This is a genomic window from Methylobacterium sp. UNCCL125 (genome assembly GCF_900116795.1).
Classification (GTDB): domain Bacteria; phylum Pseudomonadota; class Alphaproteobacteria; order Rhizobiales; family Beijerinckiaceae; genus Methylobacterium; species Methylobacterium fujisawaense.
On the sequence record NZ_FPBW01000008.1, the window covers coordinates 1 to 110,893 of the forward strand.

The window sequence follows — 110,893 nt, forward strand, 5'->3', positions numbered from 1 at the left end:
GCCCCCGAAGGACGCCCCGGGATCGCTCCCGGGACGCCGCGGACAGGTGCGGTCAGGAAGCACAAAATAGGAACATTGTCAAGGCGCGGGCGGCGCGTCCGGGCGGTGATGCCCTGCGAACATCGATCCGCGCGGTCATTCCGGGGCGCCGCAGACGAACCCGGACCCGGAGGGGCACGCCGGAGCCGGGCGACCCGGGAACACCGTCCGTGCGAGGCCGTGCCGCCTCGGCGTGTCTGGATCCCAGGCCCCGTCGGGCGGCCCCGGGACGACGGGATGCGGCGGCCTCACGCAGCGGCCTCTCACGGCGCCCATCGCCCGCGGCACCGCCGCGTCCGGCCCTACGCCACCTCGGCGAGCTCCCCGAACAGGGACAGCATCACCGGGCGCCGGTCGAGGTTGTAGATCGCCGCCTCCCGGGCGGCGCGGCCGAACCGGTCGGCGACCTCCACCAGGGCGGCGAGGCGGGCGGGGGGCTCGTCCCGGCGCCGGTCGATCTCGGCCGAGACGAAGCGCAGCACCGCGTCCTGGGCGGCCTCGAACCGCGCCTCCGCGTCGCGGCCCGCCAGGGTCTCGGCCAGCTTGAGCACCCGGCCCCAATCGGGCGTGCGCGCCCGCGCCAGCAGGGTCTCGATCTCGGCCACGAGGCCGGCGGTGACCGGATCGAGCATCGCCAGCGCCCGGGCGACCGAGCCCTCGCACTGGGCCAGCGCCCGGGCCAGGGCGGCCTCGTCGGGTTGCGGGAAGGGCTCGGGCAGGCCGCGCACCACCTGGGCGACCGCCGCGGGGGACAGCGGGCGCAGCATCAGGACCCGGCAACGGGAGCGGATGGTCGGGAGCAGCCGGCCGGGCTGGTGGGACAGGATCAGGAACAGCGCCCGGGGCGGGGGCTCCTCCAGGACCTTGAGCAGGGCGTTGGCGGCGTTGGCGTTGAGATCCTCGGCGCTGTCGAGGATGCAGACCCGCCAGCCGGAATCCGTGGCCGTCGAGGCGAAGAGGTCGAGGGCCCGGCGCACCATGTCGACCGAGATCTTGGTCGGCAGCGTCTTGGTGCCGGCGGTCCGGTGGCGGCGCAGGACCACCAGATTCGGGTGCGACAGGCCCGCCACCTTGCCGATGACGGCATCGTCCGCCGGCACGTCGAGGCCCGCCGGCCCGCCGCCCGCGGGATGGGCGAGCAGGCGGCGCGCGACCCGGTAGGCCAGCGTCGCCTTGCCGATGCCGGGGGCGCCGCCGATCAGCCAGGCATGGTGCAGGCGGCCCGCCGCGATCGCGGCCGCGAAGGCGTCGGCCGCCGCCCCGTGGCCGACGAGCCCGAGGGTCTCGCGCGGTCGCGGGATGCCCGACAGGTCTCCGGGCTCGACGTCGTCGGCGGCGCGGTCCACGGGTTTCATGCGAGCCTTCGCTCCTCTGGCGGTTCCGGCACCGCTGCGCTTCCGGAAGCCCACGGGCGGTGCCCAGCGCCCCCGAGAGCGCCCCTGGGCCGGTCGCACCGGCCTCGCCCGGGCCTCACCGACCCACCCCGCGCCGGTCGCGCGCGGCCCGGCGTGCCGAGCCTGCGTGCCGAGAATGGGCCTCTCCGGCATTCTCGCGCGCGGAACAGGGCGAGCGGAGGTTCCACCGCCGACGCGCCCTGCGCCCCGTGATCGTGCGCCGGCTCGACCTTGACGGGGCAGCGCCAGGGAGCGGCGGTTTCCATCCGGACGATAGCCCGGACGGGGCACGCCGCAAACCGGCCGCGGAGCGCCGCCGCTCACACCGCATCGCCGCTTCTGCCCGTCCCCTTCGGCCGGTCGGGCAGAAGCTCGGGCAGCCGGGACGCGACGACGGCCCGGATCGCCGCCTCGACCGCGTCGGGATCGCGGGACGCGTCGATCACCGCGCAGCGCTCCGGCTCGGCCCGGGCGATCGCCAGGAAGGCCTCCCGCAGCCGGATGTGGAAGTCGAGGGCCTCGGCCTCGAACCGGTCGGCCCCCTGCCCCGTCCCGGCGCCGCGCCCGGCCGCGCGGGCGAGGCCCGCCTCGGGGGCGAGGTCGAGGATCAGGGTGAGGTCGGGCCGGGTCGGGCCGACGACGACCCGCTCCAGGGCGTCCACGATCCCGGGATCGAGGCCGCCTGCGGCGCCCTGATAGGCCCGGGTCGAGTCGATGAAGCGGTCGCACAGCACGATCTCGCCCCGGCGCAGGGCCGGACGGATCAAGCGGTCGAGGTGGTCGATCCGGGCGGCGCTGAACAGCAGGGCTTCCGCGAAGGGGCCGTAGGGCTTGGCGACGCCGTCGAGCAGGGCCGTGCGGATCTCCTCCGCCCGCGGCGAGCCGCCGGGCTCGCGCGTCACGCAGACGGCCCGGCCCGATTGCGCGCGCAGGGTCGCGGCGAGGCGGGCGATCTGGGTCGACTTGCCGGCCCCCTCCCCCCCCTCGAAGGTGAGGAAGGCGCCGCCCGCCTCCGCGGGATCCCGGAGCCGCAGCACGGTCACGCGCGCGCCGTCACGAGGGGTTGGCCGCCCCGGCAGCACCCTTGTCCGTCCCCTTGTCGCCACCCTTGTCGCCGCCCTTGCCGGCCCGGTCGAGGGCCTTGCGGACGAGGCCGGTGCCGAATTCCAGCGCCGCATCCATCGCCCGCTGCGACAGCGTGCCGGGCTCCACCGAGGCGCCGGCGTAGAGGGGCTGGTCGAGGGCGACCGTATCGCCGCGCTGGATGCGCAGGACGCCGACCCGCCGGCCCTCCTCCACGGGGGCGACGAGGGGCCCGGTATAGATCACCTTGGCGCTGACCCGGTCGCTGGAGCCGCGCGGCAGCAGGACCCGCACGGGCTTCTTCGCCACCAGCGGCACCGAGCCCGACTGGCCGCCATACACGGAGGCCTCGGCCACGGTCTCGCCCGGCGTGAAGACCTGCCGGGGCTCGAAGGCGCGGAAGCCCCATTCCATCAGCTTGCGCGACTCGGAGGCGCGGTCCCGGGCGCTCTTCAGCCCCGAGACCACCAGAACGAGCCGCTGGCCGTTCTGCACCGCCGAGCCCGTGAGCGCGTAGCCCGATTCCTCCAGGTAGCCGGTCTTGAGCCCGTCCGCGCCGATGTCGAGGGCGAGCAGCGGGTTGCGGTTCTGCTGGCGGATCTTGTTCCAGGTGAACTCCTTCTCGGAGAAGATCTTGTAGTAATCCGGGTAGGTGTCGATGATGTGCAGCGCGAGCTTGGCCATGTCCCGGGCCGTGACCTTCTGGTCGGGCGCCGCGTAGCCGGTGGCGTTGCGGAAGGTCGAGTTCGTCAACCCGATCTCCTTGGCGCGCTGGTTCATCAGCCCCGCGAAGGCCTCCTCGGACCCGGCCATGTTCTCCGCGATGGTGATCGCCGCGTCGTTGCCCGACTGCACGATCAGGCCGCGCAGCAGGTCCGCCATCTTGATGCGGCTGTTGACCTGCGCGAACATCGACGAGCCGCCCCCGCCGGCGCCGCCGCGCTTCCACGCGTCCTCGGTGACGGTGAACTCCGTGTCCATGGAGAGGCGGCCGGATTTCAGCGCCTCGAACACGATGTCGGTGGTCATCAGCTTGGCCATGCTGGCCGGCGAGAACCGCTCGTCGGCGGCCTTCTCGAACAGGACCGAGCCGGAATCGGCGTCGATCAGGATCGCGTGCGGCGCCGCGGTCTGGAAGCTCTGTGCGGCGGCGGCGGCGAGGCCGGCGCCCAGGGCGCAGGCGGCCGCGAGGAGGGTGAGAAGGGGTCTGCGCATCACCGTTCCGTCCCACGCCTGCCGCCGGCCCGGAAGCATCCCGGCCGTATCCCAATAACAAGCGTGACCATATTACGGTTTCGGCGCCGGATCGAACGCGAAATGCCGCATCGGCGGCCGAGACCCGGCCGGGATCCGGCCGAGGCCCCGATGGCCGACGCCGCGGGCGGCGTCAGTAGATCCCGGCCAGGCGGGCGTGATGGGCGCCGGCAGGGGCGGCGATCCTGCTCGGTGACGCCTTGCCGGGCGCCGCGGACTTGGCAGGCGCTGCGGACTTGGCAGGCGCCGCGGACTTGCCGGGCGCCGCCTTGGACGGCGCGGCCGCCGCGGGCTTGGCCGGCACGGCGGCGAGGCGTGCCATGGCGAGCTTGGCCGAGGCCGGCAGCGGCGCGGAGGGCGGCGCGGAGGGGCCCTTGGCGAGCTTCGTCGGGCCGGGCGCCGGAGCCCCCCGGCCGTGGACCTCGGCGAGCGCCGGACGGGCGGCCGCGCCGGGTTTCGAGGCGATTTTCCCGGCGGCGGCATGCCCGTGCGCCTGGGGCGCTCCCTGGGCGAGGGCCGGGTTGAGACCCGCGACCTTCAGGCTGCCAGCCTCGATACCGCCACCCTTGGCGGCGGCGGTCTGGACGGGGGCGGGCCGGAACTCCCGCACCCGCGGGGCTGTGGGCTGCACGGCCGCCGGGACCGTCACGGCGGCGGAGGCCAGCATGATCGGCGCGCGCACCGGCGCCGTCCTCTCGGGCCGCGCGGCCGGGGTCTCGGCGGGCTCCGACGCGGAATCCTGGGCGGGACGGAAGGCCAGCGGCGCCGGGGCGGAGCGCGTGTAGCGCTCCGTGTCCTCGGTCGGGCCGAGATCGGCCATCATCACGGTCGAGCGGCCGGCCGGCCGGCCGTCGGTGCGCAGGCTGGCGAGCAGCTTGCGGTCGTCGCTGCCGGCCACCGAGGCCTTGCCGACATATTCGACGCGCACATGCGCGGTGCCCTTGCGGTGGAAGCCCAGGGCGTCGGCCGCCTCCTCCGACACGTCCATGACGCGCCCGGCATGGTAGGGGCCGCGGTCGTTGACGCGCACCACCATCGAGTAGCCGTTGTCGAGGTTCGTCACCCGGGCGTAGCTCGGCAGCGGCAGGGTGGGGTGGGCGGCGGCGATCGAGTGGCGGTCGAACACCTCGCCGTTGGCGGTCATGCGGCCGTGGAAGGCCGAGCCGTACCAGGAGGCGAGCCCCTCGCGCACGTAGCCGTTCGGATTCTCCTTCGGCACGTAGGTCTGGCCGGCGACCACGTAGGGCTTGCCGGTGTAGCGGCGGCCGCCGCCCTTCGGGATCACGTCGCCCTCGTTGTAGAGGCGCGGGCTCGCCTTGACTCCGTATTTCGGGTCGATACCGTTCCCGGCGGCGAGCTTCTGCTGGGGCGAGGTGGCGCAGTTGGCGGTGGCCAGGGCCACGCCCGAGACGGCCATGAGCCGCAGGGCGAGGCGCGCCGGCCGGGGAAGCGTCGTGCGCACCATCGTGGGGATCACCAAACTCTACGCGTGGCCGGGGCCCGAACCGGACCGGATCCGGACGCGCCAAGAGGCCCGCGGCCGGGTCCACCCAGAATTGTAGGGATCGCGTAAAGGAAGCCTGAACGTTGCCGGAGGTCGGGGTTCAGGCGCTGCGCCCGACGGTGCCGGGCGGTTCGTGCGTGATCTCAGGATCGACGCATAAAAGGCTGTTCGAGAAGGGAAAAGGCTCTCCCAGAGGGCATCTCCCTCCCCGCCGCGGGGGAGGGAGGCGGAGCCGCCTGCCCTCAGCGGGACTGCGCGTCGGTCAGCTGCGCGATCGACTGGGCGCCGCGCTGCTTGAACAGCAGGTCGAGGCCCTCCAGAATCAGGGCGTGCATCTTGGTCCTCTCGGCGTAGGCGAGGTCGCGCAGCTGGTCGTAGACCGGCGGCTCCAGATAGACCGACATCTGGCGGGCCCGCTGCTTGAGCGTGGCCGCGGGCTTCGGCACCGGAGGCGCGAGGGTCAACGACACGATCTCGGCGCCCTGCGGCCGGACCGCCGGCGCGGATCGGGCGAGGGGCTTCACCTGCGGGCTCGCCGAGGCCACGATCGCCGCGAGGCTGAGCTTAGGCGGCTTGGACATGCTGACCCGTCCTCAGGGGCTGCGTGCGGCGCTCGATCCAGGACCAGAGGCGGCGGACCTCCCCGGCGGCCTGGCCCTTCGGGTTGAATTCGGTGACGCCCTGCCCGAGGCCGATCGCGTCCTGGTGGTCGGTGCGGGCGACGATGTTCACGTCGGGCAGGATGCCGAGCACCGCCAGCCCGTCCGCGGCGTCGCGGACCCGGTAGGAGCGCGGCGGGGTCTGGTTCAGCACGAAGGCGAACTTCTTCTCCAGCCGGTAGACGGCGGCCAGCGTCGGCTTGAACGCCCGCAGGTCCGCGGGGGTCGGCCGGCACGGGATGATGCACAGGTCCGCCGCGCGGATCGCCGACAGCGTGCCGGTGGAATCGACCCCCGGCGTGTCGATGAACACGTAATCGTAGGCGGATTCGCGCAGGCGCTCCATCACGGCGTCGATCTGGGTGGCGTCGATCTGCGCCACCTCGGGGCCGTCGGCGGTGCGGTGGTCGAGCCAGTCGGAGATCGTGGCCTGCCGGTCCATCTCCAGGATGCAGACCGTGTGGCCGGCTTCCCGGGCGGCCACCGCCAGGGAGATGCACAGCGTGCTCTTGCCGCTGCCGCCCTTCTGCGTGACGAAGGTGATCGCTTTCATCCTGGGCGTCCTCCAGAAGGCCCCGTGCATCCGTTCGGGCGCCCGCGACCGCCGGTCGCTGCGCCGTCTGGATCAACCTCAGGTATGGAATTTGCGGCGTGCCGCGATCCTGTGACCCAAGGATGTCCCGAGGCAGGTTGCGGCCGACATGGTTAACGACCCGTTAAGACGGCACGTCGTTCCGAAGATCCAGGCCCAATGCGGCCACAGGCTATCCATCTAAACTTCAGGTTAAGATTCTTAGCATATAGAGAGTTAACAGCCTTTCCAGCGGCGCTCGGATACCGTAGCGTGAGCGCGGGTGAGACGAGGAGTCCGATGGGGGTGAAAACCTCAAGTTTAAAAGCGGGTGTCGCCCCGGCGCGGACTGGCGCGGCCGAAGCCCCGATCCCGCAAGCCGTTCTGGAAGCCTCCGGCGTCGTGGGCACCTGGGCCCACGATTACTGGGCGGGGCAGCTGGCGCTCTCGGCCACCTTCGCGGATCTGCTCGGCCTCGACCCCGAGGCCGCCGCCGGCGGGGTGTCCCTCGAGGTGTTCCTCGATCACACCCATCCCGAGGACCGCATCCGGATCGAGAGCTACCTGCACGCGATGGCCGAGACCGGCGGTCCGGTCGAGGCGGAGTTCCGCACCCGCGACACGCGCACCGGGATCCGCACGCTCCTGATGCGCGGCCGGATCGAGCGGGACCCCGCCGGCGGGGCGACCCGGGGGCGCGGCATCGCCATCGACCGCACCGAGGAGCAGGCCGCCAACCTCGTGCAGAGCGAGCGGGTGGTGAACCGGATGGCCGAGCACATCATCGCCCTGCGCGACCTCGCCCGCGCCCTGCACCGGCCGACCCTCACCGACCGGATCGAGCACCTGATGATCGAGATCGGCTTCGAACTCGCCCGCTTCCTGCCCGAGCCCGAGGACGAGCCCCGCCACTGAGGACGCCCGCGCCCGCCCGATTGATCGCGCCCGTCCCGGCAAGCTACGGTCCCGGCAACATTTTGCCGGGAGGACGGGGATGGCCCGCGACACGATTTACGACCGCGACCTCGACCGCGTCCCGGCCAACCACCAGCCGCTGACCCCCCTGCTCTACCTGGACCGGGCCGCGCGGGTGTTTCCCGAGCACGTGGCGGTGGTCCACGGCCCCCTGCGGCGCTCCTACCGGGACCTCTACGCCCGGGCGCGCCGCCTCGCCTCGGCGCTGGCGGCGCGCGGGATCGGCCGGGGCGACACCGTGGCGGCGCTGCTGGCCAACACTCCCGAGATGATCGAGTGCCACTACGGCGTGCCGATGACCGGGGCGGTGCTCAACACCCTCAACACCCGCCTCGACGCCGGCGCGATCCGCTTCTGCCTGGAACACGGCGAGGCCGCGGTGCTGATCACCGACCGCGAATTTTCCCGCACGGCCGCCGCGGCGCTGGAGGGGCTGGAGACCAAGCCGTTCGTGATCGACGTGGACGATCCCGAATACGACGGCCCCGGCGCCCGCCTCGGCGAGACCGACTACGAATCGTTTCTGGCCGGCGGCAACCCGGAGCACGACTGGCGTCTCCCGGACGACGAGTGGGACGCGATCGCCCTGAACTACACGTCGGGCACCACGGGCGACCCGAAGGGCGTGGTCTACCACCACCGGGGGGCGGCGCTGCTGGCGCTCGGCAACGTCATCACGGGCGGGCTCGGCCAGCACCCGGTCTATCTCTGGACCCTGCCGATGTTCCACTGCAACGGCTGGTGCTTCCCCTGGACCCTGTCGGTGGTGGCCGGCACCCATGTCTGCCTGCGCCAGGTCCGGGCGGAGGCCATCTACCGGCTGATGGACGAGCACGGGGTCACGCATCTCTGCGGGGCGCCGATCGTGATGCAGATGCTGATCAACGCCTCCGATGCCGAGCGCCGCGACCTGCACAGGCGCGTCGCGTTCTTCACCGCCGCCGCGCCGCCGCCGGAGGCGGTGCTCGCCGGCATGTCGGAGGCCGGGTTCGACGTGACCCACCTGTACGGCCTGACCGAGAGCTACGGGCCGGCGGTTGTGAATGCCTGGCACGGCGACTGGGACGCCCTCGCGGCCGACCAGCGGGCGGCCAAGAAGGCGCGCCAGGGCGTCCGCTATCCGGTGCTCGAGGCCCTCGACGTCCGCGACCCTGAGACGATGGAGCCGGTGCCCGCCGACGGGGCCACGATCGGCGAGGTGATGATGCGCGGCAACGTGGTGATGCGCGGCTACCTCAAGAATCCCGCCGCCACGCAGGCCGCCTTCAAGGGCGGCTGGTTCCGCACCGGCGACCTCGGAGTGAAGCACCCGGACGGCTACGTGCAGCTCAAGGACCGCTCGAAGGACATCATCATCTCGGGGGGCGAGAACATCTCGTCGATCGAGGTGGAGGACGCCCTGTTCAAGCACCCGGCGGTGGCCGCCGCGGCGGTGGTGGCCAAGCCCGATGCGAAATGGGGCGAGACCCCCTGCGCCTTCGTGGAGCTGAAGCCCGGCGCATCCCCCAGTGCCGACGAGCTGATCCAGTGGTGCCGGGGGCGGCTGGCCTCCTACAAGCTCCCCCGCCACGTGGTGTTCGGCGAATTGCCCAAGACCTCCACCGGCAAGGTGCAGAAGTTCATCCTGCGCGAGCGGGCCCGGCAGGAGGGGACCTGACCGGCATCCGTCGGAAGATCCCGGCGGACGGGGCTGACGCCGCCCGCTCGGACCGATCAGGCCTGCGGCGGAATCCGGCGGTCGACGCGGACCGGGACCGGCACCGCCCTGGGGGCGGACCCGGCGTCGCGGAGGTCCGCGAGGATCTGAGCGACGAAGGCCTGGAGCGACACCAAGCTGAACAGGCTGATGGCGGCGACCAGGGCGGCGGAAACCAGGGTCTTGGCGGTTGCGGGATCCACGGCTGGAGTCCTTGGCTTTGCCCCGCCGCGGGTGATCCGGGCGAGGGGCGCGCGTAGCGGCGCCGATGCGATCCCAAGGTGGGCGTGCCGCCCGCGCCGCGCCAGCACCGCCGCGGGCGCGCCTGGCATGCGCCGGGGGCCGGGCTCGGCCGCGATCCGGTTGCCGTGACGCTTCGCCCGACCCCGCCGCGGACATCGCGGGCGGGATGGTGCAGCTTTCCCGGCTGGCCGAACGTTGCGTTTCCCGCAATAAGCGCCCGCGCGGAGTGGCGCGCATCCGGGAGAGACGGCATGGCCGGCAACGGCATCGCGAACGGCGCCCGCGCGGCGCTGCTCGCCGTTCAGGGGCTGAGCCTGTCTGCCGGGCTGGCCGCCGGGTTGGCGGCGGGACTGGCGGCGGGGCCGGCCCGGGCCCAGGGCCCTGTCCCGGCCCAGCCGCCGGCGCAGGCCGCTGCCCCCCAGAGCGTGGCGCCCGCCTCCGCCCCGGTGGGACCGTCCGAGCCGGTGACGCGCGCCGGCTATTTCTACATCGGCGGCCGCTACCAGAAGCTCGGCGACAAGACCGTGATGGTCGGCCAGATGTTCGTGCAGTCGCGCAGCCCGGCCCGGATCACGCAAGCCTACCCGGTGGTGATGGTCCACGGCCTCGCCCAGACCGGCGTGAACTACCTCGCCACCGCGGATGGCCGCCCGGGCTGGGTGCAGCGCTTCGTCGAGAAGGGCTACCCGGTCTACGTGGTCGACCAGGTCGGGCGCGGGCGCTCGGGCACCAACCCGGAGGTCTACGGCCCCTACGACCGGCTCGGCACCCGGAGCCTGGAGCGCACCCACACGGCCCCGGAGGTCTACGACCTGTACCCGCAGGCCAAGCTCCACACCCGCTGGCCGGGCGGGGCGGGCGTGCCGGGCAACGCCGCCTTCGATCAGTTCTTCGCCAGCCAAGTCCCCTTCCTCGCCAACAGCCAGCAGACCGAGGAGCTGGTCGATCCCGCCCTGCTGGCCCTGCTGGAGAAGATCGGTCCGGCGATCCTGATCACCCACGGCCAGGCGGCCCTGTTCGGCTGGGCCGCCTCGGATGCGCGGCCGGACCTCGTCAAGGCGCATGTCGCCGTCGAGCCGAACGGCCCGCCCTTCTTCGACGTGCAGTTCCGCGGCGGCAAGGAGTTCTGGGAGAAGACCGGGGACGGGCGCGCCCGGGCCTACGGCCTGACCCGCATGCCGCTGACCTTCGATCCCCCGGTCAAGGCCCCCGAGGACCTGATCGTGGCGCAGCAGGCCAAAGGGTCTGACGCCAAGGGGGGCGACCCGAAGGGGGGCGACGGGCGGATCCGCTGCTGGCTGCAGGGCGAGCCCGTCCGGGCCCTGCCGAACCTCGCGAAGGTGCCGACCGTGGTGGTGACCGCGGAGGCCTCGTTCCACGCCACCTACGACGAGTGCACCATCGCCTTCCTGACCCAGGCCGGCGCCAAGCCCGACGTGGTCCGGCTGGCCGATCAGGGCCTCCACGGCAACGGCCACATGATGATGCTGGAGACGAACAGCGACGCCGTGGCGGACGTCCTGGCCGGCTGGATCGCGGGCCGCGTGAAGTAGCCCCGGGCCGCCGGGCCGCGGGCCCGGTCGCTGCACCACCGATACGTGTTGAAATGGCAACAGCCCTCGTCTTCCGCGCGAAGGCTGCTTGCGGCCGCGCCCGGCTGCCCGTAGTCCGGGGCTGGAAAGATCAAGTATTACAGTAGTTTATCACGATTCTAAACAGCGCGGCCGACACGTCGGGGGCGAATCCGGCGAACGCGGCCGGCTGCCCGCAGCGTCGCATCCGGCAAGAGATCATGAGAGCCGCCCACCCCCTCCCCGGCGCCACGGGCATCGTCCGGCGCGTCACCCTGCGCACCCTCCTCGCCGGCGCCTCCCTGGCCGTCCTGGCGCAGGCCGCGCCGGGCCCGGCCCGCGCGCAGGACGCCGCGCCGCGCCGCGGTGCCGCCGCGGCGCCGGCCGGCAGCAGCGTGCAGCTCGAGGAGCTCAGCGTGGAGAGCCAGGGCGGCGGCGGGCCGGCCTCCGCGGTCCGCGCCGGGGCGCCCGCGCGCGCCGTGGAGAGCCCGACCGGCCCGATCGACGGCTACGTGGCCCGGCGCTCGGCCACCGCCACCAAGACCAACACCCCGCTGATCGAGACCCCGCAATCGATCACCGTCGTGGGCCGTCAGCAGATCGACACGCAGAACGCCCAGACCCTGCAGCAGGCGACCCAGTACGTGGCCGGCACCTATGCGGGCACCTTCGGCGCGGATTCGCGCCTCGACTATTTCCAGCTGCGCGGCTTCGTGGCGAGCGATTACGGCCTCTACCGCGACGGCCTGCAGCTCCTGAACTACGGATTCGCGTATTACCGGGTCAACACCTACGGGCTGGAGCGCGTCGAGGTGCTGCGCGGCCCCGCCGCGGTGCTGTTCGGCGCCGGCAATCCCGGCGGCCTGATCAACCAGGTCACCAAGCGCCCGACCGAGACGCCGTTCGGCTCCATCGAGGTCGGCGGCGGCTCCTTCGACCAGCGCTACGCCGCCTTCGACGTCGGCGGCCCGGCGGATCGGGAGGGCCACTGGTTCACCCGCCTGACCGGCTACGCCCGCAACGGCGGCACCCAGGTCCAGGGGGCGCCGGACGACAGCTACTACATCGCCCCGGCCTTCACCTATAAGCCGGACGGCGCGACCCGGCTCACGATCCTGTCGAGCTTCCAGCGCGACAACTCCGCCGTGACCTCGAACTTCCTGCCCTATTACGGCACGGTGAAGCCGACCGCGCTGGGCCTGCGCATCCCGCGCGCGCTCAACGTCGGCGATGCCGGCTTCAACACCTTCCGGCGCGACCAGGCCTTCATCGGCTACGAGTTCGAGCACGCCTTCGACGAGACCTGGACGGTCCGCCAGAACGCCCGCTACGCCTTCGCGGAGAGCTACCAGAACTCCTATATCGGCCAGCTCGGCTACGCCGATCCGCAGCAGACGCAGCTCGCCCGCTACCTGTTCCGGGACCACGCCAAGGTCGCCCAGCTCGACGTCGACACCCAGGCCGAGGCGCAGTTCTCCGACGGCTTCTTCCGGCACGACTTCCTGATGGGCGTGGAGTACCGGAACTTCCAGATCCACGACAACCAGGCCTCGGGCTTCCCGGCCCCGAACCTGAACATCCTCGCGCCGGTCTACGGTCCGCAGACGGTCTCCGCCTCGCCGTACCTGATCAACGCCGACTCGTTCCAGCAGGTCGGGCTCTACTTCCAGGACCAGATCAAGCTCACGCCGGAGCTGAGCCTGATCCTCGGCGGCCGGCAGGACTTCGTCGACAACCGGGTCTACGACCGCCTGACCCCCGCCAACAGCAACGGCCGCAACGACAGCGCCTTCACCTACCGGGCGGCGGCGATCTACAACTTCGACTTCGGCCTCGCGCCGTACGTGATGTACTCGACCTCGTTCCAGCCGCTGATCGGCACGGACATCAACAGCCAGACCTTCAAGCCGGAGACGGGCGACCAGATCGAGGGCGGCGTCAAGTTCGAGCCGCCGGGCCAGGGCTACTTCCTGACCTTCGCGGGCTTCGACATCCACCGCAACAACGTGCTGACGCCGAATCCGGCGAACACGCTGTTCCAGAGCCAGCTCGGCGCGGTGCGCTCCACCGGCTTCGAGGCGCAGCTGGTGGCCAACCTGTTCGACGGCCTCAACGTCGTCGGCTCCTTCACGGTCTTCGGGATCAACACCGTGCGGGGCACCGTCGACCAGCTCGGGCGCGTGCCGGTCAACACCCCCGAAAACCTCGCCAACCTGTTCTTCGACTACACGATTCCGACCGGCGACTGGCGCGGCTTCGGCTTCGGCGGCGGCGTGCGCTACATCGGCCGCTCCTTCGCCGACGTCGGCAACACCCTGCGCCTGCCGGACTACGTGCTGTTCGACGCGCAGGTGCACTACGATTACGAGAACTGGCGCTTCCAGGTGAACGCCACGAACCTCGCCGACCGGCGCTTCGTCTCCTCCTGCCAGGCGCAGAATTCCTGCTTCTACGGCGATGCCCGGCGGGTGCTGGCGAAGATCAGCTACAAGTGGTGAGGCGGGGCGCCCGGGTTTCACGGTCCCGGTCCGGTGCAGGCTTCGGGCGACCCGGGTTCGGTTCGCGCCGCGGATCGCCGGCCGGCGCCCCGTCCGGGCCGGCGTCACCGATCCCGCTCAGGTCGGCTCCGCCCCGGTGATCGGCTGCGGCCCGGAGAGCCGGGTCGGCAGGGCGTCGATCCGCAGGGACCGGCGCAGGGCCCGGGAGAGGGCGTCGACCGCCACCGTCACCAGGGCGGTGGCGGCGATCAGCACCACGGCCACGTCGAGGCGCAGCTCCGAGATCGCCGCGTCGACGTAGAAGCCCAGCGTCGTGACCCCCAGGATGCCGAAGATCGCGCTCTCCCGCAGGATCAGCTCCCAGCGGTAGAGCAGGTAGGCCAGGAACTGGCCGTAGAGGCGCGGCACGGTCTCGTAGGCGTAGAGATCGAGGCCCCGGGGCGCGTCGGCCCGGTAGGGGATCGCGTCGGCGTGGCGGCCCATCAGGTAGGCGACGATCCCGGCATTGTGCAGCGAAAGCGCCAGGATCGCCGGCAGCATCGAGGGGCCCAGGAGCTGCAGGCCGAGATAGGCGAGCACGTATTCCGGCGTGGAGCGCACCACCACCAGAAGCACCCGCCCGAGGGGCCGCCCGACCGGGCCGGCGAAGCGCCGCGCGGTCAGCGGGAACAGGACCAGCGCCCCGAGGGCGGTGGCCACCAGCGCGATCTGCGCCAAGATCAGGGTCTGCGCGGTGCCGGGCAGGATCTGCCCGGCGAGGATCGGGCGCAGCCAGGACCAGAGCCGGACCCAGGTCTCGGGCTCGGCGAGGGCGGCGTCCCGGAGCGGCGCCGGCACGATGTCGTGGCCGAGGAAGCGCGCGAGGCTCGGGCCGATCGCCGCGCTGCCGACGGTGGGCGGCAGCGCCAGCACGGACCCGACGAGGAGGAGAGGCAGCGTCCGGGCCCGCACCCAGAGCCGCCGCGTGCCGATCAGCGCGTAGAAGATCAGGAGCAGCGCCCCGGCTTCCGCATAGCGGCCCTGGCGGAAGGCGGATTCGAAGGCAAAGCCCATGGTCGGCAGGCCGATGAAGCCGAGCACGAGGCTGGAGCGCAGGCCGCATTCCAGGCGATAGAGGGTGTAGTCGCGCATCCGCCCGGCCACCTCGGGCAGGCGGGCGTACAGGAAGGCCGAGACCGCGCCGGTGCCCGCGGGCAGGACCCGGACGGCCGCGAGGTCGGCCTCCTCGATCAGCTCGGCATAGACCTTGGCGCAGATCCCCGCATAGGGCAGCGCGATGGCGAGCACGCCGGTGGTCGCCGAGAGCCCGAAGACCTGCATCAGCAGCAGGGCCCAGAATAGCTCGTGGACGGCGCGGACGCCCGCGCAGGCGAGCCGGACCGTGCGCGAGCGGGCGAAGGGGATCGCCAGCAGCAGCCCCGTCCCGGCGCCGAGCCCGACCCCGAGCATCGCGAAGGCGACGGTGTAGACGACGCTCCAGCCCTCCACCGCGGGGAAATCGGGCCGGATCAGGCCGCCGAGGAGGCGGGCGAGGTCGGCCAAGGGGTGGAGCGTCGTGACCTGCAGGTCCGCCACCAGCAGGCCGGCGAGCGCCGCGGCCAGGAACCAGCGGCTCACCGCCGCGTAGCCGGGCCGCGGCAGGAAGGCGGGGCTGCGCATCAGGCGGCCGCGTAGAACGGGCTGAGCCGCGCCGGATCGAGGCCCGCCGACGGGGCGTCGAGGACGATCCGGCCGGCCTCCAGCACCACGATCCGGTCGGTCTGGGCGAGGGCCAGGGCCACGTCGTGCAGCGCCAGGATCAGGGTCTCGTGGCTGCGGGCCAGCTCGGTGAGGATCCGCGCGCCCTGCTGGCGGTCGAGCGCCGAGACCGGCTCGTCCCCGACCAGGATCGGCCGGCCGTTGTAGAGGGCGCGGGCCACGGAGACGCGCTGCTGCTGGCCGCCGGAGAGTTCGCCGGCCCGGGCCCAGAGCCGGTCCGCGAGCCCGACCCGGTCGAGGACCGCTTCCACCGCGGCGACGTCCGCCCGGGCCGGCCGGACCAGGGTGCGCAGGTTGTGCAGGGTCGAGCGCCGGTCGAGGCGGCCCATATAGACATTGTGGAACACCGAGAGCGGCCGCACGAGGGCGGCGGCCTGGGGCACCAGCGCCACCTGCTCGGGCGCCTGGGCGTGGATCAGGCCGATCAGGGTCGACTTGCCCGCCCCGGAGCGGCCCATCAGCGCGACGCGCTCCCCCGCCCGCACGGTCAGGTCGAGGCCCGAAAGCACCGGACGCCCGCCATAGGACGCGGAGGCGTTCCGGAGGACGATGGCCGCCCGGGCTTGCGCGCCGCCCGCCACGGACGTCAGTCCAGCAGGCCGGTGGAGCGTCCGACCGCGACGAGGGGCTCGTAGGCGGCGTTGGTCACGGGGATGAACTTCGAGCGCCCGAACGGCTCCAGGATCGCCGGGTCGGTGATGCCGACGAGTGCCCCCCGCAGCCTCTCGGTGAAGCCGGCGCCGTAGGTCTGCTCCACGTCGCCCCGCACGGTCCACTGGTAGTCGGGGAAGGCCGGGCTCTCCCAGATCACCGAGACCGCCTGTCGGTCGACCTTGCCGGCCTTCGCGTCGAGGTCCCAGACCGAGTAGTCGACGGCGCCCACCGCGAAGGCGCCGGACTGGACCAGCTGGATGGTGCGGCTGTGATCCCCCGAGAAGCCGACCCGGGCAAAGACCTGCTCGGGGCTCTGCCCCGGGAAGGCCTGCCGGATGAAATACTCGGGCATCAGCCGCCCGGAGGTCGAGGCGCGGGCGCCGAACGTGAAGGTCTTGCCCGCGATGTCCTTCGGGAAGGCCTTGTCGGGCTTCAGCCCCGTGGCGGCGTTGGCGATGAGGTAGGTCTTGAACGCCGCGTCCTCGGCGCCCTGCGCGATCGCCTGGGCGCCCGGCACGGCCTTGCGCGCCTGGACGCCCGTGAAGCCGCCGAACCACGCGAGCTGCACCTGCCCGTTGGTGAAGGCGGTGACCGCCGCCGGGTAGCTCTTCACCGGGATGTAGCGCACCGGCACGCCGAGCTTGGCCTCCAGATAGGCGGCGACCTTGCCGAAGCGCTCGACCAGGCGGCTCTCGTCCTGATCGGGGATGCCGGTGAACACGAGGGGCGGGAGCGCCTTCGGGGCTGCCGTCTCCTGCGCCCGCACCGGCCCGGCGCCGGCCAGGGCCGCCAGGGCTCCCAGGGCGAGCCGCCCCAACCATCCCGATTCCCGCTTCGATCCCCGCTTCGATCCCAGCATCGTTTCCTCGTGGCACCGTGCCCACGCACGGTGGGCTGACAATCCGGCGGACGTAGCAGAAGACGCCCGGCCCGCCAGCCTCAATCCGCGCGCTTCCGGCACCCTGCGGCGTCGGAAGCGGCCGGCCGAGACCGAATGCGATCGGCGTGCCGCAGTCCCGGTCCTGCCCGGGCCGCCTCAGGCGCCCGGCGCCACCGTGATCGCCGCCAGGGTGAGGGGCTCCGGCAGGGCGGCGTCCGGCACCGGCACGGCCCGGATCCCGGCCGGGAGCACGCCGCCGAGCAGATCCAGAAAATCCCCCGAGGCGGCGAGCTCGATCTCGGCCGCCTTGGCCCGGGTCTCGATCCGCGCCAGGGCGTTCATCGCCGGACCCAGCACTGTGTACTCGGCCCGCACCCCGTCGTCGAAGACCCCGACCAGGAGGTCGCCCGCGTGCAGGGCGACCACGACCCGCAGGGGGAACAGCCCCTCCCGGGCGCGGGACGCGTTGAGGGCGGCGATCCGGTCGCGGATCGACAGGGCGCAGGCAAGCGCCGCCCGGGCCTGGGCGTCGGGGTGGCCGACGACGAACTGCACCAACACCGCGTCGCCGATATACTTGTCGACGAGGCCGCCCTGCTCCGCCACCGCCGCCTGGGCGGCCGCCCGGACCGCCAGCAGGGCCGTGACCATGGCCTCCGGCGGATGCTCGCGGGAGAGCCGCGAGAAGCCGCGGATGTCGAGGATCATCAGGCAGGCGTGGCGCCGGTGGATGCCGAGGCCGGAATCCCCGTCCTCGGCGGCGAGATCGAGGGCGACCGTGTCGGGCACGAAGCGGGCGAGCTGGGCCCGCTCGTGCTCCATGCGCAGGGCCCGCGCCACCGCCGCGCGCAGGCGGATCATGCCGTCGACCACCAGGAGGCCCGCCGCCATGAAGGTGGCGAGCCCGGTAAGCTGCGCGGTCGGAAACGTCTCGGCGTTCGGGAACAGGTCCGGATGCAGCAGCCCGACCAGGAAGGCCGCGCTCCAGCAGAGGGTGACCACGCCGCAGAACAGCAGGGTCTGCGCCACCCGCATGCTCAGGCCGGTCTGGAGCAGGAGCAGGAAGGCGGGCAGGCGGCTCACCGCGTCGGCGCCGAGACCGGCCCCGCCGCCGGCCAGCATGTGCTCGATGATCACGTAGACGGCGAGACCGGCGTTGAGCCCGGTGCCGGCCCAGCTGTAGACGTTGGCCGCGGGGCCGCCGCCCCGCTCCCGGAGACCGAACCAGACCGTGCCGAGGCCGTAGAAGCCGAGGATGAGCCAGTGGCTCAGGGCATGCAGCGAACCGTCATAGGCCTGGGCCGCCATCAGCAGCACCAGCACGATCACGATCCGCAGGCCGAGCAGGCGCAGGCCGCCGCCGGCCTGCATGGCCCGCAGCACCGCCTCGTCGTCCGATCCCGGATCCGCCCGGCCCGCCGCCGGCGCCCGCATGGTCTGCAGGCCGGGAAGCGGTGGATTGCCGAAGCTGCCGGAGGCCATCAACCGCCCCGGCCGAGGCGCCGGGCCGCCGCGAAGCGGTTGAGGAAGCGCGGCTCCTTCTCGGGGGCGATCCGGACCGCGAGATGCAGGGTGCCGTCGGCCTCCGACCGGCGGTCGAGGATCTCGGCGTTCTCGTACAGCCAGTTGAGCGCCGCCCCGTCCTCCGGCGGCAGCGCCACCGCGAAGCTCGCGCGGTTGCGCCCGATCCGCGCCTCGATCCGGGCCGTCAGGGCGGCGAGCCCCTCCCCGGTGACCGCCGAGACCAGGACCGGCGCGGCGCTGTCGCGGTCGTTGCGGGCCTTGGCCTGGCCGCTGAGGTTCAGGAGCCGCGTGCGCTCGTCGTCGTCGAGGAGATCGGCCTTGTTCCAGACCTCGATGATCCGGTCCGCCGTGGTCTCGATGCCGAGCTCCCGCAGCACCTCGCCGACATCCTCGGCCTGGGCCTCGGAATCGACGTGGCTGACGTCGCGCACGTGCAGCAGCACGTCGGCCTCGATGGCGTCCTCCAGCGTCGCCCGGAAGGCGGCGATCAGGGGCGTCGGCAGGTCGGAGATGAAGCCCACCGTGTCGGACAGGATCACGGTCTCGCCGTGGGGCAGCTTGGTCGCCCGGGCGGTGGGATCGAGGGTGGCGAACAGCATGTCCTTGGCGGTGACCTCGGCTCGGGTCAAGGCGTTGAACAGGCTGGATTTTCCGGCGTTGGTATAGCCCACGAGCGCCACGATCGGATACGGAACCCGCGCCCGGCTCTGCCGATGCAGGCCGCGGGTGCGGACCACCGCGTCGAGATCGCGCTCGATCCGGGTCATGCGCTCCTGGATCATGCGCCGGTCGGCCTCGATCTGGGTCTCGCCGGGGCCGCCCAGGAAGCCGAAGCCGCCGCGCTGGCGCTCTAGGTGGGTCCAGGACCGGACGAGGCGTGACTTCTGGTAGGCGAGGTGGGCGTGCTCGACCTGAAGGGTTCCCTCGCGCGTCGAGGCGCGGCGCCCGAAGATCTCCAGGATCAGCCCGGTGCGGTCGATGACCTTGGCGCCCCAGGCCTTCTCCAGGTTGCGCTGCTGCACCGGCGACAGGGCGCAGTCCATCACCACGAGGCCGATCTCCCGGGCGCGGATCAGGCCGGCGATCTCCTCGACCCGGCCCTTGCCGAGATAGGTCGAGGGCCGGATCCGCGGCAGGCTGACGGCGAGGCTCTCGACCACGTCGAGTTCGATGGCCGCGGCGAGGCCGGTGGCCTCGTCGAGGCGGGCCTCCACGGAGCGGGACGGCGCGGCGGCCCCCTGCCCGCCCCCCTGCCCGGCCCCTGAGGCGCCGCGGGCCAGATAGGGGCCGATCACCAGGGTGTGGGTCGCCGCGGCGATCTCGCCCTCGGGGGCGGCCTGCGCCTGGAGGCGGGCTTCGCCGGACGTCAGCGTCTCGCTCATGCAGCCTTTGTGACCGCCGGGAGGCCGGCGGCTTCGTTGGAGAGGTCGGATCCGACAGAATGGGGATGCGGGCGACCTCAGCCAAGATGCCGGGTCAATATGCCGGGCCGGGGCGGTGGCGGATATCCGCGACGGCATCGGGAACCAGGCCGCGCGGCGGCATCGGTCCGGAGGCCGCCCTCGCCCCGGGCGACAGCCCCGGACCGGTCCCAGCTTCGGCAGCGGCCTCGGTCGGTCCGATCCGCCGGCCTCGCCCCGGGCGCCCGGGGCGACGAGCCCTCACGCCTTCTCGGCGGTCTCGTCCGGCTCGAACAGCTGCACCGGATGGCCCGGCATGATCGTGGAGATCGCGTGCTTGTAGACCAGCTGCGAATGCCCGTCCCGGCGCAGCAGCACGCAGAAATTGTCGAACCACGTCACGACGCCCTGCAGCTTGACGCCGTTGACGAGGAAGATGGTCAGGGGGATCTTGTTCTTGCGGACATGGTTGAGAAACGTGTCCTGAAGGTTCTGTGCGCGTTCGCCCGCCATCTTCTTAGCCTTCTTGTTGTCCCGGATCGCTCCGTCCGGGATGAGTCGTATGCCGCCGGCCGGATCGTCCGAACACCCGGTCCAGGGCCCATGTATACAAATACCATGACGCCGTGAAAGCGTGGGCGCAAGCAACCCCCGTTCCAGCCGATCCGTGACGGATCGGCCCCGCCCTCAACGCGCGCCCCGGCTCCGGAGCCTCACGGGCCGATGCCCAGGGACTTCAGCTTGCGGTGCAGGGCCGAGCGCTCCATGCCGATGAACTCGGCGGTGCGGGAGATGTTGCCCGAGAACCGCGCGATCTGCGCCACGAGGTATTCCCGCTCGAAGATCTCCCGGGCCTCCCGGAGCGCGAGGCTCATCAGCTTCTCGCCGCCCGCGCCCCCCGGGGTGGTCGGCACCAGGGCGCCGATCTCGGAGGGCAGCATCTCGGAGGTGACCTCCTGCTCCGGGTCGGCCTGGGTCAGGATCATCAGCCGCTCGACGTTGTTCTTGAGCTGGCGGACGTTGCCGGGCCAGTTGTGCGACTGCAGCACCGCCATGGCGTCCTCGGCGATCCGACGCTTGGGCAGGCCGGTCTGGGACGAGATGTTGTCCATGAAGAACTGGATCAGCTCGGGCACGTCCTCCCGGCGCTCCGACAGGGCTGGCACCCGGATCGGCACCACCGAGAGGCGGTGGAACAGGTCCTCGCGGAAGCGGCCCGCCGCGATCTCCTCCTGGAGGTCCCGGGAGGAGGACGAGATGATCCGCACGTCGACATGCACCCGGGTCGTGCCGCCGACCCGCTGGAAGTTCTGGTCGACGAGGACGCGCAGGATCCGGTTCTGGGTCTCGCGCGGCATGTCGGCGACCTCGTCGAGGTAGAGGGTGCCGCCATGGGCCTCCTCCAGGGCGCCGACCCGGCGGCCGCTCTCGCCCTCGACCCCGAACAGCTCCGCCTCCATGGTCTCGGGCAGGATCGCCGCCGCGTTGAGCAGCACGAAGGGGCCGTTCGCCCGGGCCGAAGCCTTGTGCAGGCTGCGCGCGGCGAGTTCCTTGCCGGAGCCCAAGGCCCCGGTGATCATCACCCGGGCGTTGGTCGGCGCCACCCGGTCGAGGGTCTGGCGCAGCTGGTTGATGGCCAGCGACGTGCCGACGATCCGGTTGGTGGCGCCGGAGCGCGCCGTCAGGTCGCGGACCTCGCGCCGGAGCCGGGAGGCTTCCAGCGCCCGCTCGGCCACGAGGATCAGCCGGTCGGCCTTGAACGGCTTCTCGATGAAGTCGTAGGCGCCCGCCTTGATGGCCGAGACCGCGGTCTCGATGTTGCCGTGGCCCGAGATCATCACCACCGGCAGGTCGGGGTTGGCGGCCTTGATCAGGTCGAGCACCTGCAGGCCGTCGAGCCGCGAGCCCTGCAGCCAGATGTCGAGGAAGACGAGGTGCGGCCGGCGCGCCTCGATGGCGGCCAGCGCCTCGTCCGAGCCGCCGGCCGTGCGGCAGCGGTGGCCCTCGTCGTCCAGGATCCCGGCCACGAGGTCGCGGATGTCGGCCTCGTCGTCGACGATCAGGATATCGGCGCTCATGCGTGCATCTCCGCGATCCGGGGGGCCGTCGGTGCGGCGCCCTTCTCCTCTGTCGTGACGGGACTCGTCTCGGGGGTCTTGGTGTCGGGACCCGCGCCGGACGGTTCGGGCCCGTGCTCGCGCGGGACCCGCATCCGCACCTGGCCGCCGCGGCCGGCGGGATTGTCGTTCAGCTCGATCCCGCCGCCGTGCTCCTCAAGCACCTTGCTGACGATGGCAAGCCCCAGCCCGGTGCCGCCCTCGCGGGTGGTCATGTAGGGCTCGAGGAGCCGCTGGCGCCCCTCGGCGGGAAATCCCTTGCCGTTGTCGGTGACGGCGATCACCGCGAAGCCGTCCTCGACGGCGAGGCTCAAGGCGATCTTGCCCTTGCCGAGCTCGGCCTCCGGCACCTCGGCCACGGCCTCGACGGCGTTCTTGAGGATGTTGGTGATCACCTGGCTGAGCAGCCTGATGTCGAAGGCCGCCACGATCTTTTCGGATCCCCCGGCGCCGCTCTGGGCCGAGAAGGCGAAGTCGATATCCGGATGCGCGACCCGCATCATGAACAGGTTCTGCTTGGCGATCTCGGTGAGGTCGTTCGGCGCGATCGCGGGCTTGGGCATCCGCGCGAAGGCCGAGAACTCGTCGACCATGCGCTTGATCTCGTCCACCTGGCGCACGATCGTGGCGGTGCACTGGTCGAACACCTCCTTGTCGGCGGTGATGACCTTCCCGTACTTGCGCCGGATCCGCTCGGCCGAGAGCTGGATCGGGGTCAGCGGGTTCTTGATCTCGTGGGCGATGCGGCGCGCCACGTCGCCCCAGGCGGAGCTGCGCTGCGCCTGGACGAGGTCGGTGATGTCGTCCAGCGTCACCACCGAGCCCCGGGACGCGCCCTGCGCCTGCTCGCTCGTGACCCGCACCGTGATGGTGCGCTCGCCCCGGGAGCGCGTGAGCTGGATCTGCTGCTGCTGCAGGCTGCGCGAGCGCGCCTCGCTCTCGGCGAGCACGGGGGCGAGTTCGGGCACCGCGCGGGCCAGCGGCTGGCCGACCAGGGCGTCGCTCGGCAGATCGAGCATCCGCTCGGCGGCCGGGTTGGCGATGGTGACGAAGCCCGCCGCGTCGAGGCCGATCACCCCGGGCGAGACCCCCGACAGCACGGCCTCGGTGAACCGGCGGCGGGTGTCGATCAGGTCGCTCGCCGCGATCAGGCCGGCATGCTGGCGGCGCAGCTCCTGGGTCATCTTGTTGAAGCTCTCGCCGAGATGGGCGAGGTCGCCGCTGGTCTTCTTGGTCGGCACCTGGGCGTAGAAGTTGCCCGATGCCACCTGGTCGGCGGCGTTGATCAGCCGCCGGATCGGCGCCACGAACCGGTTGGCGAAGTTCATCCCGAACCAGACGGCCGAGAGCAGCGCGATCAGCGCGATCAGCAGGAACACCGACGCGAAGGTGATCTGGATCGAGCGGCGCAGCGAATCGTAGGTGAGATACTCGGCCGCCGCCGCCCGGGACACGCCGGGGAACTCGATGGCGAGCTGGCTCACCTCCCGCTGCACCATCAGCACGGCGTCGTCGTAGGCCGGCATGCGCAGCAGCGCGGCGAAGACCCGGCCCTCGGTGGGCAGGAGGCAGATCGGGTCGGCCGAGTTGGCCGCGTCCTCGAAGGCCGCCGCCGAGGGCAGGCGGTTCGTCTTCAGGACGTCGATCTTGGCCCGGGCCACCACCTCGGTGGGACCGCGCATGATCTGCGCCACCGGCAGGCCGAGATTGGTCGCCCGGGTGGTCAGGAAGGTCTGGAACCAGTCCCGGTTCACGTCGAAATTCGGCCGGGCCCGGGTCAGGTCGTCGGCGAGGATGCGGATCTCCCGGGCGAGGCTCTGGCACTGGTTCTCCTGGTAGGCGTCGGCCACCTCCACGGATTTCAGCACCACGTCGCGGACCCGGTCGGTGAAGCCCAGCGACAGGCCCCGGTCGATCGTCACGGACGCCACCACGGCGAGCAGGATCGTCGGCAGGATCGCGATCAGGCTGAACAGGCCGACGATGCGGGTGTGCAGCCGCGCCACCGCGGCGTTGGCCTTGCGGGCGTGCAGGAAGACCCGCGCCTCCCAGGCGATGATGACCGCCAGCCCGAGCACCAGGGCGGCGTTGATGGCGAGCAGGGTCACGCCGTAGGCCGGCGTCGGCGTCACCCGGATCACCCCGGCCAGGATCAGGAAGGTCGCCAGCGCCGAGACCAGGGCGGTGACCACCATGGCCGCGCCGATCCAGCCCGGACCGCGCGGGCCGGGCTGCAGGGATTCCGCCAGGGGCGTCCCGGACGGCGGGGGCGCGTCCGACCCCGCGGCCATACCCGCGTCCCGCTGGTCCGCGGCCTGCTGGCCAGCGGCTGCAGCCGCCCCTTGAGCCACGTCTTGGCCAGCCCCGTCGCCGGCCCTCTCGGGTGCCGGCGTGGAGCCTTCCTCTGTCCGTGGGCGTCTCAGGAACGGCATGACTGGTGCAGGGCCACAACAGTGTGGCGGAATTAATACGAATCCGGGCTTCCGGGCGGCGGATCGGCGGCGCGATCCGTCGCATGCGACCGCCACGACCACAGCCACGACCACAGCCACGACCACAGTCCGGACCGCGGGCCCCGGTCCCGGTGGCCGCCCGCGTCCTCCGGAGCGCGGCGCGCGGCCGGTCCAGCCACGCACGGCCTGCGGGGTGTAGGGTGGCGCGCTGGGACCGGCGGTGCCGGGGGAGGCCAGAAGTGGGTGCGGCGGGTCTCGGCGTCGCCCCGGAGAGCCGGGGGCGCGGCATGCAGGCAGGGCAACGGATCAGGGTCGGTCTGATCGGCTACGGCTATTCCGGCCGGACCTTCCATGCCCCGCTCATCGGCGCCGTGGCGGAACTCGACCTCCGGCTGGTCGGCTCGAGCGCGCCCGCCCGGGTCCGGGCCGACCTGCCCGACGTGAGGGTGTCGGCGGATCCGGTCGCGGTGGCCACGGCGGAGGCCGTCGACCTCGTCGTGATCGCCACCCCGAACGACACCCACGCGCCCCTGGCGCGGGCTGCCCTGGCGGCGGGCAAGCACGTCGTGGTCGACAAGCCCTTCACCCTCGACCTCGCCGAGGCGCGCGGGCTGGCCGCCGCGGCGCGGCGCGGGGGCCGGCTGCTGCGCGTCTTCCACAACCGGCGCTGGGACAGCGACTATCTCAGCGTCCGCCAAGCCGTCGCGGAGGGGCGCATCGGCCGCGTCCGGCACTTCGAATCGCACTTCGACCGGTTCCGTCCGGAGGTCCGCGACCGCTGGCGGGAGGGGCCCGGCCCGGGCAGCGGGATCTGGTACGATCTCGGTCCGCATCTGGTGGACCAGGCGCTCCAGCTCTTCGGTCTGCCCGATCGGGTGAGCGCGCATCTGGCGCGGCTCCGCCCCGGCGCGCAGGCCGACGATTGGGCCCATGCGGTGCTGGACTATCCGGGCCTGCGCGTGGTGCTGCATGCCAGCATGCTGGCCGCCGGCGGATCGCCCCGCTTCCTGGTGCACGGCGAGGCCGGCAGCCTGATCAAACACCGTCCCGACATCCAGGAGCAGCAGCTGCTGGCCGGCGTGAAGCCGGGGGCCGCCGGCTGGGGCGCGGATCCGGACGGGCTGGAGATCCACGACGCGACCGGGCGGGTGGCGCGCGCACCGGCGCTGGCCGGCGACCAGCGCGCATTCTACCGCGCCGTGGCCGGGGCGATCGCCCGCACCCCGGTCGACCAGACCGAGGCGCTGGAGGCCGTGCGGGTGATGGCCTGCCTCGAGGCGGCGCTCATGTCGGCGCGAACCGGGACCTCGGTCGGCCTGACGCGCGCGCCGGACGAGCGGGATCCCTGACCCGCAGCCCCCGACCCGCGACCCCGACCCCGGCCCGCGACCTTTGCGCGCTGGCCCGCCGCCACGCCCGCCTGCCGGCATCCTGGACCTTGACCCGTCCGGCGGCGGCCCGTAACCCCGGTGGCGGAGGCGAACGGGGTCTGGTGGCCCTCCTGGTCTTCAAAACCAGCGGTACGCCAACAGCGTACGGTGGGTTCGATTCCCATCCGCTTCCGCCATTCTTCAGACTGCCTCAACCGACAAATCAGTGTTCGCCTGTATCCAGGCGACACGCGCCGAAAATTTGGCAATACTGATCTGTCGGAACTGTGGGGGGGCCGGTTCGTTTCCCGCGACCGATCCCGTGCTGGTGTCCCCGTGAAGAACCGTTCCGCCGCCACCGTCCCGTTCCCGCCGGCCCCGGCCGGCCGTGCGCGCTGAGGCCGGCCATGCTGAACAGACTCGTGACGCTCCTGCCCTCCGGCGCCCGTGAGGCGCTGCGGACCCTCGCGGCACGCATGCCGGCAGATGTGCCGGTGCGCCCGCCGGCGCCGCAATCCGCGATCCTGCCGGATTTCGACACGCGGCCCGCCGCGATGACGCCGCTGCTTCCCCCCGCCGCCATCAACGACAATCCGCTCCAGGCCGTCCACGAGGCGGTCGAACGCGACCTGCGCGCCAGCGGCCACCTGCGCTGAGGCCGGACCGAGAGGCCCGTCGGGGTCAGCGCTTGGCCGGCGCGGGCGTCTCGGGAATCGTCCCGGGCGCGATCCAGTGGCAGGCCGTGGTGCCGCGCACGCCGGCACAATCGTAGCTCTGGCCGCCCAGGGTCACCTTGTCGACGATGCCGGTGAATTCCGTGCGCGCCAGCGCCGAGCAGCCGAGATGGTCCGCCTTGGGATCGGCCAGATGCGCCGCGGCCGCCGCCGCGCCGTCCCGCATCAGCATCCGGTAATTGGCGAGCGACGGGCAGCCGATCACCGGTGGCCCGCCCCGCCGGTCGGGGGCGCTCCTGTCGGATCCGGCGGCGCGGGGCGCCCGGGGCGCCTGCTGCGCCAGAACCTGCGCCGCGCTGAGGCTGACGGTCACCGCGACGGGGACGAGGAAAGCGAGAGGTCGGCGTGTCATGGTCCGCTCGTAGCATGACGCATCCGAGGTTGCGCATCCGGCGCGGCGCCGCGCCCGGAACCCGGCCGCCGCGCAGACCTGCGGCGGGTTCAGGGCTCGGCTGCGACCGTGCAGGCTTGACCGGAGGCCCGCCATTTGCGAGCGCCGCGGAGAAACGTGAGGAGAGGCCATGGCGACGGCGATCGACAGCGACCAGAAGCTGCACCTGGTCTTCGGTGGTGAATTGCAGGATCTCGACGGGGTCCGGTTCCGGGACATCAAGGGCCTCGACATCGTCGGTATCTTTCCGGATTACGCCTCCGCCCAGGCCGCGTGGCGGGCCAAGGCCCAGGCCACCGTCGACAGCGCGCAGACGCGCTATTTCGTGGTGCACCTGCACCGCCTGCTGGAGCCGCCGGCTCCCTGAGCGCCGCCGCAGTACCTGTCGGCGGCGAGTGCTGGGCGGCCGTGAAGGCATTGTGACAGTTCCTGCCCGCTGCTAAGAGCCTCGCCCGTCATCGGATCGTTCCGGCTCCTCGGGAGACCGGTCTGGACAAGAGCGGCGGTAAGGTCCGGCCGCGAGTGAGCGGCCGCCCATGAAATCCTCGATCAAGATCATCGCCGGGAATGCCAGCCGGCCCCTGGCCGAGGCGATCGCGGCCTATCTCGAACTGCCGCTGGCCAAGTGCATGGTCCGGCGCTTCGCCGACATGGAGATCTTCGTCGAGCTTCAGGAGAACGTGCGCGGCGAGGACGTGTTCATCGTCCAGTCGACCTCGTTCCCGGCGAACGACCACCTGATGGAACTGCTGATCATGATCGACGCCGCGCGCCGATCCTCGGCCCGGCGCATCACGGCGGTGATCCCGTATTTCGGCTATGCGCGGCAGGACCGGCGCACCTCCGGCCGCACGCCGATCTCGGCCAAGCTGGTGGCGAACCTCATCACCGAGGCGGGCGCCGACCGCGTCCTGACCCTCGATCTCCATGCCGGCCAGATCCAGGGCTTCTTCGACATCCCCACCGACAACCTGTTCGCCGCCCCCGTGATGGTGCGCGACATCAAGGAGCGGCTGCCGGGCGACAACCGCATGGTGGTCTCGCCCGACGTCGGCGGCGTGGTGCGGGCGCGGGCCATCGCCAAGCGGATCGACTGCCCGCTGGCCATCGTCGACAAGCGCCGCGAGCGCCCGGGCGAGTCCGAGGTGATGAACATCATCGGCGAGGTCGAGGGCCGCTCCTGCATCCTCGTGGACGACATCGTCGATTCGGGCGGCACCCTGGTCAACGCCGCCGAGGCCCTGCTCAATGCCGGCGCCAAGGACGTCTCGGCCTACATCACCCACGGCGTGCTGTCGGGCGGCGCGGTCTCGCGCATCGCCGCCTCGCGGATGAAGGAGCTGGTGATCACCGACTCGATCCAGCCGACGCAGGCCGTCAAGCTCGCCCGCAACATCCGCGTGGCCACCATCGCGCCGCTACTGGGCGAGGCGATCGGGCGCACGGCGACGGAATCCAGCGTCTCCAGCCTGTTCGACTGACGGATCCGCGGGGGGCTCCTGCCCCTAGCGTTCCGGCACCCAGCCGCCCCGGTTTCCGGTCTCCGTCCCCGGCGCGGTGAGCACGAGGACCGTGCGGCCCGGCAGCGGCACGGCGGCCCCGGACTCGACGGCCGGCGTGCCGGGCGCGCGGGCGCCCGCGGGCTCGCCGGTGTCGAAGACCGGCGTCCAGGGGCCGCCCACCACCGGGGCGAGGCGGAACGGGACGGCGCCCTCCCCGGCGTTGAACAGCATCAGGAGGCGGTCGCCCGGATCGCCGTCATTGCCGATCTGCATGCCGAACACCTGGAGCCCGTCGTCGGACCAGTGGCGGCCCTCCATCTCGGTGCCCTCGGGGGAGAGCCAGTGCACGTCGCGCAGGGGCTCGTCGGGGTCGATCAGCGCGCCGGTGAAGAAGCGCCGCCGCCGCAGGGCCGGCTGGGCGCGGCGCAGGGCCAGCAGGTTGGCGACGAAATCCGTGAGGGCGGGATCCGGATCGACGCTCCAGTCCATCCAGCTCGTCGGGTTGTCCTGGGCATAGGCGTTGTTGTTGCCGCCCTGGCTGCGGGAGCGCTCGTCGCCCATCAGCAGCATCGGCACGCCCTGGGCCAGCATCATGGTGGCCAGCATGTTGCGCTTCTGGCGGGCGCGTAGAGCCAGGATCGCCGTGTCGTCGGTGTCGCCCTCGACGCCGTAGTTGCGGCTGACGTTGTGGTTATGGCCGTCGCGGTTGTCCTCGCCGTTGGCTTCGTTGTGCTTCTGCTCGTACGCCACCGTGTCGGCCAGGGTGAAGCCGTCGTGGCTGGCGATGAAGTTGACGCTGGCCAGCGGCGAGCGCCGGGACGGGGCGAACACCTCCCGCGAGCCGGTCAGCCCCTGCGTGACCTTGGCGAGCGTGCCGGAATCCCCCTTCCAGAAGCCCCGCGCGGCGTCGCGGAACTTGTCGTTCCACTCGCTCCAGCCGCGCGGATAGCCGCCGAGCTGGTAGCCCCCCTCCCCGATGTCCCAGGGCTCGGCCACCATCTTCACCCGGGCGAGGACCGGATCCTGCGCCACCGCCTGGAAGAAGGCCGCCTGCGGGGTGAAGGCGAAGGGCGCGCGACCGAGGCTCGAGGCCAGGTCGAAGCGGAAGCCCGCGATGCCGTAGGCGGTGACCCAATGGCGCAGGGAATCCAGCACGAGCTGCATCACCCGCGGATGGCTCGCGTCGAAGGTGTTGCCGCAGCCGGTGCAGTCGATGGTGCGGCGCGGGTCGGCGGGATCGAGCTTGTAGTAGCTGGCGTTGTCGATGCCGCGGAACGACAGGGTCGGGCCGGTGTGGTCCCCCTCGGCGGTGTGGTTGTAGACCACGTCGAGCCAGGTCTCGATCCCGGCGGCGTTCAGCTCCCGGATCGCCGCCTTCAGGCCGCCGAGGCCGCCCTCCCCCAGGTAGCGCGGCTCCGGGGCGAAGTAGCCCAGGGGCTGATACCCCCAGAAATTGACGAGCCCCTTCTCCACCAGGAAGCGGTCGTCCGCGAAGGCGTGGATCGGCAGCAGCTCCAGGGCGGTGACGCCGAGCCTGACGAGGTGCTCGATGATCGCCGGGTGGGCGAGCGCCCCGTAGGTGCCGCGCTCCGCCTCGGGGATGTCGGGATGGGTGCGGGTCAGCGCCTTGACGTGCGCCTCGTACACCACCGTCTCGGCCAGCGGCCGCCGCACCGGCGTGAGGGCCAGATCGGGCACCTCCGGGGCGGTGACCACGCATTTCGGCATGTAGACCGCGCTGTCGCGCCGGTCGATCCGGTCCTCGCGCCCGCCCCGGCGATGGCTGTAGAGCGCATCGTGCCAGCGGATCCGGCCGCGGATCTCCCGGGCGTAGGGGTCGAGGACGAGCTTCGAGGCGTTGAACCGGTGGCCGGACGCCGGATCCCAGGGGCCGTGCACCCGGTAGCCGTAGAGCTGGCCCGGCAGCACGCCGCGCAGGTAGCCGTGCCAGACGTCGTCGGTCCGGCAGGGCAGACGCACCGTGCGGGTCTCGTGCCGCTCCCCCGCCTCGAACAGGCAGACATCGACCGCGGTGGCGTGCTCGGAAAAGAGGGCGAAGTTGACGCCGCGCCCGTCGAAATGGGCGCCGAGCGGCGCCGGCACCCCGTCATCGACGGCGATCATGTGGGGCGTCCGGTCACACGGGGGGCTGCAGGCGGAATCAGCGGGCTGCGCCGGCTATTCGGCGGCCGCGGCGGCGGTGGGGGCCTCGCGCTCCATGGTGCGGAAATTCTCGAGCTCCGCCAAGAAGTTGCGCGCCCACCAATCGACGTCCTCGCGGGTCATGCGCTCGACCATCGGCTTCCAGCGCGCCACACGCTCGGCCTTCGGCATGTAGAGCGCGGCCCGGATCGCCTCCGCCACCTCGAACCGGTCGTAGGGGTTGATCAGCAGCGCCTCGGGCAATTGCCGGGCGGCGCCGGCGAATTTCGACAGGACCAGAACCCCCGGATCGTCCTCGGACTGGGCGACCACGTATTCCTTGGCGACGAGGTTCATGCCGTCGCGCATCGGCGTGACGAGGCCGACCCGGGCCGCCCGGTAGAGGCCCGCCAGCACCGGGCGCGGATAGGCCTTGGTGATGTACTGGATCGGCGTCCAGGCCGGGTCGCCCAGCGAGCCGTTGATCTCGCCGACCTTCTCGTTCACGTCGCGCGAGAGCTGCTCGTATTCGGGCACCTCGCTGCGGGATTTCGGCGTGATCTGGATGTAGGTGACGTTGCCGCGCTGGTCGGGATTCGAGGCGAAGAAGCTCTCCACCGCCTCCATCCGCTCGGGCACGCCCTTGGAATAGTCGAGCCGGTCGACGCCGATCAGCAGCTTGCGGGTGCGCAGGCCCGCGATGGTCTCGCGCACGACCTTGTTGGCGTTGGCCTTCTCGGCCGCCTCCTTGAAGCCCGCGACGTCGATGCCGATCGGGAAGGCGCGGATCCGCGTGCGGCGGCCATCCACCATCAGCGAGCCGCCGCCCAGCGGGATCGCCCGCTGGGTATCGACGAGGTTGCGCTGCAGGTTCTGCACGTCCGCCTCGGTCTGCAGGCCGATCAGGTCGTAATCGACGATGGCACGCAGCAGCTCGCCGCTCGCCGGCAGCGAGTTGAACACGTCGGCGGCGGGCCAGGGGATGTGGTGGAAGTAGCCGATCGGGTTGTCGAGCCCGAGGCCGCGCAGCTCGGCGGCGAGCGGCAGCAGGTGGTAATCGTGCACCCAGATGATGTCGTCGGGCTCCACCAGCTTGGCGAGCGCCCGCGCGAAGGTCCGGTTCACACGGCTGTAGCCGGCATAATCCGAGCGCGAGAAGGCGCCGAGCCCCAGCCGGTAATGCATGATCGGCCACAGGGCGCGGTTCGCGAAGCCGGCGTAATATTCGAGGTGGTCCTGCGGCGAGAGGTCGACGACCGCGTACTGGACCCGGCCCCGGTCGATCAGCGTCGGCTCCTCGGAGGGCTCCTCGGAGATGGTGCCGCTCCAGCCGAACCAAAGCCCCTCATAGGCCGTGAAGGCCTCCTTGACCGCGACGGCGAGGCCGCCCGCCGCCACCGCCTTGCCGCCCTCTTCCGGGATGGCGACGCGGTTCGATACGATCACAAGGCGTGCCACGCGGGTCGGCTCCGGATCAGGGGCGCGGCCGGCCGCGCCTGCATCGAGACTTCACTAACATGTCAGAACGCGCGGGGGGCCTGCGCGATCCTTTGTTGCTTGTCAGGCAACCCAAGCGTGAAGCCGGGCGCGGGTCAAGTCGAGGCCCTACCGTTCCGGGACAGGGGGGCCGCTCCGTCCCGATCGGGCGCGTTGTGCAAGCGTGGCGGTTCTGGCAGATCGTGCCTGAACGTGGAGTGAGCGGTGCCGCCCGTCCCGTCGGAGCCCGTGCGCAGATCGGAACTGTGCACCGGGACCGGAACCCGTGACAGCCGAGTCGGTTACTCAGCCATCGCGGGGCTCGCGGTCGCCGCGAGCGGCTCCGTACCCGCGCCGCGAGGAGTATTTTCGAGATGGCCGGCAACGAGTTACCGCAGGGCGCCCCCGTGGACCCGGTTGCGGATCCGCACGGCGCGGCGCCGCACACCGCCGCGGAGGAGCGTGCCCAGTGGCGCGCCCTGCAGGGCGATGTCGAGGGGCTGGCCGACGTGGCGGCCGAACGCGGCCGCGGGCTGCTCGACGCGGCCCGGCTGCAGGCCCAGACCTATGTCGAGCAGCGCAAGAGCGATGCGGCCCAGTCGGTCCACGATCTGGCCCAGACGATCCGCAATTCCGGCCGCGACCTCGGCGACAAGCCGAACGTGCGCGCCTTCTTCGACAGCGCCGCCGACGGGCTGGAGCAGCTCGGCTCCTCCATCGAACGCCGCAGCCTCGGCGACTTCTACAGCGAGGCCGAGGCCTTCGCCCGGCGCGCGCCGGTGGCGGTGGCGGTGGGGACCTTCGTGGCCGGCCTGATCGCCGCCCGCTTCATCAAGTCGTCGAGCCTGCCGCCGGAGGCGCCGGACGGCGATGCCCGCGACAGCTTCCGGGCCTGACGCCATGACGCACGGCTCCGACCCGCGCCAGACCGGCGCCTCCAGCATCCAAAGCCTCATCGGCGATGCCCTGCGGGAGACCAACGAACTCGCCCGCAAGGAGATCGCGCTGTTCCGGGCCGAGATGGCCGGCAACATCCGCCAGCTCATCGTCGGCCTCGCCTGCATGGTCGGCTCGGCGGTGTTCGCCGTGGTCGCCCTGCTGGTCCTGATCGGCGCCTTCGTGAAATGGCTCGCCACCATCGTCGGGTCCGAGTGGCTCTCGGCCCTGATCGTCGGCGGCGTGCTGCTGGCCCTCGCCCTCGGGATGGCCCTGTGGGCGCGCAGCGTCCTGTCCCTCTCGACCCTGGCCCCGAAGCGCACCACGCGCCAGGTCCGCCAGGATGCCCAGGCCCTGTCGGAGCGCGTGTCCGGATGAGTACGATGAACGACCTCGAGAAGGAGATCGAGGAGAGCCGCGCCCGGCTCGACGACACGATCGACCGCATCCAGGGGCGGCTCTCGGTGCCGAACCTCGTGGACGAGATGCTGGGCAATGCCCGGCGGGTGCCGGCCCTGAACAGCACCTACGACTCGGCCCTGGAGGCGGTGCGCCGCAACCCGGTGCCGGTGCTGCTGATCGCGGCCGGCGTCGGCCTGCTGTTCAACCGGATGGCGCGCGACGCCCAGCGCCGGCGCACCGAGGTCTCGGCGGAGCGCGTGCCCACCCTGAACACCGGCGCGGCCCGCGGCTACGACCCCGACCTTCCGACCGCGCGCCCGGCCCGCGATCCGCTGGACACGACCGAGATCTGACGACCGGGCGGGGCCCGGACCGAGAAACCTCCCGCGCCCGGCCGGACGGCCGGGCAGACCGGCGCCGAAGGCGGGCTGCCGGGACCGACATTCGAGGACACCGCCATGACCGACAAGCCGGGTACCCCCGCCACCCCCTCCAGCATTCCCGAGCCGCGCCCCGGCGAGGCGCCGCCGCACGGCGCTCGGGACGGGAGCCTGCGGCCCGATCCGGCCGGTCTCGGCGACCCGCGCGGGATCCCCGGCGCGGCGGCGGGAGACTTCACGCTCCGGCCCGACCCCCGCGGGCTGCACGACCCGCTGCCGCACGGCGCCGCGCCCCTCTCGGCCGGCGGCCATTCGAGCGGCGGCGCCACCGGCGCCTCGCGGGTGGACGCCGCCTCCGCCACCGTGAAGGAGGGCGTCCAGGCGGCCGGTGACCGTGCCGCGGATCTCGCCGGACAGGCACGGCAGACGGTGTCGGACTTCGCGGACGATGTCGGCAACCGTCTCGGCGGCGCCGCCGATCAGGCCCGCGACCGCGCGGCGTCCGCCTACGACGAGGTCCGGGAGCGGGCCGGCACGCTGCGCCGGCGCAACATGCGGGCGCTGGACGACCTGACCACCCAGGGTATCGACGGGCTCAACCGCGGCCGCACCGCCGTCGAGCGCTTCGTGGACGACAATCCCCTCCTCGTCGGCGTGGTCGGCGTGGCCGCCGGCCTTCTGCTCGGCGCGCTGCTGCCGCGCACCCGCCAGGAGGATCGGAGCATCGGTCCCTGGGCCGACGAGGTCCGCGACCAGGGCCTGCGCTACGCCCGCGAGGTGACCAGCATCGGCCGCGACTTCGTCCAGACCGCCCTCGATCCGGACAACCTGAACGCGGCCGCCCGCAAGGTGGTGGATCCGGACAGCCACACGCCGCGGGAGGGCGAGCGGAAGGAGCACAATCTCTGATCCGCGTTCCGGATCGGCACCGTCGCGTTACGCCCGCACCGTCATCCCGCCGCGCGCGACGACGGTGCGGCCTGATTCCCGATCCGCCGGTCCCGGCCGGCGGATCGGATCGTCAGTCCCGGTAGAGTTCCGCATGCGCGTCCCGCAGAAGGTTCTTCTGCACCTTGCCCATGGTGTTGCGCGGCAGCTCGCTCACGAACAGGACGCGCTTGGGGCACTTGAACCGGGCGAGCCGGCCCTCCAGGGCGGCCTGTACGCCGGCCTCGTCCGGGCATCCCGGCCCCCCCACCACCACGGCGGTGACGGCCTCGCCGAAATCGGGATGGCTCAAGCCGATCACCGCGGATTCGACCACGCCCGGCAGCGCGTCGATCTCGGTCTCGACCTCCTTGGGGTAGACGTTGAAGCCGCCTGAGATGATCAGGTCCTTGCCGCGCCCGACGATGTGGACGTAGCCCCGGTCATCGACCTTGCCGAGGTCGCCGGTGATGAAGAACCCGTCGGCCCGGAACTCGGCCGCGGTTTTCTCGGGCATGCGCCAGTAGCCCAGGAACACGTTCGGGCCCTTCACCTCGATCATGCCCACCGCGTCCGGACCGAGGGCCGCGCCGGTTTCCGGATCGACCACCCGCAGGGACACGCCCGGCAGGGGGAAGCCCACCGTGCCGGCGACCCGGTCGCCCGCATAGGGGTTCGAGGTGCTCATGTTGGTCTCGGTCATGCCGTAGCGCTCGAGGATGGCGTGGCCGGTACGGGCCTGCCACGCGCGATGCGTCTCGGCGAGCAGCGGCGCCGAGCCCGACACGAACAGGCGCATGCCTCCGGCCGCCTCCGGCGTGAGGCCCGGCTCCTTGAGGAGGCGGGTGTAGAAGGTCGGCACGCCCATCAGCACGCTGGCCCGGGGCATCAGGCTCAGGATCAGCTTCGGGTCGAGGCGGGGCAGGAACAGCATGGAGCCGCCGCTCGCCAGCACCGTGTTGGTCGCCACGAACAGGCCGTGCGTGTGGAACACCGGCAGGGCGTGGATCAGCACGTCGTCGGCGGTGAAGCGCCAGAAATCGACGAGGGTTCGGGCGTTCGAGGCGAGGTTGTCGTGGGTCAGCATGGCGCCCTTGGAGCGCCCGGTCGTGCCGGAGGTGTAGAGGATCGCCGCGAGATCCTCCGGGCCCCGGGGCACGTCGGCGAAGGCGCTCCCCGCATCCCCGGCCCGGTCCGCGGCCTCGGCGGCGCTGCCGCCGCCCGCCCCGTCGAGGGTCCAGATCCGGCGCACGCCCGCGGCGGCCTCCGCCAGCGCGTCGCGCCGGCCCGGGTCGCAGACGAACACGGCGGGCTCGGCGTCGTTCAGGAAGTAGCCGATCTCCGCCGGGGTGTAGGCGGTGTTGAGCGGCAGGAACACGGCGCCGGCCCGGACCGCGCCGAGATACAGGAAGATCACCTCGGGGCTCTTCTCGACCTGCACGGCCACCCGGTCGCCGGTCTCGACGCCCGCCGCCCGCAGGGCCGCCGCGTAGGCGCCGGAGCGGGCGATCAGGTCCGCGTAGGAGTATCGGCGGCCCTCAGGGGTCTCGATCACGGTCTTGGCGGGATCGGGGACGCCGTCCCGCACCAGGGAGAAGAGGTGGTTCGTCATCGTGAGGCTAGAGCTGTCGCGGGACCTGTCTGTCTGACGCACCCATAACCGCCCGGAGGGCCTTCCGGCGAGCCCTTTCCGGTGGCGCCCCGCGGCCCGGCGGTGACAGGCGGGCCCCGACCGGCCCGGATCCTACGCCTCGGCCAGTACCACGGCCCGCGGCGGCGGCAGCTTGGCGCGCAGCTCACGGGTCACCGCCGGCGCGGCCACCACGGTGCCGAGGTTGGCGTAGGTCTCGTGGTTCCGCTCGATGGCGGCGAGGTCGTAGAGGTAGTTGACCATCAGGCCGTGCGACTGGGCCAGACCCTTCTTCGAGGTGTCGCCCAGGAAGTTGATGCGGTCGAGGCGCGCGCCGTTGCCGAGGTGGAACCGGGCCACCGGGTCGAGGGGGCGGCCGCGCTCGTTCTTGGCGCGCAGGAAATAGGCCGCCGCCGCCGGGATCAGCGCCCGGCGCACAGTCTCGGCCCGGGCCTTGTCGGCCGGCCAGTTCGGGTCGTCCAGCGCCCGCAGGACCTCGACATCCTCGGGCAGCAGGCCCTGCGGGCTGTCGGCCCGGCGCTCCCGCGCCAGCCACGCGGCGAAGCCGGGCACCGGCGACAGCGTCACGAAGGTCTTGAGCGTGGGCACCTCGCGGGTGAGGTCCTCGACCACCTGCTTGATCAGGAAATTGCCGAAGGTGACGCCGGCGAGCCCCTTCTGGCAGTTCGAGATCGAGTAGAACACCGCCGTGTTGGCCGCCTGCGGCTGCAGCGGCTTGCGCTCCCGCGACAGGATCGGGGCGATGGCCGGGGCGATCTGGTCGGTGAGCGCCACCTCCACGAAGATCAGCGGCTCGTCGGCCAGCGCCGGGTGGAAGAACGCGAAGCAGCGCCGGTCCGGCGGCTCGATGCGGGCGCGCAGGTCGTCCCAGTCCGCGATGGCGTGCACCGCCTCGTAGCGGATGATCTTCTCCAGGATATGGGCCGGCGTCGTCCAGTCGATGTGGCGCAGCACCAGGAAGCCGCGGTTGAACCACGAGGCGAACAGGTGCTCGAAATCGCTGTCCAGGCTGTCGACGGCGTCCATCAGGGCGGGGTCGGCCTCGTCGCCGGCGCGCAGCGCCCGGCGCAGGTCGAACAGGTCCTCGCGCATCCGCACGAGGCTGAGCGTGCCGCCGCGGGCGAGGTTGAGGCGGCGGATCAGCTCCTGGCTGCGCGGCTCGGCGGCCTCGTGCAGGCTGCCGAGGCGGGCGCGGGAGGGGGCGGCCCGGTAGGCGGCGATCGCCTCGTCGACGGCTTCGTGGTCCGCATCGAAATCGAGGGCGATGGCCCGCAGGAAGGCGTGGCGCTCCGCCTGCCCGAAGCTGGCGTAGCGGTCGAGGATCAGGCGGGCGAGCGCCACCCCGGAGGCCTCGCCGCGCCGGGAGATCAGGTCCTCGCACAGCTTGACGAGGTCGCCCGCGCTGGCCCGGGACGTCATGTCCCCGCGCCCGATGCCGATCAGGTCGCGGCCGCGCTCGCTGATGGTCTGAAGCAGGTCGCCGAAGAAGGAGATCGCCGCCATGACCCTTGCACTGACCCCCGTCGACCCGGATTCGAGACGCTTCCGGCCCCGCGACGCCGGCTCGTCGGACGGGCGCGTGCGGATCCGGCAGCCGCCGCCCACTCCGGGGCGGCTCGCTCAGCGTCCCGATCCGCCCGCCATTCTACGGCGCCGCGGCCGCCGCGACCAGAGCTTGACCGGCCCGAACGGCGCGCTCCCAGCGTGCGGGAGCGGCACGAAGGTCGTGTGACGATCCCGGGTCGGGTGCGTCAGAGCTGTTCGGCGACGGTGGCGAGGTCGGCCCGCTCCCGCCAGTCGCCGACGCCGTGCTGGCGGGCGAAGCGGAGTTCGGCGGCGCGGCGGGCGCGCTCGGGATCGCGGGCCCGCGTGATCGCCACGGAGCCGACCGTGAACGGTACCCCGAGGATCTCCTTGGCAAAGTCGATGCGGTAGTTCGGCATCCCGTACTCCCTGCTGCGGCGGTTCCGGCCCCGTTCATCCGGAACGAAACCGCCCTCCCGTTCGTAATCCGGTTCGGAACCTCTATCGGCTCGACGCCCGGTGCATGGCCTGCGGCGCCCGCTCGCGTGCGGACGGCGCCGGCTGCATCTTCCGCATATGGGGCGCCCTCGGTTCCGGTGAAGGGGCCGGGGGCGTGCCGGCAGGGATGCATCGCCGCAGCTTGCTCCACCGCACGCTCCGCCCGTATCGCTCGCGGCCCGGACCTCTCCCGCACACGGACTCGACCATGGCCCTTCCGCGGCGGCGTGCCTGCCTGCCCCCGACCCAGCCGTGACCACGACGCTCGACGCGAAGGCCCGGCTCGGCCTGACGCTGATCGCCGGCGGAGCGGTCGCCAACATCTACTACAACCAGCCGCTGCTCGGGCTGATCGTGGCGGAGTTCGGCGACCGCGCCGCCCTGTGGGTGCCGACCACGGCGCTCGTCGGCTACGGGCTCGGCATCGTCGGGCTCGTGCCCCTCGGCGATGCCCTGCCGCGTCGCACCCTGATCGTGGGGCAATGCCTCGGACTCGCCCTGGCGCTGCTGGCGGTGGGCCTGGCCCCGAACCTCGCGAGCCTCGCCCTCGCCCACCTCGCGGTCGGGGTGCTGGCCAGCGCGGCCCAGCAGGCGGTCCCGTTCGCGGCGGAACTCGCCCCGGATGCGAGCCGCGGGCGGATCGTCGGCCAGGTCATGACCGGCCTGCTCACCGGCATCCTGCTCGCCCGGACGGCGAGCGGCGTCCTGGGGGCGCATCTCGGATGGCGGCCGGTCTTCCTGGTCGCGTCCCTGCTGGCGCTCGCCATGGCGGCCATCGCCCGTGCCACCCTGCCCCACACGGTGCAGACGCACCCGCTGCGCTACCGCGCCCTGATGCTGTCGATCCTGCACCTCGCCCGCACGCAGCCGGTGCTGCGCACGGCGAGCCTGTCGCAGGCGCTGCTGTTTGCCGCCTTCAACGCCTTCTGGGCGACCCTGGCGCTGCTGGTGGAGGGGCCGCCCTTCGGACTCTCCGCCGCGGGCGCGGGGCTGTTCGGGGTGATCGGCGTCTGCGGCGCCTTCGTGGCACCCCTGTCGGGCCGCTTCACCGACCGGCGGGGCGCCAAGCCCGTGGTGCTCGGCGGCAGCCTGCTCGTGGCGCTGTCCTTCATGGTGCTCTGGGCCGGCGGGACGTGGTCGCTCGTCGCGGTGGCCCTCGGGGTGCTGCTGATCGACATCGGCATAAACGGCGCCCTCATCGCCAACCAGACGCGGGCCTACGCCCTGGTCCCCGGGGCGCGGGGCCGCATCAACACGGTCCTGTTCACGACCCTGTTCGTGTTCGGGGCGCTCGGCGCCTATGCCGGCTCGCAGGCGTTCCTGCTGGTCGGCTGGGCGGGGGTCTGCGCGGTGGGCCTCGCCTTCTCGGCGCTGGCCGTGATCGTGGCGGCGCGCGATCCGCATCCGCCCGGCGTGCGGTCTACCTGAGGACCCGCGACAGACGGCACCACGCCGCCTTCCCGGCCGGCAGGCCGAAGCGGAGGCGCTCCGGGCGATCCGCGAAGCGCCGCACCGCGATCCCGGCCGCCGCGAGCCGCCGGTAGAGGTCAGGCCCGTCGGAAAAGTCGGCGGTCCGGAACAGGCTGGTGCCCCCGACGATCCGGCCGCCGCCCCGGGCGATCATCCGGTCGAGGCGGGCCGCGTCCGCGGACCGCGCCGCCGCGGCCTGCGCGCGCCAGCCCACATCCGACAGGGCGGCGCGCCCGATCGCCAGGGCCGGGCCCGACACCGCCCAGGGTCCGAGGGCCTCGGCGATCCGGGTCGCCGTGCCGGGATCGGCCACCGCGAAGCCGAGGCGTAGGCCGGCGAGCCCGTAGGTCTTGCCGAAGGAGCGCAGCACCACGAGGCCCGGCGCCGCGTGTGGGCACAGGCTCTCCACCGGCTCCAGATCCGCGAAGGCCTCGTCGGCGATGAGCAGGCCGCCCCGCTTGCCGAGGGCCGCGGCCAGGGCCCGGCGTTCGGCCAGGGGCAGGGTCCGCCCGTCCGGGTTGTTGGGATCGACGATCACCGCCACCCGGGCCTCGCCGAGGGCATCGAGATTCCGGATCTCCGTCACCGCGTGCCCGGCGCGCGCCCAGGCGGCGGCGTGCTCGGCATAGGTGGGCCCGAGCACCGCGACGCGGGTCGGCGCCATCAGCCGGGGCAGGGTCTCGATCAGGATCTGGGTGCCGGGGGCGGGCACGACATGCGCGGCGTCCGGCGCGCCGTAGGCCGCGGCGGCCGCCGCCCGGAGCGCCCCGAGCTCGGCGGCCTCGGGCAGCCGCGTCCAGGCGCTGGCCTCCACCGGCGGCACGGGGTACGGGACCGGATTGATCCCCGTCGAGAGGTCGAGCCAGGGCTCCGGCGCGTCGGGAAAGGCTTTGCGGAGTCCGCCGAGATCGCCGCCATGCGCGATCGGGGCGACCTCACGCGTGGGAACGCTCCACACCGAATGGTCCATCTGCCCGGTACGTTTGCCGACACGCTTGCCGTCCTCGCCGTCGCCCTCGGGATCGAGGCGGCGGCCGGCTATCCCGACGCGCTCTACAGGGCGGCCGGTCACCCTGTCACCTGGATCGGCCGGCTGATCGCCGCCCTGGAGCGCGGCCTCAACCGCGGCTCCGCGCGGCGGCGGCGGATCGCCGGCTGCGCCGCGCTGGCCTGCCTGCTTGCCGCGGTGGGCCTGCCGGCCCTCGCCCTCACGGTGCTGGCGGGATTGGCCGGCCCCCTCCCCGCCCTGCTCCTCCTCGGCCTGCTCTGCGCGAGCCTGCCGGCGCAGCGCAGCCTGCACCAGCACGTCGCCGCCGTGGAGAAGGCCTTGCGCACCGGCGGCCTGGAGGCCGGGCGCCGGGCGGTGGCGATGATCGTCGGGCGCGACCCCGAGCGCCTCGACGAACCGGCGGTCTGCCGCGCCGCGATCGAGAGCCTGTCGGAAAACTTCTCCGACGGGATCGTGGCGCCGGCCTTCTGGATCGGCGGCCTCGGCCTGCCGGGGGGCGCCCTCTACAAGGCGATCAACACCGCCGACAGCATGATCGGCCACCGGACGCCCCGCTACGAAGCCTTCGGCTGGGCTGCGGCGCGACTCGACGACGGGGTGAACCTGCCGGCCTCCCGGCTCGCGGGCCTGCTGATCGCCGGGGCGGCGCTCCTGCGCGGCGCCGACGCGCGGGGCGCGCTCCGGGCGATGGCCCGGGACGCGCGCCGCCACCGCTCGCCCAATGCCGGCTGGCCCGAATCCGCCATGGCCGGGGCGCTCGGCCTGCGGCTCGCGGGACCGCGGGTCTATGACGGCACCCTCGTCCCGGACGCCCATATGGGCGACGGGCGGGTCGAGGCCACGGCCGACGACATCGCCCGGGCGCTGGCGCTCTACCGGACGGCCTGCTGGCTCCAGGGCGGGCTCGTGCTGGGGCTGCTCGCCCTGTCCCTGGCGCTGGCGGGCTGACCCGTCCGCCCCGGCCGCCCCGCCCGACCGGGCCTTGGCACGGCCCGCGCTCTCGACGCATCGTGATGGGACCGGACAGGGAGACCCCGATGCGCGCGGTGTTCGTGGATGCCAACGAGACCCTGGCGGCGGTGGCCCGGCGGCTGCTGCGGCCGGACGACCCGCCCTTCGCGATCCACGCCGATCCCGGCATCGCTCCGCAGGACCTGCCCGGCCTCCTGTCCGGGGCGGAGATCGCCGTGATCGACCACACCGCCCTCCCCCGCGCGGTGGCCCGGGCCTGCGGGGGCCTGAGGCACGTGGTGTTCCTCGGCACCGGCGCCCGCAGCTACATGGACCCGGAGGCCCTCGCGGCCGAATGCGGGATCACGGTCCACACCATCAAGGGGTACGGCGACACGGCGGTGGCCGAATGCGCCTTCGCGCTGATGTGGGCGGCGGCCCGCGGCCTGCCCGAGATGGACCGGGCGATGCGTGCCGGCACCTGGCTGCGCCGCGAGGCGGTCCAGCTCACCGGCAAGACGGTCGGCCTCGTCGGGTTCGGGGGGATCGCGGCCGAGATGGCACGTCTCTGCCGGGGCATCGGCATGCGGGTGCTCGCCTGGAACCGGACGCCCAAGGCGCATCCGGACGTGACCTTCGTGCCGCTGGAGCGGCTGCTCGCCGAGAGCGACGTGGTCTCGCTCCACCTGCTCCTGACCGACGAGACCCGCGGCTTCCTCTCGGCCGCGCGCATCGCCGCGATGAAGCCCGGCGTCCTCCTGATCAACACCGCCCGCGGAGCCCTGATCGACGAGGCCGCCCTGGTCGAGGCCCTGCGCAGCGGCCGCGTCGCGCAGGCCGGGCTCGACGTGTTCACGGTCGAGCCCCTGCCGGCGGACCACCCGCTGGTGTCCCTGCCCACCGTCACCCTCTCGGCGCATTCGGCGTTCCGGACGCCGGAGGCCAGCGACAACCTGATCGGCGCCGCCCTCGATCATTGCCGGCGGATCGCCGCCGGCTGACGGAGCCTCAGTGCTCGGTGCCCGGCATGTTCGGCCGCGGCGTGCCGCCGTGCTGGTGGATCAGGTTGGAGCGTTCCGGGCTGCCCTTGGCGTCGGCGACCTGCTTCCGGGCTGCGGCGGCCAGGAACCAGATGCCGCCGAGCGTCCCGAAGGCGAGGATCATAAGGGGAAATCCCTGGCTCATCGTGTAGTCCTCCTCGACGCTGTCCCGCGGGATGCGGTCCTGCATCATCCTGCCGGACGATCCGGCTTGAGGAAGGATAACGCACGGATCCGGCCCATGTTCAGGCCGGACGTGCCCCATTCGGCGCCGCCCGCCGCGCCGCGTCCCGGCGCAGGGCGGAGAGCACCACGAACATCAGGCCGGCGCCCACGGCGAGGCAGGCGGCCAGGAACAGCATCGGCACGAGGTCGCTCCGGGTCTGGTCGCGGATGAACGGCACCGCGTTCTGGGCGACGAAGCCGCCGAGATTGCCCACCGAGTTGATCGCCGCGATCCCGGCCGCCGCCGAGGCGCCGCGCAGGAAGGTCCCGGGCATCGACCAGAAGACCGGCTGGGCCGCGAAGGTCCCGGCGGCGGCCACGCACAGGCAGGCGAACTTCACGGCGTTGCCCGGCAGGACGACGGAGAGCGCGAGGCCCGCCGCCCCCACCAGCGCCGGCCCGACGACGTGCCAGGTCAGGGCATTGCCCTGCGCGCCCGTGCGGGCGGCGTGGCGCGGCACCCACCAGAGGGCGACGGCCGTGGCCATCCAGGGGATGATGTTGAGGAAGCCGTTGGTGAGGTTCGAGACGCCGAAGCCCTTGACCACGGTGGGGAGCCAGTAGCCCAGTCCGTAGGCGGCGAGCGGCAGGGAGACGTAGACCCCGGCGAGCATCAGCACCCGCCGGTCGAGGAGCGCCGCGAAGGGGTTGCCGTGGTCGACATGGCCGCCCTCCTCGCGCTCGGCCCGCAGGGTGCGGGCGAGCCAGTCGCGCTGCGCCTGCGACAGCCAGGGCGCCGTCTCGGGACCGTCCGGCAGGACCACCAGCACCACCGCGGCCATGAGGATCGCCGGCGCGCCGGTGGCCAGGAACACCCATTGCCAGCCCTGGAGGCCGAGGAGCCCGTCGAGGCCGAGCAGCGCGCCGCCCACCGCCGCGCCCACCGCGTTGGCCACCGCGCTGGCGATCATGAACCAGCCGATCATCCGCGCCCGGTGTCCTTGCGGGAACCACAGGGTCAGGGCGAACAGCACGCCGGGGAAGAAGCCGGCCTCCGCGGCGCCGAGCAGGAAGCGCAGCACGTAGAACATCGCCGTGCCCTGGGTGAAGCCCAGCAGGACGGTGACGATCCCCCAGGTGATCATGATCCGGGCGAACCAGATCCGGGCGCCGACCCGCTCCAGGAAGACGTTGGCCGGCACCTCGAACAGGAAGTAGCCGAGGAAGAACAGCGAGGCCCCGAGCCCGTAGGCGGTCTCGGAGAGGCCGAGGCTGCCGACCATCTCCAGCTTGGCGTAGGAGACGTTCTGCCGGTCGATATAGGCGATCAGGTAGAGCAGGCCGAGGAGCGGCATCAGCCGCAGGGTCACGGTGCGGACGGTGCTCGCGCCGAGATCCTCCCCGACGGGGGATTGCGTGGGGGGCATGGGGCGTTCCTCTGGCGCGTGCGGCCCTTCGTGGCGGGACCGGCATTACACAGAGTAATCCCTCGCGCGGCCCGCGCCTACCGGGCAAGCGCCAGGAGGCGGTCGCAGTCGACATGGGCCGCGATGTGTCGCGCGAGGCCGTCCAGCGCCGCCTCGACCCCGGCCTCGTAGCCCGGGCCGTCCGAGGCCGTCCCGAGGCGCGCGAGCCAGGCCGCCCGCTGGGCATCGTGGGCGAACAGGCCGTGCACGTAGGTGCCGGCCACGCGCCCGTCCGCCGAGACCGCCCCGTCCAGGCGCCCGTCGGCGAGGCGCAGGAGCGGCCGGGCGGCGTCGGGGCCCTCCGTCGCGCCGATATGCATCTCGTAGCCGGCAAAATGAACGCCGTCCGGCAGGCTCGTGCCGGTGACCGCCGCGAGGCGCTTCTCGGGGGTCATGACGGTGTCGACGTCGAGGAGCCCGAGGCCCGCCACCGTGCGGGGCGCGCCCTCGATCCCGTGCGGGTCGGCGAGGCTGTTGCCCAGCATCTGGTAGCCGCCGCACAGGCCGAGCACCCGCCCGCCCCGGCGGACATGGGCGCGCAGGTCGACGTCCCAGCCCTCCTGGCGAAAGGCCTCCAGGTCGTCGATCGTGGTCTTGGAGCCCGGCAGCAGCACGAGGGCGGCCTCGGCGGGGATCGGCGTGCCGGGCCGGACCAGCACCACCGACACGTTCGGCTCTGCCCGCAAGGGGTCGAGGTCGTCGAAATTGGCGATGCGCGGCAGCACCGGCACCGCCACCGTGACGGCTCCGGGCCCGCGCGACTCCGAGCCGGCGAGCCCCAGCACGTCCTCGGCCGGCAGGCGCGCGGCATCGGGGAAGTGCGGCACGAGGCCCAGAGCCGCCCAGCCGGTGCGCTCGGCGATCAGCCGCATGCCGTCGGCGAACAGGCTCGGATCGCCGCGGAAGCGGTTGACGAGGAAGCCCGCGATCAGGGCGGCGTCCTCCGGGTCGATCACCGCCTTGGTGCCGACGAGGCTCGCGATCACCCCGCCCCGGTCGATGTCGCCGACCAGCACCACCGGCGTGTCGGTGGCCCGGGCGAAGCCCATATTGGCGATGTCGCCGGCCCGCAGGTTCACCTCTGAGGCCGAGCCCGCGCCCTCGACGAGGACCAGATCCGCCTCCCCGGCGAGCCGGGAGAAGCTGTCGAGGACGGCCGACATCAGCCGGGGCTTCCAGGCCTGGTAGTCGCGCGCCTTCACGGTGGCGACCATCCGGCCCTGCACCACCACCTGGGAGCCGACCTCGCTCTGCGGCTTGAGCAGGACCGGGTTCATGTGGACGGAGGGCGCCACCCGGGCGGCCCGGGCCTGGAGGGCCTGCGCGCGGCCGATCTCGCCGCCATCGGCGGTGACGGCGGCGTTGTTCGACATGTTCTGCGGCTTGAACGGCCGGACCCTTAAGCCCCGCTCCGTGAAGGCGCGCGCCAGCCCCGCCACGAGCAGCGACTTGCCGACATCGGAGCCGGTGCCCTGGATCATCAGGGCCTTTGTCCGCGGCGGGCTCAGAACTCGATCCCTTCCTGCGCCTTCACGCCGGCGGCGAAGTGGTGCTTGACGCTGCCCATCTCGGTGACGAGGTCGGCGGCCTCGATCAGGGCCGGCTTGGCGTTGCGGCCGGTGACGACCACGTGCAGGTCCGGCCGCCGCGTACGGAGGGCTTCGACGACGGCGTCGAGGTCGAGATAGTCGTAGCGCAGCGCGATGTTCAGTTCGTCGAGGACGAGCAGGCGGATCGTCGGATCGGCCATCAGGCCGGCGGCGACCTCCCAGGCGTGGCGGCAGGCGGCGATGTCCCGGGCCTTGTCCTGGGTCTCCCAGGTGAAGCCCTCGCCCAGGGTGTGCCACACGACCCGGTCGCCGAAGGCCGCCACGGCGTGGCGCTCGCCGGTATCCCAGCCGCCCTTGATGAACTGCACCATGCCGACCCGCCAGCCGCGGCCGAGCGCCCGCAGCATCAGCCCCAGCGCCGCCGTGCTCTTGCCCTTGCCCGGACCGGTATGGACGAGGAGCAGGCCCTTCTCGAGGGTCTTGGCGGCCACCTCGGCATCCTGGACGGCCTTGCGCTTCTCCATCTTGGCGCGGTGGCGGGCGTCGTCGTCGCTCATGCGGAGGCTCCTGCGGTGGGGGCTTGCGGCTTCACGACCAGCGGCAGGCCGGCCACGGTGAGCACGACCCGGTCGGCCCGGGCGGCGAGCTGCTGGTGCAGGCGGCCGGCCGCGTCGCGGAAGCGGCGGGCGAGGGCGTTGTCGGGCACGATCCCGAGCCCGACCTCGTTGCCGACCAGCACCACCGGGCCGGGCGCGCCGGCGCAGGCTGCGAGGAGGCGCGCCGTCGCAGCGTCCAGATCGGCCTCGGCGAGGATCAGGTTGGTGAGCCAGAGCGTGAGGCAATCGACCAGGACCGGCCCTTCGGACGCGGCGACCGCCTCCGGCAGGGCGAGCGGCACGTCGCGGGTGCGCCACGCCCCGGCGCGCCGGGCGCGGTGCTGGGCGATGCGCGCGACCATCTCGTCGTCGAAGGCCTGCGCGGTGGCGAGATACAGCCACGGGCCGGGGCAGGCTTCGATCAACCCCTCCGCGTAGGCGCTCTTGCCGGACCGCGCCCCGCCGAGGACGAGGGTCATGCGAGGGGGGGATTGAGGCATCCGTCCTCCATCGCCCCAACCCGGCCCGCGGTCAAACCTGGGTCCTGTGGCACCAGTGCCGCGCATGAACGGTTGCCGGGCGTCTCCGGTCCGACTATAGAACCTCGGCCTAGCCAGAGCGCCCTTCGTCTAGCGGTCCAGGACGTCGCCCTTTCACGGCGAAAACACGGGTTCGATTCCCGTAGGGCGCGCCAGCACATTCAAGCCCGTAGCTGAAGGTGCTGGTGCGGCTCACATGGCTGTTTCACACCGTTCGCTCAGACCGTGCCAGGCCATGGATGCCAGCCCATGGACCCGCGAGTGATGCCCGTTCGGCACGTGAGGGGCGTACGCGGCCCGCTCGGAGGCTGACCGTCCCGTGGTGGTGCGCCTCCAGCGTGGCGTGCCGCCCGCGGAAGGGGCCTCAGTCCACGGCGAGCGGGCGCCGACGGGCCGGACCACATGCCCCACGCGTCTCAGCCGGGGGGCCGGATCGCCGGGTTGAAGAGCCGCAGGGAGCGGCCGGCCCCGCGGGAAGAGGCCGACGACCCCGCTCACGGGGGCATCGCCAGCATCCGGACCGCCAGGGCGACCATCATCACGCTCTCGGTCAGCGCGACGAAGCCGGGCGGCACCGTGCTCGCCCCGCCGGCGCAGGCGCACTCGATGTCGCGCCCTTCGAGGTCGACCGCCTTGAACACCGCGTTGGCCGGCACGGAGGTCGGCATGTTCGGGCGTGGGCCGCCTTGCCGAGACGGCGCTGCAGGTCGTCGATGAAGGTCCGGGGCGTCGGTTTGACCGGGGGCTCGTCCTCGAGGCGTTCGGCCTCATCGCGGGCCGTGAGCCTGCGGTCCTCGACCGCGAAGCCCCCGCATTCGCGCAGGTCCTCGGCCTTCAGGCCGGAGGGACAGAGGCGCTCGGAGGGGGCCATGCGGTGGAGCGTGGCCTTGCGGGCGGCATGCATCGGTTGCCCCTGGACAGGCGCGGGTGGAATCGGGACGCGGGCCGGGCGCCCCTGTCGGCGGCCCGGCCCCGGCGGCGACTACCGGCCGTGCCGCTTCAGCCACGCCTCCATGTCGGCGATCTCCGTGGTCTGGTCGGCGATGATCTTCCGGGCCATCGCCTGCGTGGCGGGGTCCCGGGCGTATTTCAGCGCGACCTCGGCCATGGCGACCGCGCCCTTGTGGTGCGGGATCATGTGCGTGCGGAAGTCGACGTCGGGGTCGCCGGTGTAGGGGACGTCCATGTCCCTCATCATCGTCTGGTCGGCGGCCTTGAACGCCCGGGTCGAGGCGTCGTCCTTCGGGTCCGGCTTCATCGATCCCCTCCCCTGGCCGGACATGGAACCGTGGTCGTGCAGGCCCTGTGCGCGGGCGGTGCCGGCGAGGCCTGCGGTCAGCAGGGCGGCGGCGAGGAGGGTCCGGGCGACGGTCATGGAAGAGATCCCTTCGGTGGTCGGTTCAGTTGAACTTGCCGCTGACGGTGGCCCCGTCCGGGGCGGCGAGCTGCACGGCGCCCTTCGGGCGGTCGCCGAGCGCCGCCGGGGCCTTCCCGGTCAGGCGGTTGCCGTCGGCCGGCTCCAGCGGCACGCGGGCGGGCTTGCCGCCGGCCACGAGGATGGCCGTGCCCCTGAAACCCGCGACAGGGACCGGCGCCTGCGTGCCGTCCGACACGTAGACGTCGACGGTCTCGCCCCGGGTGACGAGTTCGACGTGGAAGTCGCCGGCGTCGGCGACGCGCCCGCCGTGCCGGCCCGCAGTCTCGTGGGCGTCGGCGGCGGTTGCGGCCAGCAGGCCGGCGGCAAGGGTTAGGCTCGGTCGGATCATGCGCGTGTCTCCTCGGGGGTCAGTACGCCTCGGCCGGGCGCGGGGGCGTGCCCGACGGCGATGGGTGGGCCGGGGCTTCGGCGTGGAGGGCGCGCAGCCGTTCCAGCGACGTGCGGCCGAAGCGCAGGAACAGGACGGGGGTCAGGACGGTGTCGAGCAGCGTCGCGCTGACGAGGCCGCCGAAGATCGTCACCGCCACCGGGTGCAGGATTTCCTTGCCGGGGCTCGCCGCATCGTAGAGCAGCGGCACCAGCGCGACGCCCGCCGAGAGCGCCGTCATCAGCACGGGGGTCAGCCGCTCCAGGCTGCCGCGCACCGCGAGGTCGGGCCCGAACGGCACGCTCTCGTGCAGCGACAGGTTCAGGTAGTGGCTGATCTTCAGGATGCCGTTGCGCGCGACGATCCCGGTCAGCGTGATGAAGCCGATCATCGACGCCACCGAGAGCGGCTGGCCCACGAGCCAGAGGGCGGCCACCGAGCCGATGAGCGCCAGCGGGACGTTGCCCATGATGATCAGGGCGAGGGCGGCCGAGCGGTAGCGGCTGAACAGGATGGCGAAGACCAGGGCCAGGGACAGCGCGGAAAGCGCCGCGATGGTCCGGCTCGCCTCCTCCTGCGCCTGGAAGGTGCCCTCCAGGCTGGTGAAGAAGCCGGGCGGCAGCGGCTCCTTGGCCACGGCCTCGCGGATGGCCGCCACCACGGTCGCCATGTCGCTTGCGCCGTCGGTGTTGGCCTGGACGACGATGCGGCGGCGGGCGTTCTCGCGCAGGATCTGGTTCGGCCCGTCCGTCTCGCGGATGTCGGCCAGCTGCCGCGCCGGCACCCAGCCCGACGGTGTCTCCAGGAGGAGATCGCCCAGCCCCGCGGTCGTCCGCCGGTCCTCGGACAGGCGCAGCACCACGTCGAAGCGGCGCACGCCATCCACGATCGTCGAGACCACCCGCCCGTTCGACAGGCGGCTGATCTGCTCGACGATTGCGGCCGGCTGAACCCCGTAGAGGGCCGCCCGGGTATAGTCGACCCGCACCTCCAGCTGCGGGATGCGCACCTGCCGCTCGACCTGCAGGTCGGCGAGGCCCGGAATCGCCGCCAGCCGGTCGCGCAGGGCGTTGGCCACCCGGCGCAGGCCGTCGAGGTCGTCGCCGAACACCTTCAGGGCGATCTCGGCGCGGACGCCCGAGAGCATGTGGTCGAGCCGGTGCGTGATCGGCTGGCCGACATTCACCGCCACCGGCAGGGCGGCGAGGCGTCCGCGGATGTCGGCGACGAGCGCCTCCTTCGGACGCGCGGCGTCCGCGTCGAGGGCGACCTCGATCTCGGAGGCGTGGACCCCCTCGGCGTGCTCGTCGAGTTCGGCGCGGCCGGTCCTGCGGCCCACCGCCTTCACGCCCCGGATGTCGAGGAGCAGCCGCTCGGCGATGAGCCCGACCCGGTCGCTCTCGGCGAGGGAGATGCCCGGGCGGAACGTCATGTTGACCGTGAAGGAGCCCTCGTTGAACGGCGGCAGGAAGGCCCGGGGCAGGTTCCAGGCGGCCACGCTCGCGGCCACCACCGCCACGGCGACGGCGCCGACGAGCCGGCCCTGGTGCCGGAAGGCGGCCCCCAGCAGGGCGGCGTTGGCCCGCTTGAGCAGGGCCAGGAAGCGGCTGTCGTGTTGCTCCAGGTTCCTGAGCCCCGGCAGCAGCAGGGAGGCCAGCACCGGGGTCAGGGTGATGGAGGTGAGCAGGCTCGCCAGGATGGAGATGATGTAGGCCTGCCCCAGGGGGGCGAAGAGCCGGCCCTCGATGCCCGACAGCGCGAAGAGCGGGACGAAGACCAGGATGATGATCAGCGTCGCGTAGACGATGCCGGACCGGACCTCGTTCGAGGCCTCCACCACCACCTGGAACACGCTCTTCGGGTTGCCGGCCTTCCGGTTCTCGCCGAGCCGGCGAAAAATGTTCTCGACGTCGACCACCGCGTCGTCGACGAGTTCGCCGATGGCGATGGCGAGGCCGCCGAGCGTCATCGTGTTGATGGAGAGCCCGAACAGGTGGAACACCGCGGCGGTCGTCAGCACCGAGACCGGGATGGCGAGCAGCGAGATGGCCGTGGTCCGGACGTTCAGCAGGAAGGCGAACAGCACCACCGCCACCACCAGCACCGCCTCGACGAGGACGCCCTCGACGTTGCGGATCGAGGTCTCGATGAAGTCGGCCTGCCGGAACAGGATCCGGTCGGCCCGGATGCCGGCCGGCAGCGTCGGCGCCATCTCCTTCAGGGCGGTCTCGATCCTGCGGGTCAGCCGCACCGTATCGACGTCGGGCTGCTTCTCCACCGAGACGATGACCGCGGGCTTGGCCATGTACCCGGCGTCGCCGCGCTTCACCTTCGCGGCGAAGGAGACCTCGGCAACCTGGCGCAGGGATACGGGCGCGTCGTTGACCGTCGCGACCACGAGGTTGCGCAGGTCGTCGAGGCTCAGGGTGCGGCCGATGTTCCGGATCAGGTACTCGCGGGCGTTCTGGTCGGTGAAGCCTCCGCCGGCATTCGTGCCGAACTGCGCGAGCGCGGTCTCCAGCTGCGCGTTGGTCACCCCGAGCGCGCGCATGGCGGCCGGGTTCGGGCCGATCCGGAACTGGCGCACCTCACCGCCGATGGGGATGACCTGCGCGACGCCCGGAATGGTCAGCAGCCGCGGCCGCAGGGTGAAGTCCGCGACCTCGCGCACCTGCATCGGGCTCGCCGTCGCGCTCGTGACCGCCACCAGCAGGATCTGGCCCATGATGGAGGAGATGGGGGCCATCACCGGGGTCACGCCCCGGGGCAGCTGGTTCTGCACCAGCGCCAGACGCTCCGCGACCTGCTGGCGATTCCGGTAGATGTCGGTGCCCCAGTCGAACTCGACATAGGTGATAGACAGCCCCACGCCCGAGACCGAGCGCACCCGGGTGACGCCCGGGAGTCCGTTCATCCGGGTCTCGATGGGGTAGGTGACGAGCTGCTCGACCTCCTGGGGGGCGTACCCCTCCGCCTCCGTCATGAGGGTGACGGTCGGCTTGTTGAGGTCGGGGAAGACGTCGACCGGCAGCTTGGTGGCGGCGAAGGCGCCGTACAGCACCAGCGCCGCGGCGAGCGCGAGGACGAGCAGGCGGTTGCGGACCGACTGGCCGACGAGGACGGTGAACATCGCGGGCCTCCTCAGCGCACTTGGTCGAGGAGTTCGGCACCCTGGGTCACGACCCGCCGGCCGGGCCCCATCCCCTCGGCGACCAGCACGCGGTCGCCGTCGAGCGGCTCGACGCGCACCGGCCGCGCCTCGAACCGCTCGGCGCTGGTGTGCTCGTAGACGACGTCCTGCCCGTTGCCGGTCCGCACGACCGCCGCGCGCGGCAGGGCCAAGCCCGCCTGCTCGCGGTCCGTCCCGGCGAGCACGGTGACGAACTGCCCGACGCGCAGGCCCGACGCGTCGCCCTGGACCGCGAACTGGACCGGGATGGCCTGGTTGCGGTCGGCGAGCCCCGAGCCCTGGTAGGCGAGCGTCAGGAGCCGGCCGTCGGCGAGCCGCGCCGTGGCGTCCTGCGCCGCCGTGAGGGCATCGAAACTCAGCGCCTCGACCCAGAGGCGGTTCGGGTCGACGATCTGGAAGACCATCTGCCCGGGGCTCGCCATCTGCCCGGCGACCGCCGCGGCCTGCGCGACCACGCCATCCACCGGGGAAACCAGCGGCTCGGGCTCCCGGCGGATCCGGTCGAGGGCCGCGCGCCGGTCCTGCAGGCCCTTGAACTCGGCCAGGGCGTCGTCGAGCTGGGTCTGGGCCACCGCCCCCGTCAGGGCGAGACGCCTGTAGCGGTCGACCCGGCGCTCGACGATGGAGATCTGCTGGTCGAGGTCGCCCTGCGTCTGGCGCATGTCGGAGAGGTCGACGGCCTGGATCGGCGGGGTGACGGTGGCCAGCACCTCGCCCCGGCGCACCCGGGTGCCGAGGCGGGGAAACAGCCCCGAGGCCGGAGGCGAGAGGCGGCCGCCGACCGAGGATTGCACGACGCCGCTCGCATTCGGATCCGGGATGATGCGGCCGGGGAGTTCCACCGCGCGGTGGAACCGGCCCTGCTCGGTCATCGTCGTGCGCAGAACCAGCAACCGCTGGGTGGGCTTGGGCACGAAGACGGAGCCGTCGGGCAGGCGCTGGGCGAGATCGGAGGATCCGGACGGGCGCGGCTCGGTCAGGGCGGCACCCTGCACGGCCGGGCCGTGGTCCTCGTCGCCATGCGCGAAGGCGGCCGTGCCGAGGACGAGGGTGATGCCGATGGCGAGCAACGCCACCGCCGGGACGCTGCGGCGCCCGCGTGCGAGCCCGGTCACCAGCATGCCGAGCAGGAAGGCGACGACGACCGCGCCGACCAGGGTCGGATCCTTCTGCCCGAGGCGCGCGCGAACCCCCTGGGCGACCTCGGACACGCGCGACAGGGCGGCCCGCCCCGGTGACGGCTCGGCGGGCGCCGCGGCCGCGCGGCCGGAGGGGTCCGGCACGGCGACCGCGACGGTCAGGACGTCGACGTCCCCGCCCGCCGTGACGGTGGCGACGAATTCGTGCCGGCCGGGCGCCGACATCCACGGGGCCGTGAGCGCGTAGCCGCCCTCCGGCGTGGCGGTCGCGGTCTTCGGGCCGTCCGGCGTCTCGACATCGATGGTCGCGCCGGTCACCGGCTCGTTCGTCCGGAAGCGGTCGAGGAACAGCGTCAGGGTGCCGTCGCGCGGGACGGCGACCAGTTCGAAGGTCTCCGAGAGGGCCTCGCCGCGGGGGGCGATGGTCTTCGAGACGGGCGGCGGGGCCGCGCCGTGGTCATGGCCCTCATGGGCGAGCGCGGATCCCGCCAGAACGGCGGCAAGCGGCGCCATCGCGCCCAGGGCGGCGGCAAGACGGGTCGACATGGAAACGGTATTCCTCGCGGTGGGGATGCCGGGCGCGGCCGTTCGCGGGCGCAGCTCGGGCGTCGCGCGCCTCGGGCGCGCCTCATCTCAGGCGAGGGTTCGTGGGGGTTTGGGCAGGGTCTCGGGGGCGGTGCCGACGCGGCCGGAGACGTCCCCCGGGATCTGCGTGCCGGTCCGGAACAGGGACGGGACGAGGGCGTCGGACCCGGACAGGACGCCGGTCGCGCAGCAGGACATCGTCCCGCAGCAGCGGGTCTTGCAACCGGGCCGGCAACACGCGTCCCCGGTCGGCGCGATGTACGCCGCCTCGACGGCCGTGGTGACGACCTTGGACCACGTGGGCGCCGCGGCGCGAACCGTCGGCTTCGCCGCCGCCGCCGCCTTCGGCTGTGGCTGCGCCGCGGCCATGTGGCGGCCGTGGCCCCCATGGCCGCCATGACCCCCATGGCCCTCGTGGGCCTGGGCGGCGGACGGCGCGACGTAGGCGATGATCGCGAGGATCATCGCCGCCATCAGGCGCGCGATCTGCCGGTCGAAGCACATGGAATCAGGATTACACCGGTTCGGGTGGCGGGACCATGTCGGGCATGGGACGTCCATGCACAGCGCAGGTTGGGTTGGCGGCCCGAAGCATCAGGCCGCCGCGAGCATCGGCTCGGCCGGATAGCCGGCGGCGACGAGAACCCGGGCGATCCGCTCGGCCGGAGCCGAGGCGTTCGACACGGTGACGCGCTTCGCACCGAGGTCGACCTCGACATGGGCGCCGGGATCGATGGCTTGAACGGCGCGGGTCACGGATTCGGCGCAGCCACCGCAGCCCATCCTGTCGACCTTGAAGCGGACCATGACGTTCTCCTTCGGATGCCGTCCCGACGAGATGGGGCTTCCCACCGTTGGAAGGTCAAGCCCCCGGGATCGTCGGGCCTCGGCGTGCCGGCGGGCCTCGGCGTGCCGGCGGGCCTCGGCGTGACGGCGTAGACCGGTGGCCGGTCCCGGGCCGTTGTCGGCCGTTTTGCCGATGACCTTGCCGGGGGGCGATCCCCGGCGGGACCGGGGCGAGACAGGCCTGCGCGGGTGGCTTGTACCGGTCCCTCGATCCCGATACCGACATGCGACACCGCAGGATGGCGCCGCGATCCCGACGGATGCGACCGCAGGGCGCGGCGGGCTTCGCGGGGGCGCCGTCGGAGGCCGTCCGATGCGGGACGCCGCTCGCGAACGCATGGCCGGCCGTCCCCCCGCCGGCACGACGGAGCGAGGCCGCCCATGACCGAAGCCCCCGCGGCCGCCGAGGCGCGGCGTACCGATCCCGCCTCGGCGGGCGCGTCCGGCTCCGCCGGGGAGGTGTTCCGCGCCTTCTTCAAGCTCGGCCTGACCTCGTTCGGCGGCCCGGTCGCGCATCTCGGCTATTTCCGCGACGAGTTGGTCATACGGCGCCGGTGGCTGGACGAGCGTGGCTATGCCGACCTCGTGGCGCTGTGCCAGTTCCTGCCCGGGCCGGCGTCAAGCCAGGTCGGGTTCTCGCTCGGGGTTCTGCGCGGCGGGCTTCTCGGCGGGCTCGCGGCCTGGACGGCCTTCACCCTGCCCTCCGCCCTGCTGCTTCTGGCCTTCGCCTCCGGCGCCGGCGCCCTGTCCGGCCCGGTGGCCGAGGGCGCGATCCACGGGCTCAAGCTGGTCGCCGTCGCGGTGGTCGCGCAGGCGGTCTGGGGCATGGCCCGCGCGCTGGCGCCGGATCGGCCGCGCGCCGGCATCGCGGTGGCGGCGCTGTTCCTCACCGTGTTCGTCGCCGGGTCGGTCGGTCAGGTCGGGGCCATCGCGCTCGGTGCCCTCGCCGGCCTCGTGCTCTGCCGGCTGCCGCCGCAGGAGCAGGCCGGGCTTCTCGCCTTCCCGGTGTCCCGACGGGCCGGCGCAATCGGCCTGCTCGCCTTCGCGCTGCTCCTCGTCGTCCCTCACCTGCTGGCCGCCAGTCTGCAATCCCAGGCTCTGGCGCTGTTCGATGCCTTCTACCGCTCCGGGGCTCTGGTGTTCGGCGGCGGCCACGTGGTCCTTCCGCTGCTGCAGGCCGAGGTGGTCGCCCCGGGCTGGGTCGGCCCCGGCACCTTCCTCGCCGGATACGGGGCCGCCCAGGCCGTGCCCGGGCCGCTGTTCACCTTCGCGGCTTATCTCGGAGCCGTCGCCGGACCGGCACCCCACGGCGTGGTCGGTGCGGCCATCGCGCTGGTCGCGATCTTTCTGCCCGGTCTGCTGCTGGTCTACGGCATGCTGCCCTACTGGGACGCGCTCCGGACGCGACCGCTGGCCCAGGCGGCCATGCGCGGGACCAACGCGGCGGTGGTCGGAATCCTCGGCTCCGCGCTCTACGATCCCGTCTGGACCAGCGCGGTCGGGAACGCGCGCGACTACGCGGTGGCCGTGCTCGCCTTCGGGCTCCTGACCGTCGGCCGGACGCCGCCCTGGATGGTCGTCGCACTCACGGCCCTGGGCGGCGTCGCCCTGGCCCTGCTCTGACGGATCGCTGTCGAGGCCTCGGGCAGCCGTGCGCGATCCGGCCGCCTGCTGAGACCTTCCGGGGGAATCGCCTGCCATGCCCGAGCCCGTCCGTTTCCGGCCGTGCGATAGGCTGTCAGCCCTGGGCCGGAAGGTCGAGGCCGCCGCCGGCGTTTCAGACCCGGCAGTCGTCGCTCACCCGACCGATGTCCCGGACTGGGCCGCCTGCGCCGCGGCGGCGTGGCGGAGGCCGTCCCAGCCGAGCCAGCCGGTGTAGAGGCCGACCAGCACGATCAGCGCCGCCGAGGCGTACGGCGCCCGGCGTGCGAACGCGCCGAACCCGGACCAGCGGCCGGCCACGTGCCGCACGCTCAAGGCCGCGACGACGCCGGCCGAGACCATCGTGAGCGCCAGCCCGATGCTGAAGCAGGCGACCAGCGCGAAGCCGAGGCTCAACTGCTTGAGCTGGATGCACAGCAGCAGCACCGTGATGGCGGCTGGGCACGGGATGAGCCCGCCGGTCAGGCCGAACAGCACGATCTGCCCCGTGGTCACGGTGCGGCCCTGGAAGCGGCGGCGGATGTCCTCCGCATGCGCCCTGGCATGGGCGTCGTCCTCGTCGCCGAGGTTCATATGATCGTGGTCGTGGTCGTGGTCGTGCTCCGCGAAGGCGACCTCGTGCATCTCCGACCCGGCCGGGCCGTCGAGGCGGACACGCGCCGTGAACGCGTGGGGCTCGGGGATCTCGTCCCGGCTCTCCAGGAAGCCTTCGCGCGCGACGAATCCGAACGCCTGCCGGGCGCCATCCGGGCGCACCGTCTTGACCGTGACGGCCGCGGGGACCGGCAACGATCCGCCCTCGGCCCGCAGGCGCCAGCGCGGCGGCACGCCGTCCTCGAACACCTCCAGCGTCAGCGCACCGTCGCGCGTGACGATGGGCCGATGCGCGTCAGGGTGGTGATGGTCGTGCGCGTGATGCTGCTCGCGCCAGGTCCGCCACGCCATCCAGAACGCGACGCCGAGGATGAGGGCGGCCGAGGCGAGCTGGAAATACGGCTCGGCGGCCTCGCCGCCCCATTCCCGGCCGAGGTACTGGCCGCCCAGCGCGATGGTCCAGACCACCGCCGTGTGGGAGAGCGTCGCCGCCAGCCCGAGCAGGACCGCCTGCAGGACCGTGCCGCGCACGGCGATGATGAACGCCGCCATCATGGTCTTCGCGTGACCGGGCTCCAGGCCGTGGAGGGCGCCCAGCAGGATCGCGCTCGGCACGAACAGCCAGGCATGGGCGGTCCCCTGCTGCAGCAGGTCGGCGAACGGCGTCATGGGGCGGCCTTCATTTGAGGTAGGTCCGGACCACCTCGATCAGCTCGGCGGCGCCCCGGGCGCGCTCGGCGTCCGGTTCCGCGTCCGGGTTCACGACGTGGTGACGGATGTGGTCTTCCATCAGCTCGGCGGTCAGGCCGTTGATGGCCCCGCGCATCGAGGCGACCAGCATCAGGACGTCGGCGCAGCCGAGTTCGGCCTCCAGGGCCCGCTCGACGGCTTCCGCCTGTCCCTTGATCCGGCGCACCCGCGCCAGGAGCTTGGCCTTTTCCTTGACCGTGTGGGCCATCGCGGGCTTCCTCGTCGTAGTGACGTATAGGGGGGTACCCTATATGTGTCCAGCGGCGGACGGGCCGCCTGGCGTACGGAGCCCTAACATGAAGACGGACGACCCCTGCATCGGGGTTTGCCAGTGGGACGGGCGGACCGGCTGGTGCCTCGGATGCGGCCGCACGGTCCCGGAGATCCGCGCGTGGCGGAAGATGACGCCCTACCGGAAGACCGCTCTCGTTCGCGACCTGCCGCGGCGGATACGGCAGATCGCCGCCGCACAGGCCCAAGCCGGTCCCGACAGGACCTGACGTGGCGCGTGGACGGCAGCGTGCGCCCGGGCGCAGCTTGGCGCCGGCGGCGCCCGCACGGCTCGGCCGCCTCAAGCCGGGACGGTAGGAGGTCGAGACGGCGCCGGCCCGCCGCGTGGTCAGGACCGGCGCCTCCGGCCCGTGTCGCCGGTTTGCCGCACGCACGGCGCATGCGAACACGCGCCCATGCTCACCTATCCCGCTTTCGCCGCGGCCGCCTTGGCCGAGATCGCCGGTTGCTTCGCCTTCTGGGCGTGGCTGCGCCTCGACAGATCCCCGTGGTGGCTCGTCCCGGGGATGGCCTCGCTGGCGCTGTTCGCCTCCCTGCTGACCGTCGTGGAGAGCGGGGCGGCGGGACGCGCCTATGCGGCCTACGGCGGCATCTACGTCGTCGCGGCCATCCTGTGGCTCTGGGGCTTCGAAGGCCACCGGCCCGACCGCTGGGACATCGCCGGCGGCCTCGTATGCGTGCTCGGCAGCGCCCTCATCCTGTTCGGGCCGCGGGGCGCCTGAGCCTCCGCCGACCGCGCCGGACCGTCGTTCGGTCCGGGGCGGTCCGGGGCGGTCCGGCGCGGCCCGTTCCGTCGGCGAAGTCGTGGTTGGGGGGATGGGGGCCCCGTTCATCGAAGAACGACCTGTCCTCGTCGCGGCGCGGATGGTGATGCCGGCCGACGTCGATGTCGACGTGGTCGTGCGGCCGCCGGTCGCCGGAGCCGCCCGCGGAGGATTGGGCGGCTGCCGCCAGGGCGAAGAGGCGTCGTCTCCTGTCGGGTCTCTCCCGATGCCGGCCGAGCCAGGCTGTCGCGACGGCGTTGAGCCGCGACGGACGGTGACATTCCGCACTCCGTCGGCCGGACCGGCGACCTGACCGCCCGGCGTTTCGCCCCCGCGTCTTGTGGCCCGACGCCCGAATCGCCCATAAGGAGCACGATGAAGTCGGCGGGACGCCAGCGAGCCTTCGGGGCCTGGACGGGGTGGTGGGCGACCGTCGCCCGCGCGCTCGCGCTCGTCCTGGCGCTGGCCGTCGCTCTCCCGACCGCCGGCCTCGCCGAGGACCTGGCGTATCATCAGGGCCATCCGGGCCACGACCGGACGGAGCTGGTCATGGCGTCGGACCTGACGCCGGCCTCGGCCCGGGCGGCGGATCCCGGCATCGCCTGCCACGTCCATTGCGGCTGCCACGTGGCCATGCCGTCGGACGGCCTCGCCCCCGTTCCGCCCGCCCTGCCGTCCCGACCCTGCTACGCCCCGGTCGACGCGGCGCGCGCCTCGATCTCCCCCGACCGCCTGCCGCGTCCGCCGCGCGCCTGAGGTGACGCCGCGACGGCGCGCGTCCTGAACCCCGGGTCCGAGGCCCCGGGGCCGCTTCCTCACGTCATCGCAACGGGACCGGCCCGGAAGCCGCCACGGCACCGGCGCCCCGACGAGCAGGCATCATGCGCATTCTCCTGACCGCGGCCCTGGTGGCCGCCGGCGTCCTCGTGGGCGCCGCCGTTCCCGCCGTGTCCGGCTTCGTTCGCGGCCTCCTCGCCGCGGCCGGGTTGCCGCCGGCCCTCCACACCTTCGCCGCCGGGCCTGGCCCCGCATCGCCGGGCGAGCCCCGCCACGAAGCGGGCGGCGGCCACGACCACGACAAGGCCGCCGCCCCCAAGGCGGGCGCAGGCCACGCTCACGGAGCGCACGAGCCTTCCGAGGCCGAGGGCGCGGAGGGGCACGTCACGATGACCGCCGAGCAGATCGAGAACCAGGACATCAAGGTGGCCAAGGCGGAAGGCGGCCTGCTGTCGAGGCACATCCTCGTGCCCGGCACGATCACCCCGGACACGGACCGGATCGCCCGCGTCCCGGTCCGCGTCGTCGGCACGGTGTCCGAGATGCGCAAGCGCCTCGGCGACGACGTGCGGAAGGGGGACGTCGTCGCCGTCCTCGACAGCCGCGAGGTCGCCGACGCCAAGAGCGAGTACCTCACCGCCATGGTCCAGTCCGACCTCCAGAAGGTCAATTTCGAGCGCCAGCAGAGGCTGCTGGCATCCGCGGCGGCATCCCAGGCGGCGTTCGACAACGCCAAGGCCGTGTTCCAGGAGAACCAGCTCCGCGTCGACCTCGCCCGCCAGAAGCTCTCGGCGCTCGGCCTGAACGCCGCCGAGGTCGCCGCCGCGCAGAAACGCGACGAGGCGACGCCCAACGCCTCGACCCTGCGCCAGTACGAGCTGCGGGCGCCCATCTCCGGCCGCATCGTCGAGCGCAAGGTCGACGTGGGCACCGCCGTCGGCAAGGAGGGCGACCCGGCCGACGTCTACACCGTGGCCGACCTCTCCACCGTCTGGATCGAGCTCGCGGTGCCGACCTCGGACCTCGACGAGGTCCGGGAAGGCGCCCGGGTCACCGTGAACCGCGGCGGCCGCAGCGTGCAGGGGAAGGTGGTGTTCGTCAGCCCGCTGCTGAACGCCGACACCCGGTCCGCCCGGGTGGTGGTCTCGCTGCCCAACCAGGACATGGCCTGGCGTCCGGGGACCTACGTCACCGCCGAGGTCGAGACCGAGACGGATCGAGTGCCCGTCCGGGTGACCAAGGCCGCGCTCCAGACCGTCGAGGGCAAGCGCGTCGTCTTCGTGCGCACCGACGAGGGCTTCGAGAAGCGCGAGGTCGAGCTCGGGCGTGCGGACGACGACGCCTACGAGGTGGTCTCCGGCCTCAGGGCCGGCGAGGACATCGCGGTCGCCAATACCTTCCTCCTCAAGGCCGAGCTCGGGAAGAGCGAAGCCGGCCACGACCATTGAGGGGCCGAGACATGATCAGCCGCATCCTCGACGTCTCGGTCCGCCAGCGCTGGCTCGTGCTGCTGCTGTCGCTGCTCGCCGCCGGCTTCGGCGGCTACGCGGTGACGCAGCTGCCCATCGATGCGGTCCCGGACATCACCAACAACCAAGTGCAGATCAACACGACCGCGCCCTCGCTCGCGCCGGTCGATATCGAGAAGCAGGTCACCTACCCGGTCGAGACCGCCCTCGCCGGCATCAAGGGGCTCGAATACACCCGCTCGCTCTCGCGCAACGGCTTCTCGCAGGTCACCGCCGTCTTCGCCGAGACGCTCGACATCTACTTCGCCCGCCAGCAGGTGGCCGAGCGCCTCGCCCAGGTGAGGCGGGACCTGCCCCCCGGGGCAGAGCCCGCCATGGGCCCGATCTCCACGGGCCTCGGCGAGATCTACATGTGGTCGATCCACTACGCGAAGCCCGGCGAGCGAACGCTCTCGAAGGCGGGCGCGCCGGGCTGGCAGCCCGACGGAAGCTACCTGACCCCCGAGGGCCAGCGTCTCAGGACCGCGCTGGAGCAGACCGCGTACCTGCGCACGGTTCAGGACTGGATCATCCGGCCCCAGATCAAGACCGTGCCCGGCGTGGCCGGCGTCGACGGGATCGGCGGCTTCGAGAAGCAGTACCACGTCCAGCCCGACCCCGATAAGCTCGCCTCCCTCGACCTGTCCTTCTCGGACGTCGTCCGGGCGCTGGAGGCGAACAACGCCAACCAGGGCGCCCGCTACCTGGAGGATAACGGCGAGGGCTACGTCGTGCGCGCCGCCGGACGCCTCGAGGACATGGACGACATCGGCAACGTCGTGGTCGCGACCCGCGGCGGCGTGCCGGTCCGGATCCGGGACATCGCCGAGGTCCGCATCGGGCGCGACCTGCGCACCGGCTCGGGCAGCGAGGACGGCCAGGAGGTCGTCATCGGCACCGCCCTGATGCTGATCGGCGAGAACAGCCGCACGGTGGCCGCCGCGGTCGACGCCAAGATGGACCAGATCCGCAGGAGCCTGCCCCCCGGCGTCGCGGTCCAGACCGTCCTCGACCGGACCCGTCTCGTCGAGGCGACGGTGAGGACGGTGGTGAAGAACCTGTCCGAGGGCGCGGCCCTCGTCATCGTCATCCTGTTCCTGCTGCTCGGCAACATCCGGGCGGCCGTCATCACGGCGCTGGTCATCCCGGTGGCGATGCTGATGACCCTGACCGGGATGGTCGAGGCGAAGATCTCGGCGAACCTGATGTCGCTCGGCGCCCTCGACTTCGGCCTCATCGTCGACGGGGCGGTGATCATCACCGAGAACGCCCTGCGCCATCTCGCCGAGAAGCAACACGCCCTCGGGCGGGCCCTCGAGACCGAGGAGCGCCTTCAGACGGTGCGGGCGTCGGCCGAGGAGATGATCAAGCCGTCCCTCTACGGGCAAGCCATCATCATCCTGGTCTACGTGCCGCTCCTGACCTTCACCGGGGTCGAGGGCAAGATGTTCGCGCCGATGGCGCTGACCGTCATCATCGCGCTGGTCTCGGCCTTCATCCTGTCGCTGACCTTCGTGCCGGCGCTGATCGCCATCGTCATCACCGGCACAGTCACCGAGAAGGACAACCTCATCATCCGGGCGCTGAAGGCGGCCTACCGGCCGGTGCTCGGGGCTGCGGTGCGCGGTCCCCTCGCCTTTCTCGGGGCGGCCCTGTTGCTGCTGGTCGGGGCGGGCGTCCTGTTCACCCGGCTCGGGACCGAGTTCATCCCGCAACTCGACGAGAAGAGCATCGCGCTCAACGCCACCCGCATCCCCTCGACCTCGTTGACCCAGTCGCAGGCGATGCAGCTCAAGGTCGAGCAGGTGGTCTCCAAGTTCCCGCAGGTCGCCTACGTGTTCTCGAAGACCGGCACGGCGGAGGTCGCCTCCGACCCGATGCCGCCGAACTCCTCCGACACCTTCGTCATGCTCAGACCGCAGGAGGCGTGGCCGGACCCGAGCCTGTCGAAGGCCGACCTGCAGGCGCAGATCGAGACGGCGGTGGGGGCGCTCGCCGGCAACGTCTACGAGTTCTCGCAGCCGATCCAGCTCCGCTTCAACGAGCTGCTCGCCGGCACCCGGGGCGACCTCGCCGTGAAGGTGTTCGGCGAGGAGTTCGAGCCGATGCTGAAGACCGCCAACCAGATCGCGGCGGTCCTGAAGGGCATCGACGGCGCCGAGGACGTGAAGGTCGAGCAGACGGCGGGCCTGCCGTTCCTGGAGATCAAGATCAACAAGGCTGAGGCCGCCCGCTACGGCCTCAGCACGGGCGCCATCCAGGAGGTCATCGGCGCGGCCATCGGCGGCAAGGATGCCGGCGTCGTCTTCGAGGGCGACCGGCGCTTCCCCATCGTGGTGCGCCTCACCGACACGGTGCGCGAGGACCGCGAGGCCCTGGAAAATATCCCGGTGCCCCTGCCGCCCGGCCCGAACGGCCGTGCGCGTTCGGTCCTGCTCAAGCAGGTGGCGGGCTTCTCGGTCACGGAGGGGCCGAACCAGATCAGCCGCGAGAACGGCAAGCGCCGGGTGGTCGTCACCGCCAACGTGCGCGGGCGCGACATCGGCTCCCTCGTGGCGGAGGCGCAGGCCGAGGTCGGGCGGCAAGTGCCGTTGCCGCCGGGCTCCTTCGTGACCTGGGGCGGCCAGTTCGAGAACCTCGCCTCGGCCAAGCAGCGGCTGATGGTGGTGGTGCCGGCGTGCTTCTTCCTGATCTTCCTGCTGCTCTACTCGGCCCTGGGCTCGCCGCGGGACGCGCTGCTGGTGTTCAGCGCGGTGCCGCTGGCGCTGACCGGCGGCATCGTGGCCCTGTGGCTGCGCGGCATGCCGGTCTCGGTGCCGGCGGCGGTCGGCTTCATCGCGCTGTCGGGCGTGGCGGTCCTGAACGGGCTCGTGATGCTGACCTTCATCAAGCAGCTCGTGGCGGAGGGGCGCCCGAAGCGGGAGGCCATCCTGGAGGGCGCGATGATCCGGCTGCGGCCGGTGGCGATGACGGCGCTGGTCGCTTCGCTCGGCTTCGTGCCGATGGCCATCGCCACCGAGACCGGGGCCGAGATCCAGCGGCCGCTCGCCACCGTGGTCATCGGCGGCCTGATCAGCGCGACCCTGCTGACGCTGGTGGTGCTGCCGGCCCTCTACGCCCGCTTCGGCAGGGTCCGGCCCGCGACGGCCACGTCCCGGGCGCACCAGCCGGAGCCGGTCCACCGCGAGGCCGCAGAGTAGAGGCGTGCGGTCAGTCCTCCCGCTGGGGCGGCCTGGCCCGGCTCATGTCGCGCCGGTCGCAGGGCCGGGCCGCACGCCGGATCCCGGGGAACGGGGCCCCTCGGGGGCCCCGACCAGCTCACATGCGGTGATGGCGGTGCATATGCCGCGTCATGTGCCCGCGATGATGGTGATGGCGCATCATGTGCCCGTGGCGGTGATGGCGCATCATCCGGTGGTGATGGTGGCCGTGCATCCGGTCCATGCGGACGGAGACCACGTCCGACGGGGCGCTCACGGCGCCGGGCAGGCCGGGCGCGGCCGAGGCCGAGGTCGCGGCGCCGGCCGCGCCGAAGGCGGCCAGGACGGCGACGACCAGCAGGGACTTCCTCATAGGCGTTCCTCTCAGGGTGTCGGCGCGCCGGTCATCGCCGGCGGCTCGGTGCCGGCCAAGGACTGGTCGGCAGGGAGGCAACAGCCAAGCTCACGACACCGTTCCGCACGGCGCGCGCGCCGCCTCGGGCATGCTTAAGAGGCCGAAGGGCTCACGGACGACGCGCCACCGCGCTCGGCAGCGACCCGCGAGACCCGCGCGCAAGCGAGCGCCCGAGTGGCGTCGCGTCGGATCCGCCTCCGGCAACGGATCTGCAGGCGCCGCTGGTCCCGCCGCGGCCGATATCCGCTCCAGCGCAGGGGATGAAGGCCGGCGAGTGGCCACGAGGCGGAAGGTCAGTGTCAAGCCGCGATGGACAATCGCGTGCCTTGAGACGGCTTCGGCCGCCGGGCGGCACGAAGAATCTCGGAAGTCCCGCGGGGGCGACGGCCGGTTGTCTCCGCGCACGCAGAACACTCCGATCCCGGAGCCGGACATGCGCCGGATCCGGCCAGAATCACGCTCTCGGGACAGGCGGGCGTCACAGGGCCGATCGGGTGTCGCCACGGGCCCTGGCCGGACGGACGGGCGGCCGACCGACGATGCGGCACCCGTCTTACTCCGCGCGCCCCGCAGGGCTTCGTCCTCCCGTTGGACGGGGCGGACCTCATAAGGCGGCAGGCTCGCCGTCACGGGCGCCTGTGGGCAGGCCCGCGGGCAGCAGGTCACGCAAGACGGCATCCTGGCGGGCCTTGAGCAGGCGCAGGACCCGCGCGGCCGGCCGCTGGAATGGGCGAACGAGCCGCCGCGTGCGAAGAGGGCCGGCCGGTTTGTCCGGCCGTATCGCGCTCCGTGCGCGATCTCACGCCGGCGGGCCCGGACCCGTCGCAGGGTAGGCCGGCGGGGCGAGCCGGTCGCCCCGCCGGAGCGAATCGAGGGCTGGGTGGGGGCGGTCATGGCGGGGATACGACCGAGCAGGCGCAGGATCCTCGCGGGCGGCGGCGCCCTGGCGGCCGCCGCGCTGCTGCCGCGGGCGGCCCGGGCCGCGCCGCGGATCATCCTGAACGATGCGAGCGGCCTCAACCCGACCCCGGTGGCCCGCCACGCCGTGCTCCCGACAGGGTCGACCGAGGCCCTGATCGAGGCCGTGCGCGCCGAGATCCGGGACGCCGCCGCCGCCGGGCGGCCGGTGGCGGTCGGCGTCGCCCGCCATTCCATGGGCGGCCAGAGCCTCGCCCGCGACGGGACGGCCGTGACCCTGGAGGGCGGCCCGATCGAGCCCGACACCGCCGCCGGCCTCTACCGGGTCGGGGCCGGCGCGCGCTGGTCGCAGGTCATCCGGCAGCTCGACCGGATCGGGTTCTCGCCCGCGGTGATGCAGTCGAACAGCGATTTCGGGGTCGGCTCGACCTTCAGCGTCAACGCCCATGGCTGGCCGGCCCCGCGCGGGCCCTTCGGCTCCACCGTCCGCGCCCTCCGCCTCGTCCTGGCCGATGGCAGCCTCGTCACCTGCTCCCGCACCGAGAACGCCGAGCTGTTCGGGCTGGCGATGGGCGGCTACGGCCTGTTCGGGATCGTGGTCGACCTCGTGGTCGAGATGGTGCCGAACCGCCTCCTGACGCCGACCTTCGCGGTGATGCCGGCCGCGGAGTTCGCGCCGGCCTTCGTGGCGGCGGTGGAGCGCGACCCGCGGCTGCGGATGGCCTACGGCCGCCTCTCGGTGGCGCAGGCCGGGTTCTTCGAGGAGGCGATCCTCGTCACCTACGCGGAGGCGGAGCACCCGCCGCAGGTCCTGCCCGCCGCGGCCGCGCAGGGGGCGTTCTCGGCGGTCTCGCGGGAGATCTACCGCGCCCAGGTCGGCAGCGAGTTCGGCAAGCGCGCCCGCTGGATCGCCGAGACCCGGCTCAACCCGACGCTCGACCCCGGCCTCGCCACCCGCAACAGCCTGATGAACGAGCCGGTGGCGAACCTCGCCTCGCGCGACCGCAACCGCACCGACATCCTGCACGAGTATTTCGTCCCGCCCGAGCGGTTCGACGCGTTCCGCGCCGCCTGCCGGGAGATCATCCCGGGCTCGGGCTGCGACTGCCTCAACGTGACCCTGCGCTACGTGGCGGCGGACCCGGACTCGACGCTGGCCTACGCGCCTTCTCCCCGCATCGGTGCCGTGATGTCGTTCTCGCAGGGGCTCACCCCCGGCGACGAGGCCGCGATGATGCGCATGACCGAGGCCCTGATCGAGCGCGTCGTGGCGCTCGGCGGGGCCTATTACCTGCCCTACCGCCTGCATGCCCGGCGCGACCAGATGGCCCGGGCCTATCCCAGGCTCGACGCCTTCGTGGCGGCCAAGCGCCGGTACGATCCCGGGCTGCTGTTCCGGAACGCCCTCTGGTCGACCTCCATGGCCTGACCGCGCAAGGATCCGCTCATGAGACCCACACCCCCACAGGCGGCCGCCCTCGTTTTCGCGGCCATCCTGCTGTTCGCCGCCGCCACCGACTACGTCCCGGCCTTCCGGGACGCGGAGGGCCGCGTCTTCGGCCTGTTCCGGCTCGACGTCTACAAGGACGCGCTCCACCTCGCCTCCGGCCTGTGGGCGCTCGCCGCCGCCCTTTGGTCGCGGCACGCCGCCGTGACCTTCCTGCGGGCCTTCGGGGCGATCTACCTCCTCGACGGCGTGGTCGGGGTGATCACCGGATCGAGCTTCCTCGACCTGTCGCTGTTCCTGAAGGGCTTCCAGGACAGCCCGCTCCTCTCGAACGGCCCGCACCTGAGCCTCGGGCTCGCCGGCGTGGTGCTCGGCTGGTGGCCGTGGCGCGCCGCCGCGGCGGGCGCGGCGTGAGCCCCCGTCCCGCCCGTCGCCGCCGGCGGGCCGCCCGCTGGGCGGCCGCCGGCCTGGCCCTCCTCGCGCTCGTCTGCGCCCTGCCGGTCGCGGCGATCGAGGGGGGCTGCGCGGTCGCGCCCGATCCCACCCTGCAGGAGCGTGCGGGGGGCAGCTCGCGCTTCGGGATCGCCGCCGACGGCTACAAGCGCGCGGCCGGCGACAGCTACCTGACCTTCCCCGAATGGGACATCGTCCACGCCTACGCGGACCTCGCCGGGGTGACGCGATCCGCCTCGGAATCGGCCTTCGACTACTGGGCGGCGACCACCGGCTTCTGGACGAGCCTGTGCGGGGCGACCCGGGCGGCCGGGCGCACAGGCGACGTCACCGCGGGCCAGAAGGTCACCAACTACGTCATCGGCCTCAGCTTCACGGCCGAGATGCTGATCCAGGGCGCCTACGAGCGCACCGTCGGGGCGCTGACCGCGTGGTGGCGGGGGCCCGAGCCCACGGAGGAGGACCGGTTCAACGCCCGGCTGCTCGCGGATTACGCCGTGTTCCTGCGCCAGACCCCCTGGTACCGCTACCCGTTCGACGCGGAGCTGTCCCGGCTCTGGCGCGATGTCCCGTTCACGCCGTCCCTGCGGGCGGTCGAGCGGCGCGGCGCGCTCTCGCTGCAATACGGGGTGAAATGGGCCTACGCCCAGGGGATCGCGTGGCTCGCCGGGATGGACCCGGCCGGCCTGACGATCCGCAGCGTCGTGGCGGGGCTCGACGCCGCCGACGCGGCCGCCGACCCGCGCATCACCCGCCTCGGCCCCGTCCCGGCCGGCGATGGCGGACCGGCCGCCCTGATCGAGACGCCGCGCTACCGGGCCTTCACGGAGATCCTGCGGGGCCTGGGGGCGCGCGGCCGGACCGTGCTGGAGATCGCCGGCAACGACCGGATCCTCACCACCGTCCTCCTGCCGCCGGGCCGGACGGTCGCCCTCGCCGGGGCCGAGCCGCTGTTCGCGATGCCGATCCAGTCCGAGCCGGGCTGGCAGCGCGTCGGCTACGACACCGCGGTGGAGCAGCTCGTCGAACAGATCCGCGCCGTCGAGGCCGCGGGGGGCCGGTTCGAGCATGCCTACGATTACTGATCGGCGCCCCCGGCGCGGCCTGCCGGTCGCCCCGGCGGCGGCGGCGCTCGCCGGGTGGCTCGGCGTGACCGCGCTGACCGCCCTCGCGGTCCAGCCGGAGACCGTGGTGGCGCTCGGGAACCCCGCCGCCCTGGCGGCCGCCGACGACGGGGCCCTGGTCTCGGCCGGCCGCGCGTATCTGGTGATCCGGCCCGCCGCGCCGGGCGCGGTCCGGCGCCTCTACGCGGGGGGCGCCTGGCTGGTCCTGCCGGCCCCCGGGACCGGCTGCCTCGGCGCGCGCTGAGGGCGGTGCTCAGTAGGGATCGGACCGCTCGAGGATCTCCTGCCCCATCAGCACGCAGCTCCCGGGCATCGGCGCGTAGATCAGCCGGATCCGATAATCGCCCTTGTCGATGCTGCCCTCCGCCTCGATCACCTGGAAGCGCCGCGTCCCGACCAGGGACGCGACGGTGCCGACGGACCGAACGGAAGCGGGATCGACCGTGGCCCGCGCGTCGCCGTCGCTGTGGAAGCGCAGCAGCTTGAGGGCCTGCCGCTCGGCCTCGGCCGCGCAGGGCGGCGCGGGCGCCGCGACCGCGGCGGTCGCGGCCGGCCCCGTCGCCGCGATCAGCGCCAGCGCCCGCAGGATCCGTCTCATCGGCACGTGACTCCGTATTCGTGGACCTCGGGCAGGTCCCCGTCGCCCGTCGTGGTCACCGAGAGCGCGCCAGCGGCCCCCGCATACCGGAAGCTGCAATAGGCGAGGCCCGTCCCGGAACAGCCGTCGACCTCGATCACGCCGCGCCGGGCGAGGTCCCGCTCCCGCGCATCGTCGCTCGGCGGACCCTTCACCGGCGTCCAGCCCGCGGCGATCAGCGCCGCCCGGGCCGTGTCGATCGGCTGGCCGCGGATGGCGGGGACCGCTCCGCGGCCGCCGCAGACGGATTCGACCGCAGGAAGCGGCTCCAGGGACAGGGTCCCGTCCGGTCGCAGGGTCAGGTCGCCCACCGGAGAGGGCGGCAGGTCGCCGTCCCAAAGGCGCACGCCGCCGGCGCGCGCCGCGATCCGGCCGACCGCGCCGGTCCGGCCGGCGCCGTACACGAGGGCGACGAGGCGCGTCCCGTCGAAGAGGCCGACATTGCCGTCCGCGATGAAGCAGGTGCCGCTCGTCCCCTGCTGCAGGTCGCTGGCGAAGCTGACGGCCCGGTAGCGGCCCAGCGCCGCTTCGCCGGTGACGAACCAGTCCCGGGCGGCCACGGCCTGCGCCGCCTCCGATTGTGCCGGGACGACCTCGCCCGGGCAGCCGGCCTGGCGCCCCGCCCCGCCCGGGGCCCGCGGCAGCGCGGCGAGGGGCACGAAGCGCAGGTTCTTTACGGCGGAGGCGACCCGCGGCGCCGGCGGCCCGTCCTGCGCCCCGGCCGGCTCGGCGAGGGGCAGGCCGAGCATCAGGCCGAGGGCCAAGGCGGGTGCCCGGCCGGCTCGGCCGATGCGCGGGCGCCGAGGAGCTTCCCCGGCTGCGCCACGGCCTGCGCGCAGCCGAAGGCCGGCGTCACCCGGATGGCGGCTGCGGGCCGGGTCCGGCAAGGGGGCGTCCGGTCTCATCGTCACTTCCCGTTCGGGTCGCCCGCGCGCGCCGGCGGGCGCGACCCCGGTTCCGTCCCGGCCGCCGGAACCGGGTCGGGCGGCGGATAGGCGGGGTCTGTCAGGCAGGTCGAGAGCCAGGTCTCGGCCTCGGCGTCCGAGGCCAGCTCGACATCGAGGACGGCCCGAGGGCCCGCGGGCGCCGTCGTCGCGCTGGCAGTCGCGGCCGCCGGGGCGGCAGGCCGCGTCCAGCGGCCGGCGGGGTTTTCGGGACCCGGGCATTCCGCGTCGTCGCCCCCGCCGATCGTGCAGGTCGCGACCGTTCGCACGGCGCCGTCGACGACCCGCCCGACCGTGCGCGTCTCGGTGGTGTGCCCGCTCGCCCAGTCGTCGGACAGCGTGCAGACCCGGTCGCCGTTCTGGAAGCGCCGGCTGCCGAAGCAGCCGTAGACCCGATCCTGCCCGACGGGCAGGAAATAGCAGGCCGTGTCGAACCCCGCGAAGGGGCCGCCGGTGAACCGTGCCGCGAAGGCCCGCTGGCGCAGCGCCGCCGCGATCCAGTGCGGCCGGGCCGGATCGCTCTTCGCGCGGCCGGACAGGTCCTCGGTCCGGGCCCGGATCGCCCCCAGCACGATGGTGCGCGCGTCGGCCGCGTCCAGGTCGCCGAGCCACGTGTCCCGGGCCGCCACCCAGCGCTTCTGGCTGGCGATCAGCATCGCCCGGATCTCGGCGTCGTCCGTGCCGTGCAGGAGGCCGGCATAGGCCGAACCCAGGGCGGCATCGGCTTTCCGGAGCGCCGCGTCGGCGCAGATCATGCGCTCGAGCGGGCTGGCCGCCCTACGGCAGTCGATCGCCCGGGCCGCAGACGGCGCCAGGAGGGATGCGGCGACGGCCGCCACCAGGAGCCGCGTCACGGCCGGCCTCGCACTGAACGGCGCATCTGAACCTCGCATCCGGACCGCGCGCCCGGGCAGCGCCGCGGAGCCACGCCGCTCCCCCGTGACAGGCCGCGGGGTGCGGGCGGACGCCCGCAGCCGCGCGCCATCCGGGCCCTACTGCACCGCGGCATCGACGACGCGGCACAGGTTCTGGTCGACGTCCTGACCGATCTGACCGGCCTGCACCATGAAGAGGGCGTCGACCCGGCTGCCCGTCCCGGCCTTGCGCACCACGACCCGCAGCGTCTGCGGTCGCCCCGAGCCGGACGTCTCCTGCTGGGCCGTCAGGGTCCCGAGCTGCTTCTCGACGTGCACGCCCACGAAGCCTTCGGCCAGGACCGCCCGCGTCACCCGGTCGAACGCGGCCTTGGGGCTGACCGAGGGGAAGATCATCCACGTCTTGTAGGTGATGGCCTGAAGCATCGGCGTCCCCTCGCTCCGGTAATGGTCGCGGCATGTCTCCGCCGCGGCCGCCGGGAGCGCCAGTGTGGACAGGATTGCCGCGTGGACGAACGCGGTTTGCATCGATCCCATGGGGCGCCTCTCACTTCGTTCTGGCGTGGACTTGGCGGACCTGCGCGGCCGGGTCCCGGTCGGGCGTCGATCCGTACGGGTGCGGGAGGCCGGTCCGCGCCGGCCGGCCCCCCGCAGGGTCTCAGAGCTGCGGCGCGGCCGGTGGCCGGGGGCGCGGCGGCGGCGCCATCTCGCGCGGTGCCGGGGGCTCGGTCCGCGGCGGCGCGCCGGACGCGGCCGCCTCCGCCTTCGGAGGCTCAGCGACCGGCGCCGGCCGCGGGGCCGCGACCGAGCCGCGGACCGTGTCGCGCAGGAAGTCGCCGGTGCTGGTGCCGGCCTCCCGGGACGCCGGAGCCGGCGCCGCCCGGGCCGCCGGTGCGGCCTGGCCGCTGCCGCCGTCGCGCGGCACCGGCACCTGCGACACCGCCGGGGCCCGGCGGGGCTCGCCCGGCGGCACGGTGATCCGGAACGTGTACGGCACCGTGGACCCGTCCCCGAAGGTGACGGCGACCGACAGGGTGTCGAGGCCGGAGAAGTCGGTGCGTGCCGTGTAGTAGAGCGACATCGCATCCTTCTTGGCGTCCTCGCAGCCGTCCGGCTGTCGGATCTGCGCCCCGGTCTCGTCGACCTTGCCGCTGAGGATCCGGAATTCCCGCCGCTGCTCGATGCGCCCGCCGCGCGGCGGCCTGACGAGTTCGATCGTGGCCGCGCGCGAGCGGCACCCCTGCGTGGCGAAGTAGTAGGTGAAGCCCTGGAGGAAGATCCGCTGGCCGGGGCGCGCGGTCTTGTTCTCCACCTCCGCCCGGGCCGGCAGGGCGAGGCAGAGCGGCAGGCAGAGCGCTGAGCCGAGTGCCGACCCGAGGGCCAGGACGCCGGCGCCGGTGCGCCGTCGCGGTCGGGTCGGTGCTGCGGATCGGGGAGCGTTCGGAAGGTGCTGATGCACGGGCCTCGTCCTCGGCTTGGCGATGGGGGGGGCGGCCTCCGCCGCAGGGCTGACCGTCCGCGGCGCGTCAGAGCTGCGGCGCGGCGGGCGGGCGCGGCGGTGCCAGTTGCTGTGGCGGCAGCGCGGGCGGTGCGGGCGTGCCGGATACGGGCGCTGCGGCCTCTGCAGCCTTCGGGGGCGGCGAAGCCGGTGCCGGCCGGCCGGCCGGGATCGCGCCGCGGACCGCGTCGCGCAGGAAGTCGCCGGTGCTGGCCTCCTGAGGCGCCGGAGCCGGAGCCGCTCGCTCGGCCGGAGCGGCGCGCGCCGTCGGGGCCGGCCGCGAGAGGCCCGCGTCGCGGGGGGCGGGTGCCTGGGACACCGCCGGCGCCCGCCGGCCTTCGCCCTCGGGCACCGTGATCCTGTAGGTGTAGGTCGCCTCCTCGCCGGTGACGAAGGTGACGATCACCGACACCGTGTCCAGGCCGGAGAAATCGGGCCGGGCCGTGTAGTAGAGCGCCCGCGCGTCCCGCTCGACATCCTGGCAGCCGTCCCGCGACGGGGTGCCGTCGGTGTTCCGGCCGAGGACCAGGAATTCGCGCCGCTGCTCGATGCGTCCGCCGCGGGGCGGCGTGACCAGTTCGACCGCGGCTGCCGGAACCGACGGGCAGCCCGGCCGGGTCTCGTGGGTGGCGTAGCCGTCGAGGCGGATCCGCTGTCCGGGGCGCGCGGTCACGCTCGTGGATCCGGCGAGCGCCGGCCCCGCGAGGCAGAGCCCGAGGAGGCCGAGGAGGCCGAAGAGGAAGCCGAAGCCGGGTCGCCCAGGCCGCACGACCCCGGCCGCTCTCGACTTCGGGACGCTGTGTGCCATGGGACTCCTCCTCGGCCTGCGGGACGGGCGGTCGTGGACCGCGGGCGGGACGCTCACTTCGGGTCGGAGCGCTCCAGGACCGGCTTGCCGCCATCGGTGCGGAACCGGACCGCGTAGGTGCTGTTCGTCGACTGGGCGTTGCACGTGATGACCACCGGGCCGCCCATCGGGTTGGGCAACTCGCAGGTGCCCTTCACCTTGATGGTGGACTGGTCGCGCTCGGCGTACATCAGCTCGTCGATGGGCTGGCGCAGGGTGCCACCCGCGACGAGGCCCTTCGCCGAGGCCAGGAACGCCATGGCCTTGCCGTCGGTGGTGCCGAAGATGAACCCGGCCTTCGGGCTCCCGACGACGGAGGTGTTCACCGCACCCGAGGCGCAGAGGGCGGTGAGGTCCTCCCCGTCCATCACCAGGGATTCGCAGCGGCCCTTGAAGGACAGCTTCAGGAACGTGCCCGGCGGCGGGTCCCGCGCCTCCGCGGTGTCGCGGGGCGCGGGCGGTGGAGACGGTGACTGCGACGGCGGCGGCGGCGTGTCGGGCGGGGCCGGAGCCCGCGCTTCGGCGGGCCGATCGCGGGAAGGCGCGGTCCCGCCGTCCCGCCGGTCCCAGCCGCCGCGAGGCTGGCCGGGCTGCCAGACGCAGAGACGGACGCCGTCATTGTCCCAGCAGGGGCCGCTCGGGGACAGGGCGCCGAGGGATTCGGCGGCGCGCAGGCCACCGGACGACCCGTTCCAGAAGGCGGTGGCCTTCAGCGGGTTCTGCGGGTCGCGGACGAGCTGCGCCACGACGTCGAGCTTGCTCCCGGAATAGGAGCGGATCTCGAAGCCGCGGGCACCGGTCTGCCCGGTCTCCGCCCGGAACTGGCAGGCCCCGTCGAGGCGGACATCGCCGGCGACCTCGAGGTAGCAATCGGCGGTCCGCGGCGCGCCGGCCTCGGGCGCCGCCGCGGGAGCCCCGCCGAAGCCGGGGCGGCCCTCGCCGACCTTCCAGGCGCAGACCCGGCTCCGGGACCCGGTCCAGCAGGCGCCCTCCGACGTGACGCCGTCGGCGGGGCCGTCCTCGGGCTTGCCGCCGGGCTCCCGGTTCCAGGTCGCCGTGCCCCGGCCCGGCGCCGTCACCGACACGACCACCCCGTCGCGCAGGTAGCCGTTGTCGTAGGTGGCGAGGCGGAACCCGCCCACGCCGTAGCTGCGCGCATCGGTCAGGAACTCGCAGACCCCGTCGATGACGGTCCTGCCGTCGGCCGCGAAGAAGCAATCGGCCTTGCGGACCTTGATCTGCGCCTGCGCGGCGGCGGGCAGGAGGAGGCCGGCCAACAGGGCGGCGGCGAAGAGGGCGAGGCGGCGCCCGGCCCGAGGGGCCGGGAACCGCGCAGGATTCGAACGGCGGCGGGGGGCCATGGCCGTCTCCTATGGATTGCCGAGGAGGCGGCGGGCCGCCTGGATGGTGCGGTCGTTGCGCTGGTCGACGACGCGGCCCTGGTAGAGATTCCGGTCGGCGAGGCGTTGCTGGAGCGCGGCCCAGAAGCCGACGCCCCATTTGTCCTGCTCGAGGTTCTGCAGGATCTCGGTGGACTTGAGTTCGAGGGCGCGGATCGTCATGTCGGCCGCCTTGCCGGGATCCCGCTGCAGGCCGGCGCCGCCGATATCGAACAGGAACGCCGCCGAGGCCGCCGCGGGGGCGAAGGAGGCCTCGCCCGCGAGGCGCTCCAGATACCGCCGCGCCAAGAGGCCGTCGGGGGCGGTGATCCGCTGCTCCGTGTTCGCCGGCGACAGGAGCAGCGCGTAGAGATACTGCGCCACCGAGACCCCGCTCTCCGCCAGGCTCCTGAGCTTCGCCTCGTCGGCGGCGTTGGTGGTCGCGCTCTTGAACAGCGCCATCAACGCCTCGACGCTCGGCGCGGAGGCGGGCGGTGTCGCGGGCGGCGGCGTGCCCGGCTTTCCGGGGCCGGAATTGCCCGCCCCGGAATTGCCCGCCCCTGGATTGCCGGTCCCCGGATTGGTCTGCGGGCCGGCGGCCCTGCCGGCCAGCGCCTGCACGGCCGCGCGCGTCTGCGGCGTCGCCGACCCGTCGGCGGGGCCCGTGTAGAAGCCGCGCTTCGCGAGATTGCGCTGGATCGCCGCCACGAGGTCGGGGGGCTGGCGGCCGAGCTCGTCCGTGAAGGTGCTGACCGCCAGCGGCAGCTTGGCCGCCACCGTGTCCATGTAGAGATCGGCGGCCTTCTGCGGATCGCGCGGGACGCCGCTCTCGGCATCGGTGTAGCAGCCGGCGATCCAGTAGAGCGTCGACCAGGAATCGAGATAGGCGTTCCGGGCGGCGACCGGGTTCGCGTGGAAGGCCAGCCCGTAGCGGCAGCCCCGCTTGAGATCGTATTGGCCGCGGCCTCTGTTGAGCAGGAGTTCGGTCATGCCGCGCTGGGCCCCGGGGAAGCCGAGGTCGGCGGGCTTCTGGTAGTAGGTCAGGGCCTTGGCGGCGTCGGGCTTGACGGGATTCTTGACGTAGAGCGCGGCCCATTCGGGATTGTAGAGGGCGCCCATGAACGAGCGGGCGCTGACGTCGCCGGCCTCGGCACCCGCCTTGAGCTTCTCGAAGGCGGCCCTGTCGCCGTCCTTGCCGGCCTTGTCGAGCAGATCGAGATAGAGCTTCTCGTTCTCCTTGCTGTCGGCAGGCTTGCCCCACTCGCCCGCGGGCTTCAGCAGCGCGAGGGCGAGTCCGGCCAGGAGCGCGACCGCGGCCTGGGGCAGGACCAGCCAGGCGAGGCGGTAGCGCGCATCCGCGTACCAGAGCGTCGCGTGCGCCCGGAGCCGGTCGGTCCCGATCAAGACGCCGCTCATGACTTGGCTTTCATGTAGGCGCGCAGGGCCGTGATGACCGCCGGATTGCGCGTGTTCTCGACCGGGAGCGTGTAGAAGCCGCGGGTGGTCAGTTCGGCCTGGAGGGCGCCCCAGAACCCGTCGCTCCAGTGCCCCGCCTCGGGGAACAGCAGCCAGAAGGTGATCTGGTCGTCCTTGAGGTCGATGCCCCGCAGGGCGAGGGCCGCGGCCTTCCGGGGATCCTTGGCGACGTTGCCGTAGCCGGAATCGTAGAGCACCGCGGCCTCGCCCGCCGCCATGCCGTGCCCGGCGGCCGCGGCGCGCTCGTAGGCGGCCACGGCGACCTGCGCGTCCGGCGCGAAGACGTCGCCCTTGTTCATCACCGGGTTGAACAGGCGCGCATAGGCGGTGAGCGCGTCCGCGTCCCCGGCATCGGCCCGGCCCTTGAGCTCGGCCAGCTTCCGCCGGTCGCCGGCCCGGGCGGCGGTCGCGAGGGCGATCACCTCCGGATCCGGGCCCTTGGGCGCCATCCGCCGCGGCTCGGGCCGCGGGGTCGCGACCGTGTTGGTGATCCCCGCCTCCACCTGGAGGGCCGTGATGATCCCGGGATTGGGCCGCCCGTCCACGGGGCCGATATAGCGACGCTGCTCGGCCAGATGCCGCTGGAGGCCCGACACCAGGGCGGGGTTCTGCTGGCCGAGATTGTTGATGAAGGCGTCCATCGTCGGCCGGTGCTTGCGCCACAGCACCGCGGTCACCAGCCCCCCGGCCCGGACCGGGTCCTGCGGCAGGCCGCTCTCGGGCTCCACGTAGCAGGTGGCGAGCTTGACGGTGAGCCGCTCCTCGCCGGTGATCGTGCGCTCGAGCGTCTCGGGATCGTCGAACCAGGTCTGGGCGAGGCGGCAGCCGCGCCGGAGGTCGCGGTTGGGGTTGGCCGGATCGAGCAGCACGTCCGCGAGGCGCGCGACCGCCAGGAGGTCGCCGATCGCGGCGCCCGGTCCGTAGAGGGCGGCCGCCCGGGCGAAATCGTTCGGCGCGGGCTTGCTGGGGAAGTAGGCGGCGGTCAGCGGGTCGTAGAGCGTCCCGAGCTTGGTCGCGGCGTCGATCTGGCCCCGGGTGGCCGCGGCGGTCAGCGCGTCGAACGCCGTGCGGTCGCCGTCCTTGCCGGCCCGGTCGCGCAGGGCGCTCAGCTCGGCGATCCGCGCCTTCGAGGCGGTGGCCGGCTGACCCCAGACGCCCTGCGCGGCCAGCGCCATGCACAGGCCCGCCACCGCGCAGGTCACGGCCTGCGGCAGGGCGAGCCAGGCCAGGCGGTAGCGGCGATCGTCGTACCAGAGGGTCGCGTGCGCGCGCAGCCAGTCCTCGCTTGCGATGCTCATGGCCGCGACGGCTCCCGGGCCGTCACGACAATGCGGCGGGGCGCGGGGCGCCGCCGCCGAGCGCCCGCTCGAAATCCACGAGCTCGAACTGGCCGTAATCGCCCAGGGGATCGCTGGCGAGCCGCATCGCCTGGGCCTCGCGCAGGCGCTCCAGGAGGGTGCGCATCGCGCGGGCATTCGCCCAGTCGTGCCGCTGCGCGCGCTGCTCGACCCACGGGATCAGCAGGGTCTCGAAGCGCGGCGGCAGCCGGAAGGATTGCCGCGACGCCATCAGGCGCAGGATCTCGACGAGGTCGTAAGGATCGTAGGCCGGGAATTCGACGGTCTTGGTGAAGCGGCCGGCGAGGCCGGGATTCGTGTCGATGAACCGGGCCATGTCGTCGGTGTAGCCGGCGACGATCACGATGATCCGGTCGCGGTTGTCCTCCATGAACTTGAGGAGGGTGTCGATCGCCTCCTTGCCGAAGTCGCCCCCGCCCCCGCCGCCCTCGGCCAGGGTGTAGGCCTCGTCGATGAACAGGATGCCGTCGAGGGCCTCGCGGCAGCGCTCCAGGGTCTTGGCCGCGGTCTGGCCGACATAGCCCGCCACCAGCCCGGCCCGGTCGACCTCGACCACGTGCCCCTTCCGCAGGACGCCGAGCGCCCGGAAGATGTCGCCCATGATGCGCGCCACCTCGGTCTTGCCGACGCCGGGCGGGCCGGTGAACACCATGTGCTGGCTCACCGCGCCGACCTCGATGCCCTCGGCGCGGCGCCGCGCATCCACCAGCACCCGCGCCACCACGCCCTTCACCTCCACCTTGACCGGCGCGAGCCCGATCATCGCGTCGAGGCGGGCCATGACCTTCCGGGCGGCGTCCATGTCGACCGCGCCGCCGGCCTGGCGGCCGAGGGCCGCGGCGATGTCGGCGGGTTCGAGCCGGTTGATGTCGCCGCCGGGGCTGGCGGCGAGGCGCAGCGCCTGCGCCTGGCGGGCCTTCTCCAGCACCGTCCGCATCTCGCGGGCATTGGCCCAGTCCTCGGCCTTGGACCGGGCGCCGACATAGGCCGCGAGGTCCTTCTCGAACCCCTCCGGCATGACGAAGCCCTGGCCGGCCGCCATGCGCTTCAGGATCTCGGCGAGTTCCGGCGGGCTGTAGGGCGGGAACTCGACGGTCTTGGTGAAGCGGCTGGCGAGCCCCGGATTCGTGTCGATGAACCGGCGCATGTCGTTGGTGTAGCCGGCGACGATCACGATGATCCGGTCGCGGTTGTCCTCCATGAACTTGAGGAGGGTGTCGATCGCCTCCTTGCCGAAGTCGCCCCCGCCCCCGCCGGCGGCGGCCAGGGTGTAGGCCTCGTCGATGAACAGGATGCCGTCGAGGGCCTCGCGGCAGCGCTCCAGGGTCTTGATCGCGGTCTGGCCGGCATAGCCCGCCACCAGCCCGGCCCGGTCGACCTCCACGACGTGGCCCTTGCGCAGCACCTTCAGCGCCTTGAAGACGTTGCCGAGGATCCGGGCGACCTCGGTCTTGCCGACGCCGGGGGGCCCGGTGAACACCATGTGCTGGCTCATGGCCGCCACCGGCAGGTTCTGGGCGCGGCGCTGCTGCTCCACCTGCATCCGGGCGATGACGCCCTTCACCTCCAGCTTCACGGGGTCGAGGCCGACCATGCCGTCGAGGGTCGCGAGCGCGGTGGCCAGGAGGTCCTTCTTCTCCGCGCCCGCGCCGTCGTCCACGAAGCGGATCGGGCGGATCCTGCGGCTCGCCCGGGCCTGGTCCAGGGCGCGCCGCGTCGCCTCGATCCGCGCCGGGATGTAGCTCGCCGCCAGGAGGCCCCCGACGAGGCCGCCGAGGATCAGGCCGTTGCGCAGCAGGGCCGCGGGCGTCGCGGCGAGCGGTCCGAGCAGGTCCGGCCGCAGGGCGACCAGCAGGCCGGTGGCACCCAGCACGATGACCGCGAAGAGCGCGACCGGATGCTTGTCGAGGCGTTCCATGGACGTGACAAACCTTGGTGCTGGCCGTGGTGCTGAACGGGCGCGGGGCGTCCCGCGATCGTCTCGCCGTCAGGCGTCCTCGCCGGTGGCGCGGAGCAGATCGACGATCTCCAGGCGGCGCAGGTCGCCGCCCTGCAGGGCGACCCGGGCGGCCTGGGCCTCGCGGGCCTTCTCCAGGAGGGTCCGCATCTCGCGGGCGTTCGACCAGTCCTCGGCGCGGGACCGCTGCGCGAGCCAGGGGGTGAGCGCCGCCTCGAACCCCTCGGGGAGCGCGAATTGCTGCCGGGCCGCCATGCGCTTCAGGATCTCGCAGAGATCCTTCGGGCTGTAGGGCGGGAATTCGACGGTCTTGGTGAAGCGGCCGGCCAGTCCCGGATTGGTGTCGATGAACCGGCGCATGTCGTTGGTGTAGCCGGCGACGATCACGATGATCCGGTCGCGGTTGTCCTCCATGAACTTGAGGAGGGTGTCGATCGCCTCCTTGCCGAAGTCGCCCCCGCCGCCGCCGCCGGCGGCCAGGGTGTAGGCCTCGTCGATGAACAGGATGCCGTCGAGGGCCTCGTGGCACTTCTCCAGGGTCTTGGCTGCGGTCTGGCCGACATAGCCCGCCACCAGGGCCGCGCGGTCGACCTCCACGAGATGCCCGCGGCGCAGCACCTCGAGGGACCGGTAGATCTCGCCGATCGCCCGGGCGACCTCGGTCTTGCCGACGCCGGGAGGCCCGGTGAACACCATGTGCTGGCTGATCGCCGCCACCGGCAGGCCCTCGGCGCGCCGCCGCTGCTCCAGTTCCAGCCGCGCGATCAGGGCGTTGACCTCGCGCTTGACCGGCGCGAGCCCGACCATGTTCTCCAGATTCGCGATCACGGCCTCGGGAGACCGGGCCTCCACGACCCGGCGCGGCGCCACGATCAGGCGCGGCAGGGCGAGCAGGCCCCCGGCCGGCTGCCCGAGGCCGGCCTCCGCCTTGCGGGCGGCCGTCGCGGTCGCGGCGAGGCCCAGCGCCGCCAGCAGGGCGACGGCGATCCCGATCGCCGCCCTCCACCGCAGCTCCGCTCCGGCGGCGTTCCACCAGGCGACCGGGCCGTAATCGGTGCTCAGCAGGAGCGGCGTGAGGACCGCGACCACGAGGCCGGAGACGACGAAGGGGAGGATGGCGGATTTCGACATCCGTCAGCCTCCGCAGGGCTTGCTGGTGTTCCAGATCACGGGGATCCGCTTGACGCCCGCGGTGGTATCGACCGTCAAACCCGGGGTCAGCTCGACGAACACGTCCTTGGCGGCGCCCTCGATGACGATCTCGCCCTTGCCGGCCTCGTAGGGGGCCGGGAACGGGACCGCGATGTTGATCGGCCCGTCGGTGATGTTGAAGGCCGGCGACAGGTAGTTCCCGGCGCGGATGCGCACCACGCCGCCGGCATCGGCCTTCGTCTTCGACAGGCGCATCAGGCCCAGGGGCGCCCGGCAGGCCTTGGCTTCGGCGACGATCTTGTCCTTCTCGTCGGCGGGCAGGGTTTCGGCGGCCTTGTCGATCTGGCCCGTCTTGACGAGGTTCAGGGCCGGCCGCTCGGCCGTCCCGGCGGTCTCGCCGCCGCCCGAGAGCAGCACGCCCGCGACGGCGCCCGCTGCCACCAGCCCGCCCACGATCGCGATGAGGCTCGGCGACAGGGCCGGCTTGGCGGATGCCGCCGGGCTCGGGGCCGCGTGGGGACCGGACAGCCTGTCCTGAGCCTGCCGCTCAGCATTCTGGCGCTCGACTTCCGACATCCAGCAGGCCCCCGAACATGGAACGACGTAATTCGTGCGCCGCATCGGCACGCACGACAGGACAAACAGCCTTGATGTTTTTGGAAAGATTCAAAAGAACCGGCGGCCGATGCCTGTCATCATGACGGGCTGACTTCTAGGCATGCGGAAAAAACCGGTCTACTAGTGTATCTGACCTATCGTCGCACCCTTGACAGGGCCTGGATTTCATCCGGCATGGCCCTGTGCTGGGGACGTCGTGGGGAAAGATTCCGATGCTGCGATCGGGAGTGGAATGAACGGCTCCGCGCGCGAGACCCTCATCGTCGCCGACGATCATCCGCTGTTCCGCGAGGGCATGCGGCGCATCACCGAACGGCTCTATCCCCAGGCCCTCGTCCGGGAGGCCGCCACGATGGAGCAGGTCCTGGCAATGGCCCGCACCGGGCCGCCGCCCCGGGCGTTCTTCCTCGACCTTCTGTTCCCCGGCCTCGATCCCCGGCACTCCATCGGAGCGCTGCGCGTCGAGTTCGAGCGGGCCTCGATCGTCGTCGTGTCGATGACCGACGACGAGGGCCTGATCCGGACCGTCATGGCCGAGGGCGCCGACGGCTTCATCGGCAAGGCGTTGCCGGCAGCGGAGATCGCCCAGGCGATCGCGGCGATTCGCGACGGGGAGTTCGTGATCCGGCGAAGCCCCGTCTCGGGCCTCGCCCTACCGCGCGGACCGCTCCCGCCCCTGACGCAGCGCCAGCGCGACGTGCTGCGCCTCGTCGCCCGGGGGCACACCAACAAGGAGATCGCCCGGGAACTGGACATCTCGCCCTTCACCGTCCGCATCCACGTCTCGGCGCTCCTGCGGGCCCTCGACGTCACCTCCCGTTCCGCGGCGGCCGCGAAAGCCGCTACGGCCGGTGTCGGTGAATGAGGGGGGCGGGGCGGCGGCTGCGGCGCGTCCGATCGTACACCTGTCCGAATGTCGCCGTCGCGGACCCCGTGGCAAGGGCCGGGGCATGAGGCGATCGAGACACGGGGTCGGACGTGCGGCCCGCATGCGGCGTCTGGCGGGTCTGGGCCTGGCGGGGCTGTCCGGACTGGCCGCCCGGCCCGCTGCGGCCGATCCCGACCTCGCCATGCTGCCGCATGCCACGGTGCTGGCGGCGATCTGCGGGCGGCCCGCCGACAAGGAAGCCGAGACCTGCCGGATGAAGGACGGCCGCACGGCGGAGTTCTGGACCGCCGCGATGTTCTCCACCGAGACCGGGAGCTGGTTCACCGGGTTCGTCACGATGCCGGCGCCGGGTGAGGATGCCGCCGCGCCCAACCGGCGGAGCGTCGCGGCCGCCACCTACGCCCTCAAGGACATGCGCTGGCGTCTCGCGGGGGTGCAGACCCTGTCCGGGCGGATCGGGGCCGGAAACCGCAACGGCAGCGCCCCGGCGGTGGACGAGCAGCGAGGCGCGGTGTTCAAGCCGCTGAGCCGGGGGCGCCTCCTGATGGGCCTGCGCCTTGCGGCTTCCGGTGCGGCCGGGGCCCGCGACTTCTCCTTCCTCCTCCTGCAGTTCTACGGGGCGCCGACGCGTTGGGTGCTGGCGGGTGAGGTTTCGGCCGGCTCGGACGGCTCGGCCGCCTGCGTCGAGGAGGAGCCCTGCCGGATGGGCACGAGCGAGGGCCGGCTGGAGATCCGGCCGGAGGATCCCCGCGATCCCGCCGCGTGGCCCCCGGTCCGGGTCACCCTCAGCGGCACCGTGCTGGGCGCGGACGGCAGCCTGCGTCCGGCCACGGACCGGGATGCCCGCCTCTATCGATTCGACCCGGCCACCGGCACCTACCGCTGAGGCCGGCCACCCGGCCGGCCTCCCGGAGGGCCACCCGCCACGCCACGGGGTGCCGGTCGCCGGGAGCACTCGGCCGTGGAGCGAGACTATTTTTGCAGTGTCGTAAACAAGATCACACTGAATATTTTCCAAATCGATGTTGTTGCGATGATCGGACTGGGCTGTGCCGAGGACTTTCGAGGATTGTCGAGGATTGTATAGCCGCCCGGCGCCCGGAAATGCCGTCCGCGTCGCCCGATCGCCCCTTCTTTTTACCCCTGGTAGTGCTGCTCACCCTCAGGTAGGCTTGAGAGATCTGTCCTCGGTCGGCGACGGTTGCGGCCGTTGCCCGGGTCCGGGCGGTGATACGGCTGGGCAGTTCGCACGATGACGCGACAGCAGGATACCGGGGCCGGCAGGAGGGGGGGCGGGCCGTATGCCGGAGGCGCAGCCCCCGTGAAGTCCCGGGACGGCGTCGGGGCCGTGCCGTTCGCTTCCGGCCCGGCCTGATCGCCGATGTTCCAGCCGCGCCGCCAGCGGGACGAGGCGTACGACAACGAGAAGGCGCAGGCCCTCATCCGAGCCGTCGTCATCGGCTGCGCCTGCCTGTATCTCCTGCCCCAGATCTACGGTGGCATCGCCCCGCCGGAAGCCCGGTTCGTCGCCTATCTCGTGACCGGCCATTGGGTCTTCGCCGTCGCGCTGTACGGCTGGATCGCCCGGCATCCCGGCAGCAACACGCCGCGCCGCGTCGTCACCTTCGCCCTCGATCTCGGCGGAATGACCTACGCGATGGCCGTGGGCGGCGCGCCGTTCCTGCCGCTCTACGCGATCGTCATCCGGCTGATCGTCGGCAACGGCCTGCGCTACGGGGGCACCTCCCTGAAGGCGTCAACGGCCGCTGCCCTGGTCTCGCTCGCGGTCACGACGTATTTCAACGCGTACTGGCGCGGCAATCCGTTTCTCGTCCTGACGCTGGCGGCCATCACCGTCCTCGTGCCGACCTACATCTACAGCCTCCTGGAGCGTCTGCGCCGCGCCTATGAGCGCGAGCAGGAGGCGAACCTGTCCAAGTCGCGCTTCCTGGCTCAGGCGAGCCACGATCTGCGCCAGCCGATCCATGCCATCAGCCTGTTCACCGCCTGCCTGCGGGACGCCGCGCTGGGTCGGGAGGAACTGCAGATGGTCGAGAACATCGACCGGTCGCTGCAGAGCGTCTCGCGCCTGTTCAAGTCGCTTCTGGATATCTCGACCCTCGACAGCGGCCGGGTGGTGCCCCGCCCCGAGCCTGTCCCGATCAACGACATCCTCGACGACGTGTGGCGCCAGAATTCGGAGGCCGCCCAGCTTGCCGGGACGGTCCTGCGCCGCCGTGCCTGCGCCAGCGTCGTGGACACCGACCGGGCGCTGCTCACGACGATGCTGCAGAACGTCGTCAACAACGCGATCAAGTACGCGCCCGGCCGGCCGATCCTGATCGCGTGCCGGCGGCGGGGCGGTCGGCTCGCCATCCAGGTCTACGATCGCGGCCCGGGAATCCCGGCCGAGCATCAGGACAGGGTCTTCGACGAATTCTACCAGATCCGCCGCCGCGGCGACCGGGACGTCGAGGGCGTGGGCCTGGGCCTGCCGATCGTCCGGCGGCTCGGCGCGCTGCTGGACCTGGCGGTGACCCTGCGCTCGGTGCCGGGGCGCGGAACCTGCGTGACCATCGGCGACCTCCCCCTCGCCGAGGCTCCGGTGCCCGCGGCCCCGCGCGACGCCCTCGACCCGCCGGCGACGATCGGCGGGCTGCGCGTGCTGCTGGTGGAGGATGACGGCGCCGTCCTGCGGGCGACGGCCAGCCTGCTGCGCAAATGGGGATGCCGCGTTCAGGCCGAGGCTGGGATCCCCGCTGCGCTGCCCGAGATCGACCTTCTCATCACCGACTTCGAACTCGGGAGCGGCGTGACGGGAACGGAGTGCATCGCGGCGGTCCGCGGCCTGGCGGGCCGTGCGCTGCCGGCGGTGGTGATGAGCGGCCATGACGAGGCGCGCGTGCGCGAGGATCTGGGCGCACCGGACATCCCGATCCTCTCGAAGCCGGTTCGGCCGGCCGAGCTGCGCTCCGTCCTCATCGCCGCCAGCATCAGGCTGCGCCCGCGGCCGGTGCCGGTCGCGTGAGGCCGGCGCGCATGCGGTCGCGGATTTCCCCTTACCGGGCCAGATCGCGCCGGTCCTTGCCGGTACCCTTGCCGGGACGCTCCGTCCCCTCCCCGCCGGCCTGAGGGTCGATCATCGCCTTCAGCAGCGCGTCCCGGGTGAGGCCGTGCTCGGTGGCGATCTGCGAGACGATCCGGAGCGCCTGGGCGGCGGGGGAGCGGTCGGTCACCGGCAGCCGTGCGAAGGCCTGGCTGACGCGCGTGCCCGCCACGTATCCGATGACGATCCCGACGATCACGCCGCAGGCTCCGGCCAGGATCAGGACGCCGATCTTCATGAGTCACCCGTCAGCGGTTGCGAGGCTGGCGCCTTCTGACCCTCCTGCGCGGGTGCTTTCAAGCCGGACCGTGCCGGCCCGGCAGCCGGCGGGACGCCCGCGTCGCGCGGAGCCCGATTCTCACAGGCGGGCGATGGCGTGACCGAATCGGTCGCCGCCGTCAGCCCTGCTCCGCGCGGTCCGCACCGTCGCGCGATTCGGCCTCTCGGCGGGCCGCGCGGGCCTGGGCGATGAGGTCGATGGCCGTCAGCGCGGCGTTCGCCCCCGTGCCGCCGGCCAGCAGCAGACCCGGCGGCATCGTCCGGATCTGGGGGCGGCCGCTACGACCGCCGCGGCGTCCGGTTCTTCGATCGGTCGCGTTCGTCATGAGGCCCCACCGCCTGTCAGCGCGGACCGGTCTGCGGACGCGGCCTTGGTAGGGAGATGGTGACCAGCTCGCCGGTGATCGGATCCAGGATCGTCATGGGCGCCCCCGTGGTTGGCCCCCATGGCGAACCCAAATTGTGGTTTAACCTTGGCCGAACGAGGCGGTGAACACAGATTTCGTGACCGATGTTCCGGTTGCCCATCGTCTGATTGCTGAACATCCGTCCAAATAATCGGATCGGAGGGCCGGATTCCCAAGTGCCTCCGGCGCAGCACCGGCAGGGGCGCGGCGACCGGCGCGCCCTACACCGACATCCACCGGAGCACGTCGGCCTCGACCATCCCGGCCCGGGGGCCGGCGAGCACCACCTGCCCGCGATCCATCACCGCGTAGGAATCGCAGAGGTCGCGCGCCCACGCGAAATACTGCTCGACCAGCACGATCGCCATCTCGCCCCTGGACCGGAGATAGGTGATCGCCCGGCCGATATCCTTGATGATCGAGGGCTGGATGCCCTCCGTGGGCTCGTCGAGCACGAGGAGCTTCGGCCGGGTCACCAGCGCCCGGGCGATGGCGAGCTGCTGCTGCTGGCCCCCCGAGAGATCGCCGCCGCGCCGGTGCAGCATGTCCTTGAGCACCGGGAACAGGTCGTAGATCTCCCCCGGGATGTGGCGGTCGCGGCGCTTCAGCGGCGCGAAGCCGGTCTCCAGGTTCTCCTTGACGGTGAGCAGCGGGAAGATCTCGCGGCCCTGGGGCACGAAGGCGATCCCGGCCCGCGCCCGGTCGTAGGGGGCGAGGTTCTGAATGGGACGGCCGTCGAGCCGGATCGCGCCGGAGCGCACCGGCTGCTGGCCGACGATCGCCCGCATGAGCGAAGTCTTGCCCACGCCGTTGCGGCCGAGCACCGTCGTCACCTGCCCGGCCTCGGCCGTCAGGGAGACGCCGCGGAGCGCCTGGGCGGCGCCGTAATAGAGATCGATGCCTTCGACACTGAGCATGGTCATCGTCCCAGATAGACTTCGACCACCCGCGGGTCGGCCGAGACCGCGTCGATCGAGCCCTCGGCCAGCACCGCGCCCTCGTGCAGGCAGGTGACCCGGCAGCCGAGGTCGCGGACGAAGTGCATGTCGTGCTCCACCACGAGGACGGCGTGCTCGCCCGCGATCCGCCGGAGCAGCCGGGCGGTCTCGGCGGTCTCAGCGTCGGTCATGCCGGCCACAGGCTCGTCGACCAGCAGGAGCTTGGGGGCCTGGGCGAGGAGCATGCCGATCTCCAGCCACTGCTTCTGGCCGTGGCTGAGATCGGCGGCCGGGCGGCCCCGGTGGGCCAGCAGGCCGACGGTCTCCAAGAGGGCGTCGATCCGCGCGGCCTCCACCCGGTTGCGCCAGCCGAACAGGGAGGCGAAGGCCGCGCGGGGGCCTTTGAGGGCGAGGAGGATGTTGTCGGCGACCGTGTGGCTCTCGAACACGGTCGGTTTCTGGAACTTGCGGCCGATGCCGAGGTCGGCGATCGCCGGCTCGTCGCTCCTGAGCAGGTCGTGGGTGCCGTCGAACAGCGCGATGCCGCTGTCCGGCCGGGTCTTGCCGGTGATGCAGTCCATCATGGTGGTCTTGCCGGCGCCGTTCGGCCCGATGATCGCCCGCAACTCGCCCCGGGCCAGGGTCAGCGACAGGCCGCGCAGGGCCTTGTAGCCGTCGAAGGTGACCCGCAGGTCGTCGAGGTAGAGGAGCGCGTCCGTCTCCCGCTTCCGGTTGGCGGGGCCCCGGGCGTCCGGGCGCTCAACGAGGTCGGTGCTCACGAGCCCTGCCCTTCTTCAAGGAGTTTCGGGGCGATGTCGGGCTCCGGCGGCAGCGTGGCGGCGGCGCGCCGGGAGCCGAGACGCTCGATCGCGGTGCCGACGAGGCCGCGCGGCAAGAACAGCGTCACGACCACGAACAGGCCGCCGAGCGCGAACAGCCACGCGTCTGGCATCGCGCCGGTGAGCACGGTCTTGGCGTAGTTGACCAGCACGGCGCCCAGCGCCGCGCCGACCAGGGTGCCGCGCCCGCCCACCGCCACCCAGATCACCGTCTCGATGGAGTTGGTGGGGGCGAACTCCCCCGGGTTGATGATGCCGACCTGCGGCACGTAGAGGGCGCCGGCGACGCCCGCCATCATGGCCGAGACCGTGAAGGCCAGCGTCTTGAAGTGCTCCGGCCGGTAGCCGAGGAAGCGCGTGCGGCTCTCGGCATCGCGCACGGCGATCAGGATCTTTCCATACGCCGAGACCGTCATGACCCGGGCGATCAGATAGCCCGAAGCCAAGGCCAAGCCGGTCGCCACGAAGATGCCGACGCGGAAATTCTGGGACTGGACGGAAAATCCCAGAAGATCCTTGAAGTCCGTGAGGCCGTTGTTGCCGCCGAGGCCCATGTCGTTGCGGAAGAAGGCGAGCATCAGCGCGTAGGTCAGCGCCTGGGTGATGATCGACAGGTAGACGCCCGTGACCCGCGACCGGAAGGCGAGCCAGCCGAACACGAAGGCGAGCAGCCCCGGCACCAGCAGCACCATCAGGGCCGCGAAGGCGAAGTGGTCGAAGCCCAGCCAGTACCAGGGCAGGGCCTTGTAGTTCAGGAACACCATGAAGTCGGGCAGGACCGGGTTGCCGTAGACGCCCCGGGAGCCGATCTGGCGCATCAGGTACATGCCCATCGCGTAGCCGCCCAGCGCGAAGAACGCCCCGTGGCCGAGCGAGAGGATGCCGCAATAGCCCCAGACGAGGTCGAGGCTCACCGCGAGCAGCGCGTAGGCGAGGTACTTGCCGAACAGCGAGACGAGGTAGGTCGGCAGGTGCAGGCCGGAGCCCTCCGGCACCGCGAGGTTCAGCACCGGCACGGCGCCGCAGAAGGCGGCCAGGACGGCGAGGAAGATCCAGCCCTTCAGGTCGATGAGAGGGGGGCGGGACGGCATGGGGCTCACGATTCCACCGCCCGGCCCTTGAGCGCGAACAGGCCGCGCGGGCGCTTCTGGATGAACAGGATGATGAAGACCAGGAGGCCGATCTTGGCGAGCACCGCGCCGACATACGGCTCGGCGAGCTTGTTGACGACGCCGAGTGTCAGCGCCGCCACCAGCGTCCCCCAGAGGTTGCCGACGCCGCCGAACACGACCACGAGGAACGAGTCGATGATGTAGCCCTGGCCGAGATTGGGCGAGACGTTGTCGATCTGCGACAGCGCCACCCCGGCGATGCCGGCGATGCCGGAGCCGAGCCCGAAGGTCAGGGCATCGACGTAGGGCGTGCGGATGCCCATGGCGGCGGCCATGCGCCGGTTCTGGGTGACCGCCCGGGTCTTCAGGCCGAACGACGTTTTTCTGAGCACGAACAGCAGGCCCAGGAACACGGCCAGCGCGAACGCGATGATCCACATCCGGCCCCAGGTGATCGACAGGCCGTAGAAATCGAAGGCGCCGCTCATGAAGGCGGGGGCGCCGACCTCGCGGTTGGTCGGGCCGAAGATCGAGCGCACGCCCTGCTGGAGCGCGAGGCTGACCCCGAAGGTGGCGAGCAGCGTCTCCAGCGGGCGCCCGTAGAGGAAGCGGATGATGAACCGCTCGATCAGCACGCCGACGAGGCCGGCGACCAGGAACGCGCAGGGGATGCTGATCGCCAGCGACCAGCCGAACAGGGACGGCGCCTGGGTGCGGATCAGCTCCTGCACGCCATAGGTCGTGTAGGCGCCGAGCATCACCATCTCGCCGTGGGCCATGTTGATCACGCCCATCACCCCGAAGGTGATGGCGAGTCCGATGGCGGCGAGCAGCAGGACCGAGCCCAGCGAGATCCCGTACCAGACGTTCTGGAGGGCCCCGAGGATCGCGAGCCGCGTCTCGATCGCCGCGATGCCCCGGGCGGCGGCATTGCGCACCGCCTCGCTCGGATCCGCCGCCAGACCGCGCAGGATGCCCATCGCGTCGCCATCGCCCCGGGCCTGGATGGCGGGAATTGCGGCAATCCGGTCGGTCTCCGCGGTGCCGGGCCTGGCGAGCAGCACGGCGGCGCGGGCCTCGGTCAGCGCCTGCCGGACGGGCGCGCTGGTCTCGCGCGCCAGGGCGGCGTCGAGGGCCGGCAGGGCCGCCGCGTCCCTTGCCTTGAACACCGCGTCGGCGGCGATGCGCCGCTTTCCCGGATCGGGGCTCGCGAGGTCGAGCTGCCCGCGGGCGGCCTCGATCGCCCGGCGGACCCGGTTGTTGGCGCGCACGGGTTTGAGGTCGGGACTGTCGGCGGCGGCGGCGCCGGTCCGGGCGTCGACCAGAGTGCCGCCCTGCCGGATCAGCAGGGTCCTGTCGGCGGGGCGCACCAGCAGCCGTCCGTCCGACAGGGCCGACAGGATCGCGTCCGCGCGCGGGTTGCCGCTGGCGGCGAGGCCGGAGACGCCCGCCTCGATCTCGGCGTAGCCGTCCCCGGCGAGCTGGCCGTAGGGATCGGGCGCCTGGGCCAGCGCGGGGGCGGCCAGCAGCAGGACGAGGAGGGTGAGGAGACGGAGCATCGAGACTTTCGTTGCGCCTGGGAAGCGGGACGGGGACGCGTGCGGCACCTGAGTTCGCCAACGGGCGGCCGCGGTCTGCACGGATCGGTCGATGCGAGGCGCGACAGGCCCCCTCTCCCGTACGGGAGAGGGGACCCGCGCCACACCGCGATCCGAAGGTGCCGGACCGAACTGGAGGTCCGGCACCTCCGTTCAGCGGGAGGGCCCCTCAGGCGCCGCCGCAGGTCTTGGTCTTGGTGTTGTAGTTACCGCACTTGAGCTTGACCCAGTCGGCCTCGAGGTCCTTCGAGCCCTCGAGCTGCTTCGACCACGCCTCGCCGGGGATCAGCGTGTCGGTCTTCCACACCACGTCGAACTGGCCGTTCGCCTCGATCTCGCCGATGAAGACCGGCTTGGTGATGTGGTGGTTCGGCAGCATCGTGGCGGTGCCGCCGGTGAGGTTCTTCTGCTCGATGCCCGGCAGCGCGTCGATCACCTTGTCGGGGTCCGTGGTGCCGGCCTTCTCGACCGCCTTCACCCACATGTTGAAGCCGATATAGTGGGCCTCCATCGGGTCGTTGGTGACGGCCTTGGGGTTCTTCTTGAACGCCTGCCACTTCTTGATGAAGGCCTCGTTCTCCGGGGTCTTGATCGATTCGAAGTAGTTCCAGGCGGCGAGGTGGCCGACCAGCGGCTTGGCGTCGATGCCGGCGAGCTCCTCCTCGCCCACCGAGAAGGCGACGACCGGGATGTCGGTGGCCTTGATGCCCTGGTTGCCGAGCTCCTTGTAGAACGGCACGTTGGCGTCGCCGTTGATGGTCGAGACCACGGCGGTCTTCTTGCCGGCCGAGCCGAAGGCCTTGATCTTCGACACCTCGGTCTGCCAGTCCGAGAAGCCGAACGGCGTGTAGTTGATCAGGATGTCCTCGTCCTTGACGCCCTTGGACTTGAGGTAGGCTTCGAGGATCTTGTTGGTGGTGCGGGGATAGACGTAGTCGGTCCCCTCCAGCACCCAGCGCTTGGCGCCGCCGCCATCCTCCGACATCAGGTAGTCGACGGCCGGGATCGCCTGCTGGTTCGGGGCGGCGCCGGTGTAGAACACGTTCCGCTCGCTCTCCTCGCCCTCGTACTGGACGGGGTAGAACAGGATGTTGTCGAGTTCCTTGAACACCGGCAGCACCGACTTGCGCGACACGCTGGTCCAGCAGCCGAACACGGCCGCGACCTTGTCCTTGCTGATCAGCTCGCGGGCCTTCTCGGCGAAGAGCGGCCAGTTCGAGGCCGGGTCGACCACCACCGGCTCCAGCTTCTTGCCGAGCACGCCGCCCTTGGCGTTCTGCTCGGCGATGAGCATCAGCATCGCGTCCTTGAGGGTGGTCTCCGAGATCGCCATCGTGCCCGACAGCGAGTGCAGGATGCCGACCTTGATGGTCTCCTGAGCCCGCGCGGGGCCTGCCCCCAGGGCGCCCATCGCGAGCCCGGCGGCCAGCGCGGCGGCCGAAGCCCAAGTTCCAAATGCCTTCATGGCGGTCCCCTGCGTCGTCTTCCTTGCGACGGTTCGGGGCTTCGCAAATCGTATGCCACATATTTAGGCATGCCTCATCGCGCGGCGGCCCGGCCGGAGCGGCGCACAGATGGGCGGCGTTTCGCCCGCGAGGCCGGCAGCTTCATGCTGCTTCGGGCGGCGGCGGGATCAACCGGTGGGCATCTGCCATCGGGTTTTCGCCGACACGTTGATCGGGCGCGGATCGATGCCACTTACCTCAACCCGCGGCGCGCGGACGCGTCGCCCGACGGGCGGCAGCCCGCGGGCGGGTCGAAATCGGGTCCGGGCCTGTGCAGAAGGATGATATGGCAGAGCGCTACTATTTTCGCCTGAGCAGCGACGGCGAGACGATCGAGGACGAGGTGGGCGTCCTGGCCGCGTCGATCGCGCAAGCGGAAGCGGAGGCGCTGGTGCTGATCGAGGAGTTCCGGCGCGCCGGCGATCTGCCGGACGCCGGGGAGGGCTGGCGCATGGAGATCCACGACGGGGCCGGCACCGTCCTGCGCACGCTTCAGCTTTCCTGATGCGCCGGGCTCACCCGCGCGATCCGGCCGAGCCTGGGCCTGACGGGCGGGTCTGCACGGCCTTTCCGTCGCGTGGCTCGTCCCGGCGCAGGCTGTGGATCCCAAACGGTCCGGCTCTTGCCCGGTTCTGCTGAACGCCGCATCCGGGCAGCGGTATGCCCGGCCGTTCAATGGTCCGGCGGATCGAGGCCGTCGGCATCCGGGGCCGGACGAGACGGTGATGTGATGACCCGAGGGAGTAGGAATAGGCGGTCGCGCGTTTACGCTGGCGCGGCTCGTGACGCGGCGCGGTCCTTCCGGAACATCCCTTGAACCCCTTCCTTCGCAAGCTGGCGCTGCGCGCAGACCTGGATGAGGCCGACATGGCCGCGCTGGACGCTGCGACCAGCGCGACCGCGCAGGTCGAGGCGGGGCGCGACTTGGTCTCGGAAGGCGAGCGGCCCGACGCCGCCTACGTGATCCTTCAGGGATTTGCCTGCCGCTACAAGCTCGTGCCCGACGGGGGGCGATCGATCCTCGCCTATCTGGTGCCCGGCGACGGCTGCGACCTGCACGCCTCCCTCCTGAACCGGGCGATCCACTCCGTGGCGACGCTGACGCCCTGCACCGTCGCCTCCGTGCCCTACCGGACGATCAAGGAGCTCGCCGCCCGCCGGCCCAACATCTACCGCGCCCTGTGGTGGTCGGTTCTGGTTGACGAAGCCGTGCTCCAGGAATGGCTGGTCGGGGTGGGGCGCCGGTCCGCCGACCGGCAGGTCGCCCATATCATCTGCGAACTCTTCGCCCGCCTGAATGCCGTCGGCCTCGGCCTGGAGCCCGACTACCGCCTGCCGCTGGCGCAGTCGGAACTGGCCGACACGGCGGGGCTCTCGAACGTCCACCTCTCGCGGGTCCTCTCGGATCTGCGCAGGGCCGGACTGATCGAGAGCGGACGCAAGAGCGTGCGCGTGCCGAACCTGAAGCGACTGCAGGACTTTTCCGGCTTCACGCCGGATTACCTCCTCCTGCCCGGATCGACCCAGGCCCCGGAGGCGCTCGGCGCGCTCCCCCAGATGACCGGGCAGGTGCGGGCGGCGTCGGGACCGTGAGCGCCGCCGGGGCCGGTGGGGGCCCGCATCGTCCTCCCGGGCCCGGATCTCACCGGCTGTCGCCGTCCCACGCCGTCTCGGGATCCTCGGCGACGTGGCGCCCGATCCGGGCGGTGAGCGGCACGCGGATCGCGCAGCGCAGCCCATCCGGCGCAAAGTGCAGATCGACCGCCGCGCCGAGCTCGTAGGCCAGCATCTCCGTCAGCACGTCCGTGCCGAAGCCGCGCCGGCACGGGGCCGTGATCCCGCTGCCGCCGGTCTCGGCCCAGGCGAGGCTGAGGACAGGCGGCTCGACCTCCAGGTTCACCCGCCACGTGGCGCGGATCCGGCCCTGCGGGAGCGCCAGGGATCCGTGTTCCACCGCGTTGCTGGTCAGTTCGTGCAGGGCCAGCGCAAGAACCTGGGCGGTCTTGGGGCGGAGGCGGACCCGCGGGCCGGCGAGGGTCGCCTGCTCCCCTTCCCGCGCGAGGTGGAACATCAACTCGTCCGAGATCAGGGTGTGCAGGTCGGCATCGCCGAACGCGTCCGTCGCGGCCTGCACGCGCATGATCGCGCCGAACCGTCCGTCGAGATGCGCCACGTAGCTCTCGACATCCGCGGCGCTCTCGGCGGACCGGTGCATGACCGTGCGCAGCATCGCCATCGTGTTGCGCATCCCGTGGCGCAGGCTGTCCGGAAGGCCGGCTTCGTCGAGCAGCCGGCGCAGGCGTGCGTTGTCGGCCTCCAGAGCCGAGAGTCGCTCCGCCGGGTCGCGAGGGTCTGTCATGCCGGGCCACTCCGGATGTCGTTCAACCTGCCTCAATCGCCACGGGGCCGGCAGGGTTCAGCATGCGACGATGCGGTCGACCTCCGTGCGGTGCAGATAGGCGGCGTCGAAATGCGCGAGCCGGGCGAGCGCCGCCGGGTCGTGGATGGTCAGGCGCCGGCTGCGCAGGGTGATCAACCCCAGGCCGCGCAGCTCCTGAAGCGTCCGATTGATGTGCACGCTGGTCTGGCCCATGGCGTCGCCGAGATCGTTCTGCGTCATCGGCATCGCGCAGGTATTGCCGTCCGCCAGCCCGATCGCCGTCAGCCGCGCATGCAGCTCGCAGAACAGGTGGGCGAGGCGCTCGATGCCGGTCCGGCTGCCGAGGCTGACGGTCCACTCGCGCTGGATCGCCGCGGTGGCCAGGCTCTCGCGATGGAAGGCCAGGTCGAGCCGCGGGCTGCGGGCGGTCAGATCCCGCATCGCGCTGCCGGAGATCTGGCCGAGGAGCACGGGCGTGATCGCCCCGATCGTGTGATCCATCTCGTCGAGGAGGAACACATGCGGATCGCACGGATCCCCCGGAAGCAGGAGCGAGACGATCTGGCGGCGCCCGTTGGCGAACTGCCGGTACCGGCAGGCCCAGCCGTCGAGGATCACGTTGATGGCGCGGGGATCGTCGCCCTCGTGGATGATGTCGGTGCGCGGGGCGACCATGCGGCTCGGGCCCATGGCGTCGGCCAAGCACATCCGGTCGTCTTCCGAGAGCCGGACGTAGCAATTGAGCTTGTGCGCGAGCGGGCTTGGCATGGCTGCATCTCCGCAACGGCCTGAGCGTGCAACCCTACATTTTGTTTCCGCGCATGAATACTTACATGGATTAGTTTATGCTACCACAAGGTGTCTTTCCGTCCCTGCTGCCGGGCCGATCCGCCGGCGTTCGGGCTCTGTCGCCGCGCCGGCAGGGCAAGATCTGACCGTCCCGTGCGGCCCGTCGGCGCGACGATGGAGACGATCTCGTGCCGCCGCTCCCCGGCGGGAGAATGTTCGCGTGTCGTCCTGAAATTGGAAAGACTGTGCTTTTGACTTCATCCGCGCTGAGCAGCAGGATTTGAACAGCAGGAACGTCGAACTGTCCTCCCGGGACGGATCATCATCTTGCGTCTCGTCTTCTCTCAACGGGTGCCGCCGGTTCGCGCCGAAGCGGGCGGCCTGTCCTGAACGGAATCCGGATCATGCAGCCTGCGCTGCGCCTCGTTCGAACGGGACGGGACGGCAATCGGCCCCTCCTCTCGGGGCCAGCCCCCCGCCCGGCTGCCGTCCCCGCCCCCGGCGGGAGCCCGCATCGGGACCGGGCGGGACGGGTCCTGTCGGTCGAGGGGCTGTCCCTCGCCTTCGGCGGCACGGTGGCCTTCGCGGAGATCGACCTCGCGGTCGGGGCCGGCGAGATCCATGCGGTGATCGGGCCGAACGGCGCCGGCAAATCCTCGCTGATCAACGCGATCACCGGCCTCTATGCGCCTCAGGCCGGGCGGGTGCGGATCGGCGCGGAATCCTTCGCCCGGGTGCCGGCCGGGCGGCTCGCCGCACTGGGCGTGGCCCGGACCTTCCAGAATCTCGCCCTGTTCACGGGCCTGAGCGTCCGCGACAACGTCCTGGCGGGGCTCGCGGCGGCGCGGCGCGCCGGGCTCGGGGCCCAGATCCTGGGCCTGCCGTCGGCCCGGCGGGAGGCGCGGGCGCACCGCGACGCCGCCGAGGCCGTGATCGGCCGCCTCGGCCTCGGAGCCGTGGCCGACCGTCCGGCGGGCAGCCTCCCCTACGGGCTCCAGAAGCGGGTCGAACTCGGCCGGGCCCTGGTGGCCCGGCCGCGACTCCTGCTCCTCGACGAGCCGATGGCCGGCATGACGGCGACCGAGAAGGCCGAGATGACCGGCTTCATCCGGGCGGCGCGGGAGACGTCCGGGGCCGCGATCGTCCTGATCGAGCACGATATCGGCGTCGTCATGCGCCTCTCCGACCGGGTGACCGTGCTCGACCACGGCCGCCGCATCGCCACCGGCACGCCGGCGGAGGTGCAGGCGGACCCGGCGGTCATCGCCGCCTATCTGGGACTCGCGGACGGGGATGCGGACGCGGATGCCGACACGGGCGCGGCCGCCGCATGAGCCCGGATCTCGCCTTCCTGATCGAGGTCGTGGTCGGCGGCCTCCTGTCGGGCGTGATGTACGCCCTCGTGGCGATCGGCTTCGTGCTGATCTACAAGACCTCGGGCGTGCTGAACTTCGCGCAGGGCGCGATGGTGCTGTTCGCCGCCCTCACCTTCGTGAGCCTCACCGAGCGCGGCCTGCCCTTTCCCGCAGCGCTCGCCGCGACCCTCGCCGCGATGGGGGTGGTCGGCCTCGCGGTGGAGCGGACGGTGCTGCGGCCGCTGGTCAACCAGCCGCCGATCACCCTGTTCATGGCGACGCTGGGCGTCGCCTACGTGATCGAGGGCGCGGCCCAGCTCGCCTGGGGCACCCAGGTCCACGGGCTCGACCTCGGCATCGACGACACGCCGATCGATCTCGGCGGCGTGCTGGTGAGCCGGTTCGACCTGTTCGCCGCCGCGACCGCCGGCCTGATGGTGGCGCTCCTCTCCGCCTTCTTCCGCTACACCCGCACCGGCCTCGCCTTCCGGGCGGTGGCGGACGATCCGCTGGCCGCCCTCAACACCGGCCTGCGCCTGCCCCGGATCTGGTCGGCGGTCTGGATCGCCGCCGGGATCGTCGCGCTGGTGGCGGGGCTGCTCTGGGGCGCGCGGCTCGGCGTGCAGTTCTCCCTGTCGCTGGTGGTGCTGAAGGCCCTGCCGGTGCTCGTGCTCGGCGGCTTCGATTCCATCGCCGGGGCGATCGTGGCCGGGCTGATCGTCGGTGCGGTGGAGAAGGTGTCGGAGGTCTATCTCGGGCCCGTCATCGGCGGCGGCATCGAGGGCTGGATCGCCTACGTGGCGGCGCTGGGCTTCCTGCTGGTCCGGCCGTCGGGCCTGTTCGGCCTGCGCGCCGTCGAGCGGGTCTGAAGACGCCATGGACGCCCTCCCCCGCGCCGCGCCGCGCCCCCACCTGCCCGCCGGAGCCCTCGGCCTCGGCGCCCTGCTGGTTCTGGCCTACGGGATCGTGCCGCTCACCGGCACGAGCTACCTGTTCGAGGCGCTGCTGACGCCGTTCCTGGCCCTGGCGCTGGCCGGCCTCGGGCTCAATCTGCTCACCGGCTATGCCGGGCTGCTCTCCCTCGGCTCGGCCGCCTTCATGGCGGTCGGGGCCTACGCGGCCTTCAACCTGTCGCTGCGCCTGCCCGGCCTGCCGCTCCCGGCGTCGCTCCTGCTCGCCGGCTTCGTGGCGGCGCTCGCCGGGCTGGCGGCGGGGCTGCCGGCCCTGCGCCTGCGGGGCTTCTACCTCGCGGTCTCGACGCTCGCCGTGCAGTTCTTCGTCGCCTGGGCGCTGAACCGGATCGGCTGGATCTCCGACGACAGCCCCTCGGGCGTCATCACCGCTCCCCGACTGGTGGTGGCCGGCCTGTCCTTCGACGATCCGCGCGGGCGCTACCTGGTCTCGCTCACGGTGGTCACGCTGCTGACCCTCGTCGCGTGGAGGCTCGTGAGCTCCCCCACGGGCCGCAACCTCGTGGCGATCCGCGACAACGAGACCGCCGCCCGCCTCGTCGGCGTGAAGGTCGCCCGGACCAAGCTCCTGGCCTTCGCGGTCTCGTCCTTCGTGATCGGGATCGCCGGGGCGCTGTGGGCCTTCGCGTATCTGCGCACCGTCGAGCCCGCGGGGTTCAACCTCGACCGCTCCTTCCAGATCCTGTTCATCGTCATCATCGGCGGCCTGGGCACCCTGCGCGGCGCCTTCCTGGGCGCGGGCTTCATCGTGGTGCTGCCCCTGCTGCTGGCCCGCCTCGGCGCGGCGCTCCTCGGCGACGGCTTCGATTCCGGCACCCTGGAGATGGTCCAGCGCATCGTCCTCGGCGCCCTGATCGTGGCCGTGCTGATCCGCGAGCCCGCGGGCCTCGCCGCCCTCCTCGACCGGGCCGGCCGCCGCCTCGGCCGCCGCGCCGCCTGATCCCCTCCCCGTCTGACCAACCCCAGGACGACCATGCCCCTGACGACCCGCCTCCGCGCCGCGCTCCTCGCCGGCACCGTGATGCTCGCCGCCGCCGCGCCGCGCGCCGGATGGGCCGACGAGCAGTATTTCCCGCTCCAGAGCTACCGGGTCGGCCCCTACGCGGCCGGCGGGACCGGCTTCTTCGGCGGCTTCATCGACTATCTCAATCTGATCAACGCCCGGGACGGCGGCGTGAACGGCGTCAAGCTCACCTGGAGCGAGGGCGAGACCCAGTACGAGGTCGAGCGCGGGGTCGAGGTCTACGAGCGGCTGAAGTCCCGGCCCGGCATCGCCGCCTGGAACCCGCTCTCGGTGGGCATCGCCTACGCGATGATCGACCGCATCACCGCCGACAGGGTGCCGCTGGTCACGATCAACCACGGCCGCACCGATTCTACCGACGGGCGCGTCTTTCCCTACGTCTTCCCGCTGCTGCTCAACCCCTACAGCGAGACGAGCGGCATCATCCAGTATCTCGGCACCCGCGCGGGCGGCCTCGACAAGCTCAAGGGCAAGACCATCGCGGTACTCTACCATGGCTCGCCCTACGGCAAGGAGACGATCCCGATCTACGCGCAGCTCGCCGAGCGGTACGGCTTCACCGTCGCGCAGATCGAGGTGCCCCATCCCGGCAACGAGCAGCAGTCGCAATGGCTGACGATCCGGCGCCTGCGGCCCGATTTCGTGGTGCTGCGCGGCTGGGGCGTGATGAACCCGGTGGCCCTCAAGACCGCCCAGAAGACCGGCTTCCCGGCCGACCGCATCGTCGGCAATGTCTGGTCGAACTCGGAGGAGGACGTGATCCCGGCAGGCGACGCCGCCAAGGGCTACGTCGCCATCACCACCCAGGCCTCGGGGACCGCCTATCCGGTGATCCAGGAGGTCGTCGGCAAGGTCTACGGGGCCGGCAACGGCAACCTCGCCGACAGGAAGCGGATCGGCAGCGTCTACCACAATCTCGGTGTGCTGAACGGCATCCTCAACGTCGAGGCGGTGCGGATCGCGCAAGGCAAGTTCGGTGCGCGCACGCTCACCGGCGACGAGGTGCGCTGGGGCTTCGAGCACCTGCGCCTCGACGAGGCCCGGGTGGCGGCGCTCGGCGCCAAGGGCCTGTTCCACTCGATCAACGTCACCTGCGCCAACCACGAAGGCGAGGGCCGCGTCACCTTCCAGCAATGGGACGGGGCGAAGTGGACTGTGGTGTCCGACTGGATCGCCCCCGACTGGGCGAGCCTGCGCCCGATCATCGAGGCCTCCGCGACCGCCTACGCCAAGGAGCACGGCCTCACCCCGCGCGACTGCGCGGCGGAGGAGGCCGCGGACGCGGCCGGCAAGCAGGCCGCCGCGGCGGCCCGGTGAGCGCCCGATGAGCGCCGCGCCGACCCTCCTGCAGGTCGAGGCCCTGGAGGTCGTCTACGGCGGGGCGGTGCACGCCCTGCACGGCGTCGACCTCGCGGTCCGGGCGGGGGAGATCGTCGCCCTGGTCGGCGCCAACGGCGCCGGCAAGACGACCCTGCTGCGGGCGGTGTCGAACCTGCTGCCGGCCCTGCGCGGCCAGGTCACGGCCGGGCGCCTCGCCTATGACGGACGCGACGTGACGCGGACCCGGACCGACGCCCTCGTCCGCGCCGGGCTCGTGGGCGTGCTGGAGGGCCGGCACTGCTTCCGGGGACTGAGCGTCCAGGAGAATCTCGTCGCGGGCGGACTCGGGCGCGGCTCGGGCCGCAGCGACGTGCGCGCCGACCTGGAGCGGGTCTACGGCCTGTTCCCGCGCCTCGCCGCGAAGCGGGAGGTCGCCGCCGGCCTCCTTTCGGGCGGCGAGCAGCAGATGGCGGCGATCGGCCGGGCCCTGATGGGACGGCCCCGGCTCCTCGTCCTCGACGAGCCGTCCATGGGGCTCGCGCCCCGGGTGGTGGAGGAGATCTACCGGGTGCTCGCCGGCCTGAACCGGGCCGAGGGCCTGACCCTGCTGGTGGCCGAGCAGAATGTCCGTCTCGCCCTGCGCCACGCCCACCACGCCGTCGTGCTGGAGAACGGACGCAGCGCGCTGGCCGGCAGTGCCGCGTCCCTGCGGGCGCGGGACGATGTCCGGTCCCTGTATCTCGGGGGGGCCGAGCGCCCCGAGGCGGCGGCGCCGCCCGAGGCGCGCCGCCACGCGCCGGCCTGACGGCTCCGGCCTTCCGTGGGGACTGCGTCAGGATTCCAGATCGGCCCGGCGCAGGGACCAGAGCATGGTCCCGTTCGCGTCGACCAGCCACAGGGCATTCACCGCATCGTCCTCGATCGTCAGTGAGCGTCTGTTGGCGAGGCGTACCGCTTCCTTCGCGTCCGCGGCCGTGAGCATCTCGTCGAGGCGCGGCGCGCCGATCTCCCCGTCCGCGCCACGAACCGCCCCGCGCAGGCGATAATCCGGCATCCATCGACTCCCGTTTCCGACCAGGCTGCCTGAGGTTTGGCGGCGGATGCGAAGATAGGCGCCTGCGCGGCGTGTCGAGAGGGGGCGGGCCGCTACGGCCCGGCGCCGTTCGCCAGGATCTGCTGCGGCGCGGCGAGGAACAGCGCCCGCAGCGCGGCGGCCGCCGCGTGGGGCGGCAGGCCGAGGGCGCGCCGCGTGCCGGCGATCCGGGCGGCGCAATCCGCCGACCGGGCGGCGTCCGGGGCTGCCGCCTCCGCATCGTCCGGCCGCCCCGCCTGCGTCCGGGCGAGGAGCGGTGCGAGCCCGCGCGACGCCGGCCGCTCGGCCCGCAGCCGCGCATCGAGCGCCACGAGGTCGCCGGCCGCGAGGATGCCGCAGGCGGCCGTATCCTGCGATCCGGCACTTCGCATCATCGCCAGGATCCGGTGTCCCAGGGCCCGGACGACCCCGTCATCGGCCGCCCGGAAGCGCCGCTGCAGGTAGCTGGCGGCCATCCGCCTCAGGCCTGCCGCGGCCTCCGCCTCGGGTCGGCCGGCGGCGTAGCCGTCCCTGTACCACCGGGCGATCGGGTCGAGCCCCGCCGCGTCGGCCTGCTGCAGGATCGGCAGGGTTCGCAGGATCGCGGCCCGGGCCCCGGCCGCGCTCGGATCCGCGTCCAGGGTCGAATCGGGGAAGCGGTCCGGGCCGACGACCTCGGTGACGATGCCGGCCGCGCGCAGCTCGGCCGCGGCCGGGATCCAGATCCCGGCCGGAGGCACCGCCAGGGCCCGCGCCACGAAGGCCGCCGGCAGGCCGGCGGCCCGGTAGGCCGCCCGTTCCGGCGCGGAATCCACCGGGCGCATCCGGCCCTGCGCCCCGATCTCGTAGGGGGCGTGGAAGCCGAGCCGGCCGCCGGTCGCGAGGTAGCGCGTCCGGCCGCGGACGAAGATCAGCGTGCAGGCCGAGGCACAGGCGTCGGGGACGTAGGTGGCGAGCCCCCGCGCCGCCACGAGCGCCCCGATCGCCGCCCCCTCCTCCACCAGGCCGCCGTCGCTGGTGAGATGGAGGCGCGCGATCTGCGGGTGCGCGGCGAGGAGGGCCGCGACCCGTGCGGCCACACCCTCGGTGAGATCGCCGGCGAGTCGCAGGTCCCGGCCGCCCGGCCCGACCGTGAGCCGGGCCGGGACGGCCGGCCCATCGGCGGCAGACGCCGCGGAGGCCGCGCCGCGGCCCTTCGGCGGGTGCGCGGCGGCCGGGCCGGCGGCTCCCAGCGCCAGGGCGAGGGCGCAGGCAGCCGTCCCCGTCCGGCGCCTCCACCCGGGGGGGAAGACCGACATGACAGGTGTCCATCGTTCGTGTTCGGGGAGGCCGGCGTGGCCGGACGCGGCGCGCCTACTGGAGGTAGGCGACGAACATCTCGGACACGGCCCGTGACGCGTAGGCTTCCGGGCTCTCGCCCCGGCGGATCGGGAAGGCCTCGGCCACCCGGCGGCCGGCGAGGATCCGGTCGACCTCGTCGGGCATCAGGCCGTCGTCGAGGGCGCTCGCGAGGGCGGCGCGTTCATGGGAGGGATGGGAGCGGACGCTCCGGGTCAGGATTCGGCCGAGGGAAACGGCCGCTTCGGCGCTCAGGTCGGGCTGGGTGCTCCGGCTCGTGTCATAGGTCAGCATCGGTGTTCGCCTTTCGTGTCTGATGTCGTGCGCTCTCCTCGTCCTGGATGCGGCAACACGGCAGACACGGCGCAGTCGTCCCGGCGATCCGTTTCTTGCTCACGATCACGGCAAACCTCCATTCGGCTCTGCGTCGACTGCGCGCCGACACCGTCAATCTAGAGGCCGGGGCCGAGAATGTGCTGCCAAATTGGCGAGGACTTGCAGCGCAGGTCGTTCGTCGAAGGCGCATCCTGGAGCAGAAGCTCAGGTCCGGCCCGGGCAGGCCGGCATCGTGGCCGCGATCGAGGACGCCCGTTCCGGCCCGAGGCCGGGCGCACGGGGCTTGCCAAGGCAGGGGCGATGCGCAAATATCAATATATAACAAGGGCTTAGCGAAGATGATGCTCCCGTTTCGCCCGCGCACAGTCGAAACCTTCTCCTCCGGACCGGGGTGCCCGGAAAAGACTTCCCGCCAACGCCGCCGGCCCGGTTCCGGCGCCGTTGGCCGCCGAATCAGGCGGCCGCGACCGGCCGTTCAAGGAGAGCCGACACCATGACCCCAGGGCGGATGATGCAGGGCGACGAGGTCGTGTTCGCGCGGATCGACCTCGCGGAGATTCTGGGGATCTGGCGGCATGCCCGGGGCCGTGTGGTGGGCATCCACCCCCCGGGCAATGCCCCGGCCACCGTGGACGTGAAGTTCCAGGGGCACGACACCCTGAAACGTTATCTGCCCGACCTGTTCCGCCCCGTGCGGTGACCGGCGGCGCCCGATGCATCACGCCGCCCTGCCCCCCGCGGGGGCCACGATGGCCGTGGTCCAGCCGCCGCTGCGCGTCACGAGCCGCGGCACGGCTGAGGCCGAGGTCTGGGCGGACCTGCGCGCCGAGGCCGAGGCGGCCCTGATCGAGGAGCCGCTCTATGCCGGCATCATCCAGGCCACGATCCTCGACCAGCGCTCCCTGGCCCAGGCCTTCGCCTACCGCCTCGCGCACCGGCTCGGGGACGGCGACCTCGCCCGGCTGTCGATGCGCGACCTGTGTCTCTCGGCCTTCGAGGCGGATCCGCAGGCGGGCGCCCACGCGGTGCGCGACCTCGTGGCGATCCGCGAGCGCGACCCGACCTGCCGCCGCTTCCTCGATCCGTTCCTGTTCTACAAGGGGCTGGCGGCGCTGGAGGCCTACCGGGTCGGCCACTGGCTCTGGCACCAGGGCCGGGCGACCCTGGCGCTGCACGTCCAGAGCCGGATCTCGGAGGTGTTCGGCTGCGACATCCACCCGGCGGCCCGGATCGGCTCGGGGGTGTTCATCGACCACGCCACCGGGGTGGTGATCGGCGAGACGGCGGTGATCGCCGACGACGTCTCGATCCTCCAGTCTGTGACGCTCGGCGGCAACGGCAAGGAGAGCGGCGACCGGCATCCCAAGATCGAGCGCGGGGTGCTGCTGAGCGTCGGGGCCAAGGTTTTGGGCAATATCCGGGTCGGCGCGGGCGCCAAGGTGGCGGCCGCCGCGGTGGTGCTGCAGGACGTGCCGCCCCACACGACCGTGGCGGGCGTGCCGGCCCGGGTCGTCTCGCGCCTGCCCGTCGACGAGGAGCCGGCGCTCAGCATGGACCAGTCCTTCGGTTACGGGGACGGCATCTGAGGCGCGCCGGAAAATCCTTCCCGTGAAACAAAGTCGCCCGGCCTGCGCCGCGCGCCCTGATGGGATGAAACTAAATTCTTCGATCCGGCGATCGCACGATCGCTATGTCCTTTGCGTCGGGTATGCCAAAGGTGCAATTCCTATGAGGCGGCCTAAAATAGGGAAATCATTCCGTTGACCCTTGGGCGAGTCGGGCCTTATCCAGATCCTGTCGGGCCGAACAAGAACTGAGGCCGGATAAGCGGCGGACAAGGATTGTCCGATCTCTGGAAAATACATCATTCGACTGGTGGTCATGCGGTCTGCCGGCCCGTGATCATCATCAAGTCCTGATCAAGACGTCTCGCGCCGACCCCGCATACGCTGCGGGACGAACCGCTGCTTGCGGATGGATGCGGCGCGCCTGCAACCCTGAATGGAGTGAGGACGAACGATGAGCGGACCGGGTCTGAGCGTGAGCGCCACGGCGGCACGCAATCTCGCGACGGCGACCGTCACCTCGGTCCAGAACGCGGCCAACACGCCGCGCTGGCTGCTCCGGCTCCTGCCCTTCGTTGACGTGGCGGGCGGGGTCTACCGCGTCAACCGCCGCGCCGTCGTGCTGGCGCGCCCCGGCCGGATCGATCTCGCCGCCGAGGAGAAGGGAGACGGCAAGGGAGAGGGAGACGGCAAGGGAGACGGCAAGCGCCGGGTGATCCGCCCCGCCTCCCTGCGGGCCGTGCCGTTGTTCAGCCGGCTGGGCGATGCGGAGCTCGCGGCCCTGGCGGCTCAGTTCACCGAGAGCCGGCACAAGGCCGGCGATGTGATCCACGAGGAGGGCGCCTCCGGCCGCAGCCTCACGGTGGTCGCCGACGGCACCGTCGAGCTGACCCTGTCGGGCCCCTACAAGGGCCGTCTGCGGCAGGGCCTGGCCACGAAGGGCGACTATTTCGGCGATGCCGGCTTGGCCGGCGAGCGTGCGCCCGCCCCGGCCGTGAAGGCCCTGTCGGCGGTGACCCTCCTGACGCTGGACGCCGCCGCGGTGGAGAGCGAGGAGATCCGCGCCAGGATCGCCCAGTACCGCGAGGAGCGCGACCGCCTCACGGGCCACACCAACTCCTACGGCGAGCAGGGCATCGAGCTGCTGGCTGTCCATACCGGCGAGCCGCGCCTGCCCACGACCTTCGTGGATTACGAGGTCGATCCGCGCGAGTACCACCTCTCTACCATCCAGACGATCCTCAACACCCATACACGGGTGACCGACCTCTACTCCAACGAGATCGACCAGCTCCGCGAGCAGATCCGTCTCACGGTCGATGCCGTGAAGGAGCGCGAGGAGTGGGAACTCCTGAACAATTCGCAGTTCGGCCTGCTCCACGAGGTCGGTCCGCGTCAGCGCATCCCGACCCGCGGCGGCCCGCCCACCCCGGATGATCTCGACGAGCTGCTGACGCTGGTCTGGAAGAAGCCCGCCTATTTCGTGGCCCATCCCCGCGCCATCGCGGCCTTCGGCCGGGAGGCGACCCGCCGGGGCGTGCCGCCGGTCGTCGTCCACCTGTTCGGCGCGCCGTTCATCACGTGGCGCGGCGTGCCGCTGGTGCCGAGCGACAAGCTGCCCATCGACATCGACCCGGTGACCGGCGCGCAGACCACCTCGATCCTGCTTCTGCGGGTCGGCGAGGGCGAGCAGGGCGTGGTCGGCCTGCAGAAATCCGGGGTGACCGGCGAGATCGAGCCCGGCCTGTCGGTGCGCTACATGGGCACCAACGACCATTCGATCGCCTCGCACCTCGTGACCCGCTACTTCTCGGCCGCGGTGCTGGTCGAGGACGCGATCGCCCGCCTCGATAACGTGCTCCTGGGCAACTACCATGACTACGCCTGAGGCGACGGCCCTCGCGGTGCCCGGAGCGAGCCCGGGCGACCTCGCGCACGCGGATCTCGTCGGGCGCCTCGCCCGCGAGATCTACGGTCAGGGGCAGGCGGCGAGCCAGCCCTTCGCCCCCACCCTCCCCGCGGGCCCGCAGGTCCCGCAGGCGCTCGACAGCGTGCCTCAGGGGTTCGGCGGCGCTCCGCTGCCGAGCGGTGCCGTGGGCGTGCCCTCGGCACCGGCCGCCGGGCTGCCCGCGGGGATCCAGCCCGACCTGTCCGCCCTCGGGGCCCGCGCCTTCGGCGCGTCGCCGGCCGGCGTCCCGGGCCTCACCGGCCCGGGCCTGCCGAATCTCGCCCCCGCCGGCCCGGCCTTCGCCGGGACCGCCACGATCCCGCCGGTCCACCCGGTGAGCCCGCTTCCGGCCCTGCCGGACATCTCGTTCCCGGGCGGGCCTGAACTGCACCGGCAGGTCGCGGCGGATCACCCCCGCGCCCAGGCCTTCGCGCATGCGCTCGCCCCGCACCTCGTCCCGGCCGACCCGTCGCAGGCGGGCGTGGACGAGGCGCAGGAGAGCTTTCGCAGGACCGGCCGCCTCTCGCGGGCGCCCGAACCGGCCGCCGACAACCTGTCGGACTATTACTTCCTGACCCTCGGCCCCCGCCCGGCCCGGACGGCTCCCGCGACGCCGCGCGTCGAGCCGAGCCGCGCGCCGGGCCCCGCGCCGCGGGCGCTCTCGCACGGGTCGATCCCGGTCGCGGCGCCCTTCGACGTGGCGTCTATCCGCCGGGACTTCCCGGCCCTGCACCAGAGCGTCAACGGCCATCCGCTGGTGTGGCTCGACAACGCCGCGACGACCCACAAGCCGAAAGCCGTGATCGACGCGACGAACGCGTTCTACGCCCGGCACAATTCCAACATCCACCGCGCCGCCCACACCCTGGCGGCGCGCGCCACCGACCTGTTCGAGGGCGGGCGCGAGGCGGTGCGCCGCTTCCTCAACGCGCCCTCCAAGGACGACATCGTCTTCCTGCGCGGCACCACGGAGGCGATCAACCTCGTCGCCCATTCCTACGGCCGGGCGCAGATCGGCCCGGGCGACGAGATCATCGTCTCGACCATCGAGCACCACGCCAACATCGTGCCCTGGCAGATGCTGGCCCAGCAGACCGGGGCGACGCTCCGGGCGATCCCGGTCAACGACCGGGGCGAGATCATCTTCGAGCAATACGCGGCCTTGCTGTCGGGCCGCACCAAGATCGTCTCGGTGACGCAGGTGGCCAACGCGCTCGGCACCGTGAACCCGGTGCGGGAGATCATCCAGCTCGCCCATGCCTACGGGGTGCCGGTGCTGGTCGATGCGGCGCAATCCGCGCCGCACATGCCGCTCGACGTGCAGGCGCTGGACGCCGACTTCCTGGTCTTCTCCGGCCACAAGGTGTTCGGGCCGACGGGCATCGGCGCGCTCTACGGCAAGGCGCACCTGCTCGCGGCGATGCCCCCCTGGCAGGGCGGCGGCCACATGATCGAGGACGTCACCTTCGCGAAGACGGTGTACAAGGGCGCGCCGGAAAAATTCGAGGCCGGCACGCCCGACATTGCCGGGGCGGTGGGGCTCGGGGCGGCCCTCGACTACCTCGCGCGGATCGGCCTGCCGGCGATCGCCGCCTACGAGCACGACCTACTGGACTATGCGCAGGCCGGTCTTGCCGACGTGAAGGGCCTGCGCCTGATCGGCACGGCCCGGGAGAAGGCGAGCGTGATGTCCTTCGTGATCGAAGGCCAGGAGAACGAGGCGGTCGCCCACCACCTCGATGCCCGCGGCATCGCGGTCCGTTCGGGCCATCACTGCGCCCTGCCGGCGCTCCGCCGGTTCGGGGTCGACCAGTCGGTGCGGGCGTCGCTGGCCTTCTACAACACCCGCGCGGAGGTCGACGCCTTCCTGACGGCGCTGCACACCCTGCCGCGGCACTGACCCCGGGGGCGATCGGATCCGTGCCGCGCTCGTCCTCTGCAGGGCGGCGACGCGATCTCGGGTCTCGCCCATGGGTCTCAGGACGGGGCGCGGGTCCCCTCGCCCGTGCGGGCTTGCCAGGAACAGATCTCGGGCGAGCCCGAGCTCTGTGGGAGGCGCATGCGCAGCGGTCGCAGTGGTGTGGACCTCGTCGCCCGCACGGGGCGACGAGGTGGGGCAGCCGTCGGCGTCAGCCTCACGCCACCGCCGGCCGGAGGTGCCGCGTCCGCACCGTACCGTCGATGGCCCGCAGCGCGCCGAGTACCGCGTCCGCCTCGCCAGGCCCCACCGACGCGTCCACCACGACGTAGCCGTACTCGCCGTCCGTCTGCAGGTACTGCGCGTCGATGTTGAGCGACCGGCCCGAGAAGACCGCGTTGATCTGCCCGAGCACGCCGGGCACGTTCCGGTGGACGTGGAGGAAGCGGGCGCCGGACCGGCGCGGCGGCAGCTGAACCTGCGGGAAGTTCACCGCGCCGAGCGTCGAGCCGGTCTGGGCGTAGTCGACCAGCTTGCGGGCCACCTCCGCGCCGATGCGGTCCTGCGCCTCCTCCGTCGAGCCGCCGATATGCGGGGTGAGGATGACGTTCGGCAGCCCCTGCAGGGGCGAGACGAAGCGCTCCGCGTTGGAGGTGGGCTCGACCGGGAAGACGTCGATCGCGGCTCCGGCGAGATGGCCGTCGCGCAGGGCCGCCGCCAGGGCGTCCAGGTCCACGACCGTGCCCCGGCTGTTGTTGATGAGGTAGGCGCCGGGCTTCATCGCGCGGATGCGCTCCGCGCCCATGAGCCCGTGGGTCAGCGGCGTCTCCGGGACGTGCAGGCTGACCACGTCGCTGGCGGCGAGCAGCGCGTCGAAGCTCTCGGCCGGCTCGGTGTTCCCGTGACGCAGCTTGTCGGTCAGATCGTAGAAGATCACGCGCATGCCCATCGCCTCCGCGAGGTTCGAGAGCTGCGCGCCGATGTTTCCGTAGCCGACGATCCCCAGCGTCTTGCCGCGCACCTCGAAGGCGCCGGAGGCCGACTTGTCCCAGCCGCCGGCATGGGCGGCGATCGAGCGCGGCAGGATGCGCCGGAGCAGCATCACGATCTCGCCGATCGTGAGTTCGGCGACGCTGCGCGTGTTCGAGAACGGCGCGTTGAAGACGGGCACGCCCCGGGCGCGCGCCGTCTCGAGGTCGACCTGATTGGTCCCGACGCTGAAGCAGCCGATGGCGGTGAGATCGGGCAGGGCGTCGAGCAGCGCGGCGGTGACGTGCGTGCGGGAGCGGATGCCGAGGACGGTGACGTCGGCCAGATCCCGGGTATCATCGGGGCTGACGGCACGAGGCAGCTGGCGGATGTCGCCGATCCCGGCCTGCGTGAAGATCCTGGACGCCGTCGGCGCTATGCTTTCGGTCAGAACGACGCGCTCGGTCGACACGGTCTGTGCTCCTTCCACGGACGGGATGCGATCCGCGACCTTGCCGCTGGCGTCGCGGAGCGGCAAGGGCGGGAGGGGCATGCGCCCGGCTCCTGCGCGCGGCTCCTGGGCGCGCCGGTCCCGGACCGGAGCGCCCGTTGCGGGCCGTCCGCCCCGGCCCCCGCGGCGGACGGTCCCCGTCCGTCGTCTCGACGCCGGGCGTGGGGCCTGCCAGTGTCCGCCTCCCGGCGGCCGCGGCCGCGGAGCGACAGGTGCATCATGACCGGATCGACAGCCCGGGCCGTCATCGTCCAGCCGGGCGGCGGCTTCGACAAGGTGACTTTCGGGGAGCGGCCGGTGCCCGAGCCGGGGCCCGGCGCGATCACCGTCCGCCTGCGGGCGAGTTCCCTCAACTATCACGACTATGCCGTGGTCAGCGGGATGTGGGGGCCGAGCGAGCCGCGCGTCCCCATGTCGGACGGCGCCGGCGAGGTCGAGGCCGTGGGACCCGGCCCGAACGACTTCGCGGTCGGCGACCGGGTGGTCAGCACGTTCTTCCCGACCTGGACCGAGGGCACGCCGCGGGTCGAGGGCTTCGCCACCGTGCCGGGCGACGGGGTCGACGGCTATGCCCGGGAGCGGGTCACCGCGCCGGCCAGCGCCTTCACCCACGCGCCGAAGGGCTGGGACCACGCCGAGGCGGCGACCCTGACCACCGCGGCGCTCACCGCATGGCGCGCGCTCCACGCCGATGCCGGCCTGAAGAGCGGTGACGTCGTGCTGGTGCAGGGGACCGGCGGCGTGTCGCTGTTCGCCCTGCAATTCGCCAAGGCGGCGGGGGCCACGGTGATCGCCACCTCGTCCAGCGACGACAAGCTGGAGCGCCTGCGCGGGCTCGGCGCCGACCACGTCATCAACTACCGCGCCGACCCGGCCTGGGGCGAGACCGCCCGGCGGCTGACCGATGGGCGCGGCGTCGACCACGTCGTCGACGTCGGCGGTCCGGCGACGCTGGAGCAGTCCATGGCCGCCGTCCGCGTCGCCGGCCACATCTCGGTGATCGGCATCCTGTCGGGCGTGGCCGGGGAATTGCCCCTGGTGCCGGCGCTCCTGAAGCAGATCCGTCTGCAGGGCGTGCTGGTCGGCAGCCGCCGCCACCAGATCGAGATGGTCCGCGGCATCGAAGCCTGCGGCCTGCGGCCGGTGGTCGACAGCCGCTACCCCCTCGACGAGCTCGTGGCGGCGTTCCGCCACCAGGAAAGCAACCGCCACTTCGGCAAGATCTGCATCGCGATCTGAGCGGGCCTGAAGGGGTCTGGCCGGTTCAGCGGACGGCGATCCCGAGCGTCGTGGGCAGTGCGACCGTCCGGGATGCCTCCGGCTGGCCCGGCCGGGCCAGCATGTGCGAACAGCCGTTCTCGCAGAAGGCGCGGAGCGTGCGCCGGTCGAGCCCGATATCGCTCAACATATCGTCGTCGAGGGCCGATAAGATGCGCATGTTTCGCGCGGCGATGCGGTTTTTTCGAATGTATTTAACGAACGAGAGGATCATGATCTGGTCTCCGTTGCGCCAAAAAATCGGT

Annotated in this window: 103 protein-coding genes and 2 tRNA genes (1 of these 105 cut by a window edge); 42 read left to right on the top strand and 63 right to left on the bottom strand. The window is 72.5% G+C overall.

The features are described 5' to 3' along the window. Positions 1–341: 341 nt before the first annotated feature. The 6 genes from BM396_RS09395 to BM396_RS09420 form a co-directional block, all read right to left on the bottom strand. Positions 342–1,394, bottom strand: a complete 1,053-nt coding sequence (locus BM396_RS09395; RefSeq protein ID WP_043389453.1) for a DNA polymerase III subunit delta' — start codon at positions 1,392–1,394, stop codon at positions 342–344. 359 nt (positions 1,395–1,753) lie between these two features. Continuing rightward, positions 1,754–2,476, bottom strand: coding sequence for a dTMP kinase (gene tmk / locus BM396_RS09400; RefSeq protein WP_078947163.1), 723 nt, complete (start codon positions 2,474–2,476; stop codon positions 1,754–1,756). A gap of 10 nt (positions 2,477–2,486) precedes the next feature. After that, positions 2,487–3,731 carry a D-alanyl-D-alanine carboxypeptidase family protein gene (locus BM396_RS09405; protein ID WP_043354561.1) on the bottom strand — a complete coding sequence of 415 codons (1,245 nt, stop codon included), beginning with the start codon at positions 3,729–3,731 and terminating at the stop codon, positions 2,487–2,489. Between the two features lie 172 nt (positions 3,732–3,903). Continuing rightward, entirely contained in the window at positions 3,904–5,235 is a 1,332-nt protein-coding gene (locus BM396_RS09410; RefSeq protein ID WP_043389471.1) for a septal ring lytic transglycosylase RlpA family protein, read from the bottom strand. Positions 5,236–5,516: 281 nt separating this feature from the next. Then, positions 5,517–5,855: a ribbon-helix-helix domain-containing protein gene (locus BM396_RS09415; RefSeq protein WP_043354543.1), complete on the bottom strand. Its 339-nt coding sequence runs from the start codon at positions 5,853–5,855 to the stop codon at positions 5,517–5,519. After that, the gene (locus tag BM396_RS09420) at positions 5,839–6,486 is read right to left on the bottom strand and encodes a ParA family protein (RefSeq protein WP_043354541.1); all 648 of its coding nucleotides are present in this window, start codon (positions 6,484–6,486) and stop codon (positions 5,839–5,841) included. Before BM396_RS09420 ends, BM396_RS09415 begins: the two co-directional genes overlap by 17 nt. A gap of 318 nt (positions 6,487–6,804) precedes the next feature. On the opposite strand from BM396_RS09420, the gene BM396_RS09425 reads away from it, so the two are divergent. Continuing rightward, the gene (locus tag BM396_RS09425) at positions 6,805–7,419 is read left to right on the top strand and encodes a PAS domain-containing protein (protein ID WP_051044948.1); all 615 of its coding nucleotides are present in this window, start codon (positions 6,805–6,807) and stop codon (positions 7,417–7,419) included. Between the two features lie 79 nt (positions 7,420–7,498). Further along, entirely contained in the window at positions 7,499–9,136 is a 1,638-nt protein-coding gene (locus tag BM396_RS09430; protein WP_043389452.1) for an acyl-CoA synthetase, read from the top strand. Positions 9,137–9,192: 56 nt separating this feature from the next. Here BM396_RS09430 and BM396_RS09435 read toward each other — a convergent pair whose 3' ends face one another. After that, positions 9,193–9,378 (bottom strand): hypothetical protein, encoded by a 186-nt coding sequence (locus BM396_RS09435; protein WP_043354537.1) that lies wholly within the window; start codon positions 9,376–9,378, stop codon positions 9,193–9,195. Positions 9,379–9,669: 291 nt separating this feature from the next. Between BM396_RS09435 and BM396_RS09440 the strand changes: the two genes are divergently transcribed. Together BM396_RS09440 and BM396_RS09445 are read left to right on the top strand one after the other, a co-directional pair. Continuing rightward, a complete protein-coding gene (locus BM396_RS09440) occupies positions 9,670–10,971 on the top strand; it encodes an alpha/beta hydrolase (protein ID WP_043389449.1) in 1,302 nt (433 codons plus the stop codon). Between the two features lie 239 nt (positions 10,972–11,210). Continuing rightward, positions 11,211–13,487, top strand: coding sequence for a TonB-dependent siderophore receptor (locus tag BM396_RS09445; RefSeq protein ID WP_043389447.1), 2,277 nt, complete (start codon positions 11,211–11,213; stop codon positions 13,485–13,487). Between the two features lie 117 nt (positions 13,488–13,604). Here the strand turns inward: BM396_RS09445 and BM396_RS09450 are convergent, their stop codons facing one another. The 8 genes from BM396_RS09450 to BM396_RS09485 all read right to left on the bottom strand — a co-directional run bounded on the left by BM396_RS09450 (position 13,605) and on the right by BM396_RS09485 (position 24,252). Then, positions 13,605–15,146 (bottom strand): PhnE/PtxC family ABC transporter permease, encoded by a 1,542-nt coding sequence (locus BM396_RS09450; protein ID WP_051976368.1) that lies wholly within the window; start codon positions 15,144–15,146, stop codon positions 13,605–13,607. Continuing rightward, positions 15,146–15,826 (bottom strand): ATP-binding cassette domain-containing protein, encoded by a 681-nt coding sequence (locus BM396_RS09455; RefSeq protein ID WP_043389445.1) that lies wholly within the window; start codon positions 15,824–15,826, stop codon positions 15,146–15,148. Before BM396_RS09455 ends, BM396_RS09450 begins: the two co-directional genes overlap by 1 nt. A gap of 5 nt (positions 15,827–15,831) precedes the next feature. Then, positions 15,832–16,758 (bottom strand): putative selenate ABC transporter substrate-binding protein, encoded by a 927-nt coding sequence (locus BM396_RS09460; RefSeq protein WP_051976367.1) that lies wholly within the window; start codon positions 16,756–16,758, stop codon positions 15,832–15,834. A gap of 177 nt (positions 16,759–16,935) precedes the next feature. After that, complete coding sequence (locus tag BM396_RS09465) at positions 16,936–18,261, bottom strand: adenylate/guanylate cyclase domain-containing protein (RefSeq protein ID WP_043389442.1); 1,326 nt, start codon at positions 18,259–18,261, stop codon at positions 16,936–16,938. Further along, a complete protein-coding gene (gene hflX / locus BM396_RS09470) occupies positions 18,261–19,685 on the bottom strand; it encodes a GTPase HflX (protein ID WP_043389440.1) in 1,425 nt (474 codons plus the stop codon). Before hflX ends, BM396_RS09465 begins: the two co-directional genes overlap by 1 nt. Before the next feature lie 279 nt (positions 19,686–19,964). Beyond that, positions 19,965–20,216 (bottom strand): RNA chaperone Hfq, encoded by a 252-nt coding sequence (hfq, locus tag BM396_RS09475; protein WP_007563033.1) that lies wholly within the window; start codon positions 20,214–20,216, stop codon positions 19,965–19,967. 200 nt (positions 20,217–20,416) lie between these two features. Next, positions 20,417–21,781, bottom strand: coding sequence for a nitrogen assimilation response regulator NtrX (locus BM396_RS09480; protein WP_012318476.1), 1,365 nt, complete (start codon positions 21,779–21,781; stop codon positions 20,417–20,419). Beyond that, on the bottom strand, positions 21,778–24,252 hold the full coding sequence (locus tag BM396_RS09485; RefSeq protein ID WP_043389436.1) for a sensor histidine kinase NtrY-like: 2,475 nt from the start codon (positions 24,250–24,252) through the stop codon (positions 21,778–21,780). Before BM396_RS09485 ends, BM396_RS09480 begins: the two co-directional genes overlap by 4 nt. Positions 24,253–24,560: 308 nt before the next feature. On the opposite strand from BM396_RS09485, the gene BM396_RS09490 reads away from it, so the two are divergent. From BM396_RS09490 to BM396_RS09500, 3 genes are all read left to right on the top strand, one after another. Further along, complete coding sequence (locus BM396_RS09490) at positions 24,561–25,622, top strand: oxidoreductase (RefSeq protein ID WP_043389433.1); 1,062 nt, start codon at positions 24,561–24,563, stop codon at positions 25,620–25,622. A 125-nt stretch (positions 25,623–25,747) separates the two neighbouring features. After that, positions 25,748–25,840 (top strand) — tRNA-Sec (locus BM396_RS09495). A gap of 210 nt (positions 25,841–26,050) precedes the next feature. Further along, complete coding sequence (locus BM396_RS09500) at positions 26,051–26,299, top strand: hypothetical protein (RefSeq protein WP_043389431.1); 249 nt, start codon at positions 26,051–26,053, stop codon at positions 26,297–26,299. 25 nt (positions 26,300–26,324) lie between these two features. Here the strand turns inward: BM396_RS09500 and BM396_RS09505 are convergent, their stop codons facing one another. Then, positions 26,325–26,729 (bottom strand): hypothetical protein, encoded by a 405-nt coding sequence (locus BM396_RS09505; protein ID WP_043389428.1) that lies wholly within the window; start codon positions 26,727–26,729, stop codon positions 26,325–26,327. A gap of 169 nt (positions 26,730–26,898) precedes the next feature. Here BM396_RS09505 and BM396_RS09510 point away from each other — a divergent pair, with 169 nt between their 5' ends. Together BM396_RS09510 and BM396_RS09515 are read left to right on the top strand one after the other, a co-directional pair. After that, a complete protein-coding gene (locus BM396_RS09510; RefSeq protein WP_043356667.1) occupies positions 26,899–27,135 on the top strand; it encodes a DUF4170 domain-containing protein in 237 nt (78 codons plus the stop codon). A gap of 169 nt (positions 27,136–27,304) precedes the next feature. Then, positions 27,305–28,249: a ribose-phosphate pyrophosphokinase gene (locus BM396_RS09515; protein ID WP_043356665.1), complete on the top strand. Its 945-nt coding sequence runs from the start codon at positions 27,305–27,307 to the stop codon at positions 28,247–28,249. Positions 28,250–28,273: 24 nt separating this feature from the next. Here the strand turns inward: BM396_RS09515 and glgX are convergent, their stop codons facing one another. Beyond that, the gene (glgX, locus tag BM396_RS09520) at positions 28,274–30,394 is read right to left on the bottom strand and encodes a glycogen debranching protein GlgX (protein ID WP_043356664.1); all 2,121 of its coding nucleotides are present in this window, start codon (positions 30,392–30,394) and stop codon (positions 28,274–28,276) included. Positions 30,395–30,448: 54 nt separating this feature from the next. Further along, positions 30,449–31,870: an alpha,alpha-trehalose-phosphate synthase (UDP-forming) gene (locus BM396_RS09525; RefSeq protein WP_043389425.1), complete on the bottom strand. Its 1,422-nt coding sequence runs from the start codon at positions 31,868–31,870 to the stop codon at positions 30,449–30,451. A gap of 392 nt (positions 31,871–32,262) precedes the next feature. On the opposite strand from BM396_RS09525, the gene BM396_RS09530 reads away from it, so the two are divergent. The 4 genes from BM396_RS09530 to BM396_RS09545 all read left to right on the top strand — a co-directional run bounded on the left by BM396_RS09530 (position 32,263) and on the right by BM396_RS09545 (position 34,515). Next, positions 32,263–32,784 carry a hypothetical protein gene (locus tag BM396_RS09530; protein ID WP_043352818.1) on the top strand — a complete coding sequence of 174 codons (522 nt, stop codon included), beginning with the start codon at positions 32,263–32,265 and terminating at the stop codon, positions 32,782–32,784. Positions 32,785–32,788: 4 nt separating this feature from the next. After that, positions 32,789–33,202: a phage holin family protein gene (locus BM396_RS09535; RefSeq protein ID WP_043389422.1), complete on the top strand. Its 414-nt coding sequence runs from the start codon at positions 32,789–32,791 to the stop codon at positions 33,200–33,202. Between the two features lie 5 nt (positions 33,203–33,207). After that, a complete protein-coding gene (locus BM396_RS09540) occupies positions 33,208–33,579 on the top strand; it encodes a DUF3618 domain-containing protein (protein ID WP_170861816.1) in 372 nt (123 codons plus the stop codon). 105 nt (positions 33,580–33,684) lie between these two features. Continuing rightward, on the top strand, positions 33,685–34,515 hold the full coding sequence (locus BM396_RS09545) for a hypothetical protein (protein ID WP_043389419.1): 831 nt from the start codon (positions 33,685–33,687) through the stop codon (positions 34,513–34,515). A 112-nt stretch (positions 34,516–34,627) separates the two neighbouring features. Here BM396_RS09545 and BM396_RS09550 read toward each other — a convergent pair whose 3' ends face one another. From BM396_RS09550 to BM396_RS09560, 3 genes are all read right to left on the bottom strand, one after another. Then, a complete protein-coding gene (locus tag BM396_RS09550) occupies positions 34,628–36,145 on the bottom strand; it encodes a malonate--CoA ligase (RefSeq protein WP_043389413.1) in 1,518 nt (505 codons plus the stop codon). Between the two features lie 132 nt (positions 36,146–36,277). Then, on the bottom strand, positions 36,278–37,687 hold the full coding sequence (locus tag BM396_RS09555) for a malonyl-CoA decarboxylase (protein ID WP_043389412.1): 1,410 nt from the start codon (positions 37,685–37,687) through the stop codon (positions 36,278–36,280). Positions 37,688–37,935: 248 nt separating this feature from the next. Then, complete coding sequence (locus tag BM396_RS09560) at positions 37,936–38,127, bottom strand: hypothetical protein (RefSeq protein WP_043352836.1); 192 nt, start codon at positions 38,125–38,127, stop codon at positions 37,936–37,938. A 331-nt stretch (positions 38,128–38,458) separates the two neighbouring features. Between BM396_RS09560 and BM396_RS09565 the strand changes: the two genes are divergently transcribed. Beyond that, positions 38,459–39,634, top strand: coding sequence for an MFS transporter (locus tag BM396_RS09565; protein ID WP_043389410.1), 1,176 nt, complete (start codon positions 38,459–38,461; stop codon positions 39,632–39,634). Here BM396_RS09565 and cobD read toward each other — a convergent pair. Beyond that, positions 39,627–40,646 carry a threonine-phosphate decarboxylase CobD gene (gene cobD / locus BM396_RS09570; RefSeq protein ID WP_051976366.1) on the bottom strand — a complete coding sequence of 340 codons (1,020 nt, stop codon included), beginning with the start codon at positions 40,644–40,646 and terminating at the stop codon, positions 39,627–39,629. The genes BM396_RS09565 and cobD overlap by 8 nt on opposite strands. Here cobD and cbiB point away from each other — a divergent pair. Beyond that, positions 40,638–41,633, top strand: coding sequence for an adenosylcobinamide-phosphate synthase CbiB (gene cbiB / locus BM396_RS09575; RefSeq protein ID WP_043389409.1), 996 nt, complete (start codon positions 40,638–40,640; stop codon positions 41,631–41,633). The genes cobD and cbiB overlap by 9 nt on opposite strands. Before the next feature lie 89 nt (positions 41,634–41,722). Further along, positions 41,723–42,637 (top strand): NAD(P)-dependent oxidoreductase, encoded by a 915-nt coding sequence (locus tag BM396_RS09580; RefSeq protein WP_043389408.1) that lies wholly within the window; start codon positions 41,723–41,725, stop codon positions 42,635–42,637. 7 nt (positions 42,638–42,644) lie between these two features. Here BM396_RS09580 and BM396_RS09585 read toward each other — a convergent pair whose 3' ends face one another. The 5 genes from BM396_RS09585 to cobU form a co-directional block, all read right to left on the bottom strand. Next, positions 42,645–42,869, bottom strand: coding sequence for a hypothetical protein (locus BM396_RS09585; RefSeq protein ID WP_043389407.1), 225 nt, complete (start codon positions 42,867–42,869; stop codon positions 42,645–42,647). 52 nt (positions 42,870–42,921) lie between these two features. After that, the gene (locus BM396_RS09590; RefSeq protein ID WP_043355965.1) at positions 42,922–44,268 is read right to left on the bottom strand and encodes an MFS transporter; all 1,347 of its coding nucleotides are present in this window, start codon (positions 44,266–44,268) and stop codon (positions 42,922–42,924) included. Positions 44,269–44,345: 77 nt separating this feature from the next. Continuing rightward, positions 44,346–45,788: a cobyric acid synthase gene (locus BM396_RS09595; protein ID WP_043389398.1), complete on the bottom strand. Its 1,443-nt coding sequence runs from the start codon at positions 45,786–45,788 to the stop codon at positions 44,346–44,348. Positions 45,789–45,811: 23 nt separating this feature from the next. Beyond that, entirely contained in the window at positions 45,812–46,414 is a 603-nt protein-coding gene (gene cobO, locus BM396_RS09600; protein WP_043389395.1) for a cob(I)yrinic acid a,c-diamide adenosyltransferase, read from the bottom strand. After that, complete coding sequence (gene cobU, locus BM396_RS09605) at positions 46,411–46,953, bottom strand: bifunctional adenosylcobinamide kinase/adenosylcobinamide-phosphate guanylyltransferase (protein WP_170861817.1); 543 nt, start codon at positions 46,951–46,953, stop codon at positions 46,411–46,413. The genes cobO and cobU overlap by 4 nt, the downstream gene beginning before the upstream one ends. 118 nt (positions 46,954–47,071) lie before the next feature. Here cobU and BM396_RS09610 point away from each other — a divergent pair. Further along, positions 47,072–47,147, top strand: a tRNA-Glu gene (locus BM396_RS09610). Between the two features lie 339 nt (positions 47,148–47,486). On the opposite strand, the gene BM396_RS33780 is transcribed toward BM396_RS09610, so the two are convergent. The 7 genes from BM396_RS33780 to BM396_RS09645 form a co-directional block, all read right to left on the bottom strand. Continuing rightward, positions 47,487–47,660, bottom strand: a complete 174-nt coding sequence (locus BM396_RS33780; RefSeq protein ID WP_306307448.1) for a hypothetical protein — start codon at positions 47,658–47,660, stop codon at positions 47,487–47,489. 314 nt (positions 47,661–47,974) lie between these two features. Continuing rightward, positions 47,975–48,367, bottom strand: coding sequence for a CopM family metallochaperone (locus BM396_RS09620; RefSeq protein WP_043389390.1), 393 nt, complete (start codon positions 48,365–48,367; stop codon positions 47,975–47,977). A gap of 25 nt (positions 48,368–48,392) precedes the next feature. Further along, entirely contained in the window at positions 48,393–48,758 is a 366-nt protein-coding gene (locus tag BM396_RS09625; protein WP_043389384.1) for a hypothetical protein, read from the bottom strand. A gap of 19 nt (positions 48,759–48,777) precedes the next feature. Then, complete coding sequence (locus BM396_RS09630) at positions 48,778–51,927, bottom strand: efflux RND transporter permease subunit (protein ID WP_043389381.1); 3,150 nt, start codon at positions 51,925–51,927, stop codon at positions 48,778–48,780. Between the two features lie 11 nt (positions 51,928–51,938). After that, complete coding sequence (locus BM396_RS09635) at positions 51,939–53,672, bottom strand: efflux RND transporter periplasmic adaptor subunit (RefSeq protein ID WP_043389379.1); 1,734 nt, start codon at positions 53,670–53,672, stop codon at positions 51,939–51,941. 87 nt (positions 53,673–53,759) lie between these two features. After that, complete coding sequence (locus BM396_RS09640; protein WP_335633070.1) at positions 53,760–54,185, bottom strand: hypothetical protein; 426 nt, start codon at positions 54,183–54,185, stop codon at positions 53,760–53,762. Positions 54,186–54,305: 120 nt separating this feature from the next. Next, positions 54,306–54,518 (bottom strand): heavy-metal-associated domain-containing protein, encoded by a 213-nt coding sequence (locus BM396_RS09645; RefSeq protein ID WP_043389375.1) that lies wholly within the window; start codon positions 54,516–54,518, stop codon positions 54,306–54,308. 420 nt (positions 54,519–54,938) lie between these two features. On the opposite strand from BM396_RS09645, the gene chrA reads away from it, so the two are divergent. After that, the gene (gene chrA, locus BM396_RS09650; RefSeq protein ID WP_043389374.1) at positions 54,939–56,180 is read left to right on the top strand and encodes a chromate efflux transporter; all 1,242 of its coding nucleotides are present in this window, start codon (positions 54,939–54,941) and stop codon (positions 56,178–56,180) included. 174 nt (positions 56,181–56,354) lie between these two features. Here chrA and BM396_RS09655 read toward each other — a convergent pair whose 3' ends face one another. Both BM396_RS09655 and BM396_RS09660 read right to left on the bottom strand, forming a co-directional pair. Beyond that, complete coding sequence (locus tag BM396_RS09655) at positions 56,355–57,482, bottom strand: nickel/cobalt efflux transporter (protein ID WP_043389373.1); 1,128 nt, start codon at positions 57,480–57,482, stop codon at positions 56,355–56,357. 10 nt (positions 57,483–57,492) lie between these two features. After that, positions 57,493–57,771, bottom strand: coding sequence for a metal/formaldehyde-sensitive transcriptional repressor (locus tag BM396_RS09660; RefSeq protein ID WP_043389372.1), 279 nt, complete (start codon positions 57,769–57,771; stop codon positions 57,493–57,495). An 88-nt stretch (positions 57,772–57,859) separates the two neighbouring features. On the opposite strand from BM396_RS09660, the gene BM396_RS09665 reads away from it, so the two are divergent. The 5 genes from BM396_RS09665 (at position 57,860) to BM396_RS09685 (ending at position 64,103) form a co-directional block, all read left to right on the top strand. Then, the gene (locus tag BM396_RS09665) at positions 57,860–58,063 is read left to right on the top strand and encodes a DUF1289 domain-containing protein (RefSeq protein ID WP_043356636.1); all 204 of its coding nucleotides are present in this window, start codon (positions 57,860–57,862) and stop codon (positions 58,061–58,063) included. Between the two features lie 186 nt (positions 58,064–58,249). Next, positions 58,250–58,576 (top strand): YnfA family protein, encoded by a 327-nt coding sequence (locus tag BM396_RS09670; protein WP_043356634.1) that lies wholly within the window; start codon positions 58,250–58,252, stop codon positions 58,574–58,576. 417 nt (positions 58,577–58,993) lie between these two features. After that, the gene (locus BM396_RS09675) at positions 58,994–59,374 is read left to right on the top strand and encodes a hypothetical protein (protein ID WP_043356631.1); all 381 of its coding nucleotides are present in this window, start codon (positions 58,994–58,996) and stop codon (positions 59,372–59,374) included. 125 nt (positions 59,375–59,499) lie between these two features. Then, the gene (locus BM396_RS09680) at positions 59,500–60,843 is read left to right on the top strand and encodes an efflux RND transporter periplasmic adaptor subunit (protein ID WP_043389371.1); all 1,344 of its coding nucleotides are present in this window, start codon (positions 59,500–59,502) and stop codon (positions 60,841–60,843) included. An 11-nt stretch (positions 60,844–60,854) separates the two neighbouring features. Continuing rightward, a complete protein-coding gene (locus BM396_RS09685; RefSeq protein ID WP_043389368.1) occupies positions 60,855–64,103 on the top strand; it encodes an efflux RND transporter permease subunit in 3,249 nt (1,082 codons plus the stop codon). A gap of 118 nt (positions 64,104–64,221) precedes the next feature. Here BM396_RS09685 and BM396_RS09690 read toward each other — a convergent pair whose 3' ends face one another. Next, the gene (locus BM396_RS09690; protein ID WP_043356624.1) at positions 64,222–64,476 is read right to left on the bottom strand and encodes a hypothetical protein; all 255 of its coding nucleotides are present in this window, start codon (positions 64,474–64,476) and stop codon (positions 64,222–64,224) included. 934 nt (positions 64,477–65,410) lie between these two features. Between BM396_RS09690 and BM396_RS09695 the strand changes: the two genes are divergently transcribed. Genes BM396_RS09695 through BM396_RS09710 form a run of 4 tightly spaced genes read left to right on the top strand, consistent with a single transcriptional unit; the run spans position 65,411 to position 68,704 of the window. Beyond that, positions 65,411–66,865 carry an FAD-binding oxidoreductase gene (locus BM396_RS09695; protein WP_043356621.1) on the top strand — a complete coding sequence of 485 codons (1,455 nt, stop codon included), beginning with the start codon at positions 65,411–65,413 and terminating at the stop codon, positions 66,863–66,865. An 18-nt stretch (positions 66,866–66,883) separates the two neighbouring features. Continuing rightward, a complete protein-coding gene (locus BM396_RS09700; RefSeq protein WP_043389365.1) occupies positions 66,884–67,297 on the top strand; it encodes a DUF4383 domain-containing protein in 414 nt (137 codons plus the stop codon). After that, a complete protein-coding gene (locus BM396_RS09705) occupies positions 67,294–68,421 on the top strand; it encodes a hypothetical protein (protein WP_043389466.1) in 1,128 nt (375 codons plus the stop codon). The genes BM396_RS09700 and BM396_RS09705 overlap by 4 nt, the downstream gene beginning before the upstream one ends. Beyond that, positions 68,405–68,704 carry a hypothetical protein gene (locus tag BM396_RS09710; RefSeq protein ID WP_043389363.1) on the top strand — a complete coding sequence of 100 codons (300 nt, stop codon included), beginning with the start codon at positions 68,405–68,407 and terminating at the stop codon, positions 68,702–68,704. The genes BM396_RS09705 and BM396_RS09710 overlap by 17 nt, the downstream gene beginning before the upstream one ends. A gap of 9 nt (positions 68,705–68,713) precedes the next feature. On the opposite strand, the gene BM396_RS09715 is transcribed toward BM396_RS09710, so the two are convergent. The 12 genes from BM396_RS09715 to BM396_RS09770 form a co-directional block, all read right to left on the bottom strand. Further along, on the bottom strand, positions 68,714–69,058 hold the full coding sequence (locus BM396_RS09715; protein WP_043389361.1) for a hypothetical protein: 345 nt from the start codon (positions 69,056–69,058) through the stop codon (positions 68,714–68,716). Beyond that, entirely contained in the window at positions 69,055–69,861 is an 807-nt protein-coding gene (locus BM396_RS09720) for a hypothetical protein (protein WP_244538850.1), read from the bottom strand. The genes BM396_RS09715 and BM396_RS09720 overlap by 4 nt, the downstream gene beginning before the upstream one ends. A gap of 143 nt (positions 69,862–70,004) precedes the next feature. Further along, entirely contained in the window at positions 70,005–70,895 is an 891-nt protein-coding gene (locus tag BM396_RS09725) for a lysozyme inhibitor LprI family protein (protein WP_236961477.1), read from the bottom strand. Positions 70,896–71,033: 138 nt separating this feature from the next. Further along, entirely contained in the window at positions 71,034–71,453 is a 420-nt protein-coding gene (locus tag BM396_RS09730) for a hypothetical protein (RefSeq protein WP_051976364.1), read from the bottom strand. 121 nt (positions 71,454–71,574) lie between these two features. Beyond that, entirely contained in the window at positions 71,575–72,375 is an 801-nt protein-coding gene (locus BM396_RS09735; protein WP_043389357.1) for a hypothetical protein, read from the bottom strand. Positions 72,376–72,442: 67 nt separating this feature from the next. Continuing rightward, positions 72,443–73,222, bottom strand: a complete 780-nt coding sequence (locus BM396_RS09740) for a hypothetical protein (RefSeq protein WP_081948922.1) — start codon at positions 73,220–73,222, stop codon at positions 72,443–72,445. Between the two features lie 53 nt (positions 73,223–73,275). Beyond that, positions 73,276–74,622: a hypothetical protein gene (locus tag BM396_RS09745; RefSeq protein WP_043389355.1), complete on the bottom strand. Its 1,347-nt coding sequence runs from the start codon at positions 74,620–74,622 to the stop codon at positions 73,276–73,278. Positions 74,623–74,631: 9 nt separating this feature from the next. Continuing rightward, positions 74,632–76,056 (bottom strand): peptidoglycan-binding protein, encoded by a 1,425-nt coding sequence (locus BM396_RS09750; protein WP_043389352.1) that lies wholly within the window; start codon positions 76,054–76,056, stop codon positions 74,632–74,634. Then, positions 76,053–77,414: a hypothetical protein gene (locus BM396_RS09755; protein WP_043389350.1), complete on the bottom strand. Its 1,362-nt coding sequence runs from the start codon at positions 77,412–77,414 to the stop codon at positions 76,053–76,055. Before BM396_RS09755 ends, BM396_RS09750 begins: the two co-directional genes overlap by 4 nt. Before the next feature lie 22 nt (positions 77,415–77,436). Beyond that, positions 77,437–79,392, bottom strand: coding sequence for an AAA family ATPase (locus BM396_RS09760; protein WP_091994782.1), 1,956 nt, complete (start codon positions 79,390–79,392; stop codon positions 77,437–77,439). 69 nt (positions 79,393–79,461) lie between these two features. Continuing rightward, positions 79,462–80,562 (bottom strand): AAA family ATPase, encoded by a 1,101-nt coding sequence (locus tag BM396_RS09765; RefSeq protein WP_043355315.1) that lies wholly within the window; start codon positions 80,560–80,562, stop codon positions 79,462–79,464. Between the two features lie 3 nt (positions 80,563–80,565). After that, positions 80,566–81,159 (bottom strand): hypothetical protein, encoded by a 594-nt coding sequence (locus BM396_RS09770; RefSeq protein ID WP_043389344.1) that lies wholly within the window; start codon positions 81,157–81,159, stop codon positions 80,566–80,568. 274 nt (positions 81,160–81,433) lie between these two features. On the opposite strand from BM396_RS09770, the gene BM396_RS09775 reads away from it, so the two are divergent. The 3 genes from BM396_RS09775 (at position 81,434) to BM396_RS09785 (ending at position 85,118) form a co-directional block, all read left to right on the top strand. Beyond that, positions 81,434–82,066, top strand: a complete 633-nt coding sequence (locus BM396_RS09775) for a LuxR C-terminal-related transcriptional regulator (RefSeq protein WP_043389341.1) — start codon at positions 81,434–81,436, stop codon at positions 82,064–82,066. A 124-nt stretch (positions 82,067–82,190) separates the two neighbouring features. Then, positions 82,191–82,976 (top strand): hypothetical protein, encoded by a 786-nt coding sequence (locus BM396_RS09780; protein ID WP_244538851.1) that lies wholly within the window; start codon positions 82,191–82,193, stop codon positions 82,974–82,976. A 495-nt stretch (positions 82,977–83,471) separates the two neighbouring features. Next, positions 83,472–85,118: a hybrid sensor histidine kinase/response regulator gene (locus BM396_RS09785; RefSeq protein WP_043389335.1), complete on the top strand. Its 1,647-nt coding sequence runs from the start codon at positions 83,472–83,474 to the stop codon at positions 85,116–85,118. Positions 85,119–85,149: 31 nt separating this feature from the next. Here the strand turns inward: BM396_RS09785 and BM396_RS09790 are convergent, their stop codons facing one another. The 7 genes from BM396_RS09790 to urtA all read right to left on the bottom strand — a co-directional run bounded on the left by BM396_RS09790 (position 85,150) and on the right by urtA (position 91,834). Continuing rightward, on the bottom strand, positions 85,150–85,434 hold the full coding sequence (locus BM396_RS09790) for a hypothetical protein (protein WP_043389332.1): 285 nt from the start codon (positions 85,432–85,434) through the stop codon (positions 85,150–85,152). A 160-nt stretch (positions 85,435–85,594) separates the two neighbouring features. After that, positions 85,595–85,732, bottom strand: coding sequence for a hypothetical protein (locus BM396_RS09795; protein ID WP_236952905.1), 138 nt, complete (start codon positions 85,730–85,732; stop codon positions 85,595–85,597). Positions 85,733–86,103: 371 nt separating this feature from the next. Next, positions 86,104–86,799, bottom strand: coding sequence for an urea ABC transporter ATP-binding subunit UrtE (gene urtE, locus BM396_RS09800; RefSeq protein WP_043389330.1), 696 nt, complete (start codon positions 86,797–86,799; stop codon positions 86,104–86,106). Between the two features lie 2 nt (positions 86,800–86,801). Then, the gene (gene urtD / locus BM396_RS09805) at positions 86,802–87,599 is read right to left on the bottom strand and encodes an urea ABC transporter ATP-binding protein UrtD (RefSeq protein WP_043389328.1); all 798 of its coding nucleotides are present in this window, start codon (positions 87,597–87,599) and stop codon (positions 86,802–86,804) included. Further along, the gene (gene urtC / locus BM396_RS09810) at positions 87,596–88,750 is read right to left on the bottom strand and encodes an urea ABC transporter permease subunit UrtC (protein WP_043389326.1); all 1,155 of its coding nucleotides are present in this window, start codon (positions 88,748–88,750) and stop codon (positions 87,596–87,598) included. Before urtC ends, urtD begins: the two co-directional genes overlap by 4 nt. 5 nt (positions 88,751–88,755) lie before the next feature. Next, positions 88,756–90,330 (bottom strand): urea ABC transporter permease subunit UrtB, encoded by a 1,575-nt coding sequence (gene urtB / locus BM396_RS09815; protein WP_043389323.1) that lies wholly within the window; start codon positions 90,328–90,330, stop codon positions 88,756–88,758. 208 nt (positions 90,331–90,538) lie between these two features. Beyond that, positions 90,539–91,834 carry an urea ABC transporter substrate-binding protein gene (urtA, locus tag BM396_RS09820; RefSeq protein ID WP_043355066.1) on the bottom strand — a complete coding sequence of 432 codons (1,296 nt, stop codon included), beginning with the start codon at positions 91,832–91,834 and terminating at the stop codon, positions 90,539–90,541. Between the two features lie 326 nt (positions 91,835–92,160). Here urtA and BM396_RS09825 point away from each other — a divergent pair, with 326 nt between their 5' ends. Then, positions 92,161–92,379 (top strand): DUF6894 family protein, encoded by a 219-nt coding sequence (locus BM396_RS09825; RefSeq protein WP_043389321.1) that lies wholly within the window; start codon positions 92,161–92,163, stop codon positions 92,377–92,379. A 308-nt stretch (positions 92,380–92,687) separates the two neighbouring features. Then, positions 92,688–93,467 (top strand): Crp/Fnr family transcriptional regulator, encoded by a 780-nt coding sequence (locus tag BM396_RS09830; RefSeq protein WP_043389319.1) that lies wholly within the window; start codon positions 92,688–92,690, stop codon positions 93,465–93,467. Between the two features lie 49 nt (positions 93,468–93,516). Here BM396_RS09830 and BM396_RS09835 read toward each other — a convergent pair whose 3' ends face one another. Continuing rightward, the gene (locus tag BM396_RS09835; protein ID WP_043355062.1) at positions 93,517–94,233 is read right to left on the bottom strand and encodes an HWE histidine kinase domain-containing protein; all 717 of its coding nucleotides are present in this window, start codon (positions 94,231–94,233) and stop codon (positions 93,517–93,519) included. Positions 94,234–94,290: 57 nt separating this feature from the next. Then, positions 94,291–95,022: a Crp/Fnr family transcriptional regulator gene (locus BM396_RS09840; RefSeq protein ID WP_043389316.1), complete on the bottom strand. Its 732-nt coding sequence runs from the start codon at positions 95,020–95,022 to the stop codon at positions 94,291–94,293. Between the two features lie 425 nt (positions 95,023–95,447). Between BM396_RS09840 and BM396_RS09845 the strand changes: the two genes are divergently transcribed. Genes BM396_RS09845 through BM396_RS09865 form a run of 5 tightly spaced genes read left to right on the top strand, consistent with a single transcriptional unit; the run spans position 95,448 to position 100,518 of the window. After that, positions 95,448–96,377: an ABC transporter ATP-binding protein gene (locus BM396_RS09845; protein WP_043389314.1), complete on the top strand. Its 930-nt coding sequence runs from the start codon at positions 95,448–95,450 to the stop codon at positions 96,375–96,377. After that, on the top strand, positions 96,374–97,267 hold the full coding sequence (locus BM396_RS09850; protein ID WP_043389310.1) for a branched-chain amino acid ABC transporter permease: 894 nt from the start codon (positions 96,374–96,376) through the stop codon (positions 97,265–97,267). The genes BM396_RS09845 and BM396_RS09850 overlap by 4 nt, the downstream gene beginning before the upstream one ends. A gap of 7 nt (positions 97,268–97,274) precedes the next feature. After that, positions 97,275–98,309: a branched-chain amino acid ABC transporter permease gene (locus BM396_RS09855; RefSeq protein ID WP_043358080.1), complete on the top strand. Its 1,035-nt coding sequence runs from the start codon at positions 97,275–97,277 to the stop codon at positions 98,307–98,309. A gap of 33 nt (positions 98,310–98,342) precedes the next feature. Next, on the top strand, positions 98,343–99,710 hold the full coding sequence (locus tag BM396_RS09860) for an ABC transporter substrate-binding protein (RefSeq protein WP_043358078.1): 1,368 nt from the start codon (positions 98,343–98,345) through the stop codon (positions 99,708–99,710). 7 nt (positions 99,711–99,717) lie between these two features. Continuing rightward, entirely contained in the window at positions 99,718–100,518 is an 801-nt protein-coding gene (locus BM396_RS09865) for an ABC transporter ATP-binding protein (RefSeq protein WP_043389307.1), read from the top strand. A 27-nt stretch (positions 100,519–100,545) separates the two neighbouring features. Here the strand turns inward: BM396_RS09865 and BM396_RS09870 are convergent, their stop codons facing one another. The 3 genes from BM396_RS09870 to BM396_RS09880 form a co-directional block, all read right to left on the bottom strand. Further along, positions 100,546–100,767 carry a hypothetical protein gene (locus BM396_RS09870; protein WP_043389304.1) on the bottom strand — a complete coding sequence of 74 codons (222 nt, stop codon included), beginning with the start codon at positions 100,765–100,767 and terminating at the stop codon, positions 100,546–100,548. A 92-nt stretch (positions 100,768–100,859) separates the two neighbouring features. Then, on the bottom strand, positions 100,860–102,083 hold the full coding sequence (locus BM396_RS09875; protein ID WP_043389301.1) for a hypothetical protein: 1,224 nt from the start codon (positions 102,081–102,083) through the stop codon (positions 100,860–100,862). 55 nt (positions 102,084–102,138) lie between these two features. Further along, the gene (locus BM396_RS09880; protein WP_043389298.1) at positions 102,139–102,417 is read right to left on the bottom strand and encodes a hypothetical protein; all 279 of its coding nucleotides are present in this window, start codon (positions 102,415–102,417) and stop codon (positions 102,139–102,141) included. Between the two features lie 535 nt (positions 102,418–102,952). Between BM396_RS09880 and BM396_RS09885 the strand changes: the two genes are divergently transcribed. The 4 genes from BM396_RS09885 to BM396_RS09900 all read left to right on the top strand — a co-directional run bounded on the left by BM396_RS09885 (position 102,953) and on the right by BM396_RS09900 (position 107,872). Continuing rightward, entirely contained in the window at positions 102,953–103,159 is a 207-nt protein-coding gene (locus tag BM396_RS09885) for a hypothetical protein (protein WP_043354144.1), read from the top strand. Between the two features lie 13 nt (positions 103,160–103,172). After that, entirely contained in the window at positions 103,173–104,045 is an 873-nt protein-coding gene (gene cysE / locus BM396_RS09890) for a serine O-acetyltransferase (protein WP_043389296.1), read from the top strand. A gap of 433 nt (positions 104,046–104,478) precedes the next feature. After that, positions 104,479–105,912, top strand: a complete 1,434-nt coding sequence (locus tag BM396_RS09895; protein ID WP_043389294.1) for a family 2B encapsulin nanocompartment shell protein — start codon at positions 104,479–104,481, stop codon at positions 105,910–105,912. Continuing rightward, positions 105,899–107,872: a family 2A encapsulin nanocompartment cargo protein cysteine desulfurase gene (locus BM396_RS09900; RefSeq protein ID WP_043389292.1), complete on the top strand. Its 1,974-nt coding sequence runs from the start codon at positions 105,899–105,901 to the stop codon at positions 107,870–107,872. Before BM396_RS09895 ends, BM396_RS09900 begins: the two co-directional genes overlap by 14 nt. A 235-nt stretch (positions 107,873–108,107) precedes the next feature. Here the strand turns inward: BM396_RS09900 and serA are convergent, their stop codons facing one another. Continuing rightward, the gene (gene serA, locus BM396_RS09905; RefSeq protein WP_081948924.1) at positions 108,108–109,331 is read right to left on the bottom strand and encodes a phosphoglycerate dehydrogenase; all 1,224 of its coding nucleotides are present in this window, start codon (positions 109,329–109,331) and stop codon (positions 108,108–108,110) included. A gap of 258 nt (positions 109,332–109,589) precedes the next feature. Between serA and BM396_RS09910 the strand changes: the two genes are divergently transcribed. Next, positions 109,590–110,609: a zinc-dependent alcohol dehydrogenase family protein gene (locus BM396_RS09910; protein WP_043354137.1), complete on the top strand. Its 1,020-nt coding sequence runs from the start codon at positions 109,590–109,592 to the stop codon at positions 110,607–110,609. A 25-nt stretch (positions 110,610–110,634) separates the two neighbouring features. Here BM396_RS09910 and BM396_RS33305 read toward each other — a convergent pair whose 3' ends face one another. Continuing rightward, on the bottom strand, positions 110,635–110,893 hold the 3' portion of the coding sequence (locus tag BM396_RS33305; RefSeq protein WP_244538852.1) for a YjiS-like domain-containing protein. It continues 200 nt past the right edge of the window; the window shows 259 of its 459 coding nt (coding positions 201–459); its start codon lies beyond the right edge, outside the window — the gene reads right to left on this strand; it ends in the stop codon at positions 110,635–110,637.

What these genes read in the sequence shown, in the direction of transcription:
- BM396_RS09395 (WP_043389453.1), bottom strand. Translation starts at nt 1,394, where the DNA reads ATGAAACCCGTGGACCGCGCCGCCGACGACGTCGAGCCCGGAGACCTG.
- BM396_RS09405 (WP_043354561.1), bottom strand. Translation starts at nt 3,731, where the DNA reads ATGCGCAGACCCCTTCTCACCCTCCTCGCGGCCGCCTGCGCCCTGGGC.
- BM396_RS09410 (WP_043389471.1), bottom strand. Translation starts at nt 5,235, where the DNA reads ATGGTGCGCACGACGCTTCCCCGGCCGGCGCGCCTCGCCCTGCGGCTC.
- BM396_RS09415 (WP_043354543.1), bottom strand. Translation starts at nt 5,855, where the DNA reads ATGTCCAAGCCGCCTAAGCTCAGCCTCGCGGCGATCGTGGCCTCGGCG.
- BM396_RS09420 (WP_043354541.1), bottom strand. Translation starts at nt 6,486, where the DNA reads ATGAAAGCGATCACCTTCGTCACGCAGAAGGGCGGCAGCGGCAAGAGC.
- BM396_RS09425 (WP_051044948.1), top strand. Translation starts at nt 6,805, where the DNA reads ATGGGGGTGAAAACCTCAAGTTTAAAAGCGGGTGTCGCCCCGGCGCGG.
- BM396_RS09430 (WP_043389452.1), top strand. Translation starts at nt 7,499, where the DNA reads ATGGCCCGCGACACGATTTACGACCGCGACCTCGACCGCGTCCCGGCC.
- BM396_RS09440 (WP_043389449.1), top strand. Translation starts at nt 9,670, where the DNA reads ATGGCCGGCAACGGCATCGCGAACGGCGCCCGCGCGGCGCTGCTCGCC.
- BM396_RS09445 (WP_043389447.1), top strand. Translation starts at nt 11,211, where the DNA reads ATGAGAGCCGCCCACCCCCTCCCCGGCGCCACGGGCATCGTCCGGCGC.
- BM396_RS09450 (WP_051976368.1), bottom strand. Translation starts at nt 15,146, where the DNA reads ATGCGCAGCCCCGCCTTCCTGCCGCGGCCCGGCTACGCGGCGGTGAGC.
- BM396_RS09460 (WP_051976367.1), bottom strand. Translation starts at nt 16,758, where the DNA reads ATGCTGGGATCGAAGCGGGGATCGAAGCGGGAATCGGGATGGTTGGGG.
- BM396_RS09465 (WP_043389442.1), bottom strand. Translation starts at nt 18,261, where the DNA reads ATGGCCTCCGGCAGCTTCGGCAATCCACCGCTTCCCGGCCTGCAGACC.
- hflX (WP_043389440.1), bottom strand. Translation starts at nt 19,685, where the DNA reads ATGAGCGAGACGCTGACGTCCGGCGAAGCCCGCCTCCAGGCGCAGGCC.
- hfq (WP_007563033.1), bottom strand. Translation starts at nt 20,216, where the DNA reads ATGGCGGGCGAACGCGCACAGAACCTTCAGGACACGTTTCTCAACCAT.
- BM396_RS09480 (WP_012318476.1), bottom strand. Translation starts at nt 21,781, where the DNA reads ATGAGCGCCGATATCCTGATCGTCGACGACGAGGCCGACATCCGCGAC.
- BM396_RS09485 (WP_043389436.1), bottom strand. Translation starts at nt 24,252, where the DNA reads ATGCCGTTCCTGAGACGCCCACGGACAGAGGAAGGCTCCACGCCGGCA.
- BM396_RS09490 (WP_043389433.1), top strand. Translation starts at nt 24,561, where the DNA reads ATGCAGGCAGGGCAACGGATCAGGGTCGGTCTGATCGGCTACGGCTAT.
- BM396_RS09500 (WP_043389431.1), top strand. Translation starts at nt 26,051, where the DNA reads ATGCTGAACAGACTCGTGACGCTCCTGCCCTCCGGCGCCCGTGAGGCG.
- BM396_RS09505 (WP_043389428.1), bottom strand. Translation starts at nt 26,729, where the DNA reads ATGACACGCCGACCTCTCGCTTTCCTCGTCCCCGTCGCGGTGACCGTC.
- BM396_RS09510 (WP_043356667.1), top strand. Translation starts at nt 26,899, where the DNA reads ATGGCGACGGCGATCGACAGCGACCAGAAGCTGCACCTGGTCTTCGGT.
- BM396_RS09515 (WP_043356665.1), top strand. Translation starts at nt 27,305, where the DNA reads ATGAAATCCTCGATCAAGATCATCGCCGGGAATGCCAGCCGGCCCCTG.
- glgX (WP_043356664.1), bottom strand. Translation starts at nt 30,394, where the DNA reads ATGATCGCCGTCGATGACGGGGTGCCGGCGCCGCTCGGCGCCCATTTC.
- BM396_RS09530 (WP_043352818.1), top strand. Translation starts at nt 32,263, where the DNA reads ATGGCCGGCAACGAGTTACCGCAGGGCGCCCCCGTGGACCCGGTTGCG.
- BM396_RS09535 (WP_043389422.1), top strand. Translation starts at nt 32,789, where the DNA reads ATGACGCACGGCTCCGACCCGCGCCAGACCGGCGCCTCCAGCATCCAA.
- BM396_RS09540 (WP_170861816.1), top strand. Translation starts at nt 33,208, where the DNA reads ATGAACGACCTCGAGAAGGAGATCGAGGAGAGCCGCGCCCGGCTCGAC.
- BM396_RS09545 (WP_043389419.1), top strand. Translation starts at nt 33,685, where the DNA reads ATGACCGACAAGCCGGGTACCCCCGCCACCCCCTCCAGCATTCCCGAG.
- BM396_RS09550 (WP_043389413.1), bottom strand. Translation starts at nt 36,145, where the DNA reads ATGACGAACCACCTCTTCTCCCTGGTGCGGGACGGCGTCCCCGATCCC.
- BM396_RS09555 (WP_043389412.1), bottom strand. Translation starts at nt 37,687, where the DNA reads ATGGCGGCGATCTCCTTCTTCGGCGACCTGCTTCAGACCATCAGCGAG.
- BM396_RS09560 (WP_043352836.1), bottom strand. Translation starts at nt 38,127, where the DNA reads ATGCCGAACTACCGCATCGACTTTGCCAAGGAGATCCTCGGGGTACCG.
- cbiB (WP_043389409.1), top strand. Translation starts at nt 40,638, where the DNA reads ATGGTCCATCTGCCCGGTACGTTTGCCGACACGCTTGCCGTCCTCGCC.
- cobD (WP_051976366.1), bottom strand. Translation starts at nt 40,646, where the DNA reads ATGGACCATTCGGTGTGGAGCGTTCCCACGCGTGAGGTCGCCCCGATC.
- BM396_RS09580 (WP_043389408.1), top strand. Translation starts at nt 41,723, where the DNA reads ATGCGCGCGGTGTTCGTGGATGCCAACGAGACCCTGGCGGCGGTGGCC.
- BM396_RS09585 (WP_043389407.1), bottom strand. Translation starts at nt 42,869, where the DNA reads ATGATGCAGGACCGCATCCCGCGGGACAGCGTCGAGGAGGACTACACG.
- BM396_RS09590 (WP_043355965.1), bottom strand. Translation starts at nt 44,268, where the DNA reads ATGCCCCCCACGCAATCCCCCGTCGGGGAGGATCTCGGCGCGAGCACC.
- BM396_RS09595 (WP_043389398.1), bottom strand. Translation starts at nt 45,788, where the DNA reads ATGATCCAGGGCACCGGCTCCGATGTCGGCAAGTCGCTGCTCGTGGCG.
- cobO (WP_043389395.1), bottom strand. Translation starts at nt 46,414, where the DNA reads ATGAGCGACGACGACGCCCGCCACCGCGCCAAGATGGAGAAGCGCAAG.
- cobU (WP_170861817.1), bottom strand. Translation starts at nt 46,953, where the DNA reads ATGCCTCAATCCCCCCCTCGCATGACCCTCGTCCTCGGCGGGGCGCGG.
- BM396_RS33780 (WP_306307448.1), bottom strand. Translation starts at nt 47,660, where the DNA reads ATGCCGACCTCCGTGCCGGCCAACGCGGTGTTCAAGGCGGTCGACCTC.
- BM396_RS09620 (WP_043389390.1), bottom strand. Translation starts at nt 48,367, where the DNA reads ATGACCGTCGCCCGGACCCTCCTCGCCGCCGCCCTGCTGACCGCAGGC.
- BM396_RS09625 (WP_043389384.1), bottom strand. Translation starts at nt 48,758, where the DNA reads ATGATCCGACCGAGCCTAACCCTTGCCGCCGGCCTGCTGGCCGCAACC.
- BM396_RS09630 (WP_043389381.1), bottom strand. Translation starts at nt 51,927, where the DNA reads ATGTTCACCGTCCTCGTCGGCCAGTCGGTCCGCAACCGCCTGCTCGTC.
- BM396_RS09635 (WP_043389379.1), bottom strand. Translation starts at nt 53,672, where the DNA reads ATGTCGACCCGTCTTGCCGCCGCCCTGGGCGCGATGGCGCCGCTTGCC.
- BM396_RS09640 (WP_335633070.1), bottom strand. Translation starts at nt 54,185, where the DNA reads ATGGCGGCGATGATCCTCGCGATCATCGCCTACGTCGCGCCGTCCGCC.
- BM396_RS09645 (WP_043389375.1), bottom strand. Translation starts at nt 54,518, where the DNA reads ATGGTCCGCTTCAAGGTCGACAGGATGGGCTGCGGTGGCTGCGCCGAA.
- chrA (WP_043389374.1), top strand. Translation starts at nt 54,939, where the DNA reads ATGACCGAAGCCCCCGCGGCCGCCGAGGCGCGGCGTACCGATCCCGCC.
- BM396_RS09655 (WP_043389373.1), bottom strand. Translation starts at nt 57,482, where the DNA reads ATGACGCCGTTCGCCGACCTGCTGCAGCAGGGGACCGCCCATGCCTGG.
- BM396_RS09660 (WP_043389372.1), bottom strand. Translation starts at nt 57,771, where the DNA reads ATGGCCCACACGGTCAAGGAAAAGGCCAAGCTCCTGGCGCGGGTGCGC.
- BM396_RS09665 (WP_043356636.1), top strand. Translation starts at nt 57,860, where the DNA reads ATGAAGACGGACGACCCCTGCATCGGGGTTTGCCAGTGGGACGGGCGG.
- BM396_RS09670 (WP_043356634.1), top strand. Translation starts at nt 58,250, where the DNA reads ATGCTCACCTATCCCGCTTTCGCCGCGGCCGCCTTGGCCGAGATCGCC.
- BM396_RS09675 (WP_043356631.1), top strand. Translation starts at nt 58,994, where the DNA reads ATGAAGTCGGCGGGACGCCAGCGAGCCTTCGGGGCCTGGACGGGGTGG.
- BM396_RS09680 (WP_043389371.1), top strand. Translation starts at nt 59,500, where the DNA reads ATGCGCATTCTCCTGACCGCGGCCCTGGTGGCCGCCGGCGTCCTCGTG.
- BM396_RS09685 (WP_043389368.1), top strand. Translation starts at nt 60,855, where the DNA reads ATGATCAGCCGCATCCTCGACGTCTCGGTCCGCCAGCGCTGGCTCGTG.
- BM396_RS09690 (WP_043356624.1), bottom strand. Translation starts at nt 64,476, where the DNA reads ATGAGGAAGTCCCTGCTGGTCGTCGCCGTCCTGGCCGCCTTCGGCGCG.
- BM396_RS09695 (WP_043356621.1), top strand. Translation starts at nt 65,411, where the DNA reads ATGGCGGGGATACGACCGAGCAGGCGCAGGATCCTCGCGGGCGGCGGC.
- BM396_RS09700 (WP_043389365.1), top strand. Translation starts at nt 66,884, where the DNA reads ATGAGACCCACACCCCCACAGGCGGCCGCCCTCGTTTTCGCGGCCATC.
- BM396_RS09710 (WP_043389363.1), top strand. Translation starts at nt 68,405, where the DNA reads ATGCCTACGATTACTGATCGGCGCCCCCGGCGCGGCCTGCCGGTCGCC.
- BM396_RS09715 (WP_043389361.1), bottom strand. Translation starts at nt 69,058, where the DNA reads ATGAGACGGATCCTGCGGGCGCTGGCGCTGATCGCGGCGACGGGGCCG.
- BM396_RS09730 (WP_051976364.1), bottom strand. Translation starts at nt 71,453, where the DNA reads ATGGGATCGATGCAAACCGCGTTCGTCCACGCGGCAATCCTGTCCACA.
- BM396_RS09740 (WP_081948922.1), bottom strand. Translation starts at nt 73,222, where the DNA reads ATGGCACACAGCGTCCCGAAGTCGAGAGCGGCCGGGGTCGTGCGGCCT.
- BM396_RS09745 (WP_043389355.1), bottom strand. Translation starts at nt 74,622, where the DNA reads ATGGCCCCCCGCCGCCGTTCGAATCCTGCGCGGTTCCCGGCCCCTCGG.
- BM396_RS09750 (WP_043389352.1), bottom strand. Translation starts at nt 76,056, where the DNA reads ATGAGCGGCGTCTTGATCGGGACCGACCGGCTCCGGGCGCACGCGACG.
- BM396_RS09755 (WP_043389350.1), bottom strand. Translation starts at nt 77,414, where the DNA reads ATGAGCATCGCAAGCGAGGACTGGCTGCGCGCGCACGCGACCCTCTGG.
- BM396_RS09760 (WP_091994782.1), bottom strand. Translation starts at nt 79,392, where the DNA reads ATGGAACGCCTCGACAAGCATCCGGTCGCGCTCTTCGCGGTCATCGTG.
- BM396_RS09765 (WP_043355315.1), bottom strand. Translation starts at nt 80,562, where the DNA reads ATGTCGAAATCCGCCATCCTCCCCTTCGTCGTCTCCGGCCTCGTGGTC.
- BM396_RS09770 (WP_043389344.1), bottom strand. Translation starts at nt 81,159, where the DNA reads ATGTCGGAAGTCGAGCGCCAGAATGCTGAGCGGCAGGCTCAGGACAGG.
- BM396_RS09775 (WP_043389341.1), top strand. Translation starts at nt 81,434, where the DNA reads ATGAACGGCTCCGCGCGCGAGACCCTCATCGTCGCCGACGATCATCCG.
- BM396_RS09780 (WP_244538851.1), top strand. Translation starts at nt 82,191, where the DNA reads ATGCGGCGTCTGGCGGGTCTGGGCCTGGCGGGGCTGTCCGGACTGGCC.
- BM396_RS09785 (WP_043389335.1), top strand. Translation starts at nt 83,472, where the DNA reads ATGTTCCAGCCGCGCCGCCAGCGGGACGAGGCGTACGACAACGAGAAG.
- BM396_RS09790 (WP_043389332.1), bottom strand. Translation starts at nt 85,434, where the DNA reads ATGAAGATCGGCGTCCTGATCCTGGCCGGAGCCTGCGGCGTGATCGTC.
- BM396_RS09795 (WP_236952905.1), bottom strand. Translation starts at nt 85,732, where the DNA reads ATGCCGCCGGGTCTGCTGCTGGCCGGCGGCACGGGGGCGAACGCCGCG.
- urtE (WP_043389330.1), bottom strand. Translation starts at nt 86,799, where the DNA reads ATGCTCAGTGTCGAAGGCATCGATCTCTATTACGGCGCCGCCCAGGCG.
- urtC (WP_043389326.1), bottom strand. Translation starts at nt 88,750, where the DNA reads ATGCCGTCCCGCCCCCCTCTCATCGACCTGAAGGGCTGGATCTTCCTC.
- urtB (WP_043389323.1), bottom strand. Translation starts at nt 90,330, where the DNA reads ATGCTCCGTCTCCTCACCCTCCTCGTCCTGCTGCTGGCCGCCCCCGCG.
- urtA (WP_043355066.1), bottom strand. Translation starts at nt 91,834, where the DNA reads ATGAAGGCATTTGGAACTTGGGCTTCGGCCGCCGCGCTGGCCGCCGGG.
- BM396_RS09825 (WP_043389321.1), top strand. Translation starts at nt 92,161, where the DNA reads ATGGCAGAGCGCTACTATTTTCGCCTGAGCAGCGACGGCGAGACGATC.
- BM396_RS09835 (WP_043355062.1), bottom strand. Translation starts at nt 94,233, where the DNA reads ATGACAGACCCTCGCGACCCGGCGGAGCGACTCTCGGCTCTGGAGGCC.
- BM396_RS09840 (WP_043389316.1), bottom strand. Translation starts at nt 95,022, where the DNA reads ATGCCAAGCCCGCTCGCGCACAAGCTCAATTGCTACGTCCGGCTCTCG.
- BM396_RS09845 (WP_043389314.1), top strand. Translation starts at nt 95,448, where the DNA reads ATGCAGCCTGCGCTGCGCCTCGTTCGAACGGGACGGGACGGCAATCGG.
- BM396_RS09850 (WP_043389310.1), top strand. Translation starts at nt 96,374, where the DNA reads ATGAGCCCGGATCTCGCCTTCCTGATCGAGGTCGTGGTCGGCGGCCTC.
- BM396_RS09855 (WP_043358080.1), top strand. Translation starts at nt 97,275, where the DNA reads ATGGACGCCCTCCCCCGCGCCGCGCCGCGCCCCCACCTGCCCGCCGGA.
- BM396_RS09860 (WP_043358078.1), top strand. Translation starts at nt 98,343, where the DNA reads ATGCCCCTGACGACCCGCCTCCGCGCCGCGCTCCTCGCCGGCACCGTG.
- BM396_RS09865 (WP_043389307.1), top strand. Translation starts at nt 99,718, where the DNA reads ATGAGCGCCGCGCCGACCCTCCTGCAGGTCGAGGCCCTGGAGGTCGTC.
- BM396_RS09870 (WP_043389304.1), bottom strand. Translation starts at nt 100,767, where the DNA reads ATGCCGGATTATCGCCTGCGCGGGGCGGTTCGTGGCGCGGACGGGGAG.
- BM396_RS09875 (WP_043389301.1), bottom strand. Translation starts at nt 102,083, where the DNA reads ATGTCGGTCTTCCCCCCCGGGTGGAGGCGCCGGACGGGGACGGCTGCC.
- BM396_RS09880 (WP_043389298.1), bottom strand. Translation starts at nt 102,417, where the DNA reads ATGCTGACCTATGACACGAGCCGGAGCACCCAGCCCGACCTGAGCGCC.
- BM396_RS09885 (WP_043354144.1), top strand. Translation starts at nt 102,953, where the DNA reads ATGACCCCAGGGCGGATGATGCAGGGCGACGAGGTCGTGTTCGCGCGG.
- cysE (WP_043389296.1), top strand. Translation starts at nt 103,173, where the DNA reads ATGCATCACGCCGCCCTGCCCCCCGCGGGGGCCACGATGGCCGTGGTC.
- BM396_RS09895 (WP_043389294.1), top strand. Translation starts at nt 104,479, where the DNA reads ATGAGCGGACCGGGTCTGAGCGTGAGCGCCACGGCGGCACGCAATCTC.
- BM396_RS09900 (WP_043389292.1), top strand. Translation starts at nt 105,899, where the DNA reads ATGACTACGCCTGAGGCGACGGCCCTCGCGGTGCCCGGAGCGAGCCCG.
- BM396_RS09910 (WP_043354137.1), top strand. Translation starts at nt 109,590, where the DNA reads ATGACCGGATCGACAGCCCGGGCCGTCATCGTCCAGCCGGGCGGCGGC.